At 59.1% G+C, this 114,693-nt stretch carries 104 protein-coding genes, 1 other RNA gene and 1 riboswitch (2 of these 106 cut by a window edge); of the genes, 59 read left to right on the top strand and 46 right to left on the bottom strand.

Features of this window, described 5'->3' with window-relative positions:
* Together EQV96_RS12645 and EQV96_RS12640 are read left to right on the top strand one after the other, a co-directional pair.
* Window positions 1-11 carry the 3' end of a bacteriocin immunity protein gene (locus EQV96_RS12645; protein WP_240882140.1) on the top strand. 253 nt of this gene lie to the left of the window's left edge, so the window shows 11 of its 264 coding nt (coding positions 254-264); the start codon falls outside the window, past its left edge; the stop codon is at window positions 9-11.
* A 344-nt stretch (window positions 12-355) separates the two neighbouring features.
* Window positions 356-640 (top strand): hypothetical protein, encoded by a 285-nt coding sequence (locus EQV96_RS12640; protein WP_095024055.1) that lies wholly within the window; start codon window positions 356-358, stop codon window positions 638-640.
* Between the two features lie 163 nt (window positions 641-803).
* Here the strand turns inward: EQV96_RS12640 and EQV96_RS12635 are convergent, their stop codons facing one another.
* The 9 genes from EQV96_RS12635 to EQV96_RS12595 all read right to left on the bottom strand — a co-directional run bounded on the left by EQV96_RS12635 (window position 804) and on the right by EQV96_RS12595 (window position 12,746).
* Complete coding sequence (locus EQV96_RS12635) at window positions 804-1,778, bottom strand: peptide ABC transporter ATP-binding protein (protein ID WP_095001579.1); 975 nt, start codon at window positions 1,776-1,778, stop codon at window positions 804-806.
* The gene (locus tag EQV96_RS12630; RefSeq protein WP_095001578.1) at window positions 1,778-2,746 is read right to left on the bottom strand and encodes an ABC transporter ATP-binding protein; all 969 of its coding nucleotides are present in this window, start codon (window positions 2,744-2,746) and stop codon (window positions 1,778-1,780) included. The genes EQV96_RS12635 and EQV96_RS12630 overlap by 1 nt, the downstream gene beginning before the upstream one ends.
* A 10-nt stretch (window positions 2,747-2,756) precedes the next feature.
* Window positions 2,757-3,668: an ABC transporter permease subunit gene (locus EQV96_RS12625; RefSeq protein WP_095001577.1), complete on the bottom strand. Its 912-nt coding sequence runs from the start codon at window positions 3,666-3,668 to the stop codon at window positions 2,757-2,759.
* 10 nt (window positions 3,669-3,678) lie between these two features.
* Window positions 3,679-4,689 carry an ABC transporter permease subunit gene (locus EQV96_RS12620; protein WP_095001576.1) on the bottom strand — a complete coding sequence of 337 codons (1,011 nt, stop codon included), beginning with the start codon at window positions 4,687-4,689 and terminating at the stop codon, window positions 3,679-3,681.
* Between the two features lie 74 nt (window positions 4,690-4,763).
* Window positions 4,764-6,359 (bottom strand): ABC transporter substrate-binding protein, encoded by a 1,596-nt coding sequence (locus EQV96_RS12615; protein WP_095001575.1) that lies wholly within the window; start codon window positions 6,357-6,359, stop codon window positions 4,764-4,766.
* Window positions 6,360-6,447: 88 nt separating this feature from the next.
* A complete protein-coding gene (locus EQV96_RS12610) occupies window positions 6,448-7,812 on the bottom strand; it encodes an OprD family porin (protein WP_095024053.1) in 1,365 nt (454 codons plus the stop codon).
* Window positions 7,813-8,093: 281 nt separating this feature from the next.
* Window positions 8,094-9,692, bottom strand: coding sequence for an ABC transporter substrate-binding protein (locus EQV96_RS12605; protein WP_095001573.1), 1,599 nt, complete (start codon window positions 9,690-9,692; stop codon window positions 8,094-8,096).
* 297 nt (window positions 9,693-9,989) lie between these two features.
* On the bottom strand, window positions 9,990-11,615 hold the full coding sequence (locus tag EQV96_RS12600) for an ABC transporter substrate-binding protein (RefSeq protein WP_240882084.1): 1,626 nt from the start codon (window positions 11,613-11,615) through the stop codon (window positions 9,990-9,992).
* A 414-nt stretch (window positions 11,616-12,029) separates the two neighbouring features.
* A complete protein-coding gene (locus tag EQV96_RS12595) occupies window positions 12,030-12,746 on the bottom strand; it encodes an SIMPL domain-containing protein (protein WP_095001570.1) in 717 nt (238 codons plus the stop codon).
* Between the two features lie 382 nt (window positions 12,747-13,128).
* Between EQV96_RS12595 and EQV96_RS12590 the strand changes: the two genes are divergently transcribed.
* The 5 genes from EQV96_RS12590 to EQV96_RS12570 all read left to right on the top strand — a co-directional run bounded on the left by EQV96_RS12590 (window position 13,129) and on the right by EQV96_RS12570 (window position 17,689).
* Window positions 13,129-14,391, top strand: coding sequence for an ATP-binding protein (locus tag EQV96_RS12590; protein WP_095001569.1), 1,263 nt, complete (start codon window positions 13,129-13,131; stop codon window positions 14,389-14,391).
* Window positions 14,384-14,944, top strand: coding sequence for a response regulator transcription factor (locus tag EQV96_RS12585; RefSeq protein ID WP_016779485.1), 561 nt, complete (start codon window positions 14,384-14,386; stop codon window positions 14,942-14,944). Before EQV96_RS12590 ends, EQV96_RS12585 begins: the two co-directional genes overlap by 8 nt.
* 140 nt (window positions 14,945-15,084) lie before the next feature.
* Window positions 15,085-16,800, top strand: coding sequence for an ABC transporter ATP-binding protein/permease (locus EQV96_RS12580; RefSeq protein WP_095031992.1), 1,716 nt, complete (start codon window positions 15,085-15,087; stop codon window positions 16,798-16,800).
* Between the two features lie 55 nt (window positions 16,801-16,855).
* Window positions 16,856-17,350 (top strand): hypothetical protein, encoded by a 495-nt coding sequence (locus EQV96_RS12575; protein ID WP_095001567.1) that lies wholly within the window; start codon window positions 16,856-16,858, stop codon window positions 17,348-17,350.
* Between the two features lie 51 nt (window positions 17,351-17,401).
* On the top strand, window positions 17,402-17,689 hold the full coding sequence (locus tag EQV96_RS12570; RefSeq protein ID WP_095018285.1) for a PA4642 family protein: 288 nt from the start codon (window positions 17,402-17,404) through the stop codon (window positions 17,687-17,689).
* A 262-nt stretch (window positions 17,690-17,951) separates the two neighbouring features.
* Here the strand turns inward: EQV96_RS12570 and mqo are convergent, their stop codons facing one another.
* Window positions 17,952-19,460, bottom strand: a complete 1,509-nt coding sequence (gene mqo, locus EQV96_RS12565; RefSeq protein ID WP_095001565.1) for a malate dehydrogenase (quinone) — start codon at window positions 19,458-19,460, stop codon at window positions 17,952-17,954.
* Between the two features lie 693 nt (window positions 19,461-20,153).
* Window positions 20,154-20,387 (bottom strand): hypothetical protein, encoded by a 234-nt coding sequence (locus EQV96_RS12560; RefSeq protein WP_095018287.1) that lies wholly within the window; start codon window positions 20,385-20,387, stop codon window positions 20,154-20,156.
* A gap of 156 nt (window positions 20,388-20,543) precedes the next feature.
* Here EQV96_RS12560 and EQV96_RS12555 point away from each other — a divergent pair, with 156 nt between their 5' ends.
* Window positions 20,544-21,128: a YajG family lipoprotein gene (locus EQV96_RS12555; protein ID WP_095001563.1), complete on the top strand. Its 585-nt coding sequence runs from the start codon at window positions 20,544-20,546 to the stop codon at window positions 21,126-21,128.
* 58 nt (window positions 21,129-21,186) lie between these two features.
* Here the strand turns inward: EQV96_RS12555 and EQV96_RS12550 are convergent, their stop codons facing one another.
* Window positions 21,187-21,393: a hypothetical protein gene (locus EQV96_RS12550; protein ID WP_016779492.1), complete on the bottom strand. Its 207-nt coding sequence runs from the start codon at window positions 21,391-21,393 to the stop codon at window positions 21,187-21,189.
* 146 nt (window positions 21,394-21,539) lie between these two features.
* A complete protein-coding gene (locus EQV96_RS12545) occupies window positions 21,540-22,706 on the bottom strand; it encodes a 1-acyl-sn-glycerol-3-phosphate acyltransferase (protein WP_095020337.1) in 1,167 nt (388 codons plus the stop codon).
* Between the two features lie 105 nt (window positions 22,707-22,811).
* On the opposite strand from EQV96_RS12545, the gene EQV96_RS12540 reads away from it, so the two are divergent.
* From EQV96_RS12540 to EQV96_RS12525, 4 genes are read left to right on the top strand one after another with little or no spacing between them, the layout of a single operon-like run.
* The gene (locus tag EQV96_RS12540; RefSeq protein WP_095001561.1) at window positions 22,812-22,994 is read left to right on the top strand and encodes a CPXCG motif-containing cysteine-rich protein; all 183 of its coding nucleotides are present in this window, start codon (window positions 22,812-22,814) and stop codon (window positions 22,992-22,994) included.
* A 12-nt stretch (window positions 22,995-23,006) separates the two neighbouring features.
* Window positions 23,007-23,267, top strand: coding sequence for a DUF2007 domain-containing protein (locus tag EQV96_RS12535; RefSeq protein ID WP_095001560.1), 261 nt, complete (start codon window positions 23,007-23,009; stop codon window positions 23,265-23,267).
* A 51-nt stretch (window positions 23,268-23,318) separates the two neighbouring features.
* The gene (locus EQV96_RS12530; RefSeq protein WP_095001559.1) at window positions 23,319-23,945 is read left to right on the top strand and encodes an SOS response-associated peptidase; all 627 of its coding nucleotides are present in this window, start codon (window positions 23,319-23,321) and stop codon (window positions 23,943-23,945) included.
* Window positions 23,946-23,979: 34 nt separating this feature from the next.
* On the top strand, window positions 23,980-24,798 hold the full coding sequence (locus tag EQV96_RS12525) for a M48 family metallopeptidase (RefSeq protein WP_240882083.1): 819 nt from the start codon (window positions 23,980-23,982) through the stop codon (window positions 24,796-24,798).
* Window positions 24,799-24,903: 105 nt separating this feature from the next.
* On the opposite strand, the gene EQV96_RS12520 is transcribed toward EQV96_RS12525, so the two are convergent.
* From EQV96_RS12520 to EQV96_RS12510, 3 genes are all read right to left on the bottom strand, one after another.
* Window positions 24,904-25,488 (bottom strand): TMEM165/GDT1 family protein, encoded by a 585-nt coding sequence (locus EQV96_RS12520; protein WP_086799543.1) that lies wholly within the window; start codon window positions 25,486-25,488, stop codon window positions 24,904-24,906.
* A 91-nt stretch (window positions 25,489-25,579) separates the two neighbouring features.
* Window positions 25,580-25,699, bottom strand: a riboswitch (yybP-ykoY riboswitch).
* Between the two features lie 50 nt (window positions 25,700-25,749).
* Complete coding sequence (locus EQV96_RS12515) at window positions 25,750-26,748, bottom strand: class I SAM-dependent methyltransferase (RefSeq protein WP_150628278.1); 999 nt, start codon at window positions 26,746-26,748, stop codon at window positions 25,750-25,752.
* Window positions 26,749-26,778: 30 nt separating this feature from the next.
* Window positions 26,779-27,744 carry a 2-hydroxyacid dehydrogenase gene (locus tag EQV96_RS12510; RefSeq protein ID WP_095001556.1) on the bottom strand — a complete coding sequence of 322 codons (966 nt, stop codon included), beginning with the start codon at window positions 27,742-27,744 and terminating at the stop codon, window positions 26,779-26,781.
* 80 nt (window positions 27,745-27,824) lie between these two features.
* Between EQV96_RS12510 and EQV96_RS12505 the strand changes: the two genes are divergently transcribed.
* The 3 genes from EQV96_RS12505 to EQV96_RS12495 all read left to right on the top strand — a co-directional run bounded on the left by EQV96_RS12505 (window position 27,825) and on the right by EQV96_RS12495 (window position 31,231).
* Window positions 27,825-28,454, top strand: coding sequence for a LysE family transporter (locus EQV96_RS12505; protein ID WP_016779501.1), 630 nt, complete (start codon window positions 27,825-27,827; stop codon window positions 28,452-28,454).
* A 141-nt stretch (window positions 28,455-28,595) separates the two neighbouring features.
* Entirely contained in the window at window positions 28,596-30,353 is a 1,758-nt protein-coding gene (locus EQV96_RS12500) for a DUF1302 domain-containing protein (RefSeq protein WP_240882082.1), read from the top strand.
* A 155-nt stretch (window positions 30,354-30,508) separates the two neighbouring features.
* Window positions 30,509-31,231, top strand: a complete 723-nt coding sequence (locus tag EQV96_RS12495) for an OmpA family protein (RefSeq protein ID WP_095001554.1) — start codon at window positions 30,509-30,511, stop codon at window positions 31,229-31,231.
* 206 nt (window positions 31,232-31,437) lie between these two features.
* Here EQV96_RS12495 and EQV96_RS12490 read toward each other — a convergent pair whose 3' ends face one another.
* Complete coding sequence (locus EQV96_RS12490; RefSeq protein WP_016779504.1) at window positions 31,438-31,872, bottom strand: DUF1043 family protein; 435 nt, start codon at window positions 31,870-31,872, stop codon at window positions 31,438-31,440.
* Between the two features lie 139 nt (window positions 31,873-32,011).
* Here EQV96_RS12490 and EQV96_RS12485 point away from each other — a divergent pair, with 139 nt between their 5' ends.
* The 3 genes from EQV96_RS12485 to zapE all read left to right on the top strand — a co-directional run bounded on the left by EQV96_RS12485 (window position 32,012) and on the right by zapE (window position 35,213).
* Window positions 32,012-32,647: an alpha/beta fold hydrolase gene (locus EQV96_RS12485; protein ID WP_095001553.1), complete on the top strand. Its 636-nt coding sequence runs from the start codon at window positions 32,012-32,014 to the stop codon at window positions 32,645-32,647.
* A 24-nt stretch (window positions 32,648-32,671) separates the two neighbouring features.
* Window positions 32,672-34,027, top strand: a complete 1,356-nt coding sequence (locus EQV96_RS12480) for a tryptophan--tRNA ligase (RefSeq protein WP_095001552.1) — start codon at window positions 32,672-32,674, stop codon at window positions 34,025-34,027.
* A gap of 91 nt (window positions 34,028-34,118) precedes the next feature.
* Window positions 34,119-35,213 carry a cell division protein ZapE gene (zapE, locus tag EQV96_RS12475; protein ID WP_095001551.1) on the top strand — a complete coding sequence of 365 codons (1,095 nt, stop codon included), beginning with the start codon at window positions 34,119-34,121 and terminating at the stop codon, window positions 35,211-35,213.
* A 43-nt stretch (window positions 35,214-35,256) separates the two neighbouring features.
* On the opposite strand, the gene EQV96_RS12470 is transcribed toward zapE, so the two are convergent.
* The 3 genes from EQV96_RS12470 to EQV96_RS12460 all read right to left on the bottom strand — a co-directional run bounded on the left by EQV96_RS12470 (window position 35,257) and on the right by EQV96_RS12460 (window position 38,660).
* Window positions 35,257-36,279: an asparaginase gene (locus EQV96_RS12470; RefSeq protein ID WP_095001550.1), complete on the bottom strand. Its 1,023-nt coding sequence runs from the start codon at window positions 36,277-36,279 to the stop codon at window positions 35,257-35,259.
* A 135-nt stretch (window positions 36,280-36,414) separates the two neighbouring features.
* On the bottom strand, window positions 36,415-37,350 hold the full coding sequence (locus EQV96_RS12465) for a GlxA family transcriptional regulator (protein WP_240882139.1): 936 nt from the start codon (window positions 37,348-37,350) through the stop codon (window positions 36,415-36,417).
* A 269-nt stretch (window positions 37,351-37,619) separates the two neighbouring features.
* On the bottom strand, window positions 37,620-38,660 hold the full coding sequence (locus EQV96_RS12460) for an NADP(H)-dependent aldo-keto reductase (protein WP_095020340.1): 1,041 nt from the start codon (window positions 38,658-38,660) through the stop codon (window positions 37,620-37,622).
* A 246-nt stretch (window positions 38,661-38,906) separates the two neighbouring features.
* Here EQV96_RS12460 and rplM point away from each other — a divergent pair, with 246 nt between their 5' ends.
* From rplM to EQV96_RS12425, 7 genes are all read left to right on the top strand, one after another.
* Entirely contained in the window at window positions 38,907-39,335 is a 429-nt protein-coding gene (gene rplM / locus EQV96_RS12455; protein ID WP_007917032.1) for a 50S ribosomal protein L13, read from the top strand.
* 14 nt (window positions 39,336-39,349) lie between these two features.
* Window positions 39,350-39,742, top strand: a complete 393-nt coding sequence (rpsI, locus tag EQV96_RS12450; RefSeq protein WP_003216038.1) for a 30S ribosomal protein S9 — start codon at window positions 39,350-39,352, stop codon at window positions 39,740-39,742.
* A gap of 255 nt (window positions 39,743-39,997) precedes the next feature.
* A complete protein-coding gene (gene petA, locus EQV96_RS12445) occupies window positions 39,998-40,591 on the top strand; it encodes a ubiquinol-cytochrome c reductase iron-sulfur subunit (RefSeq protein WP_083369776.1) in 594 nt (197 codons plus the stop codon).
* On the top strand, window positions 40,591-41,802 hold the full coding sequence (locus EQV96_RS12440) for a cytochrome bc complex cytochrome b subunit (RefSeq protein WP_016779512.1): 1,212 nt from the start codon (window positions 40,591-40,593) through the stop codon (window positions 41,800-41,802). Before petA ends, EQV96_RS12440 begins: the two co-directional genes overlap by 1 nt.
* Window positions 41,802-42,581, top strand: coding sequence for a cytochrome c1 (locus EQV96_RS12435; RefSeq protein ID WP_095020341.1), 780 nt, complete (start codon window positions 41,802-41,804; stop codon window positions 42,579-42,581). Before EQV96_RS12440 ends, EQV96_RS12435 begins: the two co-directional genes overlap by 1 nt.
* A 186-nt stretch (window positions 42,582-42,767) precedes the next feature.
* Window positions 42,768-43,385, top strand: coding sequence for a glutathione S-transferase N-terminal domain-containing protein (locus EQV96_RS12430; RefSeq protein WP_016779514.1), 618 nt, complete (start codon window positions 42,768-42,770; stop codon window positions 43,383-43,385).
* A gap of 17 nt (window positions 43,386-43,402) precedes the next feature.
* Window positions 43,403-43,816, top strand: coding sequence for a ClpXP protease specificity-enhancing factor (locus tag EQV96_RS12425; protein ID WP_095001547.1), 414 nt, complete (start codon window positions 43,403-43,405; stop codon window positions 43,814-43,816).
* A 53-nt stretch (window positions 43,817-43,869) separates the two neighbouring features.
* Here the strand turns inward: EQV96_RS12425 and EQV96_RS12420 are convergent, their stop codons facing one another.
* The 4 genes from EQV96_RS12420 to EQV96_RS12405 form a co-directional block, all read right to left on the bottom strand.
* The gene (locus EQV96_RS12420; protein WP_095001546.1) at window positions 43,870-44,451 is read right to left on the bottom strand and encodes a BON domain-containing protein; all 582 of its coding nucleotides are present in this window, start codon (window positions 44,449-44,451) and stop codon (window positions 43,870-43,872) included.
* Entirely contained in the window at window positions 44,448-45,041 is a 594-nt protein-coding gene (locus EQV96_RS12415; protein ID WP_095001545.1) for a phosphoheptose isomerase, read from the bottom strand. The genes EQV96_RS12420 and EQV96_RS12415 overlap by 4 nt, the downstream gene beginning before the upstream one ends.
* Window positions 45,042-45,175: 134 nt before the next feature.
* Window positions 45,176-45,541: a YraN family protein gene (locus EQV96_RS12410; RefSeq protein ID WP_095001544.1), complete on the bottom strand. Its 366-nt coding sequence runs from the start codon at window positions 45,539-45,541 to the stop codon at window positions 45,176-45,178.
* The gene (locus EQV96_RS12405) at window positions 45,541-47,313 is read right to left on the bottom strand and encodes a penicillin-binding protein activator (RefSeq protein ID WP_095018294.1); all 1,773 of its coding nucleotides are present in this window, start codon (window positions 47,311-47,313) and stop codon (window positions 45,541-45,543) included. Before EQV96_RS12405 ends, EQV96_RS12410 begins: the two co-directional genes overlap by 1 nt.
* 235 nt (window positions 47,314-47,548) lie before the next feature.
* Here EQV96_RS12405 and rsmI point away from each other — a divergent pair, with 235 nt between their 5' ends.
* From rsmI to lpxC, 18 genes are all read left to right on the top strand, one after another.
* A complete protein-coding gene (rsmI, locus tag EQV96_RS12400; protein WP_095001542.1) occupies window positions 47,549-48,403 on the top strand; it encodes a 16S rRNA (cytidine(1402)-2'-O)-methyltransferase in 855 nt (284 codons plus the stop codon).
* A 140-nt stretch (window positions 48,404-48,543) separates the two neighbouring features.
* Window positions 48,544-48,897: RNase P RNA component class A (gene rnpB, locus EQV96_RS12395), an RNA gene on the top strand.
* A gap of 358 nt (window positions 48,898-49,255) precedes the next feature.
* Complete coding sequence (mraZ, locus tag EQV96_RS12390; RefSeq protein WP_095001541.1) at window positions 49,256-49,711, top strand: division/cell wall cluster transcriptional repressor MraZ; 456 nt, start codon at window positions 49,256-49,258, stop codon at window positions 49,709-49,711.
* Window positions 49,712-49,713: 2 nt separating this feature from the next.
* Window positions 49,714-50,655 carry a 16S rRNA (cytosine(1402)-N(4))-methyltransferase RsmH gene (rsmH, locus tag EQV96_RS12385; protein WP_095032003.1) on the top strand — a complete coding sequence of 314 codons (942 nt, stop codon included), beginning with the start codon at window positions 49,714-49,716 and terminating at the stop codon, window positions 50,653-50,655.
* Window positions 50,652-50,945 (top strand): cell division protein FtsL, encoded by a 294-nt coding sequence (gene ftsL / locus EQV96_RS12380; RefSeq protein WP_019823808.1) that lies wholly within the window; start codon window positions 50,652-50,654, stop codon window positions 50,943-50,945. The genes rsmH and ftsL overlap by 4 nt, the downstream gene beginning before the upstream one ends.
* Complete coding sequence (locus tag EQV96_RS12375) at window positions 50,945-52,690, top strand: penicillin-binding transpeptidase domain-containing protein (RefSeq protein ID WP_169916836.1); 1,746 nt, start codon at window positions 50,945-50,947, stop codon at window positions 52,688-52,690. Before ftsL ends, EQV96_RS12375 begins: the two co-directional genes overlap by 1 nt.
* On the top strand, window positions 52,690-54,153 hold the full coding sequence (locus tag EQV96_RS12370; protein ID WP_240882081.1) for a UDP-N-acetylmuramoyl-L-alanyl-D-glutamate--2,6-diaminopimelate ligase: 1,464 nt from the start codon (window positions 52,690-52,692) through the stop codon (window positions 54,151-54,153). Before EQV96_RS12375 ends, EQV96_RS12370 begins: the two co-directional genes overlap by 1 nt.
* Entirely contained in the window at window positions 54,146-55,513 is a 1,368-nt protein-coding gene (gene murF, locus EQV96_RS12365; protein ID WP_240882080.1) for a UDP-N-acetylmuramoyl-tripeptide--D-alanyl-D-alanine ligase, read from the top strand. The genes EQV96_RS12370 and murF overlap by 8 nt, the downstream gene beginning before the upstream one ends.
* Entirely contained in the window at window positions 55,513-56,595 is a 1,083-nt protein-coding gene (gene mraY, locus EQV96_RS12360) for a phospho-N-acetylmuramoyl-pentapeptide-transferase (RefSeq protein ID WP_095001537.1), read from the top strand. The genes murF and mraY overlap by 1 nt, the downstream gene beginning before the upstream one ends.
* A 5-nt stretch (window positions 56,596-56,600) precedes the next feature.
* Window positions 56,601-57,947, top strand: coding sequence for a UDP-N-acetylmuramoyl-L-alanine--D-glutamate ligase (murD, locus tag EQV96_RS12355; protein WP_095001536.1), 1,347 nt, complete (start codon window positions 56,601-56,603; stop codon window positions 57,945-57,947).
* Window positions 57,947-59,158: a putative lipid II flippase FtsW gene (gene ftsW / locus EQV96_RS12350; protein WP_165446512.1), complete on the top strand. Its 1,212-nt coding sequence runs from the start codon at window positions 57,947-57,949 to the stop codon at window positions 59,156-59,158. The genes murD and ftsW overlap by 1 nt, the downstream gene beginning before the upstream one ends.
* On the top strand, window positions 59,148-60,218 hold the full coding sequence (murG, locus tag EQV96_RS12345) for an undecaprenyldiphospho-muramoylpentapeptide beta-N-acetylglucosaminyltransferase (RefSeq protein WP_095001534.1): 1,071 nt from the start codon (window positions 59,148-59,150) through the stop codon (window positions 60,216-60,218). Before ftsW ends, murG begins: the two co-directional genes overlap by 11 nt.
* Window positions 60,211-61,671 carry a UDP-N-acetylmuramate--L-alanine ligase gene (gene murC, locus EQV96_RS12340; RefSeq protein ID WP_095001533.1) on the top strand — a complete coding sequence of 487 codons (1,461 nt, stop codon included), beginning with the start codon at window positions 60,211-60,213 and terminating at the stop codon, window positions 61,669-61,671. Before murG ends, murC begins: the two co-directional genes overlap by 8 nt.
* Window positions 61,668-62,624 carry a D-alanine--D-alanine ligase gene (locus EQV96_RS12335; RefSeq protein ID WP_088379010.1) on the top strand — a complete coding sequence of 319 codons (957 nt, stop codon included), beginning with the start codon at window positions 61,668-61,670 and terminating at the stop codon, window positions 62,622-62,624. The genes murC and EQV96_RS12335 overlap by 4 nt, the downstream gene beginning before the upstream one ends.
* A 4-nt stretch (window positions 62,625-62,628) precedes the next feature.
* Window positions 62,629-63,495 (top strand): cell division protein FtsQ/DivIB, encoded by an 867-nt coding sequence (locus EQV96_RS12330; protein WP_095001532.1) that lies wholly within the window; start codon window positions 62,629-62,631, stop codon window positions 63,493-63,495.
* 15 nt (window positions 63,496-63,510) lie between these two features.
* On the top strand, window positions 63,511-64,770 hold the full coding sequence (gene ftsA, locus EQV96_RS12325) for a cell division protein FtsA (RefSeq protein ID WP_016779533.1): 1,260 nt from the start codon (window positions 63,511-63,513) through the stop codon (window positions 64,768-64,770).
* Window positions 64,771-64,843: 73 nt separating this feature from the next.
* A complete protein-coding gene (gene ftsZ / locus EQV96_RS12320) occupies window positions 64,844-66,058 on the top strand; it encodes a cell division protein FtsZ (RefSeq protein WP_095001531.1) in 1,215 nt (404 codons plus the stop codon).
* A gap of 112 nt (window positions 66,059-66,170) precedes the next feature.
* Window positions 66,171-67,082, top strand: a complete 912-nt coding sequence (gene lpxC / locus EQV96_RS12315) for a UDP-3-O-acyl-N-acetylglucosamine deacetylase (protein ID WP_019823785.1) — start codon at window positions 66,171-66,173, stop codon at window positions 67,080-67,082.
* A gap of 50 nt (window positions 67,083-67,132) precedes the next feature.
* Here lpxC and EQV96_RS12310 read toward each other — a convergent pair whose 3' ends face one another.
* From EQV96_RS12310 to EQV96_RS12275, 8 genes are all read right to left on the bottom strand, one after another.
* A complete protein-coding gene (locus tag EQV96_RS12310) occupies window positions 67,133-68,677 on the bottom strand; it encodes a sensor domain-containing diguanylate cyclase (RefSeq protein WP_306109649.1) in 1,545 nt (514 codons plus the stop codon).
* Window positions 68,678-68,712: 35 nt separating this feature from the next.
* Window positions 68,713-70,206, bottom strand: a complete 1,494-nt coding sequence (locus EQV96_RS12305) for a GGDEF domain-containing protein (RefSeq protein WP_095038589.1) — start codon at window positions 70,204-70,206, stop codon at window positions 68,713-68,715.
* Window positions 70,207-70,291: 85 nt separating this feature from the next.
* Complete coding sequence (locus tag EQV96_RS12300) at window positions 70,292-71,611, bottom strand: OprD family porin (protein ID WP_095031980.1); 1,320 nt, start codon at window positions 71,609-71,611, stop codon at window positions 70,292-70,294.
* 191 nt (window positions 71,612-71,802) lie between these two features.
* Complete coding sequence (locus tag EQV96_RS12295) at window positions 71,803-72,027, bottom strand: hypothetical protein (protein ID WP_095001528.1); 225 nt, start codon at window positions 72,025-72,027, stop codon at window positions 71,803-71,805.
* Window positions 72,028-72,256: 229 nt separating this feature from the next.
* Window positions 72,257-73,600, bottom strand: a complete 1,344-nt coding sequence (locus EQV96_RS12290; protein WP_095018366.1) for a heavy metal sensor histidine kinase — start codon at window positions 73,598-73,600, stop codon at window positions 72,257-72,259.
* 28 nt (window positions 73,601-73,628) lie between these two features.
* Window positions 73,629-74,303, bottom strand: a complete 675-nt coding sequence (locus EQV96_RS12285; RefSeq protein WP_095001527.1) for a heavy metal response regulator transcription factor — start codon at window positions 74,301-74,303, stop codon at window positions 73,629-73,631.
* An 8-nt stretch (window positions 74,304-74,311) separates the two neighbouring features.
* Window positions 74,312-77,407, bottom strand: a complete 3,096-nt coding sequence (locus EQV96_RS12280; protein ID WP_095018300.1) for a multidrug efflux RND transporter permease subunit — start codon at window positions 77,405-77,407, stop codon at window positions 74,312-74,314.
* The gene (locus tag EQV96_RS12275; RefSeq protein WP_095025446.1) at window positions 77,404-78,549 is read right to left on the bottom strand and encodes an efflux RND transporter periplasmic adaptor subunit; all 1,146 of its coding nucleotides are present in this window, start codon (window positions 78,547-78,549) and stop codon (window positions 77,404-77,406) included. Before EQV96_RS12275 ends, EQV96_RS12280 begins: the two co-directional genes overlap by 4 nt.
* Window positions 78,550-78,819: 270 nt before the next feature.
* On the opposite strand from EQV96_RS12275, the gene EQV96_RS12270 reads away from it, so the two are divergent.
* Both EQV96_RS12270 and EQV96_RS12265 read left to right on the top strand, forming a co-directional pair.
* Window positions 78,820-79,047, top strand: a complete 228-nt coding sequence (locus tag EQV96_RS12270) for a hypothetical protein (protein WP_095001524.1) — start codon at window positions 78,820-78,822, stop codon at window positions 79,045-79,047.
* Between the two features lie 152 nt (window positions 79,048-79,199).
* Window positions 79,200-80,786, top strand: coding sequence for a PAS domain-containing methyl-accepting chemotaxis protein (locus EQV96_RS12265; protein ID WP_240882079.1), 1,587 nt, complete (start codon window positions 79,200-79,202; stop codon window positions 80,784-80,786).
* Here EQV96_RS12265 and EQV96_RS12260 read toward each other — a convergent pair.
* The 3 genes from EQV96_RS12260 to norR all read right to left on the bottom strand — a co-directional run bounded on the left by EQV96_RS12260 (window position 80,783) and on the right by norR (window position 84,032).
* Window positions 80,783-81,256: a GNAT family N-acetyltransferase gene (locus tag EQV96_RS12260; protein ID WP_095001522.1), complete on the bottom strand. Its 474-nt coding sequence runs from the start codon at window positions 81,254-81,256 to the stop codon at window positions 80,783-80,785. The genes EQV96_RS12265 and EQV96_RS12260 overlap by 4 nt on opposite strands.
* 5 nt (window positions 81,257-81,261) lie before the next feature.
* Window positions 81,262-82,161 carry a chemotaxis protein gene (locus EQV96_RS12255; RefSeq protein WP_095001521.1) on the bottom strand — a complete coding sequence of 300 codons (900 nt, stop codon included), beginning with the start codon at window positions 82,159-82,161 and terminating at the stop codon, window positions 81,262-81,264.
* A 323-nt stretch (window positions 82,162-82,484) separates the two neighbouring features.
* Window positions 82,485-84,032: a nitric oxide reductase transcriptional regulator NorR gene (gene norR / locus EQV96_RS12250; RefSeq protein ID WP_095018304.1), complete on the bottom strand. Its 1,548-nt coding sequence runs from the start codon at window positions 84,030-84,032 to the stop codon at window positions 82,485-82,487.
* Window positions 84,033-84,186: 154 nt separating this feature from the next.
* On the opposite strand from norR, the gene hmpA reads away from it, so the two are divergent.
* The 12 genes from hmpA (at window position 84,187) to EQV96_RS12190 (ending at window position 97,950) form a co-directional block, all read left to right on the top strand.
* Window positions 84,187-85,359 (top strand): NO-inducible flavohemoprotein, encoded by a 1,173-nt coding sequence (hmpA, locus tag EQV96_RS12245; protein WP_095018305.1) that lies wholly within the window; start codon window positions 84,187-84,189, stop codon window positions 85,357-85,359.
* A 168-nt stretch (window positions 85,360-85,527) separates the two neighbouring features.
* Complete coding sequence (locus EQV96_RS12240; RefSeq protein ID WP_095001518.1) at window positions 85,528-86,037, top strand: disulfide bond formation protein B; 510 nt, start codon at window positions 85,528-85,530, stop codon at window positions 86,035-86,037.
* Between the two features lie 811 nt (window positions 86,038-86,848).
* Entirely contained in the window at window positions 86,849-87,787 is a 939-nt protein-coding gene (cyoA, locus tag EQV96_RS12235; RefSeq protein ID WP_095001517.1) for a ubiquinol oxidase subunit II, read from the top strand.
* A 3-nt stretch (window positions 87,788-87,790) separates the two neighbouring features.
* On the top strand, window positions 87,791-89,815 hold the full coding sequence (gene cyoB / locus EQV96_RS12230; protein WP_095001516.1) for a cytochrome o ubiquinol oxidase subunit I: 2,025 nt from the start codon (window positions 87,791-87,793) through the stop codon (window positions 89,813-89,815).
* Between the two features lie 3 nt (window positions 89,816-89,818).
* Window positions 89,819-90,442, top strand: coding sequence for a cytochrome o ubiquinol oxidase subunit III (locus EQV96_RS12225; protein ID WP_095001515.1), 624 nt, complete (start codon window positions 89,819-89,821; stop codon window positions 90,440-90,442).
* Window positions 90,442-90,768, top strand: a complete 327-nt coding sequence (gene cyoD, locus EQV96_RS12220; protein ID WP_016779556.1) for a cytochrome o ubiquinol oxidase subunit IV — start codon at window positions 90,442-90,444, stop codon at window positions 90,766-90,768. The genes EQV96_RS12225 and cyoD overlap by 1 nt, the downstream gene beginning before the upstream one ends.
* Window positions 90,769-90,779: 11 nt before the next feature.
* Window positions 90,780-91,667, top strand: coding sequence for a heme o synthase (cyoE, locus tag EQV96_RS12215; RefSeq protein ID WP_095001514.1), 888 nt, complete (start codon window positions 90,780-90,782; stop codon window positions 91,665-91,667).
* Between the two features lie 249 nt (window positions 91,668-91,916).
* The gene (locus EQV96_RS12210; protein ID WP_095018306.1) at window positions 91,917-92,654 is read left to right on the top strand and encodes a hypothetical protein; all 738 of its coding nucleotides are present in this window, start codon (window positions 91,917-91,919) and stop codon (window positions 92,652-92,654) included.
* A 696-nt stretch (window positions 92,655-93,350) separates the two neighbouring features.
* Window positions 93,351-94,043, top strand: a complete 693-nt coding sequence (locus EQV96_RS12205; RefSeq protein ID WP_240882078.1) for an ABC transporter ATP-binding protein — start codon at window positions 93,351-93,353, stop codon at window positions 94,041-94,043.
* Entirely contained in the window at window positions 94,037-95,242 is a 1,206-nt protein-coding gene (locus tag EQV96_RS12200) for an ABC transporter permease (protein WP_240882077.1), read from the top strand. Before EQV96_RS12205 ends, EQV96_RS12200 begins: the two co-directional genes overlap by 7 nt.
* 154 nt (window positions 95,243-95,396) lie before the next feature.
* On the top strand, window positions 95,397-96,698 hold the full coding sequence (locus EQV96_RS12195; protein ID WP_238705500.1) for a TolC family protein: 1,302 nt from the start codon (window positions 95,397-95,399) through the stop codon (window positions 96,696-96,698).
* 19 nt (window positions 96,699-96,717) lie between these two features.
* On the top strand, window positions 96,718-97,950 hold the full coding sequence (locus EQV96_RS12190; RefSeq protein ID WP_240882076.1) for an HlyD family efflux transporter periplasmic adaptor subunit: 1,233 nt from the start codon (window positions 96,718-96,720) through the stop codon (window positions 97,948-97,950).
* Between the two features lie 129 nt (window positions 97,951-98,079).
* Here EQV96_RS12190 and EQV96_RS12185 read toward each other — a convergent pair whose 3' ends face one another.
* The 7 genes from EQV96_RS12185 to EQV96_RS12155 all read right to left on the bottom strand — a co-directional run bounded on the left by EQV96_RS12185 (window position 98,080) and on the right by EQV96_RS12155 (window position 108,281).
* Entirely contained in the window at window positions 98,080-99,423 is a 1,344-nt protein-coding gene (locus EQV96_RS12185) for an MFS transporter (protein ID WP_095025469.1), read from the bottom strand.
* A 40-nt stretch (window positions 99,424-99,463) separates the two neighbouring features.
* Window positions 99,464-100,924: an amidase gene (locus EQV96_RS12180; RefSeq protein WP_240882075.1), complete on the bottom strand. Its 1,461-nt coding sequence runs from the start codon at window positions 100,922-100,924 to the stop codon at window positions 99,464-99,466.
* Window positions 100,925-101,004: 80 nt separating this feature from the next.
* Window positions 101,005-102,303: a carbohydrate porin gene (locus EQV96_RS12175; RefSeq protein ID WP_095001509.1), complete on the bottom strand. Its 1,299-nt coding sequence runs from the start codon at window positions 102,301-102,303 to the stop codon at window positions 101,005-101,007.
* Window positions 102,304-102,693: 390 nt separating this feature from the next.
* Window positions 102,694-104,205, bottom strand: a complete 1,512-nt coding sequence (locus EQV96_RS12170) for a PLP-dependent aminotransferase family protein (protein ID WP_240882074.1) — start codon at window positions 104,203-104,205, stop codon at window positions 102,694-102,696.
* 14 nt (window positions 104,206-104,219) lie between these two features.
* Window positions 104,220-105,614: a TolC family protein gene (locus EQV96_RS12165; protein WP_095020355.1), complete on the bottom strand. Its 1,395-nt coding sequence runs from the start codon at window positions 105,612-105,614 to the stop codon at window positions 104,220-104,222.
* Between the two features lie 2 nt (window positions 105,615-105,616).
* Window positions 105,617-107,206, bottom strand: a complete 1,590-nt coding sequence (locus tag EQV96_RS12160; RefSeq protein WP_240882073.1) for an MDR family MFS transporter — start codon at window positions 107,204-107,206, stop codon at window positions 105,617-105,619.
* Window positions 107,199-108,281, bottom strand: a complete 1,083-nt coding sequence (locus tag EQV96_RS12155) for an HlyD family secretion protein (protein WP_095018314.1) — start codon at window positions 108,279-108,281, stop codon at window positions 107,199-107,201. Before EQV96_RS12155 ends, EQV96_RS12160 begins: the two co-directional genes overlap by 8 nt.
* 107 nt (window positions 108,282-108,388) lie before the next feature.
* Between EQV96_RS12155 and EQV96_RS12150 the strand changes: the two genes are divergently transcribed.
* Entirely contained in the window at window positions 108,389-109,084 is a 696-nt protein-coding gene (locus tag EQV96_RS12150) for a CerR family C-terminal domain-containing protein (protein WP_095001503.1), read from the top strand.
* An 84-nt stretch (window positions 109,085-109,168) separates the two neighbouring features.
* Here the strand turns inward: EQV96_RS12150 and EQV96_RS12145 are convergent, their stop codons facing one another.
* From EQV96_RS12145 to tauA, 3 genes are read right to left on the bottom strand one after another with little or no spacing between them, the layout of a single operon-like run.
* Window positions 109,169-110,038 (bottom strand): ABC transporter permease subunit, encoded by an 870-nt coding sequence (locus EQV96_RS12145; protein WP_095020356.1) that lies wholly within the window; start codon window positions 110,036-110,038, stop codon window positions 109,169-109,171.
* Window positions 110,038-110,874: a taurine ABC transporter ATP-binding protein gene (locus EQV96_RS12140; protein WP_095001501.1), complete on the bottom strand. Its 837-nt coding sequence runs from the start codon at window positions 110,872-110,874 to the stop codon at window positions 110,038-110,040. The genes EQV96_RS12145 and EQV96_RS12140 overlap by 1 nt, the downstream gene beginning before the upstream one ends.
* Before the next feature lie 43 nt (window positions 110,875-110,917).
* Window positions 110,918-111,916 (bottom strand): taurine ABC transporter substrate-binding protein, encoded by a 999-nt coding sequence (gene tauA, locus EQV96_RS12135; RefSeq protein ID WP_095001500.1) that lies wholly within the window; start codon window positions 111,914-111,916, stop codon window positions 110,918-110,920.
* Between the two features lie 184 nt (window positions 111,917-112,100).
* Between tauA and EQV96_RS12130 the strand changes: the two genes are divergently transcribed.
* The gene (locus EQV96_RS12130) at window positions 112,101-113,618 is read left to right on the top strand and encodes a PLP-dependent aminotransferase family protein (RefSeq protein WP_240882072.1); all 1,518 of its coding nucleotides are present in this window, start codon (window positions 112,101-112,103) and stop codon (window positions 113,616-113,618) included.
* A 98-nt stretch (window positions 113,619-113,716) separates the two neighbouring features.
* Here the strand turns inward: EQV96_RS12130 and EQV96_RS12125 are convergent, their stop codons facing one another.
* Window positions 113,717-114,693, bottom strand: partial view of an aminotransferase class III-fold pyridoxal phosphate-dependent enzyme gene (locus tag EQV96_RS12125; RefSeq protein WP_240882071.1) — the 3' portion only. The gene runs 334 nt beyond the window's last position; 977 of the gene's 1,311 nt are visible here — the last part of the coding sequence; its start codon lies beyond the right edge, outside the window; it ends in the stop codon at window positions 113,717-113,719.

Here is a 114,693-nt window from a genome sequence, read left to right as displayed (position 1 = left end):
AATCTGCTTGATTTTTGCTTGTTCAGTCCAGCCATCCAGTGATCATGGGTGGCTGGGCTTTTTATTGGCTAAATGTCTACGGCTATCAATTCAACTATCTAACGCACGTGTCTTCAGTAGTCGCTGCCGAAGGCTGTGATCGCGTCCGAAGCAGTTTACGACTGCTACGCAGTCGGACGTAGCCTCGCGCTGCTTGTCAACGGCTACAAGTGAGCGTATGGCCCACCACACAGTATCGACAAACGCGGCTGCGTTACTCCGAATGGGTATATCCCAGCCTGTGAGTTTCTGGAAAAGCTGAAAGGGGCGAACTAGGTTTAAAGGGTGCTTTTCTCATAACAGGATGGAAATCGCGATGAAGCTTTTTCAACGCATTGTGCTGTTGCTCAAGGTGCTGGTGCTGCTGACGGTGAGTGCCTCGGCGGCTTGGGCGAGCAACCCGCTGAGCAGCACGGGGGCCGGGTTTTCAGTAACAGGCGTGCCGGGGCCGACAATTCATGCCATCTACAAGTCGGATTCCGAACCTGGGGACCAGGGGCAGGGCGGCAGTTCGGGGGATGATGACCAGACCGATGGTGATGGCGGCGGTGACGGTGGGGATAACGGCGATGAGGGCGATGAAGGCGATAGCCAGACGTAATGCATTACCCCTATGTGTAGCCGCTGCCGAAGGCTGCGTTCGATTGCGAAGCAATCGTAAAACCTGAGCTTGCGGTATGTCTGTTACTCCGCGGGCCTCGATTTTACGACGGCTGCGCCGCCGAACGCAGCCTTCGTTCCTCGGCAGCTGCTACGGGTCGTGTTTAGCTCTGCAAAAACTGCTCCGCGTGATGGCAGGCAACCTGGCGGTTGTCGAGCAGGCGCAGTACAGGTTCGTCTGTGCTGCACAACTCGGTCGCATACGGGCAGCGCTTGTGAAAGGCGCAACCTGATGGCGGGTTCAGCGGGTTGGGCAGCTCGCCGACGATCTTGATTTTTGGCTTGAGCGGATCGGGGTGGATCGTCGGCGTGGCCGACAGCAGCGCCTGGGTGTAGGGGTGCAACGGCCGGGTGTAGATCTCCTCCTTGGGGCCCATCTCTACCGGGCGACCGAGGTACATCACCAGTACCGTGTCGGCCACATGTCGCACCACCGCCAGGTTATGGGAAATGAACACGTAGGCAGTGTTGAACTCCTGCTGCAAATCCATAAACAGGTTAAGCACCTGCGCCTGGATCGACACGTCCAGCGCCGAGGTTGGTTCGTCCGCCACCAGCACCTTGGGTTGCAACATCATGGCCCGGGCCAGGGCGATACGCTGGCGCTGGCCCCCCGAGAACATATGCGGGTAGCGCTGGTAATGCTCGGGGCGCAAGCCGACCTGTTTCATCATGGCCTGGACTTTTTCGCGGCGCTCGCTGGCGCTCAGGCTGGTGTTGATGAGCAGCGGCTCGGCCAGTTGATCGCCGATTTTCTGCCGCGGGTTGAGCGAGGCGTAGGGGCTCTGGAACACCATCTGCACGTCTTTGCGCAGTTGTTTGCGCTCGGCCTTGTTGGCCCCTGCAACTTCTTGCCCGGCAATTTTCAGCGAGCCCGAGGAGGGCTCTTCAATCAAGGTCAACGCGCGGGCCAGGGTGGATTTTCCGCAACCGGACTCTCCCACCACGGCAAGGGTTTTACCGGCTTCCAGTTCAAATGACACGCCGTTGAGTGCGCGTACCAGCGCATGGCCTTTGAACATGCCACGGGATACTTCGTAGTGACGGGTTAGGTCGCGGGCGGTAAGAACAACAGTCATTACGCCACCTCCTGATTCAAGGGGAAGAAGCAGCGCACCTGGCTGTGAGCCTGTTGCTCCAGCGCAGGACGTTGTTGACGACATTGCTCTTGTACATACGGGCAGCGCGGTGACAGCAGGCAGCCTTTGGGCCGGTCATAGCGACCGGGCACGATGCCGGGCAAGGTCGACAGACGGGCAGCGCCCATGCTGTGTTCCGGGATCGCAGCCAGCAGCGCCTCGCTGTACGGGTGCGCGGGCACATCAAACAGCCCCGGCACGTTGCCGACTTCCACGGCCTGGCCGGCGTACATCACGCATACCCGCTGGGCGGTTTCGGCGACTACGGCGAGGTCGTGGGTAATCAGCACCAGGCCCATGTTCTGTTCGCGTTGCAGGCTCAGCAGCAGGTCCATGATCTGCGCCTGGATGGTTACGTCCAGGGCAGTGGTAGGTTCGTCGGCGATCAGCAGTTTGGGTTCACCGGCAATCGCCATGGCAATCGCCACGCGCTGGCTCATGCCGCCTGACAGTTGGTGCGGGTAGGCGTCCATGCGGCTGGCAGCCCCCGGGATTTCAACTTTTTCCAGCAGCTCGATGGCCCGTTTGCGCGCTGCCTTGGCGGACATTTTCAGGTGCAGGCGCAGCACTTCCTCGATCTGGAAACCCACGGTATAGCTGGGGTTCAGTGCGGTCATGGGGTCCTGGAAGACCATCGCCATGTCCTTGCCGACGATCTGGCGGCGCTGACGCGCGCTGAGGGTCAGCATGTTCTTGCCGTCGAAGGTCAGCGCGTCGGCGCTGACGATACCGGGGTGCTCGATCAGGCCCATCAGCGCCATCATGGTCACGGACTTGCCCGACCCCGACTCACCGACAATTGCCAGTACTTCGCCTTTATCCACAGACAGGCTCAGGCCGTCTACCACCGGCACGGCCGTAGCGTCGCCAAAACGGACATTGAGATTCTTGATTTCTAACAGTGACATGGGAATCTCCTCAGGCGGCGTTTTTGAGTTTCGGGTCCAGCGCATCGCGCAGGCCGTCGCCCATCAGGTTGATTGCCAGCACGCTGAGCAAAATGGTCAAGCCAGGCAGGCTGACGACCCACCACGCGCGTTCGATATAGTCGCGGGCCGAAGCCAGCATGGTGCCCCACTCAGGGGTTGGCGGTTGTACGCCGAGGCCAAGAAAGCCCAGTGCTGCGGCGTCGAGGATCGCCGAGGAGAAACTCAGGGTGGCCTGCACGATCAGCGGCGCCATGCAGTTGGGCAGCACAGTGATAAACATCAGGCGCGGCAGACTGGCACCGGCCAGGCGGGCAGCGGTCACATAGTCGCGGTTCAGCTCGCCCATCACGGCGGCACGGGTCAGACGCACGTACGATGGCAACGACACCACGGCAATGGCGATCACGGTGTTGATCAGGCCAGGGCCGAGGATGGCGACAATCGCCACGGCCAGCAGCAAGGAAGGCAGGGCCAGCATGATGTCCATCAACCGCATGATGCCCGGGCCGAGAAGGCGCGGAAAAAAGCCGGCAAACAGGCCCAGGATCACGCCCGGAATCAGCGAGATGACCACAGACGACAAACCGATCAACAGCGACAGCCGTGAACCTTCGATCAGGCGTGACAGCAGGTCGCGACCCAGTTCATCGGTGCCCAGCAGAAATTGCCAGTTGCCGCCTTCCAGCCAGACCGGCGGGGTCAGCAGAAAGTCGCGGTATTGCTCACTCGGGCTATGGGGGGCGACCCACGGGGCGAAGATCGCGCAGAACACGATGATGGTCATGAAAATCAGACCCGCCACAGCGCCCTTGTTCCGGGAGAAGGCATGCCAGAATTCTTTGTACGGTGATGGATAAAGCAGGCTTTGATCCACTTCGGTCGTGCTTGGGGAGGTGCTCATGGTCAGGATCTCAGCGCTGGTGACGGATGCGTGGGTTGGCAAAGCCGTAGAGGATGTCGACTACGAAGTTGACCAGAATCACCAGGCAGGCGATTAGCAGGATGCCGTTTTGCACCACGGGATAGTCCCGGGCGCCAATGGCTTCGATCAGCCATTTACCGATACCGGGCCACGAAAAAATGGTTTCGGTCAGGACTGCACCGGCCAGCAGGGTGCCCACTTGCAGGCCGACCACGGTCAGTACCGGGATCAGGGCGTTGCGCAGGCCGTGCACGAACACCACGCGGGCGGGTGACAGGCCTTTGGCGCGGGCGGTACGGATGTAGTCTTCGCGCAGCACTTCAAGCATGGATGAGCGGGTCATCCGCGCGATCACGGCCAGCGGAATGGTACCCAGCACAATGGCCGGCAGAATCAGGTGGTGCAACGCGTCCCAGAAGGCTTCGGGCTCGTCGCTGAGCAGGGTGTCGATAAGCATGAAGCCGGTTTTGGGCTCTATGTCGTAGAGCAGGTCGATACGCCCGGACACCGGGGTCCAGCCCAGGCCCACGGAGAAGAACATGATCAGGATCAGGCCCCACCAGAAGATCGGCATCGAATACCCCGCCAGGGAGATACCCATCACGCCGTGGTCAAACAATGAGCCGCGTTTGAGTGCCGCGATCACTCCCGCCAGTAGCCCGAGGATGCCGGCGAACAACAGGGCGGCGCTGGCCAGTTCCAGCGTGGCGGGGAACAGTGCGGAAAATTCGCTCCACACGCTTTCACGGGTGCGCAATGACTCGCCCAGATCGCCATGTGCCAGTTTGCTGACGTAGTCGATGTACTGCTCGTGCAGCGGCTTGTTCAGACCCAGGCGCTCCATGGCCTGGGCGTGCATTTCAGGGTCTACCCGGCGCTCACCCATCATGACTTCGACCGGGTCACCCGGGATCATGCGAATCAGGGCAAAGGTGAGCAAGGTGATGCCGAAGAACGTGGGGATCAACAACCCCACTCGGCGGGCAATAAAACTAAACATCGTGTGGTGTTCCTTATCAGCCGGTCAGGCAGGTCCGCCGGGGTTGAGGTAAACCCTGGCGGGTTTTTATTGTTCTACTTCACCTGGGTTGTGGCGAAGTTGTTGTTGGTCAGGGGGCTAAGGGTATAGCCCTCGACGTTTTTGCGCATCGCCGTGAACAGCATAGGATGGGTTACGTTGATCCAGGGTTGGTCCTGATTAAAAATCATCTGTGCCTGTTGATAGAACTCGGCCCGTTGCGAGGGTTCAGTGATACCACGGGCTTTGGTGATCAGGCTTTCGAAGTCCTTGTTGCACCAGCGGGCGTAGTTCTCGCCGTTTTTGGCCGCCTCGCAGCTAAGCAGCGGGGTCAGGAAGTTATCCGGGTCGCCGTTATCGCCGCCCCAACCGGTCGACACCAGATCATGTTCGCCATTTTTGGCGCGCTTGAGCATTTCGCCCCATTCCATGACCCGGATATCCAGCTTGAGGCCGATTTGTGCCAGGTCGGACTGCAGCAACTGCGCACCCAGCATCGGGTTGGGGTTGGTCGGGCCGCCGCCGTTGCGGGTGAATAGGGTCAGTACCGTGCCTTCAGGTACCCCGGCTTCCTTGAGCAAGGCCCGGGCCTTGTCCAGGTCGCGGGGCGGCCGCTGAATGCTGGTGTTGTAGCCCAGCATGGTCGGCGGGTAAGGGTTGACGGCCAGCAGTGCGTTGCCTTCGCCGTGGACGGAGTTCAGATAGGTCTGCTTGTCGAAGGCCATGTCGATGGCTTTGCGTACGCGCACATCGCTCAGGTACTTGTGACTGGTATTCATGGCGATATAGCTGGTCATCAGGGCGGCCAGCTCATCGACCTTGAGGTTGGGGTCCTTGCGGATGTTCTTGACCTCATCAGGCTTGGGGTACAGCGCGATCTGGCATTCGTTGGCCTTGAGCTTTTGCAGGCGCACGTTGCTGTCGGTGGCGATGGCGAAGATCAGCGCATCACTGGGCGGTTTGCCACGGAAGTAGTCCGGGTTGGCCTTGAAGCGTACCTGGGCATCCTTGTTGTAGCGCACGAAGATAAACGGGCCGGTGCCGATCGGCTTGGCATTGAGGTCGGCGGTTTTGCCGGACTTGAGCAACTGGTCGGCGTATTCGGCGGAGTAGATGGAGTTGAACGGCATGGCCACGTCGCGCAGAAACGGCGCTTCAGGGTGGTTGAGAGTGATTTTTACCGTCAGGTCGTCAACTTTCTCGACGCTCTTGAGCAGGTCCTTGAAACCCATGCTTTCAAAGTAGGGGTAACCGACCAGCGACAGTTTGTGCCACGGGTGATTCGGGTCCAGCTGGCGCTGAAAACTCCAGACCACGTCATCGGCGTTCAGGGTTCGGGTCGGTTTGAAATAATCAGTGGTGTGAAACTTTACGTCGGGACGCAGGTGAAAAGTGTATTCAAGCCCGTCCGGGCTGATGTCCCAGCGCTCGGCCAGGGCGGGCTCCACATCCGTGGTGCCGGGGGCAAAGTCGACCAGGCGGTTGAGTATGGTCTCGGCCGAAGCATCGGCAGTCACGGCGGTGGTGAACTGAACGATGTCGAACCCTTCAGGGCTGGCTTCAGTGCAGACCACCAGGGTTTTCGCGCTGACACTCACAGTGGTGCAGAGCAGTGCCGCGGCCAGGGCAGTGCGTAGTGGGAATCTTTTCATAGCAACCCTCTCCAGAGTCGGGTGAGCCAGCGTAACGGCTGCGGCTGATTCGTCGAATCAGCCGCAGCCTTCGGGTTTGAGCAGTTTTTTACAGAATGTTGAACGGAATGGTGGTCACCAGGCGGAATTCGTTGATGTTGCCGTCAGACTGGTTTTTGCTGGCGCGGTGCGTGGTGTACGTCGCGCGAATCGCGGTGGCTTTCAGCGGGCCACTTTGGATTGCATAGGACGTGCCAACGCTGTACTCGTAATGGGTTTCGCCGTCCATGTTCTTCACGTCGTAGGCGGTGCCGGTGTACTTGGTGCCGTCGATATCCCAGCCGCGGGCGTGGTAGGCGTTGAACTTGAGGCCGGGAATGCCGTACTGGGCCATGTTGATGCTGTAGGCCAGTTGCAGGGATTTCTCGTTCGGGCCGTTGAAGTCCGAGAGCAGGGAGTTGGCCAGGTAAATGCCGTTGGTTTCGTGCAGGTAGTCGAAGTATTCGTCGCCGACGATCTGCTGGAACGACAGGCTCAGGGTGTGGGCCTGGTGGGTCAGGGCGAAGGCCAGGCTGTAGGCGTCGTTGTTGATGTTGCCCAGGGCCTTGCTGCCGGTATCCAGGGTCTTGTAGTAGTTGAAGTTGGTATTCAGGCCCAGGGTGGCGTTGTCGCCCATGTCGTGTACGGCGCCGAAGTAGTACTGATTCCAGAAGTCTTCAACGTGGGTCGCGTACAGCGTGGTCTTCAGGCTCTTGAACGGCTGGTAGTTGAGGCCGGCGACGCTGGCGCGATCGGTTTCAACCCCGGTTGCGCCGTATTCGCTGCGGAACTTGCTCAGGCTCGACTCGGTACGCGGGGACACGCGGTCAAAGGAGCCGGCATCGAACGACAGGTTGTTGAACTCTTCACTGTGCAGGCCCACCCCTTGAAAGCTGGAAGGCAGTGCGCGGTTACCGATCACGTCGATGGTCGGGCTGCTGAAGTTCTGTCGGCCTACGGTCAGCGTGGTGTTGGAGATGCGGGCGCTGAGGTTGGCCAGGCCCAGCTTGCTCCACTGGCCGACGGCGTCGCCGTCGCTGTGGGTCAGGGTGCGGTTGTTTGGCCCGGCGATGTCCTTGGCGTCGCGATCCAGGGCAATGGCGTTGTAAGCCGCGACCTGGGTGCTGAAACCTACGGTGCCTTCAGTGAAGCCCGACTTGTAGTCGAGGATGGTGCCCTGTACCCAGTTGATCCGGCGCGGGGTGGATTCACGGGTGCCGTGGTTGTTGTAGCTGAAACGGTCATCGCGACGCTTGAGCTCGTTGGCGTACCAGTTGCGGGTAGTGCCGCCCAGGGTCTGGTCTTCGACAAAGCCCTTGGTCTCGCTTTGAGCGCTGCTGGCTTTGAGTTCGGTCGGCATGAATTCATCGGCATTGGCCATCGCAGTGATGCTGCTGATGGACAAGGCCAATAACGCGCGGCTGGTGAGTTTCATGGTTGAGGCTCCTCTTTGGTTTCTTCTTTTTATGGCCGGTCTTTTTTTGTGATGACTCGGCTGTTGTGAAACGATTTAAAGCATTGCAAACGTTTGCCTGGTGCAGATTTGGCGAAGTTTGAGCGGGCCATGGGTTAAGTGACCTGCTGAAAGAGCGGTGTTGTTTGTGATCTCTGTTGTGGGAGCGAGCCTGCTCGCGAAGGTCGTTGGCGATACCGCGCTGCTCTTGAGGACTTCGCGAGCAGGCTCGCTCCCACAGTGGCACTGTTCTATTGGAGTAATCAGTCCTTGAGGCTGACACCTGAGAAGGCGTTACGGCCAAAGGGGCTGACCGTGAACCCTTCGACTTTGGCGCTCAGCGGCTGGTTGACTGTGGAGTGCGCAATGGGGGTGATCGGCACCTGTTGCTTGAGCAACTGCTGGGCCTGTTTGTAGAGCACCGTGCGCTGATCGCGATCGGTCACGACCTTGGCATTCTTGACCAGGGTGTCGTACTCCTTGTTGCACCACATGGAGTAGTTGTTGCCGCCGATTGCGTCGCAGCTGTAGAGGGTGCCGAGCCAGTTGTCCGGGTCACCGTTGTCCCCGGTCCAGCCAATCAGGCTGATGTCGTGTTCGCCATTTTTGGTGCGTTTGATGTACTCGCCCCATTCATAGCTGACGATCTTGACCTTGAGGCCGATTTTGGCCCAGTCCGACTGCAGCATTTCGGCCATCAGCTTGGCGTTCGGGTTGTAGGGGCGCTGTACGGGCATGGCCCACAGGGTTATTTCGGTGCCGTCCTTGACCCCAGCGGCTTTGAGCAGCTCTTTGGCTTTTTCCGGGTTGTAGGGGGCGTCGGTAATGGTTTCGTCGTAGGACCATTGCGTTGGCGGCATGGCGTTGACGGCTTTTTGGCCTGCGCCCTGATACACCGCCTTGAGGATCTCGTCCTTGTTGACCGCCATGTCCAGGGCCTGGCGCACCTGCAACTGGTCGAACGGCTTGTGCTGCACGTTGTAGGCAATGTAACCGAGGTTGAAGCCGGGCTTTTCAATCACCTGCAGCTTCGGATCGGCCTTGAGGCCGGCAACGTCGGCCGGGCGCGGGTTGAGCGAGACCTGGCATTCGTTTTTACGCAGCTTTTGCATGCGCGCCGAGGCATCGACGCTGATCGAGAAAATCAGGTTGTCGAGCTTGACCTGGCTGGGGGCCCAGTAGTCCTTGTTGGCGGCGTAGCGGATGTTCGAGTCTTTCTGATAACGCTGGAACACATACGGGCCGGTGCCGACAGGCTTCTGGTTGATATCGCTGGGCTTGCCGCTCTTGAGCAACTGGTCGGCGTATTCGGCCGACAGGATGGCGGCAAAGCTCATGGCCAGGTTTTGAATAAAGGCGGCGTCTACCGAGTTGAGTTTCATGACCACGGTCATGGGACCGGTTTTTTCGACGCTGGCGATGTTCTTGTCCAGGCTCATGCCGTTGAAGTACGGGAACTCGGTGGGGTAGGCCTTGCGGAAGGGATGGTCCGGGTTGAGCATGCGGTTGAACGTAAAGAGCACGTCATCGGCATCGAAGTTGCGGGTCGGGGTGAACCACTTGGTGGTATGGAACTTGACCCCGTCACGCAGGTGGAACGTCCACGTCAGGCCGTCTTCGGAAACATCCCAGCTCGTTGCCAGGGCCGGAACGGCTGCGGTGCCACCTTTTTCAAATTCAGCGAGGCGGTTGTAAATGGGCTCGGCCGCGTCGTTGTCGGTGGCGGTGGTGTACTGCGCGGTGTCAAAACCGGCCGGGCTGCCTTCGGAACAAAACACCAGGCTGTTGGCTGCGTTTGCGAGTGGGCTGCCGGCAAGTACGCCGGCGCCGATCAATACTGATAAAACCAGAGGGTTGCGCATGGCGTTCCCTATCCTTTTTTTATTTTTGAGTCCTGAGCGCGCCTTGATCGAAGGCGTACGGTTCAGGGCGTCGATGCCATCAACTACTGCGCCTCACCCGCTGCAATAGACTGCCCTTGGCCGAAGTTAAGCAGCCGGCGCTCAGCAGTAAATACATGGGATCTGACAATCTTGTAGGAATCGTCTTGGCTTCCTATAGCCTCTGATGTAGTCAGATATGGCTTTAGGCTGTAGGTGATTTCCACCGTCCTGGTAGATAAGTGAATGCAGCCTTGTAGCCGCATTCACCGGTCCTTGTTATTTGCCGACGCTGACCCCGTAGAAGGAGTTCAGGCCAAACGGGCTGATCTTGAAATCTTCTACGTTTTTGCGCATCGGTTGATACACCGTCGAGTGTGCGATAGGTGTCATTGGAATCTGGCTTTTGAGTCGTTGCTGCGCCTGTTGGTACAGTTTTGTGCGCTCTGCAATATCGGTGGTGGCCTTGGCGGCTTTGACCAGTTTGTCGAACTCCGGGTCGCACCATTTGGAGAAGTTGTTGCCTTCCAGCGAGTCGCAGCCAAACAGGGTGCCGAGCCAGTTGTCCGGGTCACCGTTGTCGCCGCTCCAGCCAATCAGCATCGCGCCGTTCTCGCCGCCTTTGGAGCGCTTGATGTACTCGCCCCATTCGTAGCTGGTGATCTTGGCCTTGATGCCGATCTTGCTCCAGTCCGACTGCAGCATTTCAGCCATCAACTTGGCATTGGGGTTATACGGGCGTTGCACCGGCATGGCCCACAGCACGATCTCGGTACCTTCCTTGACGCCTGCTTCCTTGAGCAGTTGTTTGGCTTTTTCCGGATCGAAAGGTGCGTCCTTGATGCTGGTGTCATAGGACCATTGGGTCGGTGGCATGGCGCCAACAGCCAGTTGGCCTGCACCCTGGTACACCGAGTCGATGATCTGCTGCTTGTTCACCGACATGTCCAGGGCCTGGCGGACCTTGAGCTGGGACATCGGGTTTGGTTCGTTGCTGCCCTTGATCTTGTCCATCACGTTGTAGGCGATGTAACCGAGGTTGAAGCCCGCTTGATGGGGCATCTTCAGATTAGGGTCTTCACTCAGGGCCTTGAGGTCGGCTGGACGCGGGAAGAGGGTGACCTGGCACTCGTTCTTCTTGAGCTTCTGGACGCGTACCGAGGGGTCGGTGGTGATGGCGAAGATCAGGTTGTCGATCTTGACGTCTTCTGGCTTCCAGTAGTCCTTGTTGCCGGTGTAGCGGATGTTCGAGTCTTTCTGGTAGCTCTTGAACACAAACGGGCCGGTGCCGATCGGTTTCTGGTTGATGTCGGCAGGCTTGCCTTCCTTGAGCAGTTTGTCGGCGTACTCGGCGGACTGGATGGATGCAAAGTGCATCGCCATGTTCTGGATAAACGCGGCATCGACCGAGTTCAGCGTGAACTTGACGGTCTTGTCGTCGATTTTGTCCACCTTGGCGATGTTTTTATCCATGCCCATGTCGGTGAAATAAGGGAATTCGGTGGGGTAAGCCTTACGGAACGGCATGTCTTTGTCGAGCATGCGGTTGAACGTGAAGAGTACGTCGTCGGCGTTGAAATCGCGGGTTGGCTTGAAGTAAGGGGTGGTGTGGAACTTGACGCCATCACGCAGGTGGAAGGTCCATGTCAGGTTATCTGGCGAGACATCCCAGCTGGTCGCCAGGCCGGGCTCAACCTTGGTGCCGCCACGTTCGAACTGGCTCAGGCGGTTAAAGATGGTCTCGGCCGACGCATCAAAGTCAGTACCCGTGGTGTACTGGCCAGGGTCAAAACCTGCCGGGCTGCCTTCAGAGCAAAACACCAGGTTGGAAGCAGCGTGGGCGAAAGGTGCACTTGCCAACAGGCTGGCGCCTACTAAAAACGGAATGACCGCGTGTTTGAACATGGTGGCCTCATGATTTTTGTCATTTTTGGTTTGAGGGCGACCTTATGAGTCGACCCGGCGATACTTATGCACAGCCCATACCCAATGCAATATGTGGAAGCAGTTGAAGCTTGAAAAGGTGGGACGATCGTACAGGAATGTCGCTTTTATATAACTTATGACGCATTTGATCGTTTGCGCATGGCATTTCGACTCATTTGCTTACATCTGCGGGGGGCTTTTGCGACCTTCTTGCACTGTTTTAGGACAGTGTTGTTACTAATCAATACCCCTGTGCGGGAAACATTGTTGTGTAGGACTGCGTTGTTGCAGGTAATCACCTTGAAATTCTAGAACGATTGCAGGCGTTTTCCCGGGGGCATAAAAAAAACCCTGAAACGGTCTGGCTTCAGGGGTTGGCAGGGCGTATCAGGTTTACTGCATCTGCACTTCGATCACGCCATCGGCACTCATGCTGACTTCACTGGTGCCGGCTTCGACTTCCGGGGTAGGCGCCGAGTCCATCGCCGGGGCTGCGGCCTTCATCATCATTGCGCTGCGCAGGTAAGGTTGCGGGTAGCCGTTGGTGTTGAGGTTCAGGTTGACGATCTTGTAACCCTTGCCGCCCAGGGCGTCGGTGGCCAACTGGGCACGGGCCTTGAACGCATTGACAGCGTCCTTGAGCAGCGCGTCTTCGCTGGTTTTGCGCGTGGCATTGGCGACGGTGAACTGCATGCTGCCCATTTTCAGGGTTTGCATCAGATCGCCGGTGAGCTTGGACAGAGCTGCAAAATCGGTGCTTTCAAGGCGCAGTTCTGCGCGTTCACGCCAACCGGTGATCTTCTGGGTTTTGTTGTCGTAAATCGGGTAGCTGTTGCGATTGCCCTGGCGCAGGGTGACTTCCTTGACGGATTTGGCCTGGCCGATGGCTTTGTTCATCGACGTAGTGATTTCTGCGGCCAACTTGGCGGCGTCGGTATTTTGCGCTTCGGTATAGAGCGTCACGATCATCAAGTCGCGAGGCACTTCCTGGCTGGCTTCGGCACGCAGGGAAATCTGGTTGTAATGAATGTCGTCTGCCAGGGCCGGCAGGCTGGCAAGTGCGCCGATGCTCAGGGTCAAAAGGGCAGCGGTGCGTTGGAAGTTGGACATGGAAGCTCCTTGATTGAGAACAGCAATGGCCATATGACTCTAATCCGTGGCCATCAGTTCGCCCAATTACATTTTCGATACATATGGTCTCCACAGATTGCGTAGCAGCTGCCGAAGGAACGAGGCTGCGTTCGAGCGCGAAGCGGTCGTCAATGCTGAGAACCAGATTTAACTGATAGATCGCAATGTCTGATTTCGCGACTGCTTCGCAGCCGAACGCAGCCTCGTTCCTTCGGCAGCTGCTACGAGGGCGCTTTTTACGCAGGCTTTTAGCTGCATTTTCATAAAAAACACTGTGGCTGTTTGCCGCACTTTTGCCTGCGGGGCCGCCTGCTTGGTTATACTCCCGGTGATCCGCCTGGAGCGCTCATCAGGAGAGCTCATGCTCGCCCCCGTTCAGTTATTGTCCGCAACACGCCAGAACCTCTGGCGTCTTACGTTTATCCGCATGTTGGTGCTGGCCGCGCAAGCGGGTTCAGTGGGCTTTGCCTATCTGTTCAACCTGCTGCCATTACCCTGGTTTCAGCTCAGCATCACCCTTGGGTTTTCCATGCTGTTGTGCGCGTTTACCGCGATCCGGTTGCGCACCACCTGGCCGGTGACTGAGCTGGAATATGCGCTGCAACTGGCCTGTGACCTGTTTATCCACAGTGCCCTGCTGTACTTTTCGGGTGGCTCGGCCAACCCGTTTGTTTCGTATTATCTGGTGCCGCTGACCATCGCCGCCGTCACGCTGCCCTGGCGCTATTCGCTGGTGCTGACCGGGATTGCGCTGGCGCTGTATACGCTGCTGTTGATGCAGTTCTACCCTATAGATACCGTGCCGTTCTTTCGCGAAAAGCTGCAGATTTATGGCATGTGGTTGAGTTTCGCCCTGTCAGCTGCGGTGATCACGTTCTTTGCCGCCAAAATGGGTGAGGAACTGCGCCGTCAGGAAGAACTGCGCGCCCTGCGCCGTGAAGAAGGCCTGCGCGACCAGCAATTGCTGGCCGTGGCCACGCAGGCGGCCGGTGCAGCCCATGAACTGGGGACGCCGTTGTCGACCATGAGCGTGCTGCTCAAGGAGATGCGTCGCGATCACCTTGACCCGGATTTGCAGGACGATCTGAGCGTGCTGCAGGATCAGGTCAAGCTGTGTAAGGAAACCCTGCAGCAACTGGTGCGTGCCGCCGAGGCCAACCGCCGGCTGGCGATCGAGGTTCAGGACGTTACGCAATGGCTGGATGAAGCCCTGAACCGCTGGCACTTGATGCGGCCTGAAGCCACTTATCGCTTCCAGTGCCTGGGCCACGCGCCGGTTCCGCGCCTGGCGCCGCCACCTGACTTGACCCAGGCGCTGCTCAACCTGCTCAACAATGCCGCCGATGCCTGCCCGGAAGGGCTGGAAGTGACAGTCGACTGGGATGCGGTTGATCTGACAATCAGTATTCGTGACCACGGTCCGGGTGTACCGTTGGCCATCGCCGAACAAATCGGCAAACCCTTTTTTACTACCAAGGGCAAAGGCTTCGGTCTGGGCCTATTCTTGAGCAAGGCCAGCGTGACCCGCGCTGGCGGCTCGGTAAAACTCTACAGTCATGAGGATGGCGGTACGCTCACTGAGCTGCGCCTGCCACGTGTCGCCCGAGGAAATGAAAATGAGTGAAGAAATTCAGGTCGAAGGCGAAGAACTGCCGCATTTGTTGTTGGTAGATGACGACGCCACTTTTACCCGTGTGATGGCTCGCGCCATGAGCCGACGCGGTTTTCGCGTGAGCACGGCAGGTTCCGCCGAAGAGGGGCTGATCCTGGCACAACAGGATCTGCCCGATTTTGCCGCGCTGGATCTGAAAATGGACGGCGATTCCGGCCTGGTCCTGCTGCCCAAGCTGCTGGAACTCGACCCGGAGATGCGGGTGGTGATCCTCACCGGTTATTCGAGCATCGCCACCGCCGTTGAGGCGATCAAGCGCGGAGCCTGCAACTACCTGTGCAAACCAGCCGATGCCGATGACGTGCTCGCCGCCTTGCTGTCCCAGCATGCCGACCTGGAAACCCTGGTGCCGGACAACCCGATGTCGGTTGACCGCCTGCAGTGGGAACACATCCAGCGCGTGCTGGGTGAGCATGAAGGCAATATTTCGGCCACTGCCCGCGCCCTGGGCATGCATCGGCGTACCTTGCAGCGCAAATTGCAGAAGCGTCCGGTGCGACGCTGAACGGGAGCTGTAGCATTTGCATTGCGCCTTGCATGCTGACGGCTACAGCTTCTAACCTGTAACAAGACGTGTCCCAGCGTCGTGGGCCGGTTGTCCTGACCGGCTTGCAGGTTGCTCTTTACTCCGAACGAGCCTGAACGATGAATCAGAACGCCGAGCCTTCTGTCGTGAATGATGCTGTGCGTGGGGATTTCATCCCTCGGGTGTGGCGCCTCATAACCCCCTACTGGCGCAGTGAAGAACGCGCCAGGGCGTGGTTGCTGTTGATCGCCGTGGTTGCCTTGTCGCTGGTCAGCGTGGGCATTTCGGTGTGGATCAACCACTGGTACAAGGACTTCTACAATGCCCTGGAAAACAAGGACGCCAAGGCGTTCTGGAGCCTGATCGGCTACTTCGGCATCATTGCCGCGGCGGGTATTGTCGGCGCGGTGTATCGGCTCTATTTGACCCAGATGCTGACCATTCGCTGGCGCCGCTGGCTTACCGAGCAGCACTTCGCACGCTGGCTGGCCCACAAGAACTATTACCAGCTGGAGCAGGGCGGCTATACCGACAACCCTGACCAGCGCATCAGTGAAGATATCAATTCGTTCACCGACAGCACCTTGACCCTGGGCCTGGGGCTGATCCGTAACGTGGTCAGCCTGGTGTCGTTTTCGATCATCCTGTGGGGCGTTTCGGGCAGCATCGAAGTCTTTGGCGTCACCATCCCCGGCTATATGTTCTGGTGCGCGCTGTTGTATGCCGCCGTGGGCAGTTGGCTGGCGCATCTGATCGGTCGGCGGCTGATTGGCTTGAGCAACCAGCAACAGCGCTTCGAAGCTGACTTGCGTTTCTCGATGGTGCGGGTGCGCGAGAATGCCGAGAGCATTGCCTTGTACAACGGCGAAACCAATGAGCATGAGCAACTGAGCACGCGTTTCAACAAGGTCTGGAAAAACTTCTGGACGCAAATGAAGGTACAAAAACGCCTGACGTTTTTCACCGCCGGTTACTCGCAGATCGCCATTATCTTTCCGTTTATCGTCGCGGCCCCGCGTTACTTTTCCGGCAAGATCGAGCTGGGTGAGCTGATGCAAATCAACTCGGCCTTCAGCAATGTGCAAGAGAACTTCAGCTGGTTTATCGATGCCTACGTGACTCTGGCGGCATGGCGTGCCACCTGCGACCGGTTGCTGAGTTTTCGTCAGGCCATGACCGACAACGAGCAGCGCAGCCCGGCGATTGATGTGCAGCATCTGGGCGAAAACTTGCAGATCCATGACTTGAGCCTGGATCTGGCCGATGGTCGCCCGCTGCTGCGTGACGCCAGCCTGCAGGTGCAGGAGGGTGAGAGGCTGATGCTCAGCGGTCGCTCCGGCAGTGGTAAGAGTACCTTGCTGCGGGCGATGGGCGGGCTTTGGCCTCGAGGGGGCGGGGCGATCCGCATGCCCCGCGAGCGTGCGCTGTTTCTGCCGCAAAAACCCTACTTGCCCATAGGCACCTTGCGCGATGCCCTGAGTTATCCACAGACCGGGGACACCTACACCCTTGAGCGTTATGAAGAGGTGCTGCGTACTTGCCGGCTTGAGCACCTGATTCCCAAGCTTGATGAGATCAATCACTGGCAACGCTTGCTGTCCGGTGGTGAGCAGCAGCGCCTGGCTTTTGCCCGCGCGCTGCTGTATCGCCCGCAGTGGCTGTATATGGATGAATCAACCTCGGCAATGGACGAGGAAGACGAGGCCATGGTGTACCAGGCCCTGATCGATCAACTGCCGGGCTTGAGCATTGTCAGCGTGGGCCATCGCAGCAGCCTGGCGCGCTTTCATCCGCAGCATGTGCGGATCGTGGCGGGGCAACTGGTTGCACAGTAGAAGAGGCGGGCGCGCGACATGCTAGAGTGCTGCTTCCCGCTTTCTGGAACCTGACATGAGTCTTCTATTTCGCAGTGTTGCCCTGAGCCTGCTGCTGGCAAGCTTGCCTCTGGCGGCGGCTCCTGTGGCCACACCGCTGTTGCACGGGCAGTTTCTGCCTGCCGATGATCTGCAAGTGCGCAGCGAAGTGCCCGAGCAACAGCAGTTGATGCTGGTGACTTCGTACTCGGTGGTGGTGGGTAGCCAGCGCCAGTCCAATCAGCAGCCTATCCCGGTGACTTCGCCACTGCTGGTGCGCTTGAAGGGCAAGCCGATGAGCCAGGGCGCTACCGTGCGCCAGGTGCTGATTTCATTTGATGGCGAAAGCAAAAGCCTGAAAAAGCCCGTGTTCGACAGCAAGACGCGAACCCTGAGCTTGTCTTATCCACAGAGCCAGTACCGGGTCGTGATTGATTTGCTGCGCAATGACACGCTTTATGTCCAGTTCTTGACCTATGCCAATGGCCATATTTGGGCCGACTTGCACACCGGCAGCGTGCGCGCACGATAAGCCTTGGGTAAACTGCGGGCCCCGTGAAGTATCAAGAGGCTGGAGCCGGACATGCGTAAAGACAAAAAGCAGTTGATTGGTGACGAGATCGGCGACGAGCAGATCAAGTTGTTCCTGGACTTTGAGCCTGTGGACGCTACTTCACCGTCGCTGCACAAACTGATCAAGGCTTATCGTGGCCTGCGCATCGATGACTTCGGGCGCTTCCTGGCTTTCTTCAAGGAAGCTGGCTACGACCTGGATGGCAAAGACGAACAGGGTCAGACGTTCGTGGACATCATCAAGGACCAGCGCAATGCTGACGAGTACATCGAGCTGATCAACCAGGCTCGCGGTTGATCCACACCCTGTAGATACTCTGTTGCAGGTCAAGCCCTATTGTGGGAGCGAGCCTGCTCGCGAACGACCTTCGCGAGCAGGCTCGCTCCCACAGTTGCAGTGTTCCTGCAGCTGCTACGGATCTTGTTTCATGTTCTGATTCACGAGTTACCTTGCATTGGGCTTACGCCTTTGCAGTGCCCCGAATCAGGGCGACAAAAAAGCCCCTCGCCCTGAAACAGGGCGAGGGGCTTTTTATGACGCATGAAACGTCAATGTTGCATTAAGCGATACTGGTGCTGGCTGTTTTAGGCGTAACCAGTTCCAGCAGCTCGGAGTTGCGGGTGCTGATTTCGCGGTACAGGTCGGCGTCGGTTTCGAGGACCTTTTCCCGTGCAGGGAAGATTTCCTTGAGCTTGGTCGCCCACTCGCCCGTGGCTTTCTGCGCAAAGCAGCGCTCGATCAGGTCCAGCATGATCGAAACGGTTACCGAGGCGCCAGGCGAAGCCCCCAGCAGAGCGGCCAGCGAACCGTCTTTGGCCGCAACCAGTTCGGTACCGAACTGCAGCACACCGCCTTTTTTCGGGTCTTTCTTGATGATCTGTACCCGTTGCCCGGCAATCTCAAGACGCCAGTCTTCAGCCTTGGCCTGTGGATAGAAACGACGCAGGGACTCCAGGCGTTGTTCCATCGACTGGCGCACTTCGCTGACCAGGTACTTGGTCAGGTCCATGTTGTCGCGAGCCACGGCCAGCATCGGCCCGATATTGCCCAGACGGATCGACATCGGCAGGTCAAGGAACGAACCATGCTTGAGGAACTTGGTGGTGAAACCGGCATAAGGTCCGAACAGCAGCGACTTTTTGCCATCGACCACACGGGTGTCCAGGTGCGGCACCGACATCGGCGGAGAGCCGACGGCAGCCTGGCTGTAAACCTTGGCCTGATGCAGCTTGACCACTTCCGGGTTATCGCAACGCAGCCATTGGCCGCTGACCGGGAAGCCGCCATAGCCTTTGCTTTCTTCGATGCCCGAGGCTTGCAGCAGCGGCAAGGCCGCGCCACCGGCGCCCAGGAATACGAACTTGGCATCAACGTGGCGAGTATTGCCGCTGTTGGTGTCCTTGATGCTTACTGTCCAGCCGTTACCGTTACGCTTGAGGCCGGTGACTTTTTTGCTGTACTTGATCTGGGTGTCCGGTGCACTGGCCAGATGCTTGAGCAGTTGCTGGGTCAGGGCGCCGAAGTTGACATCGGTGCCATGTTCCACGCGGGTGGCCGAGATGAGCTGATCCGCAGGGCGGCCCGGCATCATCAGGGGCATCCACTCGGTCATTTTGGCCTTGTCTTCGGTGTATTCCATGTCGGCAAACGCATGGTGCTTGCTCAGCACGTCAAAGCGTTTTTTCAGGAACGACACGCCTTTTTCACCTTCAACGTAGCTCAGGTGAGGAACCGGGCTGATGAAGGACTTGCAGGAACCGAAGGTGCCTTTTTGCGCCAGGTAGGCCCAAAACTGTTTCGACACTTCGAACTGGGCATTGATATGCACAGCCTTTTTGATGTCGATCGAACCATCAGCCGCCTGCGGCGTGTAGTTCAGCTCACAAAGGCCGGCGTGACCGGTGCCTGCGTTGTTCCACGGGTTGGAACTCTCCGCAGCACCTGAGTCCATTTGCTCAACAACTTCCAGCTTAATGCCGGGGTCGAGCTCTTTGAGCAGTACGGCGAGGGTGGCACTCATGATGCCCGCCCCAACCAGTACTACGTCGACTGCTTCGTTATGCGCCATTAACGCGTCTCCAAAATCTACGGCACCAAATTGACGGCATAGCTGCCAGGTGTCCGGGGCGTGGTTCTGATTAGCCCCGGGCCACTCATGGCCAGGATCGCCATGTCCGATTCTTCGCAATTTCTTGCAACTTTAGCGGACGCCACCAACCGGGCCTTCAAGGTTCATATGAACGCATTTCAGTACTCGGGAGGCAATTCGACTTAATGTCTAGAGCGTCCGTTTGTGCAACCAAATCCGTAAGCGGACAGGCTTTCAGTCTCGTGCTGTGGAGCCGACTTCGATCCTGCTTGGTGAGGCAATATCAGACGCTAATGGTGCATGTTCAGACGCAAAACTTTTCATTTGCTCGCCACACTCTTGTGAAGTTGTGAAACCCGTTTTTTTCACGCTCTCTTGAAGACGTGAACCTCAAAAAAGGGCTACCGCACGCTGGGCACCGAACCAGTGGCCGAGCGTTGTGGCAGCTCTGGCAGACCATGCAGAAAGTGGGGGTTACGCAATGAAATTCAAGCGCGCCAGCTTCACATGATCTGTGTGGGCGGCTCTCTGTGGGCGGTTTTGGGGTGCCAATACAAGCGCATTAGCGATGTTGCGGGGCCCGATCAGGAGACGTCCTTATAATCGGGGGGAGATTGTAGCGAAGAAACGTGGGCAATTGATCCTGTTAAATGACTTTTATTGGTGCGCCGTTCAGAGGCCCGGCAGCGGGTGCCCTGACGAATGCCTTGCGGGCGAGGCAATACGGGCGTTGGCAGGTAGCACCTGGTGCAACCAGTTAAGGCGGATTTCTTCGATTTCGACCCAGCTGTCGCCGACCGGCGGTTGTTTGCACTGCTTGAAGGCCTGGCAGCGACCTGCCGAATCCAGGCGGGCGAAGCAGCGCTCGGGGCGGTTGAAGCCGAGCAGGGTCAAGAGCATGTTCATGGCGGCACCTGTTGAGTCAGTCGTCGAGACTATGCCCTGTGCAGGTGACATACGGATGAATTGGCGATGACAGGCGGGTGACGGCAAGCCGCTAGTTCGCAGGCGTCCGGCACCCTATACTGACGGCCTGTTATACCCAGTCCTGGAGAGATAAGCATGTTGCAACGCCTGTTGTTCGGTTTGATTACTGTGACCAGTTTGACCCTGGTCGGCTGCGCCCACAGCCCGCAACAACTCAGCCCGCAACCCAAGCTGACCACCCAGCTTGCGCCAGTGGGTCGTGGCCAGCCGGTGGTTGTGCGTGTGGTGGACGGTCGTCCTTCCCCAACCCTGGGGACCCGTGGTGGCATGTACCCCGAGACCAGCGCGATCAGCGTCAGCAGTGCCGACCTGGTTCCCAAGCTGCAAGCCCAGGCTGAAGCAGCCGTGCGCTTGCTGGGTTTCACTCCGACAGCCAATGCGATGAACGCGCCAACGCTGACCGTGACCCTGGCCGAACTCAAGTATCAGTCGCCCAAGGACACCATGTACGTGACTGAAGCCACCATTGGCGCGACCTTCCGTTCCGATGTGAAGAACGGTGGTCGTACCTACAGCGGCCGTTATGGCGCGTCCCTGGATCAGCGCTTCGGCATGGCGCCGAACCAGGAGACCAACACCAAGCTGGTGAGCGATGTGTTGAGTGATGCCCTGACCCGTGTGTTCAAGGACCCGTCCATCGGTCGTTTGCTCAGCGAGTAAGCCGGTAAAATAAAAAGCCCGAACTCAGTGAGCTCGGGCTTTTTTGTGTTCGAAACATTCAGGCCGCTTCGGCATACAGCTCCAGCCGGCTGACGCCGGTGAGCAGGTCTGTCTCGGGCAGGTCGGCATGGGCGTGGCCGCTCAGGGCGCAGTAAACCAGCCAGTGGCGGTCTTGCACGTTAAAGGCCAAACCCTCGATCAATGCCTGTTGTTCGTCGCTGGGCGCGATAAGGTAAAGGCGGTCCTGGTTTTCTGCGTGCAGCATGACAAGCTCCGTGTCGGTGTCGAGGGGCCACAGAGTGGCCTCTCAATATGACGATACGGTGACAGCAGAATTTAAGCCCTTCTGTGGGAGCGAGCCTGCTCGCGAACAACCTTCGCGAGCAGGCTCGCTCCCACGGGTTTATTGGGTTACAGCGCCAGGCCAGCCTTGATCCGATACTGGTTACGCACCGGCATCGCGTATTGCAGCACCAGATACGGACGGTGCTCGGCCGGGCAGGCGTCCAGACGGCGTTGCCATTCTTCCTGGGCCTTGGCCAGTTCTTCGGCACCGAATACCTCTGCGGCCGTCGGCACTTGTAACTCGGGGTCGTGGTCGCTCCACTGCGCATACGCCAGGTAGTGCGCGGGGAACAGGCGGTAGCCACCGAGGATATGACGATCCATTTCGGCGGCCAGCAATTTGCTGTCTTCGAACAACTCGGTCACCGGCGCCCCGAAGTTCACGTGCACGCGACCCTTGTAGCCGGTAATGCCGTTGGCGATGCTGGTGTCGTCCTCGCCAGGAGCCTTGCTGTAGGTGCCGGTAGTGGCGCGGATAAACAGCTCGCGGGCCTTGGCCTGGTCACAGGGGTCGTATTCGTAGCTGATGGAAACCGGGGTCAGGTTCAATGACTGAATGACCTCGGCAAACGGCTCGTTTTTACGGCTCATATGAAACATCTTGAGGATCGCCGAATCGGTACGGTCATCACCGTCCTTGGCCCGGCCTTCAGCCTGGGCGATCCAGATTGACTGGCAGTCGTTGCGGATCGAGTGGTTGATGTATGCCGACAGCAGTTGATAAGCCGCGAGCTTTTCCCGGCGCCCGGTGATCGAGCGGTGCACGATAAAGCTCTTGTTCAGGCGCATCAGATCGCTGACAAACGGCTTTTGCAGCAGGTTGTCGCCAATGGCGATGCGCGGCGTTGGCAGGCCGGCGTGGTACACGGCGTAATTGACGAACGCCGGGTCCATCACGATATCGCGGTGGTTGGCCAGAAACAGGTAGGCGCTGCCGGATTTCAGTTGCTCGACGCCGGTATAGGTTACGCCGTCGGTGGCATGTTCGATGGTGCGATCGACGTACACCTCGACCTTGTCCTGCAGGGCCGCGACCGAATTGACGCTGGCGAACTCTTTGCGCAGGCGATGAGCTATAAGTGGTTTTAACAGCCAACCGAAAGCGCCGGCCAGGCGCGGAAAGCGAAAGTGGGTCAGGATATCCAGAAACGCCTTGTCGCTGAGCAGCCGGGCCAGCACTGCTGGTACTTCGGCGTCGTCGTAAGGTCGGATGCTATCGAATTGGCCCATCATGCTCTCTTGTTGGAAACGACTAGGGTTGGTACGCAGGGCAGGGCAAAAATAATAGCCCTGCTAATAGACCGGCGATTATACGCACAAGTCACTCTGGAGACCGCGATGCTTGAAACTGAACACTATGAATGCCCCTATTGCGGCGAGCCGGCTGAAGCGGTGCTCGACCTGTCGGGGGGTGATCAGAGCTACATCGAAGACTGCCCGGTGTGCTGTCGGCCGATCCTTTTTCACCTTCAGACCGATGGCCATGAATGGATGCTCGATGTACATACCGAGAATGAGTAGTGAGTGAAGACCATGCAACGCATCTACGAGCCGGAAAACCTGATGGAAGCCGAACTGTTGCTGGGCATGCTGGCCAGTGAAGGGGTCGAGGCCCGGCTACAGGGCCGTGATCTGGTCGGCGCCACGGGGGAGCTGCCGGTGTTCGGCTTGCTCGGCCTGGCGGTGGCCAATGATCGGGCGCAATACGCACGGGAGTTGATCGATGCGTACAATGCCGCGTCACCGGTGGCTGGTGATGAGCCTGAGAGTTTCCCCGATGTGCTGGATTGCTGATGCCAGCGACGGTTTATTCATTGCTATACAAAAGAAGAGTTGTGCTGCCCCATGTGTGGACGTTTTGCCCTGTTTCGCTGGAACCCTGCATTTGCAGCCTTGCCCGGTTTCCCGGCGGATCAGCAGGCCCAGTGGAATATTTCGCCGAATGATTCGGTATTGATTCTGCGCGCCGGTGCTGAGCCTGGCCAGCGAGAGCTGGCGCGAGCGCGCTGGGGCCTGACCCCGGCGTGGCTGACCGACCTGTCACGGACTCCGGCCCATGCCCGTGCTGAAACCGTGGCCGAGCAGCCCATGTTCCGCGATGCCTTGCGTGAGCGCCGCTGCCTGATCCCGGCCAACGGCTTTTATGAATGGCGCGGCACGACCCGTAAACGCCCCTACTGGCTGACGCCGGGTGAAGGCTCCTCGCTGTTTTTTGCCGGTATCTGGGAGGCATACCCCGTTGAGGGGCATGTGTGGCTGAGCACCGCCGTGATTACACAGGCAGCGGCCAGCCAGCGTCGCCCGCTGATTCTGGATGAGGCTGGCCAGCAGGCCTGGCTTGACCCTCAGACTCCGCTGCAGGCCTTGCAGGCACTGCTGGCCAGTGCGCAGATGCCGCTGCGAGAAAGACCGCTGGCCAATCTGGTCAACGATCCAAAACTCAACGCGCCCGAGTGCCTGACGCCGGGTTGAGATACGATACGCGCCATCTTTATGGAGATTTTTGATGGGTAAGTTAGCGTTAGTGTGCGCCGTGGGCGCCGGGTTGTTGCTGGGTGGATGCCAGGCGGTGAATACCACCAATGGCGGCGCCGTGGGCGTAGAGCGCAAGCAGTACATGTTCAGCATGCTGTCGAGCCAGCAGGTTGACCAGATGTACGCCCAGTCGTATCAACAGACCGTCAGCGAGGCGGGCACCAAGGGCGTCCTGGACAAGACCAGCGCCAACGCCAGGCGCCTGCAGGCGATCGCCAACCGACTGATTGCCCAGGCGCCGGCCTTTCGCCCGGATGCCGCGCAATGGAACTGGGAAGTCAACCTGATCAAGAGTGACGAGCTCAACGCCAACTGCGGCCCTGGCGGCAAGATCATCTTTTATAGCGGGATCATCGAGCAACTCAAACTGAGTGACGATGAAATTGCCGCGATCATGGGCCATGAAATCGCCCACGCCTTGCGTGAGCACGGGCGTGAATCCATGTCCAAGGCCTATGGCATCGAAATCGCCAAGCAGGGTGCTGGCGCCTTGTTGGGCCTGGGCCAGGACAGCCTGGGCCTGGCCGACACGGTGGTGAACTACAGCCTGACCTTGCCCAACAGCCGCAGCAATGAAAACGAAGCGGACCTGATCGGTCTGGAGCTGGCAGCCCGTGCGGGCTACAACCCGAATGCGGCGATCACCCTGTGGCAGAAAATGGCTCAGCAATCACAGAATGCGCCGCCTGAATTCATGAGCACCCACCCGGCTTCAAGCAGCCGGATTGCTGCGCTGGAGGCGGCCATTCCGAAGGTGATGCCGCTGTATCAGCAAGCGCCGAAATCGTGACGCTTGTTGTGGGAGCGGGCTTGCTCGCGATGGCGTCTACGCGGTTCAACTGAAAGACCGCAGTGCCTGTATCGCGAGCAAGCCCGCTCCCACACAAAGTGTGGGTTACACCCAGCCGCTGATCTGCATCGCCTTGTACACGGCCACTACAGCCAGTACTACGAACGCGGTGGCAGCCAGTCTGCGGATCAGGGTCAACGGCAGTTTGTCAGCGGCAAAGTTGCCCGCCAAAACCACCGGCACGTTGGCAATCAGCATGCCCAGGGTTGTACCGATAATCACCAGCCACAGATCCGGGTATTGTGCGGCGAGCATCACCGTCGCCACCTGGGTCTTGTCACCGATTTCGGCAATGAAGAAGGTGATCAATGTGGTCACGAACGGCCCGTACTTGCGTGCGGTGCTGGCTTCGTCGTCGTCCATCTTGTCCGGCACCAGGGTCCATAGCGCGGTGGCGGTAAAGCTCGCGGCGAGGATCCAGTGCAGCATGGCGTCACTGAAGAACGTGCTGAACCAGGCGCCTACAGCACCGGCGGCGGCATGGTTGGCCAGGGTCGCGACCACGATACCGGCGATTATCGGCCAGGGTTTGCGAAAGCGTGCGGCCAGAATAAGGGCGAGCAGTTGCGTCTTGTCGCCGATTTCGGCCAAGGCAACGATTGCAGTAGGGACAAGCAGGGAATCGAGCATCATCAGGTGGTTTCCAGGGGCGGGTCGACACGGCTATGACACGTACAGCCTCCCCGCCCCGGGTAAGGTGTTCGTGTCATAGGTCTTGTCAAACCCCGGTCCGTCTGTGCGGACACCTGGGTCGCATACGCCATGGTCTGTTGACCAAGTATGTTGACGTATGCCGGACGAGCTTGACGCTCGTGGGAGACTACTCCCCTAGGACGGAGCGGATTCTGCCTAGGCAAATCCGATCCGGCAAGCTCTTATTTTTCCGCAGGGTCAACGGCGCTTGGCGCTGTAAATCCGGAAACCCTGGCCCTCGGCCTTGACCGTGCAGGTACCGAAATGCTCTTCGATCAGCGGTTGATATCGCAGGAAGCTGTTGGCGACAATCCGTAGTTCGCCACCTGATTTCAGATGTTTCACTGCTTTTTGCAGCAAGTTTTCGGTGGCGTGGTAATCGGTATGCACCCCCACGTGGAACGGCGGGTTGCTCAGAATCGTGTTCAAACCCATGGGCGCGGCGTCGATGCCGTTGCCGGTAATCACTTCCCCTTCCAGACCGTTGGCCGCCAGGGTCAAACGGCTGCTGGCGGTGGCGAAGGCATCCACGTCGAGCAGGGTGACGTTGTTGTGCGGGTAGCGACGTTTGACCGCAGCCCCGAGCACGCCCGCACCGCAGCCGAAGTCCAGCACGTGGCCGCTGGGCAACTTGTCCAGATGCTCAAGCAGCAGGGCGCTGCCGCGATCCAGGCGCCCGTGGCTGAACACGCCCGGCAGGCTCACGACCTTGAGCGGGCCTTCGGGCAGCGGCAGTTCGTAATGTTGCGCCAGGTCGTGCAGTACCGGCACGGGCGGGGCGTTATCCACCGTCACTTGCCACAGCTGGCAATGCCGCGCGCTGTCGAGTTTGCGTGGCTTGCCGAACGGGATCAACTGTTTGGACGCGCCTTCAATGCCACCCTTTTTTTCACCGACCAGAAACACGTCGGCACCCGGCAGGCGAGCAGCCACGGCCTTGAGCACGTAGTCGCTCAGTTCCTTGGACTTGGGCAGGAACACCACGGCGGTGTCGAACGCCCGCTCAGGGATATCGACACCGAACTGCACGCGCCCGGCAAAGCGGGCGTCGAGCGCGGCCTGGTCGCCGGCATGCCAGCACCAGCCATGGGCATCGGGCAATTCGCCCAGCAGTTCGTCAGCGGGCAAGCCGACCAATAGCACCGAGCCTTGAAAGTATTCAGGCTGACGAAGCAGTACTTCACTGCGCGGATCCATAATCTGCTCCTCAAAAAGGGGCGCAGTCTATCAACTGACGACCCGCAGCGCTGTACCGTTGAAGAACGCTTCGGCATTTTGCGCCAGTTGGCCGACGATGCGCTGGCGTGCTTCACGACTGCCCCAGGCACTGTGCGGGGTGATGATCAGGCGCGGAATGTCGGCCCCCAGCAATGGGTTGCCGTCGCGTGGTGGTTCGACGCTGAGCACGTCGGTGGCCGCGCCACCCAGATGGCCGCTACGCAGGGCGTCGGCGAGTGCCTGTTCGTCGATCATGCCGCCACGTGCGGTATTGACCACAAAGGCCCCGGGTTTGAGCAGTGCCAGTTCGCGGGCGCCGATAAAATTACGCGTATGCTCGGTGAGCGGGCAGTGAAAGGTCAGCGCGTCGACCTGGGGCAGCAGTTCGTCCAGCGTCAGGCGCCCGGCACGGGCCGGGCGCCCCGGGATCTGACCGATCAGCACGCGCATGCCGAAGGCTTCGGCCAGTTTCGCGACCGCACTGCCCAGCTCGCCGTGACCGAACAGGCCCAGGGTCTTGCCTTCCAGCTCGACAATCGGGAAGTCCAGCAGGCAGAACTGCTTCGCTTGCTGCCACTGGCCGTCGGCCACGGCCTTGTTGTAATCGACCAGGCGCGTAGCCAGTGCCAGCAGCAGGCCGAGGGTGTGCTGCGCCACCGATGGCGTGCCGTAGCCCTGGCAGTTGGCCACGGTGATCCCCAGGGCTCGGGCGGCCTCAAGGTCGACGTTGTTGGTGCCGGTGGCTGCCACCAGAATCAACTTCAGCTCCGGGCAGGCAGCCAGGGTCTGGGCGTTGAGCAGCGCTTTGTTGCTGATGGCCACACTGGCGCCTTGCAGACGCTCGATCACATTGGCTGGCGTGGTGTCTGCGCACAGCTGCAAGTCGCCGAAGCTGCGACGCAGCGGGTCGAGGTCGAGATCGCCCAGGTCCAGTGAGGTGTAATCAAGGAATACGGCGCGCTGAGTGTTAGTCATCAACTGTACCTTTTGTGCTGTGAAATGAAGGCGTAATGTGGCGAGCCTAACAGAAGAAACAATTTGTAATGGAGCCGTGCATGTACTGGACAGAATTTTTGACCGTAGCCTTGATTCACCTGTTGGCGGTGGCCAGCCCCGGGCCTGATTTTGCCGTGGTAGTACGCGAGAGCGTCACTCACGGCCGCCGTGCCGGGATGTTTACCGCGTTTGGTGTGGGCACGGCGATTTTTGTCCATGTCGGCTATTCATTGCTGGGTATCGGCATCATCGTGTCGCAATCGATTGTGCTGTTCAACGCCCTGAAATGGCTGGCAGCGGCTTATCTGCTGTATATCGGCATCAAGGCACTGCGGGCCAAACCGGCTGATCCTGCGGCGTTGGCGGCCAGCTTGCCGGTGGGCGAGCGCACGGCACGCGGGGCTTTCACGTCGGGCTTTGTGACCAACGGCCTGAACCCCAAGGCGACGCTGTTTTTCCTGTCGCTGTTTACCGTGGTGATCAACCCGCACACCCCGCTGTCGATCCAGGCCGGTTATGGCGTGTACCTGGCAGTGGCAACCGGTGTGTGGTTCTGCATGGTCGCGATGCTGTTCAGCCATCAGCGCGTGCGTACAGGCTTTGCCCGCATGGGTCACTGGTTTGACCGCACCATGGGGGCGGTACTGGTGGCGTTGGGCGTGAAACTGGCGTTTACCGAGATGCATTGACACACCTTGGTTCCGTAGCAGCTGCCGAGGAACGAAGGCTGCGACCGGCAGCAGCTACGGGGAGATGGTCGGGTTCTTGTCAAAATCTGGATTTGCTTCATCCTTGCGGGCTTATTGCAGTGTGCCCACGGAGAAGTATCGATGTCCTCAGTCCACCGGTCCTGGCGTCGCGCCAGGCTGGCGCTGGCAGTCAGCCTTGCGTCGACGTCCGCTTGGGGCGTGAGCTTCAATCTCGGCCCGGTTGAGGGGCAGATCGATACCGAGCTGTCCATCGGCGCCAGTTGGTCCACCGCCAGGGCCGACAGCAAACTGATAGGCGCCAACAATGGCGGCACGGGGCAATCGGCCATTTCGGACGATGGCCGCCTTAACTTCAAACGCGGCGAAACTTTTTCGAAAATCTTTACCGGCATGCACGCACTGGAACTCAAGTACGGCGACAGCGGCCTGTATGTGCGCGGCAAGTATTGGTATGACTTCGAGTTGCAGGACGACAGCCGCCCCTTCAAGCCCATCAGTGACTCAGGCCGCCGAGCCAGCGCGCAATCGGCCGGCGCGCAACTGCTCGATGCGTTCGTTTACCACAACTACGCCATTGCCGATCAGCCCGGCGCAGTCCGCTTGGGTAAACAGGTGGTCAGTTGGGGCGAAAGTGCGTTTATCGGTGGCGGCATCAATGCGATCAACCCCACCGACCCTGCCGCCTATCGTCGGCCTGGCACTGAGTTCAAAGATGGCCTGGTGCCGGTCAACCTGTTCTATCTCTCGCAAAACCTGACCGACAACCTGTCGGCTGAAGCCTTTTATCAGCTGGATTGGGAGCCGTCCGAAGCGGACAACTGCGGGACGTTTTTCTCCCGGTCAGACGTGATGGCTGACGGCTGCAGCGGCAATTACCGGGTCATGAGCAAGCGTTCGGCACTCGATGTGGCCGACCTCGCCGCGCTGACCGGTGCCGGGGTTGAGGTGAACGAGGAGGGCGTGCTGGTACGCCGTGGCGCCAATCGTTATGCGCGCAACAGCGGGCAGTTCGGGGTGGCCATGCACTATGTGTTCGAGCCGCTGGGCACCGAGTTCGGTGCCTACTTCATGAACTACCACAGTCGCGACCCGATCCTCAGCGCCAGCGCGGCGCCGCAGTCGGCCTATAAGGCGGCAGCAGGCGCCGGAGGGCTGGCGCCGATGGTTGTTGCCGGCAATTCGGGCTATTACGTTGAATACCCTGAAGACATCCGCCTTTACGGCCTGAGCTTCTCCACCACTTTATCCACAGGCACGGCCTGGAAGGGCGAGTTGAGTTACCGTCCCAATGCGCCGGTGCAACTCAACAGCAACGACTTGCTGTACGCCAATGTCACGTTGCTGCCCGGGCTTGCCGATGCATCGCCACTGAGCGTCACTCCCGGCGCAGATGTGCAGGGCTATCGGCGCAAGGAAGTCACCCGGTTCCAGACGTCCCTCAGCCATGTGTTCGACAACGCGATGGGTGCCGATCACCTGACCGTGACCGGTGAAGTGGGGGTGACCCGGGTTGGTGGCCTGGATAGCCCTTCAGGGCTGCGTTACGGGCGTGATCCGGTGTTTGGCTCTGAAGGTAATGACGGCTTCACCACGGCCACCTCCTGGGGCTACCGTGGTCGCGCAGTGTGGGAATACAGAAGCGTTGTTCCCGGGGTGAACCTCAAGCCCAATCTGGGCTGGTCCCATGATGTCAGCGGCTATTCGCCGGGGCCCGATGCCAGCTTCGAAGAGGGCCGCAAAGCCATCTCCCTGGGGCTGGAGGGTGACTATCAAAGCACCTACACCGGCAGCCTGTCGTACACCAATTTTTTTGGTGGGCGCTACAACACCCTCAGCGACCGCGACTTTGTGGCGCTGACGATGGGTGTGAAGTTCTAGGCCGGAATTTGTTGGGAGGCGTTCGGGCGACTATTGTTTGTGGGGTGCGAATGTTTACGACCCAAGGAATTTTTACCGTTGGTCGTGTTCCAAGATTTATAAAGGTCTAATGCCAATGGCCTTTGCCCCTAGAAAGATTGATCAGGAGCTTCACCATGTTCATTTCGCGTCGTTTGATTGTTGCTGCAAGTGCGGTGGCCTTGCTGGCTGGCTGCGCTACGCCTAACCCGTATGACAACCAGGGCCAGGGGTCTTCCGGGACGGGCTTGAGCAAGACTGCCACCTACGGTGGCCTGGGGGCTCTGGCGGGTGCTGTGGCGGGTGCTGCCATCGACCATAACAACCGTGGCAAGGGCGCGCTGATCGGTGCTGCCGTGGCAGGCCTGGGTGCAGCCGGTTATGGCTATTACGCCGACAAGCAGGAAGCAGCCCTGCGTGCGAGCATGGCCAACACGGGCGTTGAAGTTCAGCGTCAGGGCGACAACATCACCCTGGTGATGCCAGGCAACATTACCTTCGCGACCAACTCGGCCAACATTGCGCCCAGCTTCTATCAGCCGCTGAACAACCTGGCGAATTCGCTCAAGCAGTTCAACAACCAGAACCTGATCCAGATCGTGGGTTACACCGACAGCACCGGTAACTACAACTACAACATGCAGCTTTCCCAGCAGCGTGCGCAAAGCGTAGCGACCTACCTGACGTCTCAAGGTGTGAGCGGCCAGTACCTGTCAGTCAAAGGTATGGGCCCGGCTGATCCGATTGCCAGCAACGCCACCGCAGATGGCCGCGCACAGAACCGTCGCGTACAAGTGACACTGGCGCCAATCCCGGGCATGCAATACCAGCAGCCGGGTCAGGTGCAGCAGTACCCTTGATCATTACCTCGTAGCAGCTGCCGAAGGCTGCGTTCGGCTGCGCAGCAGTCGTAAACCCTGAGTGCGGGGTTTGGCTGATATTGCGACGACTTCGTCGTCGAACGCAGCCTGCGGCAGCGGCTACGGGGGGGCGCAAGACACACAACAAAAAGCCCCGCGATCCTTGCAGATCGCGGGGCTTTTTATTGGGCATCCGGCTGGGGAAATTACTTCTTCAGGCCGTAATGCTCATCCAGCATGCCAGGACCGTTCGGGCTTTTTGGTGCGTAGTCCAATGGCGGCTCGGTGCTGTGCGGCGGGGTGATGCGCTCGCGATGCGGTTGTGGCACATCCGGGTGCAGGGCAGCCAGCAGGCGTTGGCGAGTCTGCTCGTCCAGGGCCAAACGGTTGGCGCCCTCGGCGAGGTGTTCTTGCACGTCCTGATAGCTCTGTGTGAGTTTCTTCACCAGGTTGGCGGTGGTGTTGAAGTGGGTAACCACTTCACTTTGGTAACTGTCAAAACGTTCCTGGATGTCGTCCAGCTGACGCTGCGTGCGGTTAGGCACGGCATTGGGCAGCAGACGAGCAACCAGAAAACCAATGGCGACACCGGCAACCAGGGCGAGAGTCGGCAACAACCAAATCAAGAGCGAGTGTTCCACGAGTCCTTCCTCTATAAACGGCTTTGCTTTACGTTAACGGCTCGGACCTGCGCTGTATACCGCGATGCACTCGCAAATATGTCAGACAGAATCTATCAGCTAGACGAGTCGACCCAATCTGAGGTCACGGAGTTCCCTCTTGCTTACCCGCGAAACCCCCGTAGTAATTGCTGGCCCGGTCGGCCAACTGGAAGCCTTGTACCTTGATTGTGCTGAGCCAAAGGGCCTTGCGCTGCTGTGCCACCCCAATCCGGTACAGGGCGGCACCATGATGAATAAAGTGGTTTCGACCTTGCAACGCACTGCCCGCGATGCTGGCCTGATTACCTTGCGATTTAATTACCGCGGCACCGGCGCCAGTGAAGGCAGCCACGATATGGGCACCGGCGAAGTCGACGATGCCTTTGCAGCAGCCCGGTGGTTGCGCGCCAGACACCCTGACTTGCCGATCACCCTGTTCGGTTTTTCGTTTGGTGGTTTTGTTGCCGCCAGCCTGGGTGGTCGCCTTGAAGCCCAGGGCGAAAAGCTTGAGCGCGTGTTTATGATCGCCCCTGCGGTGATGCGTTTGCGTGACGAAGATGCCTTGCCACATAACTGCCCGCTGACCGTTATCCAGCCTGAAACCGACGAAGTGATCGACCCGCAGCTGGTCTATAACTGGTCAAACGACCTGTCGCGCCCCCATGAGCTGCTGAAAGTGGCAGAATGCGGACACTTTTTTCACGGCAAGCTGCCCGAGCTCAAAGAGTTGGTAGCGCCACGCCTTTCGAATTGATTGCAGCCTGATAAGCGATTACCCATGACCTCTCGTACTCGTATCCTCACCGGCATCACCACCACCGGTACGCCGCACCTGGGCAACTACGCCGGGGCCATCCGCCCTGCGATCGTGGCCAGCCGCGACCCCAACGCCGATTCGTTTTACTTCCTGGCTGACTACCATGCCCTGATCAAGTGCGATGACCCGCTGCGCATCCAGCGTTCGCGTCAGGAAATCGCTGCAACCTGGCTGGCGGCCGGCCTTGATGTCGAGCGTGTGACCTTCTACCGTCAGTCCGATATCCCGGAAATCCCCGAGCTGACCTGGCTGCTGACCTGCGTAGCGGCCAAGGGCCTGCTCAATCGGGCCCATGCCTACAAGGCCTCGGTAGACAAGAACCTGGAAAACGGCGAAGACCCGGATGCGGGCATCACCATGGGCCTGTACAGCTACCCGGTGCTGATGGCTGCGGACATTCTGATGTTCAATGCCAACAAGGTGCCTGTGGGGCGTGACCAGATCCAGCACGTTGAAATGGCCCGTGATATTGGCCAGCGCTTCAACCACCTGTTCGGCAATGGCAAAGAGTTTTTCGCCATGCCCGAAGCGCTGATCGAAGAAAGCGTGGCCACTTTGCCGGGTCTGGACGGTCGCAAGATGTCCAAGAGCTATGACAACACCATTCCGTTGTTCAGCAGCGCCAAGGACATGAAAAGCGCGATTTCGCGCATCGTTACCGACTCCCGTGCACCGGGCGAGGCGAAGGATCCGGACAACTCGCACCTGTTCACCCTGTACCAGGCATTCTCCACGCCTGAGCAGTCGGTTGAGTTCCGCAGCGAGCTGTTGCAGGGCCTGGGCTGGGGCGAAGCGAAAGAGCGCCTGTTCAAGCTGCTGGACGCCGAGCTGGGCGAGTCCCGCGAGCGTTACCACGACTTGATGTCGCGTCCTGATGATATGGAAGACATCCTGCTGGCTGGCGCCCAAAAAGCTCGCAAGATCGCAGCGCCTTTCCTTGTCGAATTGCGTGAAGCCGTTGGCTTGCGCTCGTTTGTCAGTGCCGCGCAAACCACTGCTGCGAGCAAAAAGAAAGCCGCCAAGGGCCCGCGCTTTGTCAGCTTCCGCGACGAAGACGGCAGCTTCCGTTTCCGCCTGCTGGCCGCTGCTGGCGAACAATTGCTGCTGTCGCGCAGCTTTGCCGACGGTAAAACCGCCGGTCAGGTGACCAAGCAGCTGCAATCCGGCGAGCCTCTGGATGTGCGCAGTGACGCGTTGAGCTTCAGTGTCTGGCTGGGCGACACCTGCGTGGCTGACAGCCCGGTATTTGCCGATGCCACAGCCAGAGATGAGGCAATCGAAGCGTTGCGCCTTGCGCTGGTACCCGTTCAAGACTGAGAAAGTGCGACGTTTCGTCTCAGGTTTGATTGCCATTCCCAAGGGTCGTCGCTACAGTGTCGGCCCGTTTTTGTTGCCTTGCTAACGAATTATGACGCCTCTAGAACGATATCAAGCAGATCTGAAACGCCCGGACTTCTTCCACGATGCCGCGCAGGAAAACGCTGTGCGCCATTTGCAGCGCCTGTACGACGACTTGGTCGCTTCCTCGCAGAGCAAGCCGGGCCTTTTCGGCAAGCTGTTCGGCAAAAAGGAGCAGACGCCGGTCAAGGGCCTCTACTTCTGGGGCGGTGTAGGCCGTGGCAAGACATATCTGGTCGATACGTTTTTCGATGCCCTGCCGTTCAAGGAGAAGGTGCGTACCCACTTCCACCGCTTCATGAAGCGCGTGCATGAAGAAATGCGCACCCTCAATGGCGAAAAGAACCCGCTGACCATTATCGCCAAGCGTTTTTCTGACGAGGCGCGGGTGATCTGCTTTGATGAATTCTTTGTGTCGGACATTACCGACGCCATGATTCTCGGCACCTTGATGGAAGAACTGTTCAAAAACGGTGTCACCCTGGTGGCTACGTCGAACATTGTGCCTGACGGTTTGTACAAGGACGGCTTGCAGCGTGCGCGCTTCTTGCCCGCCATTGCGCTGATCAAGCAGAACACCGAAATCGTCAACGTCGATAGCGGCGTCGACTATCGCTTGCGTCACCTTGAGCAGGCCGAACTGTTTCACTTTCCGTTGAACGAAGAGTCCGAGAAGAGCTTGAGAGAAAGCTTCAAGGCGCTGACTCACAACTCCAACAGGGCGATCGAAAACGATGATCTGATCATCGAGAACCGCACCATCCGTGCCTTGCGTACCTGTGATGATGTGGCCTGGTTCGAGTTTCGCGAGTTGTGCGACGGCCCGCGCAGCCAGAATGATTACATCGAGCTTGGCAAGATCTTCAACGCTGTAATCCTCAGCGGTGTAGAGCAGATGGAAGTGAAAACGGACGACATCGCCCGACGCTTTATCAACATGGTCGATGAGTTTTACGACCGCAACGTCAAGCTGATCATCTCGGCTGAAGTCGAGCTGAAAGACCTTTACAAGGGCGGGCGCCTGAACTTCGAGTTCCAGCGTACCCTCAGCCGTTTGCTGGAAATGCAGTCCCATGAATATCTGACGCGGGCGCACAAACCCTAGTCAAAAAAAAAGGCCTGCATTGCAGGCCTTTTTTGTGCCCGCCTCAGGCCTCGGCGGCCTTGAACCCCAGGCGCTGCACGTACTTGGCAATGTCGCGGGCATGCCCGCAACCTATCAGCAGCCATATCAGGATCCGCGCCTTGTACGGGCAGAGAAACCCGCACATCAGCGCGCCGCGGTCGATCAGGTCCATCTCGCTGCCGATAAACCCGTAAGACGCTTCGGCGGTGGGGCCTGAACCTGTTCGTGACGCCACCAGAACCGGAATTTCCGTGGTGACCTGTTCGATCAGGTCGACCCATTCGACACTGACATGCCCGGCCCCGAAAGCACTGACCACCAGCGCGTCATACCCCAGGGCCAGCACATGCTCCAGCAGTACCGTGTCGGCAGACAGTGTTGCTGGCAGCAATGCGACCTTGTGATGAATGCTGCGGGGCATGGGCAGGACAGTGCGTGCGCAGGCTTTGCGCAGATAAAGCACGCGATTTTCGAGCATTAGCCCGGCAGGGCCGAAAAACGGCGAGTTGAAGGCGTCCAGCGTTATTGATGAGCATTTGCGCACATGCAGCGGCTGGTGAATCTGGCCGTTCATTACCACTAGAACGCCTCGCTTGCGGCTCTGTGTATCGAGCGCAACCCTGGAGGCATCCAGCAGATTGGCGGGGCCATCTGCGCCGGGATGATCGCTGGGGTGCATGGCGCCGGTCAGCACAAGTGGCACATCGGCATCCCATAACAGGTCAAGGAAGAATGCAGTTTCTTCCAGGGTGTCGGTGCCTTGGGTGATGACGATGCCCAGCGCGCCCAGCTTCACTTGCTCCTGGGCCCATATCAGCACTTCAAGCAGCAGATTGAAATCCAGGGAGGCGCTGGGAACCAGGCACAGGGTCTCGATATGGACGTCCAGGCCTTCGTGCAGTTGCGAAATGCCGTCAAGCAGTGCTTCGCCAGTGATCACGGGTTGAGCGCCTGAGCCGGGCTGTGTTGTGCGCATGCTCACGGTGCCACCCAGGGCTCCTATGGAAAGGATGGGCAGGGAGTTGTGATTGAGTCTTTGCGCCATGCTGCGTACCTCCGCCAGTGGCCGGTGAAGCCTCTTCTTGTGAGTGCCCCTGGTTGGAGGGCATTTCATCAGAGGCTTTTTGGGCTGGCGGAGAAATCAGATTGTTCCGCTTGGTGTGTAGTACAACGCTTAGATTTAAGCGACCTGATTGAGGCCTGCATGCAGGAACTGCTGACGATACTGGTTTGGTGAAAGCTCTGTGTGTTGGCGAAACAGACGCGCGAAGAAGCTTGCGTCGTCGTAGCCCACGTCATAGCTGATGGTCTTGATGCTTTTGCGGGTGGCCGAGAGCAGGCCCTTGGCGGTTTCTATGCGCAGGCGTTGCAGGTAGTGCAAGGGTTTGTCGCCGGTGGCCAGCTGAAAGCGGCGCATGAAGTTGCGGATGCTCATGCCGTGATCGCGGGCGACATCTTCAAAGCGGAACTTGTCGGCGAAGTGCTCTTCGAGCCAATGCTGGATTTGCAGGATGATCACGTCCTGGTGCAGCTTCTGGCCGCCAAAGCCGATGCGCCCCGGGGTGTAATTGCGCTGTACTTCGTAAAGGATGTCGCGGGCCACGGCCTGGGCGATATTGGCGCCGCAAAAACGCTCGATCATGTAAATGTAGAGGTCGCAGGCTGAGGTAGGCCCGCCGGCGCAATAGAGGTTGTCGGCGTCGGTAAGGTGTTTGTCCTGGTTGAGGTGCGCCAGGGGGTAGCGCCGGGCAAAGGTGTCGAAGAAACGCCAGTAGGTGGTGGCCTCTTTGCCATCGAGCAGCCCGGCTTCAGCGAGCCAGAAGACTCCGGTGGCTTCAGCGCACAGGACAGCGCCACGGGCATGCTGTTCGCGCAGCCAGGGCAGTACTTGCGGATAGCGCTGGCAGAGGGTGTCGAAATCGTCACCGAAGGCCGGCAGGATAATGATGTCGCTATCCTCCAGGCCGCCGTCCACAGGGAGCACCACATTGCTGAAGCTGGTGGCCGGTTTGCCGTCGGGGCTGACCAGGCGTGTCTCGAAAGTGGGGGTCAGGCCTTGTCCCAGCTGCTTGCCGTGACGCAGGCTGGCGAGGTGAAAGAAATCCTTGGCATGCATCAGGGTCGACGCGAAAACCCGATCGATGGCCAAAATGCTGACACGCCGCAGCGGCGTGGAGAGTTGATTAGACATAGACATATTTTGATTATTCTTATAGGTGAAATTGGTCAACTTACGGCTGGATCGTCTTATGTTTTTTCCTGTGTGTCCAGAGGTTGCTGCTTTTGTAGCCGCGGGCTTGCTCGCGATGGCATCCATGGGGTTTCTCTGAAACACCGCGTCGCCTGCATCGCGAGCAAGCCCGCTCCCGCAAGGGGGGCGGTGGGTCAAGGTGCCGGGTTTGGCTGGTCCTTGTGGATGGCGTCGATACCGGCTAGCACCTCATCCGACAGTTTCAAGTCGAAGCTGGCGATATTGCTTTCGAGTTGCTCCATGGTCGTGGCACCAATGATATTGCTGGTGACGAACGGTTGGCGGGTGACGAAGGCCAGGGCCATTTGCGCAGGGTCCAGGCCATGTTCGCGGGCCAGTGCCACATAACGCTCGCTGGCAGCCACGGCCTGCGGGTTTGAATAGCGCGAGAAGCGGCTGTAGAGGGTCAGGCGGCCTTTTGGTGGTTGGGCGCCGCCGCCGTACTTGCCCGAGAGCATGCCGAACGCCAGGGGCGAGTAAGCGAGCAGGCCGCACTGCTCGCGAATGGCGATTTCCGCCAGGCCCACTTCAAAGCTGCGGTTGAGCAGGCTGTAGGGGTTCTGGATCGATACGGCGCGCGGCCAGCCGCGACTTTCGGCCAGTTGCAGGAACTTCATGGTGGCCCACGGCGTTTCATTTGACAGGCCGATGTGACGGATCTTGCCGGCCCTGACCTGCTCGTCGAGTGCCTCGAGAGTGTCTTCCAGCGGGGTGAAGTCTTCGTCGGCGTTGTGGGTGTAACCCAACTGGCCGAAGAAGTTGGTGCTGCGCTCGGGCCAGTGCAACTGGTAGAGGTCGATCCAGTCGGTTTGCAGGCGCTTGAGGCTGGCGTCCAGGGCTTGCACGATATGGCTGCGGTTGTGCTTGAGGTGGCCGTCACGGATGTAGTCGATGCCGTTGCCGGGGCCGGCGATCTTGCTCGCCAGCACCCAGTCGGCACGATCACCGCGTTCCTTGAACCAGTTACCGATAAAACGCTCGGTGGTGGCGTAGGTTTCGGCCTTGGGTGGCACCGGGTACATTTCGGCGGTGTCGATAAAGTTGATGCCGGCATTTTTGGCGCAGGCGATCTGCTCAAAGGCTTCGGCCTGGGTGTTCTGTTCACCCCAGGTCATGGTCCCGAGGGCGATTGCGCTTACTTTCAGATCGGTACGGCCAAGCTTTCGGTAGTCCATCGGGTGCTCCTTCGGGTAAACAAACATAAAAGCAGGTTGTAATTTTTTGCGCAATCTGGATAATTGCCCACCTCTTTCTGCAGTGGAAGTGATGCGCCGCCTGCCGAAGAATCTTGCCGTTGAACGGACGCGCTGACCCGAGCCCCCGATAGCGTCTGTATCCGGCTGCCTTTGACTTGTCAAAGTACGCACTATTCAGTAAGATCCGCCGTCTAATTTACAGGGCGGCCCCTGAGGCTATAAAGAATGAAAACTTTTACTGCTAAACCAGAAACAGTAAAGCGCGACTGGTTTGTCGTCGACGCTGCTGGTCAGACCCTGGGTCGTCTGGCCACCGAGATCGCGAGCCGTCTGCGTGGCAAGCACAAGCCGGAATACACTCCGCACGTTGACACCGGTGACTACATCGTTGTTATCAACGCTGAGCAAATCCGTGTTACTGGTGCTAAAACCACTGACAAGATGTACTACTCTCACTCCGGTTTCCCGGGCGGGATTAAGTCGATCAACTTCGAAAAGCTGATCGCCAAAGCTCCTGAGCGCGTGATCGAGACCGCGGTTAAAGGCATGCTGCCTAAAAACCCACTGGGTCGCGACATGTACCGTAAGCTGAAAGTCTATGCGGGCGCTGCTCACCCTCATACTGCTCAGCAGCCCCAAGAACTGAAGTTTTAACGGAATAGTTCATTATGTCGGCGACTCAAAACTACGGCACTGGCCGTCGTAAAACCGCAACCGCTCGCGTTTTCCTGCGTCCGGGTACCGGTAACATCTCCATCAACAACCGCACTCTGGAGAATTTCTTCGGTCGCGAAACTGCCCGCATGGTAGTTCGTCAGCCGTTGGAACTGACTGAGACTGTCGAGAAATTCGACATCTACGTCACCGTGATCGGTGGTGGTGTAAGTGGTCAAGCTGGCGCAATCCGCCACGGTATCACTCGCGCACTGATGCAGTATGACGAAACCCTGCGTGGCGCTCTGCGCAAAGCTGGCTTCGTTACTCGCGATGCTCGTGAAGTTGAACGTAAGAAAGTCGGTCTGCGTAAAGCGCGTAAGCGTCCGCAGTACTCGAAGCGTTAATTCGCAGCTTCGTTCAAAAAAGCCCAGCCTCCTTCGGGAGCTGGGCTTTTTTTATGGGCGATGATTTAGCGGTGTGACAACTTGCCACATCCAGCAAACGCCTATACTACAAGGCCTGTAGCCGCCCCAGAGCGGTAATTACCTTGTAAGACTAGGGGCTTTTCATTACCATTCTGCAAAATTTTTATAAGTAATAGATGCATATTTAGTAGATGCCTGATTTAACAGGCCACAAAGCTGATGGGAGAGGACTGAATGAGCAATGACGGCGTAAATGTCGGCCGGCGTCGCTTCCTCGTAGCAGCCACATCCGTGGTGGGTGCTGCAGGAGCGGTGGGGGCGGCGGTCCCGTTCGTGGGGTCGTGGTTTCCCAGTGCCAAGGCGAAAGCCGCTGGCGCACCGGTGAAAGTGAATATTGCAAAGGTTGAGCCAGGTCAGCAAATGATTGCTGAATGGCGTGGCCAGCCGGTATTCATCGTACGTCGCACCGAGGAAATCCTGGCAAATCTGAAGAAGATTGAAGGGCAGCTTGCTGACCCGGATTCCAAGCAATCTGATCAGCCTGCTTATGTAAATCCGGAGCTGCGGTCGATCAAGCCAGAAATTCTGTTGTTGATCGGTATTTGCACCCACTTGGGTTGCTCGCCTACGTTCCGTCCCGAGGTCGCGCCGGTTGATCTTGGCAAGGACTGGGTAGGCGGCTATTTCTGCCCTTGTCATGGTTCGCACTATGATCTGGCCGGCCGCGTGTACAAGGCCCAGCCAGCGCCGCTGAACCTGCCAGTGCCGCCGTACTACTATGAGACGGACAACATTGTCGTCGTTGGCCTCGATGGGGAGAACGCGTAATGAGCAAGTTCATGGATTGGGTAGATGCCCGCTTCCCCGCCACCAAAATGTGGGAAGACCACCTCAGCAAGTATTACGCTCCGAAGAACTTCAACTTCTTCTATTTCTTTGGTTCTCTCGCACTGCTCGTTCTGGTCAACCAGATCGTTACCGGTGTGTGGCTGACCATGAGCTACACGCCATCGGCAGAAGAGGCGTTTGCTTCTGTCGAATACATCATGCGTGACGTCGAATACGGTTCAATCCTGCGCTTGCTGCACTCTACCGGTGCATCGGCGTTCTTTATCGTCGTCTACCTGCACATGTTCCGTGGCCTGCTCTACGGCTCTTACCAGAAGCCCCGTGAGCTGGTCTGGCTGTTCGGCATGATGATTTATCTGGCCCTGATGGCTGAAGCCTTTATGGGTTACCTGCTGCCTTGGGGGCAAATGTCCTACTGGGGCGCCCAGGTGATCATTTCGCTGTTCGGTGCGATCCCGGTTATCGGTAACGACCTGACCCAGTGGATTCGTGGTGACTACCTGATCTCCGGTATTACCCTGAACCGCTTCTTTGCCCTTCACGTCGTGGCCTTGCCTATCGTAATCCTGGGCCTGGTGGTGCTGCACATTCTTGCCCTGCACGAAGTCGGCTCCAACAACCCGGACGGCGTGGATATCAAGAAACACAAAGACGAAAACGGCATACCGCTGGATGGCATTCCCTTCCACCCGTACTACACCGTGAAAGATATCGTCGGCGTAGTGGTATTCCTGTTTATCTTCTGCTCGATTGTGTTCTTCTTCCCGGAAATGGGTGGTTACTTCCTGGAAAAACCGAACTTTGAACAGGCTAACGCCTTTAAAACGCCGGAACACATTGCCCCTGTCTGGTACTTCACGCCGTTCTACGCGATCTTGCGTGCCATCCCGGACAAGCTGCTTGGCGTGATTGCCATGGGCGCCGCGATTGCCGTGCTGTTCGTGTTGCCGTGGCTTGACCGCAGTCCGGTCAAATCCATGCGCTACAAAGGCTGGATGAGCAAGGTATGGCTGTGGGTGTTCTGCATCTCCTTCGTGATTCTGGGTGTGCTGGGTGTCTTGGCTCCTACCCCGGGCCGCACGCTGCTGTCGCAGGTGTGTACGTTCCTGTACTTCGCCTACTTCATTCTGATGCCGTTCTACACCAGGCTTGAGAAGACCAAACCGGTTCCGGAAAGGGTGACTGGCTGATGAAAAAGCTATTTGCTGTATTGATGTTCGCGGTAATGCCTGTGTTCTCCTTTGCGGCAGAGCAAGGCGTGCAGCTCGACAAGGTCGACATCGATGTTTCTGACAAGGCGGCCCTGCAGGATGGTGCGCGTACGTTCGCCAACTACTGCATGGGTTGTCACAGTGCCAAGTTCCAGCGTTATGAGCGGGTCGCTGATGACCTGGGCATTCCCCATGAGGTCATGCTCGATAACCTGGTGTTCACCGGTGCCAAGATTGGCGACCACATGAACATCGGCATGCAGCCCAACGACGCCAAGGCCTGGTTCGGTGCTGCACCGCCGGACTTGACGCTGGTAGCCCGTGTGCGTGGCACAGACTGGCTGTACAGCTACCTGCGTGCCTTTTACGAAGACCCGTCGCGCCCCTGGGGTGTGAACAACAAAGTGTTCCCGAACGTGGGCATGCCCAACGTGCTGGCACCGTTGCAGGGTCGTCAGGTTATCGGTTGCAAGCAAGTACAGATCGTCGAAGACGGCAAGAAGCAGTATGATCCGCTCACCGGCACGCCTTTGACCCATGAAGCGTGCGACCAGCTGACAGTGCTGCCAAAAACCGGCGCCCTGACTGAAGAGCAGTTCGATGAGAAGATCAAGAACCTTGTGACCTTCCTGGCCTACTCGGCCAACCCGGTGAAGCTGGAGCATCAGCGCATCGGTACTTACGTGCTGATCTACCTGGCCTTCCTTTTTGTATTCGCTTATCTGCTCAAGCGCGAATACTGGAAAGATGTGCACTGATATAGTTACACGCAATGCTGTTAATCGTGCGCGCCCAAGGGTGTCTCTGAAAAGGTAACAGTGCAGGGCGGGTGACAGGCGGGGTCAATGACCTTGCCAGTCACCTGGCCTGTGGTTATCAGAGGCTTTCCTTGGGCGCGTTCGTTTTTCCGCTCCCGATAATTTCAACAAGCGAGGAGGACCGCCATGGGCGTGACCAATCGGTTGGCCTGTTACTCCGACCCCGCCGACCACTATTCCCACCGAGTGCGCATTGTGCTCGCAGAGAAAGGTGTCAGCGCCGAGATCATCAGTGTGGAGGCGGGCCGTCAGCCGCCGAAGCTGATCGAAGTGAACCCCTACGGCAGCCTGCCAACCCTGGTCGATCGTGACCTGGCGTTGTGGGAGTCGACTGTGGTGATGGAATATCTGGATGAGCGCTATCCGCATCCGCCGCTGTTGCCGGTGTACCCGGTGGCACGGGCCAATAGCCGTCTGCTGATTCATCGTATTCAGCGCGACTGGTGTGCGCTGGTCGACCTGATTCTTGATTCGCGGACCAAGGAGCCGGCGCGCGTGCAAGCCCGCAAGGAGTTGCGCGAGAGCCTGACGGGTGTTTCTGCATTATTTGCCGACAAACCTTTTTTCCTCAGTGATGAGCAAAGTCTGGTCGACTGCTGTCTATTGCCGATACTCTGGCGTCTGCCTGTTTTGGGTATTGAATTGCCGCGGCCAGCCAAGCCGTTGCTCGACTATATGGAGCGCCAATTTGCGCGTGAGGCTTTCCAGGCGAGTCTGTCTGGTGTCGAACGCGACATGCGCTAAAGCTTTAGGAGCCCTCGATGAATTCAAGTCGACCTTATCTGGTGCGTGCGCTCTACGAGTGGATCGTTGATAACGACTGCACTCCGCACATGCTGGTTAACTCTGACTACCCCAAGGTGCAAGTGCCTGCGGGTTTTGCCAGTGACGGGCAGATTGTCCTCAATGTTTCGCCAACCGCCGTGCGTCAATTGCACATGGACAACGAAGCAGTAAGCTTTGAAGGGCGCTTTGGTGGTGTGCCACACACCTTGTACGTGCCTATTGCAGCCATTCTGGGCGTTTACGCCCGTGAGAACGGCCAGGGCATGGTGTTTGACCTGGAAGAGCCTCTCGAGGCTGATGACGAGGTTGAGCCGGGTGACGATAGTCCGCCGCCAGGCTCCGAGCCGCCGCGACCTACAGGCCGGCCAAGCCTGAAAGTGGTGAAGTAATAAAAAAGGCGACCTGAAAAGGTCGCCTTTTTTGTGTCTGGCAGCCGTGGCCGTCAGTCGATGTACTCAAACAGTTTGACGATTTTCTGCACCCCGGAAACACCTTGCACCAGGCTGGTGGCGCGGGCGGCCTCCTGTTTGGTGACCAGGCCGAGCATGTAGACGATACCGTTCTCGGTGACGATTTTGATGCGTGAGCCAGGGATGGCGCTGTCAGTCAGCATCTGGGTCTTGATTTTGGTGGTCAGCCAGGCGTCGTTGTTGCGCGCCAGGATTGACGAAGGAGCCATGACCTGCAGCTCGTTGTTGACCTTTTTCACCCGCTGGACTGAAGCTGCCGCCTGTTCGGCCTGGGCCTTGAGGTCTGCACGCGGGGTCTGGCCGGCCAGCAGCACGATACCGTTGTAGCTGGTGACGACGATGTGCGAACCGGTATCCAGATCCGGATTGGCCTTGGCCACGTTCACGGCGACCTTGGTTTCGATCAGCGAGTCATCGATTTTACTGCCGAAGGTGCGGGTGCCGCGATCATCCTCGATAGGGGTGTCGCGGGTAGCGGTCAGTACCGAGCTGCAACCGGCGGTCAGACCAAGACACAGGGTCAGGGCTACCAGGCCTAGGCGATTTAAAGTCATTCTTCACTCCCGAACAGTTGGCTGTCGATCAGATCGCACAAGCAGTGGATCGCCAGCAGGTGGACTTCTTGGATGCGTGCAGTGACGCTGGAAGGAACGCGGATCTCCACGTCCTCGGGTAGCAGCAGCGAGGCCATGCCGCCGCCATCACGGCCCGTCATTGCGACCACGATCATTTCGCGATCGTGGGCCGCCTGGATGGCCTGGATGATGTTGGCCGAGTTGCCGCTGGTGGAAATGGCCAGCAGCACGTCGCCGGGCTGGCCCAGGGCGCGGATCTGCTTGGAGAAGATTTCGTTGAAGCTGTAGTCGTTGGCGATCGAGGTGATCGTCGACGTGTCGGTGGTCAGTGCGATGGCAGGCAGGCTCGGGCGCTCGCGCTCGAAGCGGTTGAGCAGCTCGGATGAGAAGTGCTGGGCGTCGCCTGCCGACCCGCCATTGCCGCACGAGAGCATCTTGCCTTCATTGAGCAGTGCGTTAACCATCACCTGGCTGGCTTGCTCGATATGAGGGGCAAGCACTTCCATCGCCTGCTGCTTGGTGTCGATGCTGGCCTGAAAAAGCTGGCGAATCCGGGATTGCATGTCCATCTATGTGACCTTAAGTAGGGCGGCTGGTCGGGCGTGAACCAGGTGTTCCTGGGTGACTTCCCGGCACAAGAATGTGCAGCCCGCAAAGCAAAGCAAAATCGTTGAAAAAGGGAGCTGGAATCGGCCTGGCAGCGCTACTGGCTGTCAAAGGCATTCCGTAGCCAGTTCAGTCGGGGTGTTGTGCTGTCCATCGTCACCACGTCAAAGCGGCACGGGTGATTGGCCCAGCGTGTCTGTTGCTGCAAGAAATGCTGGGCGGCAAGTATCAGTTTTTGACGCTTGCGGCCGTCAATACTGGCCAGTGCGCCACCCCATTGCGCATGTTGACGGTAACGAACTTCGACGAATACTACTGTATCGCCGTCAAGCATGACCAGATCCAGCTCGCCGCGCCTGCATGCCCAGTTCTGTGCCAGCAGGCGCAAACCCTGTTGCTCAAGATGCCGCAGCGCGAGGCGCTCGGCATCCTTGCCAGTTTGCTGGCTTGAGCGTTCGGGCATCAGTTGGCGGTAGCCGGCAGGCGTTGAGGCTGGCCATTGGCGAATTCGGCCCATTGCAGTTGACGTTCTACACGTTGGGTCGGGCTCATGCTCAAGCTGCCGGACATACCGTCGATCCGGCTGTCGGGCAGGGCTTTAAGCTGGCCCAGGCTCGGTGCCAGGCGATAGGCGTCGATACCCATCGCATACAGGCGGCCCAGGCTGCCGCCTGCTTGCGGCCATTGTGCGGTCACTTGCTGGCGTAGCGGGTTGTTCGGGTCGAGGAGCCAGGGGGTCTCGCAAAAACGGATGCCGTTCATGTCGTTGTACTGGTTCTGGTCGCCGCTGGCGCTGAATACGTGGGAGGTTGCGTATACCGGCAGATCACCTGCGTATTGGTAGTTCAGCGTGGGTTTGATCTGCTGGGCCTGCTGCGGGGTCGCGGCGAGGAACAGGAACTGCATGTCCTGGCGACGCGTTGGTTCGCTCGAGCCGCCGTTTTTGCGCAGTTGCACCAGATCGGCCACTTGCTGGGCGAGGGCTACAGGTTTGTCGATATGTTCAACGCCAACGACGGTGCCGCCATGGGCTTCCCATTCCTGGCGGAATGCCTTGAGCACGCGATCGCCCCACTCACCGACCGGGACCATGGCGCCAGCGCGGGTCAGGCCGTCGGCCCGGGCGCGGCGAGCCACTTCGCGGGCTTCGTCTTCAGCCGCCAGACCGAACTGAAACAGTTGCGCCGGGCCTTGGGTGCCCTCGCTGTAGTTCAGGGCCAGGGTGGTAATCGGCAGTTGCGGGCGGCTGTTCAGTTGCTTGACCAGGTTTTTTTCCAGTGGGCCAACCACCAGTTGCACGCCGTCGGCTTGTGCCTGGCGGTAGAACTCGTCCAGCGAGGTCAGGCGCGAGCTGTCATAGAACTGAATGCTCGGCGGGTTCTGGCCGGCTTGCTGGGCCTGATAGTGTGCAGCCATAAAGCCATCACGCAGTGCTTTGCTCACCGAGGCCAGTTGGCCGTCCTGTGGCAGCAGCAGGGCGATCTTGGTCAGGGGCTGGCTGGCCAGCTCCTTGAGCTTGACCAGTGGGGTCGGCAGCTGGATAGCGGCCGGGTGGGCCGGGTTCTGTGCGCGCCATTGATCAATCGCGTTCTGTTGGTCTTGCAGGGTGCCGGCGCTTTTCACCGCCAGGGCCAGGGACATCCAGCCGCTCAGTACATCATTGCCCTGGGCGTGCAGTTGCTCGGCCGGCAAGCTGGCCACCAGTGCCCAGATAGCGTCGTTGTTGCTGTTGGCGGCATCGCCGGTCAGGTTCGGGCTCAGCGCTGCGCGTTCACGGGCGGCGGCCAGGGCCTGGCCGTCAGCCTCCAGGGCGCGGGCATGTACGGTACGGGTGCGTACTTGCAGGTCGACGGGCAGCTCGCCCAGGATCGATGTGCTTGGATGATTCAGGGCGGCGACTGCGGCCTTGGGATCATTGCGGTTCATCGCCAGTTCGGCTGCCAGGGTGTTGGCAAAAACCTGTTGTGCGGGCTTGAGCTGGTCCAGCGGGACCATGGCCAGGATCTGCGCGGCGCGGGCGTTGTTTTGCTGGCGCAGGGCAAGGTCGGCTGCCGACAGGCGCAACAGGGCGGCCTTTTCCGGATTGGTGCTCTCGGTGGCCTGCTGGAGCAATTGCTCAAGGCTGGCATCCGGGGTCCGTGGAAGTTCGCCAAGGCTGGACGAGGGCGAGCTGGCGCAAGCCGCCAGCAGGGCAGCAAGGCAGAGGGCAGTGAACAGCCGCAGGCAAGCGATCATGTAGTGTTCCTGATACTCGATCAAATGAGTTGGGAAGTGTACCCAAGCACTGGCCGGGGCGCGATGTTAGAGGCAATAAAGCCTGAATTTAGATGCGTTATGTACGTTGTGGCATTAAAAGTTTACCCGGTTGGCGTTTTGCGGCCTGCAGGGTGGGTGCGTTCATGAGGGCTCTACGCGCTACAATGGCGCCTTTAACTCTTATGAGGTGTGCGTTTTGACTGCTCCAGGTGATTTGAATTCCGTTCTTGGCTCACTTTATGTGGTGGCCACGCCCATCGGTAACCTGGACGACATCAGTGCGCGTGCGCTCAAGGTATTGCGTGATGTATCGCTGATTGCGGCCGAAGACACGCGCCACTCCCTGCGCTTGATGCAGCATTTTGGTATCTCCACGCCGCTGGGTGCCTGTCACGAGCATAACGAGCGTGATGAAGGCAGTCGGTTTATCCAGCGTTTGCTGGCGGGTGAAGATGTGGCATTGATCTCGGATGCCGGTACCCCGCTGATCTCCGACCCCGGTTATCACCTCGTGCGTCAGGCGCGTGCTGCCGGGATCAAGGTCGTGCCCGTGCCGGGAGCCTGCGCCTTGATCGCCGCCTTGTCGGCTGCGGGGCTGCCTTCTGATCGCTTTATCTTTGAGGGGTTCCTGCCGGCCAAGGCGGTTGGGCGTCGTTCGCGGCTGCAATTACTTAAGGAAGAGCCGCGCACACTGATTTTTTACGAGGCCCCGCACCGTATTCTTGAGTGCCTGCAAGATCTTGAATTGGTATTCGGGCCCGAGCGCCCGGCATTGCTGGCGCGTGAGCTGACTAAAACATTCGAGACGCTCAAAGGTTTGCCCCTGTCCGAGCTGCGCGCTTTTGTTGAAAGCGACAGTAACCAGCAGCGCGGCGAGTGTGTGGTTCTGGTTGCCGGCTGGACTGCGCCAGAAACGGAAGACGCGGTCAGCAGTGAGGCAATGCGTATTCTCGACTTGCTGCTTAAAGAAATGCCGCTCAAGCGTGCTGCTGCACTTGCAGCTGAAATAACCGGTGAGCGCAAAAACGTGTTGTACCAAGTTGCACTTGAAAAGCAGAAAAGTGAGTAACAATTGATATTGGGTGATGGCACTTTGATATTTCTTTGTGTTCTAGCCCGTGGCTAAAGGCCGCAAGTCAGGCAAATCAACCTGCCTTGCGGCTTTTAACGCTTGTTCTATACGCTCTGTACAGTTAATCTTCGCGCCGGAGAGTCGATTGGACAGTCGCTGCCCTCTATGAAAATTAGGGGGGGGAGGAAAGTCCGGGCTCCATAGGGCGAAGTGCCAGGTAATGCCTGGGAGGCGTGAGCCTACGGAAAGTGCCACAGAAAATAACCGCCTAAGCGCTTCGGCGCCGGTAAGGGTGAAAAGGTGCGGTAAGAGCGCACCGCACGACTGGCAACAGTTCGTGGCTAGGTAAACCCCACTTGGAGCAAGACCAAATAGGGTCCCAAGGCGTGGCCCGCGCTGGGACCGGGTAGGTTGCTAAAGATGTCCAGTGATGGCCATCGTAGACGAATGACTGTTCACGACAGAACCCGGCTTACAGATCGACTCTCCACCTTTTTTTCTTCTGCCTGCGCTGCAGGCAGATTGCTATATTCGCAATTGCCTTATCCCCCCCTGCAATTCATCGCAAGATTATTTCCCGACGTAATGCCGAAAAGTTCTTACTCTTAACAAACTACTTTAAGTTTGAAGTCCAGAGCTTTGAATTTGCGGCGCGTCGCGGGTCAAAAAATCTCTCCGCTTACTGCTCCACGTCTATTTCCCCTCCTAAATCTCCGTTATGTAAGGGTTTTCCTGTAGGCCGCTCCTTGACGGTGGTGTGGGCGCATTCCTATAGTGTGCATAAGTGGTGAAAAGTGGCGTGAAGTGGGTTTTTTAGACGTAAAACGCTAATATTTGGAGATGCGGCCAGTGTTTCGCGGAGCCAACGCAATCAGTCTCGATGCCAAGGGCCGTCTCGCAATGCCGAGCCGGTACCGTGACGAGTTGAATTTGCGCAGTTCCGGGCAACTGATCGTGACCATTGATGCCGTTGATCCCTGCTTGTGTGTGTACCCCCTCGATGAGTGGGAGTTGATTGAAACCAAGCTTCGGGCGTTGCCTTCGCTGCGTGAAGAAAACCGCCGCTTGCAACGTCTGTTGATTGGTAACGCCGTCGACCTTGAGCTCGATGGCAGTGGTCGTTTTCTGGTACCGCCCCGCTTGCGTGAATATGCCCGACTGGACAAGCGCGCAATGCTGGTGGGCCAGCTGAACAAGTTTCAACTGTGGGACGAGGATGCTTGGGAGGCGGTTTCTGCCGCTGACCTTGCAGCCATTCAACAACCGGGCGCGATGCCTGACGAACTGCGTGATTTAATTCTGTGACTATAGATAGCGGCTTCAACCACATCACCGTACTGCTCGACGAAGCCGTAGAGGCTCTCGCCGTACGCCCTGATGGATGCTATCTGGATGGCACCTTCGGTCGCGGCGGACATAGCCGCCTGATACTCCAGAAGCTGGGCCCTGAGGGGCGTCTGCTCGGGTTCGATAAAGATCCACAAGCGATTGCCACCGGGCAAGCGCTGGCGGCCGAAGACGGCCGCTTTGTCATTGTGCAGCGCAGTTTTGCGGAAATGGGATCCGAAATTGCCGAGCGCGGTCTGACTGGCAAGGTCGACGGCGTGTTGCTTGATCTGGGTGTCTCCTCACCACAGCTTGACGACCCGGAGCGCGGCTTCAGCTTTATGAATGACGGCCCGCTGGACATGCGTATGGACCCTGATCGCGGTATCAGCGCGGCCGAGTTCGTCAACACTGCCTCCCAGGAGGAAATTGCCCGCGTATTCAAGGAATACGGCGAAGAGCGGTTTTCCGGTCGCATGGCCCGTGCGGTTGTCGAACGTCGCGATATCAAGCCGTTCGAGCGTACAGGCGACCTGGCCGAAGTGCTGAAAGTGGCCAACCCGGCCTGGGAGAAGGGCAAGCACCCGGCGACCCGCACTTTCCAGGGCCTGCGCATTCATGTGAACAACGAACTGGGTGACCTTGAGGCTGGCCTTGAAGCTGCCCTTGAGTCCCTGGCTATCGGCGGCCGCCTGGTCGTTATCAGCTTCCACTCGCTGGAAGACCGCATCGTCAAACTGTTTATGCGCAAACTGGTCAAGGGCGAGCCCGACAACCTGCCGCGCGGCTTGCCCGTGCAGCACGTTGCCTTCGAACCGAAGATCAAGATTCATGGCAAGGCACAGACCGCGTCCGATGCCGAACTCAAAGCCAATCCGCGCTCGCGCAGCGCTGTCATGCGCGTCGCGGAGAAGCTTCGTTGAACAAGCTCTTCGCCAAACCACTTCCCGGCGGAAGTTTTTTCATGCTGCTGTTGTTTATTGGCGTGCTGGTTTCGGCTGTGGGCGTTTCGTATAGCGCCCACTGGAACCGCCAGTTGCTCAACACCCTGTACGGGGAGCTGAGCGTACGGGACAAGGCGCAGGCCGAATGGGGCCGCCTGATTCTCGAGCAGAGCACCTGGACTGCCCATAGCCGCATCGAAACCCTGGCCAGCGAACAACTGAAGATGCGCATTCCTGGCGCAGCAGAAGTTCGAATGGTGGCGCCATGATCAAACTCGAAGGCGCGCTCTATCCGTGGCGTTTTCGTGTGGTGCTGGCATTGCTGGCACTGCTGGTAGGTGCAATCGCGTGCCAGATCGTTTATCTGCAAGTTATCGACCATGACTTCCTCAAGGGCCAGGGCGATGCTCGCAGCTTGCGGCATATCCCCATCCCTGCACACCGTGGCCTGATTACCGACCGCAATGGCGAGCCTTTGGCCGTGAGCACGCCGGTGACCACCCTGTGGGCCAATGCCAAGGAAATGCAGGTTGCCAAAGACCGTTGGCCAGCCCTGGCACACGCGCTTGGGCAAGACCCCAAGGTGCTGACCGCACGCCTGGAACAGCAAGCCAACAAAGAATTTATCTATCTGGTGCGGGGCCTGACTCCCGAGCAGGGCCAGGTGGTGCTCGACCTCAAGGTGCCGGGTGTTTATGGCATTGAAGAGTTCCGCCGTTTCTACCCAGCGGGTGAGGTGACGGCGCATATGGTCGGCTTTACCGATATCGACGATAAAGGACGCGAAGGCGTCGAACTGGCCTATGACGAATGGCTGGCCGGGGTGCCGGGCAAGCGGCAAGTGATCAAGGACCGGCGCGGGCGTCTGATCAAAGACGTGCAAGTGACCAAAAACGCCAAGGCCGGCAAGACCTTGGCGTTGTCGATTGACCTGCGCCTGCAATACCTGGCCAACCGCGAACTGCGCAATGCGCTGGTCGAGAACGGCGCCAAGGCAGGCAGCCTGGTGATCATGGATGTGAAGACCGGCGAGATTCTGGCCATGGTCAACCAACCCACCTACAACCCGAATAACCGTCGCAACCTGCAACCGGCGATGATGCGTAACCGCGCCATGATCGACGTGTTCGAGCCGGGCTCGACGGTCAAACCGATCTCCATGAGTGCCGCCCTGGAAACCGGGCGCTGGAAACCCACCGACAAGGTTGAGGTGTACCCGGGCACCTTGCAGCTGGGCAAATACACCATTCGTGACGTATCGCGCACTGAAGGTCCGGTCCTCGACCTGACCGGCATCCTGATCAACTCCAGTAACGTGGGGATGAGCAAGGTGGCCTTCGATATCGGCGGTGAAGCGATCTTCCGCCAGATGGCCAAGATGGGCCTGGGCCAGGACACCGGTCTGGGCTTCCCGGGCGAGCGTGTGGGCAACCTGCCCAACTACCGTGAATGGCGCAAGGCGGAAACCGCGACCCTGTCTTACGGCTACGGCGTGTCCGTGACCGCGATCCAGCTGGTGCATGCCTTCTCGGCCCTGGCCAACAACGGCAAGCTCGCTCCGCTGACCCTGCTCAAGACAGACAAGGACAAACCTGTTCAGGCCGCTCAGGTCATGCCGGAGCAAGTCGCCAAGACGCTGCAGGGCATGCTCCAGGAAGTAATCGAAAACCCGCGTGGTGTATGGCGTGCCAAGGTTCCGGCGTATCACGTCGGCGGCAAGTCGGGTACGGCGCGTAAAACCACGGGTGGTGGCGTAAAAGGCTACGCAGTGAACTCCTACCGTTCCCTGTTTGCCGGCTTTGGTCCCATGAGCGACCCGCGTTACGCGATCGTCGTGGTGATCGATGAGCCGAGCAAGGCGGGCTACTTCGGTGGTCTGGTTTCGGCACCGGTATTCAGCAAAGTCATGTCCGGCACGCTGCGTCTGATGAACGTGATCCCGGATAACCTGCCAACGGCAGCGGAGCAACAAGCAGCGGCAGCCGCTGCAGCAGCCAAAGGAGGGCGTGGCTAATGTCCCTGAGCCTGAACAAGATTTTCCCTCACGCCGGTCACGATCTGCTGATCCGTGAACTGACCCTCGACAGCCGCAATGTACGCGCAGGTGATCTGTTCCTTGCGGTGCCTGGCGGCAAGCTCGATGGTCGTGAACATATCGCTGACGCCCTTAAGCGCGGCGCTGCTGCCGTGGCCTATGAAGTGGACGGCGCTGATGTGCTGCCTATCTCTGCCGTGCCGCTGATTCCGGTCAAGGGCCTTGCGGCCCAGCTGTCGGATATCGCCGGGCGTTTTTATGGTGAGCCCAGCCGGCATCTGAATCTGGTAGGTGTCACTGGCACCAACGGCAAAACCAGCGTCACTCAGCTGGTGGCCCAGGCGCTTGACCTGCTGGGTCAGCACTGCGGCATCGTCGGCACCTTGGGCACCGGTTTTTATGGTGCGCTGCAAAGCGGTCGTCACACCACGCCAGACCCGATTGCCGTACAGGCCATGCTCGCCGACCTGAAAAAGGCCGGGGCCAAAGCGGTAGCGATGGAGGTTTCTTCCCATGGCCTGGATCAGGGGCGCGTCAGTGCGTTGGCATTTGACGTCGCCGTGCTGACCAACCTGTCCCGCGACCATCTGGATTACCACGGCACGATGGAGGCTTACGCCGCCGCCAAGGCCAAGTTGTTTGCCTGGCCGGACCTGCGCTGCCGGGTGCTGAACCTGGACGATGAATTTGGCCGCCAACTGGCCGCTGAAAAGCATGAGTCGCGCCTGATCAGCTATAGCCTTTTGGACACAGGGGCCACCCTGTACTGCCGTGATGCCATCTTTGATGATGACGGTGTGCGGGCCACCGTAGTGACGGCACAAGGCGAGCATCTGTTGCGCAGCTCGCTGCTGGGACGCTTCAACCTGAGCAACGTACTGGCTGCCGTTGGCGCCTTGCTTGGGCTGGACTACCCGCTGGACGAAATTCTCAAAGTGCTGCCCAAGCTGGAAGGCCCGGTCGGTCGCATGCAGCGTTTGGGTGGCGGCAACAAGCCGCTGGTGGTGGTTGACTACGCCCACACCCCGGATGCACTGGAAAAAGTACTGCTGGCCCTGCGCCCGCATGCCAAAGGTCAGTTGCTGTGCCTGTTCGGCTGCGGCGGCGACCGTGACCGCGGCAAGCGTCCGTTGATGGCGCAGGTGGTTGAGCGTTTGGCTGATGGTGTTCTGGTCACTGACGACAACCCGCGCACCGAAGCTGCAGGGCAGATCTTCGATGATATCCGTGGCGGTTTCGCTGCGCCGCAGAACGTCACCTTTGTCGCCGGTCGCGGCGATGCCATTGCCCGGATTATTGCCAATGCACAGGCAGAAGACGTGATCGTGCTGGCGGGTAAAGGTCATGAGGACTATCAGGAAATCAACGGCGAACGCCATGACTTCTCTGATCTGGTCGAAGCCGAAAAAGCCTTGAACACTTGGGAGGCTGCCCATGCTTAAGCCTCTGTTGCTCAGTGAAGTGGCTGCTGCCCTGCAGGGGCGTGTGGTAGATGTCGACTGCCGTTTCAGTGGGGTCAGCATCGACAGCCGGGCGATCAGCAAGGGTCAGCTGTTTATTGCGCTGACCGGCCCGCGTTTCGATGGCCACGACTACCTCAATGAAGTGGCTGCCAAGGGCGCTGTTGCCGCGCTGGTTGAGCGCGAAGTGCCGGAGTCGGCGCTGCCACAACTGGTGGTCAAGGACACCCGCGAAGCTTTGGGTCGCCTGGGTGCGCTCAACCGTGCCGGCTACGATAAACCGGTGGCGGCGATTACCGGCTCAAGCGGCAAGACCACGGTCAAAGAAATGCTCGCCTGCATTCTGCGCACCCGTGGCCCGGTGCTGGCGACCAAAGGCAACCTGAACAACGATCTGGGCGTGCCGCTGACGCTGCTGGAACTGACAGCTGAGCACACGTCTGCGGTTATTGAGCTGGGCGCTTCACGCCTCGGCGAAATTGCCTACACCGTGGCCATGACCCAGCCCCATGTCGCCGTGCTCAACAATGCCGGTACTGCCCACGTGGGCGAGTTCGGTGGCCCGGATAAAATCGTCGAAGCCAAGGGCGAAATCATCGAAGGGCTGAAGGCTGACGGAATCGCTGTCCTGAATCTGGATGACAAGGCATTCGCCATCTGGAAGAACCGGGCAGCGGGGCGCAAGGTGCTGAGTTTTGCCTTGAACAACCCTCAAGCCGATTTTTATGCCAGCGATCTGAGCCGTGACGCTCGCGGTTGCCCGGGCTTCACCTTGCACAGCCCGCTGGGTAGCGAGCAGGTCCAACTTAACCTGTTGGGCACCCACAACGTGGCCAACGCACTGGCCGCTGCGGCAGCTGCTAACGCCCTCGGCGTGTCGCTGTTTGGTATCAAAACCGGCCTTGAAGCCGTGTTGCCGGTAAAAGGTCGCGCTGTCGCGCAATTGACCGCCGCGGGCCTGCGAATTATTGATGACACTTACAACGCAAACCCCACCTCAATGTGCGCTGCCGTTGATATACTCGCCGCCTTTTCCGGCCGCACCGTCCTGGTGCTCGGAGATATTGGCGAACTGGGTGAGTGGGCGGAGCAAGGACATCGTGAAGTAGGCGCTTATGCCGCCGACAAAGTTTCAGCGCTCTATGCGGTGGGACCCATGATGGCTCATGCCGTCACTGCTTTTGGACACCAGGCTCGTCACTTCGCCAATCAGGCTGACCTGATCAAGGCGCTTCGCGCTGAGCACGAAACAAACACCACTATTTTGATCAAGGGCTCGCGCAGCGCTGCGATGGAAAACGTCGTTGCGGCTTTGTGCGGTTCCAGCGGGGAGAAACATTAATGCTGCTGCTGCTAGCGGAGTATCTGCAACAGTTCCATAAAGGCTTCGCGGTCTTCCAGTACCTGTCCCTGCGCGGGATCCTCGGGGTGCTGACCGCGTTGACCTTGTCGCTGTGCCTGGGGCCGTGGATGATCCGCACCCTGCAAAACCGTCAGATCGGCCAGTCGGTACGTAATGACGGCCCACAATCGCACCTGTCCAAATCGGGCACTCCGACCATGGGCGGCGCGTTGATCCTGTCGGCCATCGCCATCAGCACCCTGTTGTGGGCTGACCTGAGCAACCGTTATGTGTGGGTCGTGCTGATCGTGACCCTGTTGTTCGGCGCCATCGGCTGGGTGGATGACTACCGCAAGGTAATCGAAAAAAACTCCCGTGGCTTGCCAAGCCGCTGGAAGTATTTCTGGCAGTCGGTGTTCGGTCTGGGCGCGGCGATCTTCTTGTACGTGACGGCGCCAAGCGCGGTGGAAACCACGCTGATCCTGCCCATCCTCAAGGACGCCAGCATTCCGCTGGGCATCGGCTTTGTTGTTCTCACCTACTTTGTGATCGTGGGTTCGAGCAATGCGGTCAACCTGACTGACGGCCTCGATGGCCTGGCGATCATGCCCACCGTGATGGTCGGCGGTGCGCTGGGTATCTTCTGCTACCTGTCGGGCAACGTGAAATTTGCCGACTACCTGCTGATCCCTTATGTACCGGGCGCGGGTGAGTTGATTGTGTTCTGCGGCGCATTGATTGGCGCCGGTCTCGGGTTCCTGTGGTTCAACACCTACCCGGCACAAGTCTTTATGGGTGATGTCGGCGCACTGGCGCTGGGCGCAGCCCTGGGCACTATCGCCGTGATCGTGCGCCAGGAAATCGTGTTGTTCATCATGGGCGGTGTGTTCGTGATGGAAACCCTGTCCGTGGTGATCCAGGTAGCGTCCTTCAAGTTGACCGGCAAGCGGGTGTTCCGCATGGCGCCGATTCATCACCACTTTGAACTCAAAGGCTGGCCTGAGCCACGTGTGATCGTCCGCTTCTGGATCATTACCGTGATTCTCGTACTGGTCGGCCTTGCCACACTGAAGCTGAGGTAGAACCTGTGTCTCTGATCGCTTCTGACCACTTCCGCATCGTTGTCGGCCTCGGCAAGAGCGGCATGTCCCTGGTGCGCTTCCTGGCGCAACGGGGCGTGTCGTTTGCCGTGGCAGATACGCGGGAAAACCCGCCGGAGCTTGCCACGCTGCGCCGTGACTACCCGCAAGTGGAAGTGCGTTGTGGCGAGCTGGATGTCGAATTCCTGTGCCGCGCCGACGAGCTTTACGTGAGCCCCGGCCTGGCCCTGGCGACTCCGGCGCTGCAAGCTGCTGCTGCCCGCGGCGTGAAACTGTCGGGCGACATCGACCTGTTCGCGCGTAACGCGAAAGCGCCTATCGTGGCAATCAGTGGTTCCAACGCCAAAAGCACCGTGACCACCCTGGTCGGCGAAATGGCTGCGGCAGCCGGCAAGCGCGTTGCGGTGGGTGGCAACCTTGGCACGCCGGCACTGGACCTACTCAGCGATGATATCGAGCTGTACGTGATGGAGCTGTCGAGCTTCCAGCTGGAGACCACCAACCAGCTGGGTGCTGAAGTGGCCACAGTGCTCAATGTCAGCGAAGACCATATGGACCGCTACAGCGGCCTGCCTGCGTACCACCTGGCCAAGCACCGGATCTTCCGTGGCGCCCGGCAGGTGGTGGTCAATCGTCAGGATGCCCTGACCCGCCCGCTGATGAGCGAAGGTCAGCCGTGCTGGACTTTCGGCCTCAGCGCGCCGGACTTCAAGGCCTTCGGCCTGCGTGAAGAAAACGGCGAAAAATACCTCGCTTTCGAATTCCAGAACCTCATGCCCGTGCGCGAGCTGAAAGTGCGTGGCGCACATAATCAGGCCAATGCCCTGGCTGCCCTGGCGCTGGGTCACGCGGTTGGTCTGCCGTTCGACGCCATGCTCGCCAGCCTGCGCAATTTCACCGGTCTTGAGCATCGCTGTCAGTGGGTGCGCGAGCTGGATGGCGTGAGCTACTACAACGACTCCAAGGCCACCAACGTCGGCGCGGCACTGGCTGCTATCGAAGGGCTGGGGATGGACATGGATGGCAAGCTGATCCTTATCGCCGGCGGCGACGGCAAGGGCGCGGATTTCAGCGGCTTGCGTGATTCGGTTGCCAAGCACTGCCGCGCGGCAGTGTTGATAGGTCGTGATGCGGGGCTGATAGCCGACGCCCTTGGCGATGCCGTGCCGCAAGTGCGTGCCGGTTCGCTGGACGAAGCCATCGCACTGAGCCGCTCACTGGCGCAATCGGGTGATGCAGTCTTGCTGTCGCCAGCCTGCGCCAGTTTCGACATGTTCAAAAACTACGAAGAGCGCGGCCAGTTGTTCGCTCGCGCCGTGGAGGTGCTGGCATGATGTTCGGCATCCTCAAGCCTTATCCTTCACCGCTGATTACGGGCCGTGGCATCGACCTCGACTTCCCGTTGCTCGCCGGTTGCCTGGCCTTGCTCGGTCTGGGGCTGGTGATGATCACTTCGGCTTCGTCCGAAGTGGCGGCGTTGCAGTCGGGCAACACCCTGTACCACATGATCCGCCACCTGTTTTACATCGTGCTCGGCCTGGGCGCATGCATCATGACCATGATGGTGCCGATCGCGACTTGGCAACGCATGGGCTTCATGTTGCTGATCGGTGCATTCGGTTTGCTGGTGGCCGTACTGATCCCGGGCATTGGCCGTGAGGTAAACGGCTCGATGCGCTGGATCGGTTTCAGCTTCTTCAACGTGCAGCCTTCGGAGATCGCCAAGGTCTTTGTGGTGATCTACCTGGCGGGCTACCTGGTGCGTCAGCAGAAGGAAGTGCGGGATAGCTGGATGGGCTTTTTCAAGCCATTTATCGTGCTGCTGCCAATGGCCGGCCTGCTGCTGATGGAGCCCGACTTCGGAGCCACGGTTGTGATGATGGGCGCCGCTGCTGCCATGCTGTTTCTCGGTGGTGTCGGCCTGTTCCGTTTCGCTCTGATGGTGGCGCTGGCTGTCGGCGCGGTGTTCGTGCTGGTACAGGCACAGCCTTACCGCATGGCGCGTTTGATTACCTTTACCGACCCGTGGTCCGACCAGTTCGGCTCCGGCTACCAGTTGACCCAGGCCCTGATCGCCTTCGGTCGCGGCGAGTGGTTTGGTGTCGGTCTGGGCAACAGTGTGCAGAAGCAGTTCTACCTGCCTGAAGCACATACCGACTTCGTGTTTTCGGTACTGGCAGAAGAGCTGGGTGTTGTCGGCTCGCTGCTGACCGTGGCCCTGTTCGTATTTGTGTGTGTGCGCGGCATGTACATCGGCATGTGGGCCGAGCGCGCCAAGCAGTATTTCTCGGCTTATATGGCCTACGGCCTGTCGTTCCTGTGGATCGGCCAGTTCCTGATCAATATCGGGGTAAACGTCGGCTTGTTGCCAACCAAGGGCCTGACCCTGCCGTTCCTCAGTTATGGCGGCAGCTCGCTGGTGATTTGCTGCGTGTGCATGGGGCTGTTGCTGCGCATCGAGTGGGAGAGTCGAACCCACCTGGGCAGTGAAGAGACCGATTTCAAAGAAAGCGACTTTGCAGAGGAGCCGACCCATGGGCGCTAACGTGCTGATCATGGCGGGCGGCACCGGTGGCCACGTGTTCCCGGCGCTGGCTTGCGCCCGCGAATTCGAAGCCCGCGGCTACACCGTGCACTGGCTCGGTACGCCCCGTGGCATCGAGAATGAACTGGTCGAGCCTGCCGGTTTCAAACTGCACCTGATTAACGTGGCGGGCCTGCGTGGCAAGAGCAAGCTGTCGTTGCTCAAGGCCCCTTTTGTACTGCTCAAGGCGCTGTTTCAGGCGCGCAGGATCATTCGTCAACTCAAGCCGGTGTGTGTGCTGGGTTTTGGCGGTTACGTGACCGGGCCAGGCGGCCTAGCGGCGAAAACCTGCGGTGTACCGGTGATCATTCATGAGCAGAACGCGGTAGCCGGTACGGCCAACCGCCTGCTGGTGCCGATGACCAGCCGGGTGTGCGAAGCCTTTCCCGGCACCTTTGCAGCCTCGCAGACGCTGCGTAGCACCGGTAACCCGGTACGCCCCGAGCTGTTTACCCTGGCGCCTCGGGCTGCGCTCGAAGGGCGCAAGGCGCGCTTGCTGGTACTGGGCGGCAGCCTCGGCGCCGAGCCGTTGAACAAGTTGTTGCCTGAAGCGCTGGCCAAGGTCCCGGCTGACGTTCGCCCTGAAGTGTTTCACCAGGCCGGCAAGCAGCATGACCGGATTACCGCCGAGCGCTATGCCGCGGTCGGCGTCGAGGCTGACGTACAGCCTTTTATCAAGGATATGGCCCATGCCTATGGCTGGGCCGACCTGGTGGTTTGTCGCGCAGGCGCGCTGACCGTCAGTGAACTGGCTGCGGCCGGTCTGCCTTCGCTGCTGGTGCCATTGCCCCACGCGATCGATGACCATCAGAGCCGTAACGCCGACTTTTTGGCACGCGAGGGCGCAGCCTTCCTGATGCCGCAAGCGACAACTGGCGCAGCCGAACTGGCTGCACGCCTGACAGAGGTTTTGATGCAACCGGAACGACTCAACAGCATGGCGGCCAATGCCCGCCGCCTGGCCAAACCCGATGCGACCCGCAACGTTGTAGATATCTGCCTGGAGGTGGCCAATGGTTGAGAATCAAAAAGCTATGCCACAACCGGAAATGCGCCGTATCCGTCGCATCCACTTCGTCGGTATCGGCGGCGTGGGTATGTGCGGTATCGCCGAAGTGTTGCTGAACCTGGGCTATGAAGTGTCGGGCTCGGACCTGAACGCTTCGCCTGTGACCGAGCGGCTCGAGTCCTTCGGCGCACACATTTATATCGGCCACCGCGCCGAGAACGCCGCCAACGCCGATGTGCTGGTGGTATCGAGTGCCGTGAATACCTCCAACCCCGAGGTTGCCAGTGCACTTGAGCGCCGCATTCCGGTGGTGCCTCGTGCCGAGATGCTGGCCGAGCTGATGCGCTATCGCCACGGTATCGCTGTTGCCGGTACCCACGGCAAAACCACTACCACCAGCTTGCTGGCCTCGGTGTTCGCGGCCGGTGGCCTGGACCCGACGTTCGTGATCGGTGGCCGCCTGAATGCAGCCGGTACCAATGCACAACTGGGTACCAGCCGTTACCTGATTGCCGAAGCTGATGAAAGCGATGCCAGCTTCCTGCATCTGCAGCCGTTGGTGGCGGTGGTCACCAATATTGACGCTGACCATATGGCGACCTACGAAGGCGACTTCAACAAGCTGAAGAAGACCTTCGTCGAGTTCCTGCACAACCTGCCGTTCTACGGCTTGGCCGTGCTGTGCCTGGACGATCCGGTGGTGCGTGAAATCCTGCCGCTGGTCAAGCGTCCGACCGTGACCTACGGCTTCAGCGAAAACGCTGATGTACGCGCGATCAATGTTCGCCAGCAGGGCATGCAAACCTTCTTCACCGTGTTGCGCCCTGACCGCGAGCCGCTGGATGTGTCGGTGAACATGCCGGGCAACCACAACGTGCTCAATGCCCTGGCCACCATCTGCATAGCCTCTGATGAAGGCATCAGCGATGAAGCCATCGTTCAGGGCCTGTCGGGCTTTGAAGGGGTGGGGCGACGCTTCCAGGTTTATGGCGAGCTGCCAGTTGATGGCGGCAGCGTGATGCTGGTCGATGACTACGGTCACCACCCGACCGAAGTCGCCGCGGTGATCAAGGCCGTACGTGGTGGCTGGCCGGAACGTCGCCTGGTGATGGTGTACCAGCCGCACCGTTTCAGCCGCACCCGTGACCTGTACGACGATTTCGTCCAGGTACTGGCCGATGCCAACGTATTGCTGTTGATGGAAGTCTACCCGGCTGGCGAAGAGCCGATTCCCGGGGCTGACAGCCGCCAGCTGTGCCACAGCATCCGTCAGCGCGGCCAGCTGGACCCGATCTACATCGAGCGCGGCGTCGAGCTGGCGCCGATCGTCAAGCCGCTGCTGCGCGCTGGCGACATTCTATTGTGCCAAGGGGCGGGCGATATCGGCCGTCTGGCACCGCAACTTATCAAGAGCCCGCTGTTCGCCGGCGCTGTTGCCGCTACCAGTGAAGGAAAGTTGAAATGACTGCTGCCTATGCCAATCTGTTCTCGACCATTGCCCCAGCCGATTTCGGCCGTGTGGCCGTGTTGTTCGGCGGCAAAAGCGCTGAGCGTGAAGTCTCGTTGAAGTCGGGCAATGCCGTGCTGGGCGCGCTGCAAAGCGCCGGTGTGGATGCCTTCGGTATTGATGTGGGCGATGACTTCATCACCCGTATCACCAGCGAAAAAATCGACCGCGCGTTCATCATCCTTCATGGTCGTGGCGGTGAAGACGGCAGCATGCAAGGCCTGCTGGAGTGCCTGGGCATTCCTTACACCGGCAGCGGCATCCTCGCGTCGGCCCTGGCCATGGACAAGCTGCGCACCAAACAGGTGTGGCACAGCCTGGGTATTCCAACGCCACGTCACGCAGTATTGAGCAGCGAAGCCGATTGTATTTCTGCGGCCAAGGAACTGAGCTTCCCTTTGATCGTCAAACCGGCTCATGAAGGTTCAAGTATCGGTATGGCCAAAGTGAGTAACGTGGACGAGTTGATCGTCGCGTGGGCCGATGCCAGCAAGTACGACTCGCAAGTGTTGGTTGAGCAGTGGATCACAGGTCCCGAGTTCACCATCGCCACCCTGCGTGACCAGGTGTTGCCACCGATTGCCCTGGGTACGCCCCACAGCTTTTACGACTACGACGCCAAGTACGTGGCCAACGATACCCAGTATCGGATCCCGTGCGGCCTCGACAGTGCCAAGGAACAGGAGCTCATGGACCTCACGGCGAAAGCCTGCGAGGCGATCGGCATTGCCGGTTGGGGCCGTCTGGACGTGATGCAGGACACCGCAGGCCAGTTCTGGCTGCTGGAAGTCAACACCGCGCCGGGCATGACCGATCACAGCCTGGTGCCGATGGCGGCCAAGGCGGCGGGTCTGGATTTCCAACAGCTGGTGCTGTCGATTCTGGCGGCAAGTTTAGAGGCGCGGGGTTAAGTCCATGCAAGGTGCATCGCTTCGTCATCAACCACCCGCTCCCGGCCGCAAGCCGGTGCCGCGTGGCGCCAGCCGGATGGTGGCGAAAGAGCCGATGTCGGTGCGTTTGCCAAAAGCCAATTTCGGCTTTTTGAAAGCGTTGTTCTGGCCGGTGCTGCTGGTGGCGTTGGGTTATGGCACCTATGAAGGTGCGCAGCGCCTGATGCCCTATGCCGATCGCCCGATCACCAATATCAACGTGCAGGGCGATTTGACCTATATCAGCCAGCAAGCCGTGCAGCAGCGCATTGCCCCTTATGTGGCAGCGAGCTTCTTTACGGTAGACCTGGAAGGCATGCGCACCGAGCTCGAGCAGATGCCCTGGATCGCCCACGCCGAAGTCCGTCGCGTGTGGCCCGACCAGGTGGTGATTCGCCTTGAAGAGCAACTGCCGGTTGCGCGTTGGGGGGATGAGGCACTGTTGAACAACCAGGGCCAGGCGTTCACCCCGCGTGAGCTGGCCAATTACGAACATTTGCCGCAGCTGTTTGGTCCACAACGGGCTCAGCAGCAGGTGATGCAGCAGTATCAGGTGTTGAGCCAGATGCTGCGTCCGATGGGCTTTTCCATAGCCCGGCTGGAGTTGCGTGAGCGCGGTAGCTGGTTCCTGACCACTGGAGCCGGTAGTGCAGGGCCCGGGATCGAGCTGTTGTTGGGGCGCGATCATCTGGTAGAAAAAATGCGTCGTTTCATAGCCATCTATGAAAAAACGCTGAAAGAACAGATTACAAACATAGCGCGCATCGATTTGCGTTATGCCAACGGATTGGCCGTCGGCTGGCGGGAACCTGTGGCACCCACGATAGCCCAACCCGCTGTCGCGAAGAATTAAGAAGAGGCAGGACCCATGGCAAATGTGCAAAGCGGCAAAATGATCGTCGGCCTCGATATCGGCACCTCCAAGGTGGTTGCGCTGGTAGGCGAGGTCGGTGAAGACGGCACGATCGAAATCGTCGGTATTGGCACGCACCCGTCCCGTGGCCTGAAGAAAGGCGTGGTGGTGAACATCGAGTCCACCGTGCAATCGATCCAGCGCGCCATCGAAGAAGCGCAGCTGATGGCCGGTTGCCGGATTCACTCGGCATTTGTCGGCGTGGCCGGCAATCACATCCGCAGCCTGAATTCCCACGGCATCGTGGCGATTCGTGATCGTGAAGTCAGCACCGCCGACCTTGAGCGCGTCCTCGACGCCGCCCAGGCTGTCGCGATCCCGGCTGACCAGCGTGTGCTGCACACCCTGGCGCAGGACTATGTGATCGATAACCAGGAAGGCGTACGTGAGCCACTGGGCATGTCGGGCGTACGTCTTGAAGCCAAGGTTCACGTCGTGACCTGCGCCGTGAATGCCGCGCAAAACATCGAGAAGTGTGTACGCCGCTGTGGCCTTGAGGTGGACGACATCATCCTTGAGCAGTTGGCATCGGCTTACTCGGTACTGACCGATGACGAAAAAGAACTGGGCGTTTGCCTGGTTGATATCGGCGGCGGCACCACCGACATCGCGATCTTCACCGAAGGCGCGATTCGCCATACGGCAGTGATCCCGATTGCCGGTGACCAGGTGACCAACGACATCGCCATGGCGCTGCGTACACCAACGCAATATGCCGAAGAAATCAAGATTCGTTACGCCTGTGCACTGGCCAAACTGGCCGGTGCCGGCGAAACCATCAAGGTGCCAAGCGTGGGCGATCGCCCACCCCGTGAACTGTCCCGTCAGGCCCTGGCCGAAGTGGTCGAGCCGCGTTACGACGAGCTGTTCACCCTGATTCAGGCCGAGCTGCGTCGCAGCGGTTACGAAGACCTGATTCCGGCGGGCATCGTGTTGACCGGTGGTACTTCAAAGATGGAAGGCGCGGTCGAACTGGCCGAAGAGATCTTCCACATGCCGGTCCGTCTGGGTGTGCCGCACAGTTTCAAGGGCCTCACCGACGTTGTGCGCAATCCGATTTATTCCACCGCTGTGGGCTTGTTGTTGTACGGGCTGCAAAAGCAGTCAGACGGTATTTCGATATCGGGTATCAGCAACCGCGACAACTACAGCAGTGACGAACAAAAAGCCCCTGTGCTTGAGCGCCTCAAGCGCTGGGTACAGGGCAACTTTTAAAGCTTGAGCTGTAAACAGATTCAAAGCGGTAGAAGTAGGCGAAAAAAACTAGAGAAATGAAAGGAGAGGGACCATGTTCGAACTCGTAGACAACATCCCGCAAAGCCCGGTAATCAAAGTTATCGGTGTTGGTGGTGGCGGTGGCAATGCTGTTAACCACATGGTTAAGAGCAACATCGAAGGCGTGGAATTCATCTGCGCCAACACAGACGCACAAGCGCTCAAAAGCATTGGTGCGCGTACCATCCTGCAACTGGGCACTGGCGTGACCAAGGGCCTGGGTGCCGGCGCGAACCCTGAGGTCGGTCGTCAGGCTGCCCTGGAAGACCGCGAGCGTATCGCTGAAGTGTTGCAGGGCACCAACATGGTGTTCATCACCACGGGCATGGGCGGTGGTACCGGTACCGGTGCTGCGCCGATCATTGCCGAAGTGGCCAAGGAAATGGGCATCCTCACCGTTGCGGTGGTGACCCGTCCGTTCCCGTTCGAAGGTCGCAAGCGCATGCAGATCGCCGACGAAGGTATTCGTCTGCTGTCCGAAAGCGTCGATTCGTTGATTACGATTCCGAACGAAAAACTGCTCACCATCCTGGGTAAAGACGCAAGCCTACTGTCTGCGTTCGCCAAGGCCGATGACGTACTGGCCGGTGCCGTTCGCGGTATCTCCGACATCATCAAGCGTCCGGGCATGATCAACGTCGACTTTGCCGACGTACGCACCGTGATGAGCGAAATGGGCATGGCGATGATGGGCACTGGCTGCGCCAGCGGTCCGAACCGTGCACGTGAGGCCACCGAAGCGGCCATTCGCAACCCGTTGCTCGAAGACGTGAACCTGGAAGGCGCTCGCGGCATCCTGGTAAACATCACCGCCGGCCCTGACCTGTCCCTGGGTGAGTACTCCGACGTGGGCAGCATCATCGAAGCCTTCGCTTCGGAACACGCAATGGTCAAGGTCGGTACTGTTATCGATCCGGACATGCGTGACGAGCTGCATGTCACTGTGGTTGCTACCGGTCTGGGTGCAAAAATCGAGAAGCCGGTCAAGGTTGTCGACAACACCCTGCAGGCTTCGTACGCAGCTTCGGCAGCACACAGCGCCCCTGTTCGTCAGGAAACCCGTACCGAGCGTCAGGAACAACCGGTGGTCAACTACCGTGATCTGGATCGCCCGACCGTGATGCGCAACCAGGCCCAGCAAGGCGCGACGACTGCTGCCAAGCTCAATCCGCAAGATGATCTGGATTACCTGGACATCCCGGCTTTCCTGCGTCGCCAGGCTGATTAATGAAATCAATCAGGGGTATTAAGGTGATTGGTGTTCAGCAAAGGCTCGGTCTGCTATTATCGCCAGCCTTTGTTGATACCAGTTCGCAATTTGCGCTGAAGCGGCCAATGCCATGATTAAACAACGCACCCTGAAAAATATTATCCGTGCCACAGGTGTCGGCCTGCACTCCGGTGAGAAGGTCTACCTGACCCTCAAGCCTGCGCCTGTGGACACCGGCATCGTGTTTTGTCGTGCAGACCTTGACCCTGTTGTGCAGATCCCTGCGCGCGCGGAAAACGTCGGCGAGACGACGATGTCGACCACGCTGGTCAACGGCGATGTAAAAGTAGACACGGTAGAGCACCTGCTCTCGGCCATGGCTGGCCTGGGGATCGATAACGCCTACGTCGAACTCTCCGCGTCTGAAGTCCCGATTATGGACGGTAGCGCCGGACCTTTCGTGTTCTTGATTCAATCTGCCGGCCTGGAAGAACAGGACGCGCCGAAGAAGTTCATCCGCATCCTGCGTGAAGTGACAGTGGAAGATGGCGACAAGCGCGCCACTTTCGTCCCTTTCGAAGGCTTCAAGGTGAGCTTCGAGATCGATTTCGATCACCCGGTTTTCCGTAACCGCACCCAAAGTGCAACCGTGGATTTTTCCAGCACTTCGTTTGTAAAAGAAGTCAGCCGCGCGCGTACCTTTGGTTTCATGAGTGATATCGAGTACCTGCGCAAGCACAACCTCGCACTCGGCGGTAGCGTGGAAAACGCCATCGTGGTCGACGCGGATGGTGTACTGAACGAAGACGGCCTTCGCTATGAAGACGAATTCGTGAAGCACAAGATCCTCGATGCAATTGGCGACCTTTACCTGTTGGGCAATAGCCTGATCGGTGAATTCAAGGGCTTCAAGTCTGGCCATGCACTGAACAACCAGCTGATTCGCAAGCTGCTTGAACAGACCGATGCGTGGGAAGTCGTGACCTTTGAAGATGCCAGCACTGCACCGATTTCGTATATGCGTCCGGTTGCGGCAGTTTAAGTAAAACTTCTTTCTCTAGTTTTTGAAGGCCACCCTCGGGTGGCCTTTTTTTATGTTTCGTTTTTAGGTTTCAGCGCATTCAGGCCGGTTTCATTGATATCCATCACCCGATTGCGCCCGCGTTTTTTGGCCTGATAAAGCGCTTTGTCGGCAGTGCTGAGCAGTTCTTCCCGGTCGTCGCCGGGTTTGGCGTAGCGGGTGCAGGCGCCCAGGCTCACAGTGAGTTTTTTGGTGGTGGGGTCGACCGGCTCCATTTGCTCAACCGCGGCGCGAATTTTTTCTGCCAGCAGGCGCGTGCCTGCCGCGTCGGTTTCGGTCAGCACCACCGCGAACTCTTCACCGCCGTAGCGGGCCACCAGGTCGGCGGGGCGTCGCACATTGGCCTTGATGACCCGGGCGACCTGGCGCAGGGCCTCATCCCCTGCCTGATGACCATAAGCATCGTTGAAGGGCTTGAAGTGGTCGATATCAATCATGATCAGTGACAGCGGCGCGCCTGTACGTTGTGCGCGGCGCCATTCCAGATCCAGGGTCTTGTCCAGCATGCGCCGGTTGGCCAGTCCGGTCAGCGGGTCGGTGGCGGCCAGGGCCGCGAGTTCGCCTTCGGCGCGCTGGCGCAGGCGCAATTCGCGTACCAGCAGCCAGGTCAGCCACAGCAGGCCCAGGCACAGCAGCAGGGTTGCGCTGCCGATCAACAGGGCCGTGTGTCGCCAGTTGCTGAATATATGCTCGGTGGACAAAGCCACCACCACCAGCAAGGGTAACTCGCTGATCTGGGCGAAGTTGTAGAGGCGCTGCAGGTGATAGATACCGGACACGGCGGTAAAGCTGCCGTGGCGCTCGGTCAGAAAACGCAGGAAGATCGGCGTGTGCCCCAGGTCCTGGCCGGTATAGAACATGGTGGTGGCCGGGTACTGGATCAGCATGATGCCTTCGCTGCTGACCAGGCTGATATTACCCTTCGGGCCCAGGTCCAGGCCGCGAAACAGGTTCTGAAAGTAGCTCATCTTCATCAGGGCCACGGCGACGCCGCCAAACCTGCCGTCCGGGGTAGTGATCCTGCGGCTGAGTACCAGGCTCCAGTCATTGGGGGCATCGCTGGCAGGCAAGGGGCGGCTGATAAAGATGCCTTCAGTTTGCCCCTTGAGATGAACCTTGAACCAGGACTGTTGGCGAGCGTTGTTGAGCAGGGGCTCGACCGGGCGTGAGCCGGCAATCACCTTGCCGTCGGCATCCAGCACAAAAAAACCGGCATTGGACGGCGCCTCGGCCGCTCTGTCGAAAAGCAGGGGTTGTTGTGTCTGCGGCGAAAGCGAGGCCAGCGCCTGGCTTTGCACCAGGCTGACCAGGCTGTTGAGCGCCGAGTCATAGGTGGAAATGGTATTGCGGATATCACGGCTGATCAGCTGCACGATATTCAAGGCAGAGCGAGCCGCATCATCTTCGGTATTGCGGTATTCCCTGACCAGCAGGTAGCCGACGATGTTCACAATCGCAACCACCGACAAGGCGCTGGCCCAGACCAGCATGCGGCGGGTGATAACCGGTGTGCGCAGATGATATTTAATGGCTTGACCCTCTGAAGAAAAAACCATGTACAGCGGGCCTTTCATTCAAGGCTGGCACTCACTCAGGACAACTCTGCTGCACTGATTACGCAATTGCGCCCGGCCTTCTTGGCCTGATACAGGGCCTGATCGGCGCTGTTGATCAAGCCTGCTAGCTGGTCGCCCGGTTTAACCTGGCAGGTACTGACCCCCATGCTGGTGGTGAGCCGGCGATGGGAGGGCGTTAACGGTTCCAGTTGTTCGACGGCCTGGCGGATGCTCTGTGCCAGGTTGTACGCGCCACTGGCATCGGTATCGCTCAGCACCACTGCAAACTCTTCGCCACCATAACGGGCCGCCAGATCGGTGGAACGGTGCATGCACTGCTGGATAGTCCGTGCCACACGTTTCAAGGCCTCGTCACCGTCCTGATGGCCATAGGTGTCGTTGAAATTCTTGAAATGGTCAATGTCAAACATGATCAGCGACAGCGGCTTGCCTGAGCGCTGCGCCCGCCGCCATTCCTGTTCCAGGGTCTGGTCCAGCTTGCGGCGGTTGGCCAGCCCGGTCAGCGGGTCGGTGGTTGCCAGCGCTTCGAGCTGGCGCTCGGCGCGTTGACGCAAATGCAATTCACGACCCAGCAGCCAGGTGAGCGTAAGCAGGGCGCTACACAACAATAGCGTACCGATACCGACCAAAATGGCGTTGCGCCTCCAGGCGCTGAACACATCCTCAGTGGCCAGTGAGACCACCACAATCAACGGCAGGTCACCGACCTCGGAAAAATTGTACAGCCGCTCATCGCCATCAATGCTGGAGAGGGCGATAAAACTGCCTCTGTGTTCTTGCAGAAAGCGGACAAACACGGGGTTGTTGCTCAGGTTGGTGTGCGCGTCGGCGGATGCCGGTTCCGGATGCTGGGTCAGTGGCGTGCCATCGGTACTGATCAGACGGATAAACCCATGGGGTTCCAGGTCGAGCCTCTGGAACAGGTTCTTGAAATAATCCAGCTTCATCTGCGCCACCGCGACGCCGAGAAACCTGCCGTCAGGCCCGGAAATCCGCCGGCTGAAGCTGATGCAGCAAATGCCATCGTTTTCAGCTGAGTCAAAAGGGTGGGAGATAAACAGGTTGGGGCTGTTGGAGTCACGGTGTTCCACAAAGCTTGGCCAGTGGCTGAAGTTTTCTTTGGGGCTGACTTCAGTGCGTGAGTCGGCGACCAGGTCGCCTTGGGCATTGAGCAGGTAAAAGCCGCCATTGGCCGGGGTCTGTTCGGCTTTATCGAACAACAGCATATGTTTCAGCGGCAGGGAGACACTGTTCAGGTCGCTGCGTTTTGATACGTCGATCAGTGCGTTGAGCGCTGAGTCGTAGAGATTTACCGTGTTTTGAACGTCACGCCCGACCAACTGCACGATATTGAGGGAAGTGCGGATGGCGGCCAGTTCTGCGGTGCGGTGTTCGCGTACCAGCAGGAAGCTGACGATGCTCAGAATGGCAATGATTGAAACGCTTGTGGCGCCGATCAGCAGGCGTAGGGTCAGCACGTTACTGCGCAAGATATGCTTGATGGCCATGCTCATTGTCGCCCTGGGTTCGGCCCCATAAAATGAACGCAATCATATGAAAAGGCCAGCTTTACGCTGGCCCTTTGTTCATGGATTAAAACACATCAATAGGATAGTCGATGATCACCCGATACTCATCCACATCGCTGTCCACGCTCTGGTAGGCGGTGTTGCCGCGGTTGGTGGCCCAGCGCAGGGTCACTGCCAGATCCTTGGCCTTGCCTTCCTGGATCACGTACTTGAGGCCCAGGTCGCGTTCCCAGTGATGGGCGTTCTTGCCTTCCGGGTTGTACCAGTTGCTGTAGCCGATGCTGTCGGGGTCGGCCTTGGTCAGGTCCAGCTCACCCCGTGAATACGACGCACTGGCGGTCAGGCCGGCGATTCCGAGGCCGGCAAAGTCATACTCATATTGCAGCTTCCAGGAACGCTCGTTCGGGCCGTTGAAGTCCGAATATTGCTGCGAGTTGTCCAGGTAAACGCTGTCGCCCTGATAGATATAGTCGAAAGGCGTGTTGCCATTGACCCGCTGGTACACCGCGGTCACCTTGTGGCCGTCAATGCCGAGGGCCAGGTGCAGGCTGAAGGTGTTGTTGTCGATATCGCCCAGCAGGGCCTTGCCGGTGTCCTGGGTGTGATAGTAGTGCAGGCCGGGGTTGAGGGTGATGCCCTCGCTCATCTCCCAGGTGTAGTCAAAGTCGTAGTAGTACTGGTTCCAGATATCCTGCAACTGGGCGGCGTAGAGGTTGCTGGTGATTTCTGGCACGCCGCTCCAGGACGCGCCGGCCCAGGTGATGTGCTTGCTGCTTTGATCGCCCAGGTCACCGTAGGTGGTGGTCAGGCGGCGCATGCCACTCTGGTTGTAAGGTTTTTCAAAACTGACCTGGCCGCCTTCGAACATCCAGCCTTCGAAGCTGGTGTTGGTCAGGCTGACACCGCGAAAGGTCTGCGGCAACATGCGGGTTTCACCGCCGGCTATTACCGGATTGGTGAGGAACATATCACCGGCTTTGAGCTCGGTATCGAAGGCGCGGATTTTCAGTGCGGCACCGGCAGACGAAAAGGCGGTAGGCGCTTTGCCGTTGCCATCACTGACTGGCAGGATGCTGCTGCCATCGGTGCCACCACCGCCATCGAGCTTGAGCCCGAGCAAGGCGTAGGCATCCAGGCCGAAGCCTACCGTACCCTGGGTGAAGCCCGACTCGAACTTGCCGACAAAACCCTGGCCCCATTCCTTGCTGTCATCAGCATGGGGGCTGCGGATATCGTGGTTCATATAGTAATTGCGGGCGTGGATCTTAAGGCTGGAACCTTCGATAAAACCGTCTTTGGTTGAGTCTTCGTCGGCGTGGGCGTAGGTGGGGATCGTTGCAGCCAGGGCAATGAATAACGGACTGAGTTTGTGTGAGTACTTCACCAGTTTGTTGCTCCTTGAAAGTGGCGGCAGTTTTTATTTTCTTTGCAAATTCTGTTCTTGTTCGAAGGGCTCCCAGTGTTGGCAGCGCTTTTTTTAAAACAAAAAAAAGCCGCTATGATAGCGGCTTTTGAAACAGTCAGTCACATGTGTGACAGATGACCGACTGGGTCGGGAAGTCTGCGAGTGAGCAATCAGCTGTCTTTGGCTTGATCGGAAACACTGGCTTTTGCCTGTGTAGGCTGCGGTTTTGCGTCGTTTTGATGGCGTGCTGTCAGCTCTGCCTGATGCTGTTCAAACGATGCCGCGCGGGCCGCATTTTGTGCGACGAATGCAGGGGACTCTTCCGCCATGGCCAAAGGCGACAACAACAAAGACGACAAAACGAAAACGCTAGCCATACCCATACTGCTGGACATTTCAAAGACCTTCTTGCTTAGCAAGTGCTGTGTGATGGGTTAAATCTATAGCGCCAGGCAGGGGCGAAAAAGCCTTGTTTTAGACAAGGACTTTTGCGTTTTGAGTAACAAATGCGAGGGCCGTGGACTAGAGCCTCGGCAGCTACAGGAAAACTGCAACTGTGGGAGCGAGCCTGCTCGCTCCCACAATAGGGCTTGACCTGCAACAGAGTATCTACAGTGCTACAGGTCAAGCGGGCAGATCCAACCCGAATGTATTGCGCCCGCCGTCGCTGTGCACAAACACCTCGCCGCCATGCATCTGTGCAATCGCCTTGACGATGGCCAACCCCAGCCCGTGGTTGGCACCGCTGTTGTGGCGGGCCGCGTCCACCCGGTAGAAACGCTCGAACAAGCGCGGCAAGTGTTCTGCGGCAATCGGTAGGCCGGGGTTGCTGATGCTGATTATGGCCCGCCCGGAATTCTGCTCGATCGACACCTCGATCGTTTGCCCGGCTTCGGTGTGCTGCACGGCATTGTTCAGCAAGTTGATCAGCGCCCGGCGCAGGTGGGGTTTTTCGATATTGACCCGGGCATCGCCGCTGACCCGCACCACAACCCGGGCGTCTTCAAGAATAAACTCCAGATACTCCAGGGTGGTCGCCACTTCATCAGCCAGGGAGGCGCTCGACAGCTTGCTGGCCTTGCTGCCCTGATCGGCGCTGGCCAGGAACAGCATGTCGTTGATGATGCTGCGCAGGCGCTCAAGCTCTTCGAGGTTCGACTGCAGCACTTCAAAGTAATGCTCGGCCGAACGCCCCCGCGTCAGCGCCACCTGGGTCTGGCCAATCAGATTGGTCAGCGGCGAACGCAGTTCATGGGCCACATCCGCATTGAATGACTCCAGCCGGGTCCAGGCCTGCTCGACGCGGTCCAGGGTCGAATTGAAGGCACTGACCAGTTGGTCCAATTCCGGAGCCAGCGGTGCCAGGTGCAAACGCCCCGACAGGCGCGGTGGAGCCAGCTTTTGCGCTTCTTCAGACAGCTTGATCAGCGGCTTGAGGCCGATGTGCGCCACCCAATAGCCGAGCAATGAGGCCAGCAGTACGCCAATTGTTGCCAGACTTATCAGGGCAAGCAGCAAGTGATGCTGGGTCTGGCGAAAGGTCTGGGTATCGATGGCAATCAAAAAGCGCAGCGCCGGGCGCTGCTCTTTGGCTGGAATTTCGCTGATCAATACTTTGAACGGGTAGGCCTGGCCGGGCAGGCGCAAGTCCCGCACGCCCACGGGTCCTTGGGCAAATTTGCGCACGGCTGCCTCGGGGTTGCCGTACTCATAGGCCGGGTCTGAACTGATCGCCCAAAACCGGATGCGTTTGTCCTCTTCGCTGAGCAGCTTGAGCTTGGTGCTCATCTTGGCCCAGTGCTCGGCGTTGCCGTAGCGGTTGATCGATGACTCAAGCACGCTGTAGCGGGCATCCAGCTCTGCTTCAGGCAGGCGGCCGATACTTTTGTCGACCTGCTGGTACAGCGCTCCACCAATCAGCACAAACACCAGCAACGCCACCAGGGCGAACATTGCGCTCAGGCGCATGGCGATGGAGTTCAGGGCGGCGGGGCGCTTAAACACTGCGCCGCTCCAGCACGTAGCCCATGCCGCGAATGGTGTGCAGCAGCTTGTGTTCGAATGGCCCGTCGAGCTTGGCGCGCAAGCGCTTGATCGCCACTTCGACCACGTTGGCGTCACTGTCGAAATTGATGTCCCAGACCATCTCGGCAATGGCGGTCTTGGACAGGATCTCGCCCTGACGACGGGCCAGCACGCTGAGCAATGAAAACTCCTTGGCGGTCAGGTCCAGGCGGGCTCCGGCGCGGCTGGCCTTGCGGCTGATCAGATCTATCCACAGGTCGTCGACGGTCACTTGCACCGGTTCGTGACCGCCGCTGCGGCGGGTCAGGGCTTGCAGGCGGGCGACCAGCTCCAGGAACGAGAACGGTTTGCCCAGGTAATCGTCAGCGCCTTCGCGCAACCCGCGTATGCGGTCTTCCACCCGTTCGCGGGCGGTGAGCATGATCACCGGGGTTTGCTTGCGCGCGCGCAAGGCCCGCAGTACGCCAAAGCCATCGAGGCCAGGCAGCATCACATCGAGCACGATCACGGCGTAATCGCTCTCCATTGCCAAGTGCAGACCTTCGATGCCGTCGCGGGCCACATCCACTGTGTAACCCTGCTCGGTCAGGCCGCGGTGCAGGTAGTCGGCGGTTTTTTCTTCATCTTCAATAATCAGAACGCGCATGACCCGCCTCAGTGATTCGTCGCCAGCAAGCTGACGGGTTTGGAACGATGGAACAGTCGTTCAAGCCACAAGTATATGACCGGCGTGGTAAACAGCGTCAGCGCCTGGCTCACCAGCAGCCCGCCGACAACGGCAATCCCCAGTGGCTGGCGCAGTTCGGCGCCGGTGCCGTAGCCCAGCATCAGCGGCAGGGCGCCGAGCAGCGCGGCGAGGGTGGTCATGATGATCGGCCGAAACCGCGTGATACACGCCTGGTAGATAGCCTCTTCGGGGCTCAGGCCACGGGTGCGCTGGGCATCGAGGGCAAAGTCGATCATCAGGATGCCGTTTTTCTTGACGATACCGATCAGCAGCACCAATCCGATCAGCGCCATGATCGAGAAATCCTGGCCACATATCCACAGCATCAGCAGCGCGCCAAGCCCGGCCGAGGGCAGGGTGGAGATGATGGTCAGCGGGTGTACAAAGCTCTCGTACAGCACCCCCAGAATGATATACACCGCCACCAGCGCCGCGAGGATCAACCACGGCTGGCTGGCCAGCGAGCTTTGAAAGGCCTGGGCGGCGCCCTGGAAGTTGCCACTGATGGTGCCGGGCATGCCGATGTCGTTTTTTGCCTGATTGAGCATCAGCACCGCATCGCCCAGGGCCACGCCGGGGGCGAGGTTGAACGACAGGTTGGCGGCCGGGAACATGCCGTCATGGCTGATGGACAACGGCCCGCTGATGGGCGCATCGACCCTGGCCACGGCCGACAGCGGCACCATTTCCCCGGTCAGCGGCGAGCGCAGGTAGAAGTAATTGAGGCTTTCGGCCTTGCCGCGCTGCTGCGCGTCGACTTCCAGAATCACGTTGTACTGGTTGGTCTCGGTCTGGAACTCATTGACCTGGCGCTGACCGAAGGCGTCGTACAGTGCTTCATCGACATCGGTGGCGGTCAGGCCAAAGCGCGCCGCCGCATTACGGTCAATGCTGATATGGGTGATGCTGCCCCCCAGTTGCAGGTCGTTGGACAGATCTCGAAAGGCCGGATTGGCGCGCAGTTTTTCGGTCAGGCGCTGGGTCCAGGTGGTGAGCGTCGGACCATCGTTGCTCTTGAGCACATATTGATACTGACTGCGACTGGGGCCCGAGCTGAGGTTGATATCCTGGCCGGCACGCAGGTACAGCACGATGCCAGGCACCTTGGCCAGTTGCGGGCGAATGCGGTCGATAAATTCGCTGGCCGACACGTCGCGCTGGCCGCGGTCCTTGAGGGCAATCCAGAAGCGGCCGTTGGCGATGGTCTGGTTGCTGCCGGTCACGCCCACGGCATGGGAGAACGCCTGCACGGCCGGGTCGTTGCCGATGATCTCGGCCAGCGCCAGATGCTTTTGCGTCATGTCCGGGAATGAAATGTCGGACGCCGCCTCGGTGGTGCCGAGTACAAAGCCGGTGTCCTGCACCGGAAAAAAGCCCTTGGGGATCAACACATAGCCGGCGATAGCCATGGCCAGGGTCACGGCGAAAATCCCCAGCATCAATCGCTGATGCGCAAGGGCCCGCTTCAGGCCTTTTTCATAGAGGCCCAGCAGGCGCTCGCCAAAGCCCGGCCTGGCATCGGGCTTGTGTTCCGGTGTGCGCATAAACAGCGCGGCCAGTGTGGGCGCCAGGGTCAGCGATACCACCACGGAAATCATGATGGTCGAGGTCGCGGTCAGGGCGAACTCCTTGAACAACCGCCCGACCACCCCGCCCATAAACAGCAGCGGGATAAATGCGGCCACCAGTGAGACGCTGATGGATACCACGGTAAAGCCGATCTCGCTGGAGCCCTTGATCGCTGCGTCGCGCATGCTTTCTCCGGCTTCCAGATGGCGGTGGATGTTCTCCACCACCACAATCGCATCGTCCACCACAAAGCCCACCGCCACCACAATGGCCACCAGCGTCAGGTTGTTGAGGCTGAAGCCCAGCACATACATCAGTGCGAAACTGGCGATCAGCGACACGCCGAGTACCGCCGACACAATCAGCGTGGCCGACCACTGGCGCAAAAACAGCGCCATCACCGCAACCACCAGCAGCACGGCGATCAGCAGGGTGATTTCCACTTCATGCAGGGAGGCGCGAATGGTCTTGGTGCGATCGCTCAGCACCGTCACTTCGACCGAAGCCGGGAGCATGGCCTGCAGACCGGGCAGGGCGGCCTGGATGCGGTCTACCGTGTCGACGATATTGGCCCCCGGCTGGCGCGAAATCACCAGGTTGAGCCCCGGCTGGTGGCCCGACCAGGCCTGAACATAGTCGTTCTCGGAACCGTTGATAACCCGTGCCACATCCCGTAGCTGCACGGGGGCGCCATCCTTGTACGAGACGATTAACTGGCCATATTCATCCGCGTCGAACAACTGGTCGTTGGTCGACAGCGTAGAAATGCTCGACGGGCCATACAGCGCGCCCTTGGCCAGGTTGAGGCTGGTTTGCTGGATCGCCAGGCGGATATCGGCCAGGGTCAGGCCGATGGCCGCCAGCTTGTCGGCCGAGGCCTGGACGCGGATCGCCGGGCGTTGCTGACCGGTGATATTGATCAGGCCCACACCATCAATCTGGCTGATTTGCCGGGCCAGCAGGGTTTCGACGTAATCGCTCAGTTCAGTGCCTGGCATCTGCAGCGAACTGATGCTGAGGATCAGTACCGGGCTGTCGGCCGGGTTGACCTTCTTCCAGGTCGGCAGGGTCGGCATGTCCTTGGGCAGTTTGCCGGACGCGGTGTTGATCGCTGCCTGAACCTCTTGCGCGGCGGTGTCGATGCTTTTGTCGAGGGTGAATTGCAGGGTCAGGGTGGTCGAGCCCAGGGCGCTGCTGGAGGTCATCTGGGTCATGCCGGGGATGGCGCTGAATTGCACCTCCAGGGGCGTTGCCACCGAAGACGCCATGGTGTCCGGGCTGGCGCCGGGCAATTGCGCAGATACCTGGATGGTCGGGAATTCCGCCTCGGGCAAGGGCGCCACGGGTAACCGGGGAAAGGCAATCAGCCCCACCAGCACCAGGGCGAAGGTCAGCAATACCGTGGCGACCGGGTGATCGACACACCAGGCGGACACCGAGCGGCTGCGGGTCATGGCTGCACCCGGGCAGCCGTTGGCCCGCTCAGGACTTCAACCCGCGAGCCGGACTTGAGCCGCGACTGGCCATCGCTGACCAGTGTGTCGCCGGGGTTGACGCCGGTGATGATGCTCAGTTCGGTGTCCTGAAAAGTCAGCTGCACGGGAACGGTTTCGACCTTGTCGCCGCTGACCCGGTAGACGAAGTAATTATCCAGCCCGCGCTGCACCACTTGCGGTGGCACCACCAGCGCGTTGCGGTCCAGTCCGGTCTGGATTTCGACATTGACCAGCTGGCCCGGCCACAAGCTTTGCGTGGAGTTGTCGAACTGAGCCTTGGCCTTGATTGTGCCGGTGGTTGCCGAGACCTGATTGTCGATCAGGCTAAGGCGGCCCTCGCCCAGTTGCGTGCCGCTGCTGTCGGTATTGCCTACAAAGGCTTTGACCCGGGCCGGTTGTTTGGCCGTGAGCAAGTCGTGGAGCAGGGGCAAGTGCTGCTGGGGCAGGGAAAACTCCACGGCAATGGGGGCGATCTGGGTCACGGAAAACAGCCCCTGGGCATCGCTGACCCTTAGAAAGTTACCCGCATCTACTGCGCGAATGCCCACGCGCCCGCTGACCGGGGACTGGATTTGCGTATAGGACAACTGCACCTGTGCCGCGGCAATCGCCGCCTGATCACCCTGTGCCGAAGCCTTGAGCTGATTGACCAGGGCTTGCTGCTGATCGAGGGTTTGCCGGGACACGCCATTGTCCACGCTCAACAACTGATAGCGCTTGAGGTCGGCCAATGCGACCTGCAGTTGCGCCTGGTTCTGTCCCAGTTGGGCCCTGGCCTGATCCAGGCTGGCCTTGATCGAGCGGTCATCGAGAGTAGCCAGCAGGTCGCCAGCCTTGACCGTCTGGCCTTCCTTGACCCGAATACCCGTGAGGATGCCGTCGATTTGCGGACGTATGATGACGCTGTGCAGCGACAGTACGGCGCCAATCCCGTTGATATAGCGCGGTACATCCTGTTGCAGGACTTGCACGACCCGCACCGGCACTGGCGCGCTACCTGCCGATTTGCCGGGCGCCGGGCGATTGAGCCACCAGACGCTGCTACCCATCAGGGCAATCAGCAGCGTGCCCAGCAAGATTTTTTTGGTTTTATTGGGCATGCCGGATAGACGCCGTGTGCGTGGAATGGGGGCTTATAGAAAGGTTATAGCGTGTGGACCCGGTCATAACGGTGACGGCTAACTGACATTTGTGACAGCTTTAAGGTTTGTAGCAGCTGCCTCGTTCCTTCGGCAGCTGCTACGTCACGGGTTTTCACCGCGGGTTGGATTATTTTTACGACCAGCGAGTGCAACCTATACAGGGTGCGCAGGTATACTGGGCGGTCTTGCGCCATCCGGCCTGTTTATTTCCCGTATATCGGAGCTTTCATGACTTCTCCTACACCAACGACCGCTCCTGATGCCGTGAGCACCGAGAACCTCGATACCCCGGAAAAACCGGTCATTCCTGCGTTCACTTTTCCGTTCAAGCCATCGGAGTTTGCCAAGGCCAAGTCCCAGGGCAAGGCGTACTACCAAAAAAGCGGCCTCGGCGGTCATGATAAAACCCCTAACGCGCCCCCTCATGGCACCCGCAAAACCATGGGCAAACGCTAATTTTATGCCCTAAAAAGTGGCGATATGCCATTAGTGTTTGTTCAGGCCTGATTAACTCCTTTAGTCATGCGCCAGATCAGTATTTGCTTAATAGGTGCGCTTAGAGTCGACGACCCTGCCGACTCTTCTCTAATAATCCGAGCGCGCCCGTCATGAAAATCAATCTACCGATTACCGGCCGATCCGTTGATTTTGCCCCCGACGCCAACATCCTCTCCACCACTGATCTCGACAGCACCATCACCTACGCCAACCCTGACTTTATCGAGGTCAGCGGTTATGAACTGAGCGAGTTGCTGGGCACCCCGCACAACCTGCTGCGCCATCCCGACATGCCGCCCGCCGCTTTCAGCCATATGTGGCAGACCCTCAAGGCGGGGCGCTCGTGGATGGGGATGGTGAAAAACCGTTGCAGAAACGGTGATCACTATTGGGTCAGCGCCTATGTCACGCCGGTGATGAAAAATGGCGAGACCGTCGAGTACCAATCCGTGCGTACCCACCCGACTCCTGAACGTGTCGCAGTCGCCGAGGCCCACTACGCCGCTCTACGCTCGGGGCGCAAGCCGCTGTTGCCGGCCGGCTTGCGCCTTGGCTTGGGGGGCAGGCTGGCATTGTTTGTCAGTGCCGTATTTGGCGCCGTTACAGCCGTGGGCACGCTGTGGCTGGCCAGCGTTGACGCACAGGCCGGGCTGTTGATCTGGCTGCTGGGCAGTCTGTTGAGTTCGCTGGCCATTGCCTGGATGCTGCGGCCTTTGCATGCATTGACCCGTCGCGCCAAAGGCGTTGGCGACAATCCGTTGAGCCAGCAGATTTATACCGGGCGCCGTGATGAGTTCGGCCAGATCGAGTTTGCCCTGCATATGCTTGAGGCCCAGGTCGGCGCTGTGGTGGGGCGTATCGGTGATGCCTCGCAGCGATTGGCCGGGCACGCCAGCGAACTGGTTCAGCATCTGCAAAGCAGCCATGCCAGCACCTTGAATCAACAGTTGGAGACCGATCAGGTGGCCACTGCTATCAACGAAATGGCGGCGAGTGTGGCGCAGGTAGCGATCAACGCCCAGCAGGCGTCGCAAGCAGCCGATCGGGTGCAAAGTGAAACCCGTGAAGGCCATCAGCTGGTGACGCAGAGCCGCAGCACGGTGCAGCACCTGGCGACGGAGCTGGAGCGAGCCACCGAGGTGGTGCATCACCTGGAAAGTCACAGCAGCGATATTTCCTCGGTGCTGGAAGTGATCCGCAGTATTGCCGAACAAACCAATTTGCTGGCGCTCAACGCCGCTATCGAAGCGGCCCGCGCAGGTGATCAGGGCCGCGGCTTTGCCGTGGTGGCCGATGAGGTTCGTGGTCTGGCCCAGCGTACGCAGCAGTCGACCAGTGAAATCCAGGCCATGATCAGCGCTCTGCAAGAAGGTGCCCGGGCGGCGGTGCAGGTCATCCAGCAAAGCAGTGAATACGCTCAGAGCAGTGTCAATCAGACCCAACTGGCCAGTTGCGCGCTGGACGGGATCAGTGCACAAGTTCAGAAGATCACCGAGATGAGTGTGCAGATCGCCTCGGCGGTCGAAGAGCAAAGCGTGGTCAGTGAAGATATCAACCGTAATATCGCCGGGATTCGCAGTGCCTGTGACGTCACTGTGGATGCCGGGCAACAGAGCCATCGCCATTCAGGGGATGTCGCCGAGCTGGCCGCAGGTTTGCGCTCGCTTGCGCAAGAGTTCTGGCAAACCCGGCGCTAAAGCGCCTCGCGCTGGATCAGGGTCATGCCGTGCTTGTCGTACAGGCGCCGGGCGTTGTGGTTGTGCTCCATGACCTTGAGATCCAGACAAGCCTCACGGCGCTGGCGGAAAACGGCAAAGACATGGTTGAGCAGTGCGCCGCCCAAGCCCCGGCCCCGGTGGTGCGGGTGTACCGCCAGATCCTTGAGGTAGGCGCTGGTCCAGGCCTGGGCAACCGCAACGGCCTGGCCCTCCAGGAGGATCACAAAACACAGTGCGGGATCGTACTCGGGGTCATGCTGCAGGCCGTGTTGCCAGTCCTGCAGGGTTTGCATGCTGCCGGTGCCGTCGGTATGGCTCAGGCTGATCAGGGCATGTACCGGTTGCAGCAGCTCCTCGGTGAGCGTTACCAGGGTGAAGCCCTGGGGCCAGTGGGCCGGTGGCAATGGCTGGCGCAAATCTTTGCGCAGCAACAGGCAATACTGGCTCATGCTACTCAGTAACCTTGCTCGGCAACCGTGCGCGCGGCGAGGATCAAGCACTGTGTAAGCTCCGGCGAAGAGAACTTGGTCAGCACCGCATTGGCCCCCGCCAGGCGCGCCTTTTCGCTGTTCATCGCACTGTTGAGCGAGGTGTGCAGCAGCACATACAGATGGGCAAAGTCCGGGGTGTCGCGCACGGTACGGGTAAAGGCGTAGCCATCCATTTCCGACATTTCGATATCCGACACCAGCACGTTGATCTGATCCGGCGTGCCTTGCAGCTCCAGTAACCGCTCGATGGCTTCCTTGGCGCTGCGTGCGGTGTGGCAATGCAGGCCCAGGTTGCGCAGGGTAATGACCGACTGTTGCAGGGCCACCTGACTGTCATCCACCACCAGAATGCGGGCATTGGCCAGCAGTTTTGACTCTTCTTTACTGAGGCTGTCGCTGGCGTCCTCGACCTTGGCCGGGGCGATGCCGTGGATCACTTTTTCGATATCCAGCACTTGCACCAATACACCGTCGACCTGGGTCACCCCGGTGATATACGAGCGCTTGCCGGAGCCGTAGGGCGGCGGACGGATATCGGTGCTCAGGCAGTGCACGATTTTGCTCACCGCCTGCACATGCAGCCCCTGTTTGGAGCGGCTGACATCGGTGACGATCAGGCAACCAGCGTCCGGGTCGAGCAGCGGCTGCTCGCCGATGGCACGGCTCAGGTCGATTACCGACAGTGCCGCGCCGCGCAACACGGCGATGCCTTTAACATTGGGGTGGGACTCGGGCATTTTGGTCAGCGGCGGACAGGGAATGATTTCACTGACCTTGAGCAGGTTGATCGCCAACAACTTGCCGCTGCGCAGAGTGAAGAGCAGAAGGGAGAGTGAGTCTGCGCGGGCATTGTTCGATGACATAAAAATCTTCTGTGCTGGGAGCGATACGGGGTTATCGACCTGAATGTTACGGGCTTTAACCGGTCGGCATAAATCCCCTTGTAGATACTCTGTTGCAGGTCAAGCCCTATTGTGGGAGCGAGCCTGCTCGCGAACGACCTTCGCGAGCAGGCTCGCTCCCACAGTTGCAGTGTTCCTGCAGCTGTCGAGCCTGCGAGGCTGCGTTCGGCGGCGAAGCCGTCGCGAAATCAGACACTGCGGTGTGCCAGGTAAAGCCGGCTCTCAGGGTTTACGACGGCTGCGCCGCCGGACGCAGCCTGCGTTCCTCGGCAGCTGCTACGGGATCAGGGTTTCAGGCCCAACCGTTTGGCCATGCGGGCCAGGTTTGCCCGGTCAAGCCCCAGCTCCCGCGCCGCACTGGCCCAGTTGTGCTGATGGCGTTCCAGGCAGGTGCTGATCAGCTGGCGCTGGTAATTTTCAGTGGCCTGGCGCAAGTCGCCCACGGCATCCGGCAGGTTCTGGGGGGCGATCGGCGCAGCGCTGGCGCCGGAGGTCGGCAAATCCAGATCCGCCGCCGTCAGGGTCAGGATGCGCGGCCGCGTGCTGCAATTGCCCAAGGCTTTAAGGGCGCTGCGGCCAATCAGGTGTTCCAGTTCGCGCACATTGCCCGGCCACGAATACTGCACCAGCGCCGCCTGCGCGTCGGGACTCAGGCGCAGGCTGCCCAGGCCCATGCGCGAGCGGTTTTGCTCCAGGAAAAAGCCGCTCAGCAGCAACACATCACGGCCGCGTTCGCGCAAGGCTGGCACCCTGAGCGGGTAAACGCTAAGGCGATGGTAAAAGTCGGCGCGGTAGCGACCGCTGCGCACTTCTTCGGCCAGGTCGCGGTTGGTGGCTGCGATCAGGCGTACGTCGACCCGGTGCTCCTGATCCGAGCCCAGGCGTTGCAACTGCCCGCTTTGCAGCACCCGCAACAGCTTGGCCTGCACGGTCAGCGACAGCTCGCCCACTTCATCCAGAAACAACGTGCCGCCGTTGGCAAGCTCGAACTTGCCGCGTCGGTCGTTGGTGGCACCGGTAAAGGCACCGCGCACATGGCCGAACAGTTCGCTTTCAACCAGCGTGTCGGGCAAGGCCGCGCAGTTAAGGCTGATCAGCGGTTTGTCTGCCCGTGGCGAGGCTGCGTGAATGGCCTGGGCCACCAGCTCCTTGCCGACACCGGTTTCACCGGTTATCAGTACCGTCAGATCGCTGCCGCCCACCAGGGCAATTTCTTCCAGTAAGCGTTTGTGCACCTTGCTCTGGCCGATCAGCTCCTTGTTGGGCGAACCATTGGCTTGCCGATAGAGTTCGGCCTTGCGCTGCTCATCCTCGACCCGCAATGCCAGCCGTTCGATCCGTTGAGCCACATTGACCGTAGCGGCAGCCAGGCTGGCAAAGGCCTGCAGGTCATCCAGCGAGACCGGCTCGAAGCGTTTGGAATCCAGTGCGTCAAGGGTTAGCAGCCCCCATGGGCGCTCTTCTACAAACAGCGGGCAGCCCATGCAGTCGTGGACTTCCAGGTGTTCGGCCAGCCCGTCGACCAGGCCGTCGTAGGGGTCTGGCAGTTCGCAGTTGCTGGGGAAACGGGTGGGGCCTGGACTTGCGAGCAAAGCCTGAAAGCGCGGGTGCTCGCTGACTTTGAAGCGCCGCCCCAGGGTGTCCAGGCTCAAGCCATCAACAGCCAACGGCACCAGCCATTCGCCATCCAGTCGCAGCAGGGCTGCGGCATCGCAAGGCAGCAGGGTCCGCAGCGCGTGCAGCAAGCGGCGATAGCGTTCGCTCTCGGGCAGATCACGGGACAGATCGTCCACCAGCGGCAGCAGGGTGGTCAGTAGCAGTTTTGCAGTCATTTTGACCTCGCGTAGTCTTTATGACTATATAGTAACTCGTGTCAAAATGACTATGTTTGTATTAACTTACTGATTTTAAAGGGTTTAATTGTTGGCACGGAAACTGATAAGTAAAGGGTAATTGTTGAAGCCTAAGTGCTCAGGAGTCACCCATATGCTTACTGCTCAGGATCGTGCCATCGTTAAATCTACCGTGCCACTGCTGGAAAGCGGCGGTGAAGGGCTGATTACCCACTTCTATCGCATGATGCTTTCGGAATACCCGCAAGTGCGTTCGCTGTTCAACCCGGCCAACCAGGCCAGTGGCGACCAGCCGCGAGCACTGGCCAACGGCGTGCTGATGTATGCACGGCACATCGATCAGCTGGACCAGTTGGGCGATCTGGTGGCCCGGATCATCAACAAGCATGTTGCGTTGCAAATCCTCCCTGAGCACTACCCAATTGTTGGCAGCTGCCTGCTGCGGGCTATTGAAGAAGTGCTGGGCAGCGACATCGCGACCCCGCAAGTGCTCAGCGCCTGGGGAGCGGCCTACAACCAGTTGGCCGATATCCTGATCGGTGCCGAAGCTGCCATCTACGACGAAAAAGCTGCAGCACCCGGCGGCTGGCGCGGCGGGCGCGAGTTCAAACTGGCTGCCAAAATCCAGGAAAGTGCTGAAATCACTTCGTTTTACTTCCGCCCGGTAGACCAGCAACCGATCCTCGACTTTGCCCCGGGCCAGTATATTGGTCTGAAACTGATGATCGATGGCGAAGAAGTGCGTCGCAACTACTCACTGTCGGCGCTGGCTCAGGTCGGTCGCTACCGTATCAGCGTCAAGCGCGAGAAGGGTGGGGTGGTGTCCAACTTCCTGCACGACCGTCTGAATGTGGGCGATACCCTGGAACTGTTCCCGCCAGCGGGCGACTTCACCCTGGCCAATAGCGAAAAACCGCTGGTGCTGATCAGTGGCGGTGTGGGCATAACACCGACCCTGGCGATGCTTGAAGCGGCCCTGGCGACAAAACGCCCGATCCACTTTATCCACTGTGCCCGCAATGCCGATGTGCATGCCTTCCGCACATGGATCGATGAACTGGCAGACCAGCATCCGCAATTGAAGCGTTTCTACTGCTATGACGAGCAGGGCGAGTCTGCAGATCATGTAGGGCTTTTGACCGAAGAAGTACTGGCTCAGTGGTTACCGCAAGAGCGTGACCTGGATGCCTACTTCCTGGGGCCAAAAGGCTTTATGGGGGCGGTCAAGCGTCATCTCAAAGCCCTGGGTGTGCCGGAGCAGCAAAGCCGCTACGAGTTCTTCGGCCCGGCAGCCGAGCTGAAGTAGGGCGCGTGGCAGCTGCCGAGGAACGAAGGCTGCTACAAGAAGCAGGCAAGACCTTAATCCCCCATTAATCCCCTTGCGCCACTTTTCCTGCAACGTTCAGATACATCCAGGCCCGGGGTCTGGGTGTAAACTGTGCGGCTTACACATAATCAGGCAAAGGGACGCGGGATGACCAATGACATGTTGCAACTGGGCCGGGAGAAACGCTTCCTGGTCCTGCTCGGGGTGATCTGCCTGGCGCTGATCGGCGGCGCGCTGTACATGCAGATCGTGCTCGGCGAGGCACCTTGCCCGCTGTGTATCCTGCAACGCTATGCACTGCTGCTGATCGCGATCTTTGCCTTTATCGGTGCAGCCATGCCTGGCCGGCGCAGCCTCACCGTGTTTGAAGTGCTGGTGGTGCTCAGTGCCATCGGTGGTATTGCCGCCGCCGGGCGCCACGTCTATATCCTCGCTCACCCGGCCGTGAGCTGCGGTCTTGATGTGTTGCAGCCAATCGTCGATGGTCTGCCGCTGGCAGCCGTGTTCCCCCTGGGGTTTCAGGTCGACGGATTTTGCTCCACCCCCTATCCGCCGGTGCTTGGTCTGTCGCTGGCACAGTGGGCACTGGTGGCCTTTGTAATGACTGCGGTGCTGGTGCCACTGGGCATCTATCGCAACCGGAAACAATCGAGCTGAGCCAGCCACCAATTTTTGCTTGAGCAGCCTCGTGCTTCCTTCGGCAGTGCGGGGCGTTTTTTTGTCCCTGCGCAAATGTAAAGAAGGCGTGATCCTCACGTCGAAAAAGGCTGTGCGACACTGCGACATATTGTCACGCGCAGGGTGTCGCAGGGCTGGTTTTGGTCTGACCAGTGGTCTTTTAAACGTATGACTTCGTGTAACCCAGCTGAGGCATTTTGACGCTGGCAAAGGGGTTGAAATCAGGGTTGCGAGACTCAACGCAAATCGGCTGTAGCCCTTTTTATTTGGGCGTTCAGGCGGGGTCAGGGGGGGGTGTTCATGCGCTAAAAAGGGGCATAAAAGTGCAGGGCTAAAGACGTGCTACAACTCTGTTTCAAGGGGGGGCTTGAACGCTTGGCGTAATAATAGGCAGGGATTGTTACCGTACCCGATAAGAATTATTTCGGGATGAGACATGGTTTATAGAGAGCTACCTAACTACAATCGCCCGCACTGAACGTCCAGCCTGCTCATCCCTGAGCCCAAGCGGGAAGTTGAAGGCCGACTGGGTTGTTCAATACAGGCGTCCCATGCGACTCCCAGGTACTGGCAACCCTTCTAAGTTCCGCACCAAATGGAATTGGTCTGTGACAAGGCCATTGACCACGTATCGAATAAGAAATCACTGCTAACCCGGAATTTTGCCCGTTCGCCTGATGGTGATAGAGCAGGCTTTCATTCAATTCCGGAAAAGAGCCAACCCTTGGCAGGGCGAAGTGTTGGCGAAAAAAACCAACTGCATTGTGCAAGCTGTTTTAGAGGTCGTGAGATGACTAAAAAAAGGTACCCCAGACTCCTTGGCTTATTGCCACTTTTCGGCACGCTGCTGCTGGGAGGTTGCAACATGACATTGCTCGATCCGGTGGGGCAGGTCGGGATCGAAGAGCGGAATCTGATCATCACTGCAACACTGCTGATGCTTCTGGTCGTGGTGCCGGTCATCATTATGACCCTCGTCTTCGCGTGGAAATATCGCGCGTCGAACACCAGCGCTACCTATACACCTAAATGGTCGCACTCCACCAAGATCGAAGTCGTGATCTGGACTGTGCCAATTCTGATCATCATCGCCCTGGGCGTGATCACCTACAAGTCGACCCACGCGCTGGACCCTTATCGTCCGCTCGAGTCCGACGTCAAGCCGATTACCATCGAAGTGGTGGCAATGGACTGGAAGTGGATGTTCATCTATCCGGAACAGGGTATCGCTACCGTCAACAAGATCGTGTTCCCGGCCAACACCCCGGTCAATTTCCGTATCACCTCTGACACGGTCATGAACTCGTTCTTCATTCCAGGCCTGGGCGGTCAGATCTACGCCATGGCCGGGATGACGACCAAGCTGCACCTGATTGCCAACCGCAACGCTGAAATGGAAGGCATCTCTGCCAACTACAGCGGTGCCGGTTTCACGGGCATGAAATTCAAAGCGATCGCGACTACTCAGGCTGATTTCGATGCTTGGGTAAGTGAAGTCAAAGCATCACCTAAACAGCTTGACCAAGCTGAATACGAAGCCTTGAGCAAGCCAAGTCAGAACAACCCCGTTGAACTGTTCTCCTCGTACACACCGAACCTGTTTCAGAAAATCGTCGACAAGTACGAAGGTATGACGCCAGGCAAGCCGGTGAAGCACGAGAAGAAAGAAGTGGCCGGGACCGATGTGGTGGACATGAGTTCGCATTCAGCTGCCGGGGCAGAGGAGTAAACGATGTTTGGTAAATTAAGTTGGGAAGCGGTCCCGTTCCACGAGCCGATCGTGATGGTGACCATCGCCATGATCGCGCTGGGTGGTCTGGCACTGTTTGCAGCAATCACGTATTTCAAGAAGTGGACCTACCTGTGGACCGAATGGCTAACGTCAGTCGACCACAAGAAAATCGGCGTGATGTACATCATCGTCGCCATGGTCATGCTGCTGCGCGGCTTTGCCGACGCAATCATGATGCGTACCCAGCTGGCCATGGCCACCGAGGGTTCGCCTGGCTACCTGCCACCTGAACACTATGACCAGATCTTCACCGCTCACGGTGTGATCATGATCATCTTCATGGCGATGCCATTCTTCACCGGCCTGATGAACCTTGCAGTGCCGCTGCAGATCGGCGCCCGTGACGTGGCCTACCCGTTCCTCAACTCCCTGAGCTTCTGGCTGCTGGTGTCCGGCGTTGTGCTGGTCAACCTGTCGCTGGGCGTCGGCGAGTTCGCCAAGACCGGTTGGGTTGCCTATCCGCCGCTGTCGGGCTTGCAGTACAGTCCGGGCGTGGGGATGGATTACTACATCTGGGCTCTACAGCTATCGGGGTTAGGTACGACGTTAACCGGGGTTAACTTCCTGGCGACCGTACTGAAGATGCGTGCTCCAGGCATGAAACTGATGGACATGCCGATCTTCACCTGGACCTGCACCTGGGCAAACGTCCTGATCGTGGCTTCGTTCCCGATCCTGACCGCTACCCTGGCACTGCTGACACTTGACCGTTACATGGATTTCCACATTTTCACCAATGAACTTGGTGGCAATCCAATGATGTACGTCAACCTGTTCTGGGCGTGGGGTCACCCTGAGGTGTACATCCTCATTCTGCCGGCGTTCGGTATCTTCTCCGAAGTTATCTCCACGTTCACCGGCAAGCGTCTGTTCGGTCACCACTCGATGGTCTACGCCTCCGGCGCGATCTCGGTGCTGGGCTTCATGGTTTGGCTGCACCACTTCTTCACCATGGGTTCGGGTGCCAGCGTCAACGCCTTCTTCGGTCTGGCGACGATGCTGATTTCGATCCCGACGGGGGTGAAGCTATTCAACTGGCTGTTCACCATCTACCAGGGCCGTCTGCGCTTCACCAGCCAGGTTCTGTGGACCCTGGGCTTTATGGTGACCTTCGCCATCGGCGGCATGACTGGCGTACTGCTGGCCATCCCGGGTGCTGACTTCGTACTGCACAACAGCCTGTTCGTTATTGCTCACTTCCATAACGTGATCATCGGCGGCGCAGTATTCGGTTACATCGCAGGCTTCAGCTTCTACTTCCCGAAAGCGTTCGGCTTCAAGTTGAACGAAACCTGGGGCAAGCGCGCGTTCTGGTTCTGGATCGTCGGCTTCTTCATCGCCTTTATGCCGCTCTATGCACTGGGCTTCATGGGCATGACCCGTCGTCTGAACGCCAGCACCAACCCTGAGTGGGTGCCTTACCTGTACGTAGCCCTGTTCGGCGCAGTACTGATTGCCATGGGTATCGCCAGCCAGCTGATCCAGCTGTATGTCAGCGTCCGTGACCGCAACAAGCCAGAGAACGCCTGCGAATTCGGCGATCCATGGAATGCTCACACGCTGGAATGGTCGACTTCGTCGCCACCACCGTTCTACAACTTTGCTGTACTGCCAAAAGTCGACGGTATCGACCCGTTCACCGAAGCCAAGGAAAACGGCACTGCGTACCAGGTTCCGGCCAAGTACTCGCCTATCCACATGCCTAACAACACCGCTACCGGTGTGTACATGGGTGCTTTGCTGACCGTCTTCGGTTTCGCGATGATCTGGCACATCTGGTGGCTGGCCATCGTGGGTCTGGTAGGTACGGTTGTTGTCTTCGTTGCTCACGCCGCCCGTGACGACCAAGGCTACATGGTGCCGGTCGAGACCATCGAGCGTATCGAGGCCGAGCAGCACAAGCGTCTGGTAGCCGCCAAAGCAATTCCGGCTACTCGTGTTGAAACCAAGTTGGAACAGGCTTAAACCATGTCGAACTTAGCGACCACTGCTGGACACGCTCATGGTCACGACCATGAGCATGAGGAACACCACGACGCGGGCGAGACAACCATTTTTGGTTTCTGGCTCTACCTGATGACCGACTGCATCTTGTTTGCATCGATCTTCGCGGTATACGCGGTATTGGTAAACAACGTTGCAGGTGGCCCGTCGGGCCACGACATCTTCGAACTGCCGTACGTACTGGGTGAAACTGCCCTGCTGCTGTTCAGTTCGATCACCTACGGCTTCGCCATGCTGGCGTTGTTCAAGGGCAAGAAACAGCAGGTGCTGTTCTGGCTGGCCATGACCTTCCTGCTCGGTGCAGGCTTCATCGCCATGGAAATCAACGAGTTCCACCTGTTGATCTCCGAGGGCTATGGGCCTAGCCGTTCGGGCTTCCTGTCTGGCTTCTTCACCCTGGTCGGTACCCACGGTCTGCACGTGACCAGCGGTCTGATCTGGATGGCGATCATGATGTACCAGGTGCAGAAAAACGGCCTGACCTCGACCAACAAGACCCGCCTGAGCTGCCTGAGCCTGTTCTGGCACTTCCTGGACGTGGTGTGGATCTGCGTATTCACCGTTGTTTACCTGATGGGGACTTTGTAATGGCTAACGCACATTCCGACGGCGCCAACCACGGCAGCGTGAAGTCCTACGCGATCGGCTTCATCCTGTCGGTGATCCTGACCGTTATTCCGTTCGGGCTGGTGATGTACCCATCGCTGCCCAAATTCACCACCCTGGCGATCGTACTGTTGTTCGCCGTGGTGCAAGTGGTTGTTCACCTGGTGTACTTCCTGCACCTGGACCGTTCGCCTGCACAACGCAACAACGTCACCGCGCTGGTATTTGCTGCGCTGGTAATTGTGCTGCTGGTGGGCTTGTCCCTGTGGATCATGTTCAGCATCCACACTGAAATGATGGCGAAGTGAGGTAAGACCCGATGTCCTTCAAGCACTTTATCCAAATCACCAAACCGGGGATCATTTTCGGTAACGTGCTTTCTGTGGCAGGCGGGTTCTTCCTGGCCTCGAAGGGGCATTTCGATCTTGCCCTGTTCCTGGCTGCGGTAATCGGCACCTCCCTGGTGGTAGCGTCCGGTTGTGTGTTCAACAACTGCATCGACCGCGACATTGACATCAAGATGGACCGCACCAAGAACCGCGTACTGGTTCAAGGCCTGATCTCCCTCAAGGTGGCGCTGGTTTACGCCACCCTGCTGGGGGGCGCCGGCCTGTACCTGTTGTATCGCGTAGCCAACCCGCTGGCGGCTCTGTTCGCCGCGATCGGTTTCGTGATCTACGTCGGTCTGTACAGCCTGTACTTCAAGCGCAAGTCGGTTCACGGCACGCTTATCGGCAGTCTGTCGGGTGCAATGCCTCCGGTCATCGGCTATGTAGCTGTGAGCAACAGCTTCGACATGGCTGCAATGACCTTGCTGGTGATGTTCAGCCTGTGGCAGATGCCGCATTCCTACGCCATCGCGATCTTCCGCTTCAACGATTACCTGGCTGCATCGATTCCGGTGTTGCCAGTGAAGCGCGGGATCAAGGTTGCCAAGAAGCACATCCTGCTCTACATCCTCGCGTTTCTGATCGCGACCCTGATGCTCACCCTCGGCGGTTACGCCGGCATGAGCTACATGGCCGTGGCTGCTGCGATGGGCATGTACTGGCTGTACATGGCGTGGACGGGCTACAAGGCCGTCGACGACAAGGTCTGGGCACGCAAGCTGTTCGTGTTCTCGATCTTCACCATCACCGCGCTGAGCGTCATGATGTCCCTGGATTTCAAAGCGCCTGCCGAGTTGTTACTGACTTACGCGCACTGATCTGTCCAGAGTGAAAAACCCCGCCTTCGAAAGAAGAGCGGGGTTTTTTTATGCGGAAATTCACGTGTGCAAATTGGCTCAGGGGGGGGCTACACACCGGAAATGTTTGGTGGTTGGTTTGTTTTTTTGCTGTTTTCCTACTGATTGCAAAGTCTAGGCCTACATTATTTGTTTTTTTCTGATGCTCAAATACAACGGCTAAATTGAGTTTGTAAATTTGTTCAAAAACTAAATGATCAGGTGCCTATAATGCTTTCAGCTAGTTTTAAAAAAACTATTGCAGTACTTGCTCTCGGGTGTGCGTCTGTGGGGGCCGTATCTTCTGTTCAAGCCGGGAATAAAATGTCCCAAGAACAGCTTCAGAAACTGTTAACCCAGGAATACATTAAAAAAGCTGAGGAGCGAGCGCGTCTTCAAAAACAAGCCCAACTCAGAAATGAAGAGGCACGAAAAAAAGCGGCCGCCGTACATGCAAAAAATGATGCCATCGGCGAACAAATCCGAAAGCGAGTGGCCGCAGATAAAGCACAAAAAGCAGCAGATAAGGCCGCAAAATTAGCAGCACGCAGAGCCGAAACGCTAAAGAGTGCAAAACAAAGCCATGCAGCCAGAAAAGCATCGCAGGTGCCTGTAGGGCCAGCGGTACAGAGCGCATTGGCATTGAGTTGCAGTGCGTCGGGTGTGACTGCGCAAATTGAAGGCGTAAGCTCTATTACTCCGCTTGTTAGCGGGAAGCATACCGTTGTGCAGGTTACAAAATACAAAATCACCCCTGTGGACCGTTCACGTTTTTATGGGAGCGTCTCCGCATCATTTTTTATTACCGGCGAGCAGCTTACTGGGGCGAAGATTTTTAAGATGAGTGATAGCTGGACCCCAGCCAATATTGTACTGCGTACCTATGCACCAGCACCTGAGTTTAGTGTCAACTTATCAGCGAATGGTAAAGTGCAAAAATTTTCCTGCGTTCTGCGTAAGAAATTCTAAGGTTACCAGCGTATAAAATCCGCGGAGGCGTACATAGAGATGCCAGGGTGGTGTTTTGAGCGTGGTTGCACTGCGTGGGGCTGCAGTATTTAAAAAAATAATGAAATACTAGGTCGGCCTTTTTATTCTTTGATTTGTTTGTTCGACTGTTGCGGCGATTGGAACTCAGTTTTAGTTCTGGCTGTTGTTCGGGTTGAGTCAGGAAGACAGTCCGCCCTGATATGGGCTTTCGCTCGATTGTCAGGGAAAAAACGTCATGCTTTTCGGCGCCTGAACACTGAGCTCTGATAATGCGGTACGACCCTTGTGAGTATATAGATGCGATGGCTCGAAAGCTGGCAGCCGAGCTGTTTCTGGTCACTCTGAACCGGCTCGCTTAAAGTTAGCATAAGCGGGTACAAGTTCTATATGTTCTGGGGGCGTATTTTATTGAGCTGGTCGCGTGGTCTTTACCTACATATTGTGAGGCGAGCCCCTACATTTTCTAGTGTCGGCCAGTGATTAAATGTGTTTGCTGGTTAGGCGGTTTTAATTGTAGTGGGCTCAAAGTTTTAAAATTCAGAGATTTTCTATGCCTTCATTTTTATGTGAGCAGCCAACTGTTCTTTGTTCTTCTGGTCGTTTGTCAGTCCCAGCTATTTATGTTTGTGCATGGGTCGAATACAGGTCTGACGGGCAGGGGGGGGCGGTGTTGTCATGAGCAGCCCGGCATGCATTTCAATGAAGGGGGTCAGCAAGAGTTATGCGTGCCAAGGGGGAGGGAGCCCGGTCATAAGCCACGTTGATTTTCATATCGCGGTCGCAGACTCCTGCGCCATTATTGGTCCGTCCGGATCCGGTAAAAGTACATTGTTGAATATAATCGGCTTGCTGGACTTTGCCGACGCGGGTGAGTACCTGTTTATGGGACGCCCTGTCACAAAAAAACAGAGTGACGAGTTGGCAGCCCTGAGAAAGAAGAACATCGGATTTGTCTTTCAGAATTTCAATTTGATCCCCCGTTTAAATGTTGTCGAAAATGTAGCCTTGCCGCTTCGCTATTACGGGGTTGACCGCGGGCAATCTCTGGAACGGGCGATGCTGATGTTGCAACGGGTCGGGATGGCTCATCGCGCAGGCTACAAGCCTGCCGATCTGTCGGGAGGGCAAAAGCAACGCGTCGCTATTGCCCGGGCTCTGGTGGGGCAGCCATCCCTGATACTGGCTGACGAGCCGACCGGCAGCCTGGATGGCCAGACGGCCAGTGAAATTCTCGAGCTGTTGCTGTCGATCCAGAAAGAACAAGGCGTCACATTATTGATTGTTACCCACGACCCACTGGTTGCAGGCCTTATGCGCAGGCAAGTCCGTGTATGTAACGGGCGGGTTGAGGAGGCGGGCAAGTGCTAGCCCTGATGACTTTCCTGCCTCCATCACTGCTGCAAGTGGGCGCAGATGCAGCAGACAGTTTTCGCACGCTGGGCAAGCGCTCGATTCTCGCCTTGTTAGGCATCGTGATAGGTAGCGCCTCGATTATCGCAGTCATCAATATCGGGCATAACGCACGGCAGGAGGTCGCAAGTGTCTTCCACAACATGGGCGTCGATACATTTGCGGTGAGTTTCTCTGTCAAGCAAGGGCGGCAAGCGTCACCTCTCTCTATCGAGGCTGCAACATTCAGGAAGTTGGTCCTGGAAGGTCTGTTGATCGCTCCTGCAGCGATAGTGCCTGCCCAGGCCGGATTTAACCACCGGACTATCAATATCCGCCTGGTAGGAACCGAGCCTTCCCTGTTAGACGTGATGAAACTGTCGTTAGCGTATGGGCGGTTTTTGCATCCCTTTGATCAGGACGAAAATGTGGTTGTGCTTGGTCACGATATCGCAACCTCACTGAGCAGCGATGGAACTCTGATCAAGACCGGTGACTGGCTCAAAATCAATAACTACCTGTTTAGGGTTATCGGTGTATTGCAATCTCGAACGCACTCACTGATCAGTCCGGTCTCCGCCGATCTTTCAGTTTTTGTACCGTTGCAGGCCATGAATCGTGTGGCAAGCGAGGCCAGAATAGATGATTTGGTTGCGCGTATCCCCCTTCACAAAAAAAGTGAAAACGTAGCCTCGACCTTCGGTGAAATGCTGACCCGTACTTTCAAGTCCCGAGACATTGAGGTGGTTACACCTGTGCAAATGATCGAGGGGATGAATAGCCAGAATCGCACTTTCCATTACCTCTTGATGGCCTTGGGGGTCATCACGCTGGTAGGCGGCGGAGTGGCGGTGATGAACGTTATGTATATGAACGTTTCTGAGCGCCGTAGTGAAATAGGTTTACGTATGGCAATGGGTGCCCGCCGTCAGGACATTCGCAATTTGTTTCTGATCGAAGCCGCTGCGCTTAGCGTTTTAGGGGCTGTGTTGGGCGCTGGGCTGGGCATGGCACTGGCTTACATTTATGCCCAAGTATCGGGTTGGGCGTTCGCCATGGCATTCAGCGCCATCCCCTTGGGCGTCACAAGCACGGTTTTGGTCGGCGTGTTCTTTGGTTTGAAACCTGCCATTACGGCTTCTCGCCTGACTCCGGTGGAGGCCCTGCGTGATTATTAAAACAGGACTGATTCTGGCCGTGGTGTGCGGTGTGGCGATGCAATCCTTGGTGGCATCTGCGCAAACAGACGTGCCGGCCCCTAATGCTCCCCCCACAGCCTTGATGAGTCAGCACTCGATTGATTTGTCGTTGGGCGAAGCAGTGTCTCTGGGCTTGCGCCGCAACTACAACATACGCAGCCTTAAACTTCAGCGCGTGCGAGAGAAGTTCGACTTGTTTGTCGCTGATGACATGTTTAACCCCAAGCTCAAGCTCATTGGCACTCACAAACTTTCCAAAGGGAGCGTGGACAGCAGTCGTGCAACAGGTATTGGGCCTTCGGTGAGCCTGCTGGGTGAGTATGGGAGCAACGTGGAATTGAGCTGGAACCAGGAGTTCAATGCCACGAGAAACTCGGGTGATTTGAGCAGTAATGGCCTCGCGTTGACCTTGACTCAACCCTTGCTTCGGGGGGCGGGTAAAAACGTCACAACTGCGCCCTTGCGCTTGGCGAAATTGGCTGAGCAAGTCAACCAGCTTAATTTGAAAGCCAGTGTGTCCCAAACCATTTACGAAATCATTGCGGCTTATCGCGTACTGCTTAAAACCCAGAATCAGGTGACGATCGCCACGCAGGCGCTGGAACGGGCAGTCGCTTTGCTCAAGGTCAACAAGCAACTGATCACAGCAGGACGAGTAGCCGAGTTTGATGTTGTGCAGATCGAGGCGGATATCGCGAGTCAGGAGCTGGCGGTGGAAGATGCAAAGAATCAGTTGGAGGCGAGCCGCTTGTTGCTGCTCAAGCTTTTGGCGCTTGACCTATCAACGCCCGTGCGCGCCAGTGACAGCTTGCGAGTGACCCGGCTTGAACTGGATCAGGCGACGGCATTTAAAGTGGCACAGGCCAAGCAACCCCAGTACTTGAGCACGATTGTGCAGAGCGAACAGGCCTCGATCAACCTGCTGCTTGCCAAAGACAAGGTCCGTTGGGATTTTTCTTTGGTGGCGGGTGCCTCTCAGCAGCGCGATCAACACAGCCTCAACGGTTCTGCCAGGGCCTGGGACACTTACGCGGGGCTCAAACTGGAAATTCCCATCAATGATCTCAGTACTCGCCAGGGCAAGGTCCATGCCCAGACAGCGTTGGAACAACAGCAATTGCTGCTGGAGGAGGCTCGGGTTGATTTGCAGCGCCAGACTACTGACGCAGTACGTAGCCTGAATACCCAGTGGCGTCAGCTTGAAATTTCCCAGCGGGTGATGGACCTGTCCAGGCGCAAGCTGGCGATAGAGAACGACAAATTGAACGCAGGCCGATCCAGCAACTTTCAGATCATCAGTTTTGAGTCAGACCTGCGGGCCGCTGAGGAAGCGAACTTGAGCGCAAAAATTTCATATCTGGATGCCAGGTCCCAGTTGGATGTGCTGTTGGGCGTAATGTTGGAGAGTTGGGAGATCTCACTTGAGAGTTTTTGACAGAATCCAGGCTTCGAAGATGCGTTGGAAATTTCTCGCAGCGGGAGTGCTGGTATTGAGCTTGATACTGGTATTTATCGTACCCGAAGCCCCGCACGGCACTGACTCCTGGGTAGCGGTTAACAGTCGGAACCTGGAGCATGAAATCGGGCTGGTGGGTAAAGTTGAGCCGGTTGAGACAGCCATTCTCACGGCGCCTTTTGAAGGTTTTGCCTTGGACAACAATTTGAGTCCAGGTATGTATGTTGAAGAGGGGCAGGCTCTGTTGACCCTCGATACCAGGTTGCAGGAAGTCAAAGTAAGGGACGCTTTGGCCAGCAAGTTGAAAGCGCAGCAGACTGCTGCAGCGTTTCGCGTTTGGGATACGGGCTCGGGAGTGAGGCAAGCCAGGCAGGCGCTAAGACTGGCCGAGCTGGCCATGCAGAGGCTTGACCTTGAGCTTGCCCAGGTCAAGACGCTTTATCAGAGCGGCATTGTATCTCGCAACGAGCGAGATACCTTGAAGCAACAACGTGACCAACAATTGCTTGAGGTGACCTCAGCCAAAGCACAGCTCAAAGACATGCTGGCTGTTGGCAAGGGCGAGGGCAAAGTCATAGCTGATATGGAATACCAGAATGCATCCATTGCTCATGAGCGGCTAAACACGATGCTGGAGCAAAAGACGATCCATGCCCCGTTTCCGGGAGTAGTGCTATCCATTGGCGCACCCCAATCGTCAGGGGGCGAGCCGGGGTCTCTTCACAAAGGAGCGTCTTTGGCCCAAGGCCAACAAATACTCAAGTTGGCCAACATATCTGGGCTTAAGGTCGTCACCCAGGTGTTGGAGTCAGACGTCAACAAGTTCTCCCTGAATCAGCCAGTAGCGATCCATGGGGAGGGTTTTTCGGTGCCGAATTTAAACGGTTATGTAAGCGCCATCAGCCAGTTGGCTGTGCCGGATGATAGCAGCAGCTCAGCAAGATTCCCGATCACGATCACCGTCAATGATCCCGAGGATGGTGACCTGAAAAAGGTGAGGCTAGGTATGAGTGCGCACATGACGATCGTGACCTATAGCAATGAAAACAGCTTGGTCATTCCTCACGGTGCAGTTGAGAAGGAAGGGGACGCCTACGTCATACAGTATCGCGAGCGTCTAGACGCACCCGTGGTGCGGCGTGAGGTTACGATCGGCCAATCGACTGTCGAAGGGGTTGAGGTATTCGGTCTGGACCCTGGATTTGTTCGTGTGAAAGCAGACCCTCGGTAACTATTTACATCAGGCTTTTTGAGCGCTAAATATCTGTGGTAACCGGGCTTGCCCGCGATGGCCCCGCCGCAGTCGACCAGATGAGTCGAGTCGCCGGCATCGCAAGCAAGTATGCCCCCACCAACAGAATTACGCAGTCTGCAGCTTGTTCGTCGGCAACACCGGCAGTACATTGGCAAGACCGGCTGCGATCCCGTACGGCCGCAATACGCTGATCAACAACCCGCTCGCCAGCAGATACCCCCCGGAACAGATGACCAGCGACCAGCGCAGGGCATTGATGCCCATTAGCGGGGTCAGGTGATCACTCAGCACACCCACGGCCAATGGGCCGAAACCTGCACCGATGGCCATGATCCCGAAGTTGTAGAGGGCGATCATGGTTGCGCGGCGCTCAGGCGCCACCAGTTGGGCAATGGCGGTGTAGCTCGGTGCCATCCACCACATGCCGAACACCGACATGCCAAACATGAACACCGTTGCCTGGGGCACTTGCAGCGCACCCAGCGTCCAGGGATGACCGGCCGGGTACAGCGCGAAGGCAATCGACATCGGCAAGGCCAGCAGTGCCCCGACGATCGGCACGCCCAATTGCCAGCGGCTGTCGCGTTGGGCCAGACAGGCGCTCAACCAGCCGCTGGACAGAGAGCCGATAATGGCCCCCGGCCCGGCTGCCAGGCCCATGATGATGCCTGCGTCCTTGAGCGTCAGCCCGTGGCTGCGTACCAGAAATGCAGTGCTCCAGATACTGAACGCATAACTGGCAAACGCCAGCAGCGCCCCGGCCAGGGCAATACGAACAAAGGTTTTCGACGCCCAGGCCACGCGCATCACTTGCATCACGCTTTCATGGGGCACGGCTGGGCGCGACTCACGGGCTTTCTCCCATAAGCCGCGCAATGGTTCGGCAGCCGTAAACCGCAGCAATACAGCGGCAGCGATACCAGGCAGCGCCATCCAGATAAAGGCTTCGCGCCAGCCGTGGTAGTACGCGATATAGGCGCCCAGGCTCATGCCCAGCAAGGCGCCGATGGGCGCTCCGAGCATAAATACGCTGATGGCCTTGGAGCGCTGATGGGGCGGGTAGAGGTCGGCGATCATCGACATCGATGCTGCGCCGCTGCCCGACTCGCCCACTGCCACGCCGATGCGAGCCAGGGCCAGGGTCCAGAAGTTACTGGCAAAGCCGCAAAGCATGGCCATCACGCTCCAGAACGCACAGCACCAGCCGATCAGGTTGCGCCGATGGCCACGGTCGGCAAAGCGCCCCAACGGGATCGCAAACAGGCAGTAGACCAGAGCAAAGGCCAGACCTGTAAGCAGGCCGATCTGGGTATCGGAAACGTGAAATTCGGCCTTGATCGGTTCAATCACAACGCCCATGACCTGACGGTCGATCAGGCTGACCGCCGAAATCAGGAACAACACAAACAAGGTGTAATGACGGCGAAATCCGGAGATTTGGTTATTCATCATTTCAATCCCATCGAGCAGTGTTCATCGGTTGAGTGGCTTACAGCGGTGCGCGTCGATCAGCCCAGGGGCTTGCCTGTTCGAGTTGCCCGGCCAATTGGAACAACAGGTCTTCGCGGCACCAGCCTGCACTGAACATCATGCCGATGGGCAAGCCGCTGCTGCTGGTGCCCAGCGGCACCGACATGGACGGCTGGCCACTGACATTGGCCAGTACGCTGTAGCCGATGCTGCCGATGATGCCCTGGATGTAGTGCGGGTAATCCTGATCCAGACTGGCCACTTTCAGTTCGGGAGTGATCTGCGAGGTGACCGGACTGAGCAGCAGGTCATAGTCGTCGAACAGGTGTTCCATGCGACTGCCGATCAATTCGAAACTGCGTCGGGCACGGTACAGGTTTTCGGCGGTGGCCGAAGTGGCATTGTTGACCAGATAACGGCTGACGGGCTCCAGCTCGTCAGCGTGCAACGGGCGGCCGAGGACGGTTTCGCGGTCACGCACGGCGGCCAGCAGTGCGGCTGCACCCACGGCGCCGTGAGCGCCGTATACCTGCTGCGGGTCGACGGGCAGGGTCACGGGGTCTACCCGATGTCCGAGACCCAACAGCAGATCAACAGTAGTGTTCAAAACGCTGCGGATATCGGCGTCCAGTTCCAGGCCGGTCATGGCCTGATCGACCACGCCGATGCGCAACGAACCGGGGCTGCGCCGCACTGCCTCGCTGTAGCTTATGGCCTGTGGCGCGAGCCAGTAGGGACTGCCTTTTTCATGACCGTGGCTGACGTCCAGCAACAGTGCCGAGTCGCGCACGCTGCGTGATACCACATGACCGCAACTGGCACCGAACCAGCCTTCGAAGGTGTCCGGGCCCTGAGGGGTGCGATAGCGCGTGGGCTTGAGGCCAAACAGGCCGCAATACGACGCCGGGATGCGAATCGAGCCGCCACCGTCGGTGGCGTGGGCCACGGGCACGATGCCTGCGGCCACGGCTGCCGCCGCACCGCCGGATGAGCCGCCTGCGCTGTGGGCCAGGCTCCAAGGGTTGCGTGTCTGGCCCCACAGTGAGGATTCGGTGGTCGTGGTCAGGCCGTACTCGGGACTGGTGGTCTTGCCGAAGATCAGCATCCCCGCGGCCTCGTAGCGCTGCACGATGGTGCTGTTGCGCGTTGCCGGCGGCGTGTCGGCCAGCATTCTTGAGCCGTTGGTAGTCAGGGTGCCAGTCAGGTAAGTGTTCAAGTCCTTGAGCAGCATCGGCACCCCGGCCAGTGCTCCCAACTGCTCGCTGCCGGCGTGGTGACGGGCCCTGAGCACGCTGTTGGCATGCTCGTCGTGGCGCATGTTGACCGCATTGACCAGCGGGTTTACCGCATTGCAGCGCGCCTGGGCGGCGCTGAGCAGCATCCGGGGGGTCAGTTCGCCGGTTTTGACCGCAGCGGACATGGCTGTGGCGTCCAGCGCCAGATAGTCGCCGGTGGACAGTTGATAACGTTCATCGCTCATGTTCTACGACCTCGCATTAGCACTTGGGCCTGCGCTGCAAAGGACCAGGTGACGGGTATATACGGCTGGGGGCTGGCGCTTTAAAACAGGAAGTTCAGCGATTCCTGGAGCAACAGGGCATCGGAATGGATCGGCGTGAATACCGGGTTCTTGGTGTAGGTCAGACCGCTGATCAAATACACGCCGGGGATCAGGCGGGCCGCATAGGAAGCGGTTACCGCCAGGGTGTAGGGCGCCGCTTCCATGCCATAGCTCCTGGTCACGTCGCGCAGATCCTTGCTGTAGTAGCTCTTGGTCAGGCCCACGGCGGCCATGTCGGCAGGGCGGCTGGCGAACGGGCCGACATTGAAGGCACTGACCTGGAATGCCTTGTTGATGGCGTTGACCGAGTCAGGCGAGTAATCAAGTTTGCTGTCCAGATACCAGCCGCGGGCATCGCCGTAGGGCTTGGTCACCTGCACCGTCTCGGCCAGGTATACGCCGTAGTTGTTGTCCGACTTTTCACCGGTGGTGAACTCGGTGTAATGGCTGGTGTTGTACATGGCCCCTGCGCGCAGCCACATGGCGTTGGAACTGGCCGACGGCGCCTGCTTGTAGCCGAACTCATTGATCAGCATGGCGCGGGCATCCGGCACCTTGAGGCGCAATCCGCTGGGGTTGAGGTCGACATCCTTCTGGATGCCTTCGGGGCTGACGCTGCGGGTCAGCGCGGTGCTGTTGTAGAAGCGCAGCGACGGGTCACGCACGATCACGTTGACGGTTGGGGTCGGCTCGGTAGCCGACATGCCGACCTGAAATGGCACCACGCTGCTTGGCCCCAGGGCGGCGGTCGAGGCACTGCCCCCCAGCGCCATGCCATAGAACAGGCGCACGCCGGGTATGAAGCCGTATTCCAGTTCCAGCTGGTGATTGAAAAAGGACTGGTTGATGGCAAATACCGAGACGGTTTTGACCCGCGGGTTGGCCGGGGTGTAGGTCGAGTCCACCCAGTTGCCGGCCAGTGTCAGCTGCGCGTCATTGGCAAAACCGATGCGGGTCAGATCGTAGGTCAGGTACAGGTTGAGCGACGTGTTGTAGCTGGGGTTCTGGCCGTTATACACCTGCTTTTTCGCGTTGTTGCCCAATACGTCATAGGTGTAACCGTTATACGAGGTGGCGGTAAAACCGATGCCATGCTCGGCCAGCTCCTTGCGCAGCCCCCACAGGTCCGGCTTGATCCGCGCGCAAATGGGCACGTTCTTGAAGGCCAGTTCGGCGCGGGTCAGCAGCTTTTCATACTGGGCACATTCGGGGGCAGCCGACGTGTCGGCTGCCAGCGCATGCTGGGTAAAAGCGAAGGCGGCAAGGCTGACGGCTAACGGATACTTTGCGTAAAACATAGTGAGAGTTTCCCATCCTTAACGTTTTGTTTTCAGGACGACGCCAAGTGCTTTGGTGGTCAGCAGTAGTACTGCATATCCGTGACCAGCGAATGGGGCCAGCGGGGACTATCGATAGGGCCAGGGGCTGGTAGTGCGACTACCGTGTGGGAGCCGGGGTTGTGGGAGCCGGGCTTGGCCGCGATGGGATCACTGCGGTTTGCCAGATGCAGCGCGTTGCCTGCATCGCGAGCAAGCCCGCTCCCACAGGAAGAGATGGCCCTGGGGTTGTGGGAGCCGGGCTTGGCCGCGATGGGGGCACTGCGGTGGGCCAGATGCACCGTGTTGCCTGCATCGCGAGCAAGTCCGCTCCCACAGGGGCAACGCAGGCGCTGTTGTGGGGCAAATGGCTCAGCCGCGCACAACTGCAGGTCGTTTCGCGTGGGCGTTGATCACCAGTCCCAGCTCGCGAATGCCGGGGGCAATCAGCTCCTGGGCGATGGAGCCAAAGCCCAGGCGCAGGCAAGGCCGGGGCAGGGTGTCGGGCTCGACGCAAAACGCACTGCTCGGGTCAAACAGCACGCCCTTGGCCAACCCTGCGTAGTACAAGCTCAGCAAGTCGTGCTCGCCGGCCAGCTTGAGCCATAGCGTGGCGCCGCCGCTGGGCATGACAAACTCCGTATCCGGCAGCACTTCACGCAATGCGGTGGCCATCGCCCCGGCCCGCAGTTGCAGTTTTTCCCGGGCCTGTTGCAGCAACCGATCGTAGTGGCCTTGTTGAATAAACAGCGCGGCGGTGATCTGGTTGTTGCCCGGGATCTGGCGGATCATCAGCCGTTGCAGCTGGCGCAGTTGCTCGATCACCGGTGCCGGGGCAACGATGTAACCGATGCCCAGCCCCGGGGACAGCAACTTTGACAAACTGCTGAGGTAGATCACTCGCTCCGCCGGGTCGGTGGCCTTGAGCGCTGGCAGGGCGCGGCCGTCGTATTCGGTCTCGGGGTCATCATCGTCTTCGAAGATCACCTGATCGTGCATCTGCGCATGTTCAAGCAAGGCCTGGCGCCGGCCCAGGCTCATGGTCACACCGGTCGGGCACTGGTAGCCGGGTGTGCAATACAGATAGTCGCAGGCTGCCAGTGCCGGGGATACCTGCAATCCGTGTTCGTCGATGGGCAGCGAGACCATGTGCGCGCCATCGTGGGCAAAGGCATTGCGCGGATCGCGAAAGCCCGGCTCCTCGACCCCGACTACGCTGCCGGGGCGGGCAAACAGGCGCGCGAGCAGGTAAAAACTCTGCTGGCGGCCCAGGGTCAACAACACTTGATCATGGGTGGCGGCAATTCCGCGGCGCGGCAACACGCGGCGGATCAGTTGATCGATCAGCTGGCTGGCGCCGACGTTCTCGCCTTCCTGCCACCAACGATCCACGGCCTTCAATTCCATTGCCTGACGGCTGCACTGGCGCCACTGGGTGAGCGGGAATTGCCGGGGATCGAACTGGCCGTAGATAAAGGGGTAGCGCACTTCACGCCAGGTGGGCGGGCGGTCCATAAACGCCAGCGGGTTGCGCGCCAGGTGCATGCGCGAGGCCCAGTCAGGTGGTTGCGCAGCCTGTTCGGGCAGAGGCCGGGTGGTCTGTGTCGGAGTGATGGCGCCGCATACAAAAAAACCGTCACGGGGCCGCGAATCGACATAACCCTCGGCTACCAGGCGTTCGTAGACCAGTACTGCGGTATTGCGCGAAACCCCGGTCAGCATGGCCAGATCACGGCTCGATGGCAGCCGTGTACCGCCAGGCAAACGCCCCTCGAGCATGGCCGTGACAAACGCGGTGCACAGCTGCACCTGCAGCGGCTCATCGTGCCTGCGCACTTTGGGCAGCAACTGGCGCCACATCAAATCGTGCTGACTGGAGCGCATGGTCTATCCGGAAATCAGGTCGGGGAACGCCACCCTAACCCAAGACTCTTTTGCAGGGCTATGTAGTCCTTGATCAACTGACCGTCACTGTGAACCCGGTCCTGTTCGGCGCGGTAGCGGGTGCGTTCGGCGTCCAGCCAGTCGAGCACGCTACTGGTACCGGCGCGGTATCGCTGTTCGGTCAGGGTGGATGCGCGTACGGCGCTGGTTTCGACCCGGCCCAGGGTGCCCCTGCGCTGGCGTTCGTTACCGTAGCGGGCCAGTGCCACATCGGCATCGCGCAGGGCACCGAGCACGCTGCTGCGGTACCTGGCCAGGGCCTCGTCGCGTCCGGCTTCGGCCTGTTTGACCTGGGCCTGCACGCGGCCAAAGTCCAGCCAGTTCCACTGCAGATAGGGGACACCCAGGGCGCTGAGGTTGTCCTTGCGCAACAGATGGCCCGGCGCGCTGGCGCTGAAACTCAGGGAGCCGAACAGGCTGACCCTGGGAAATGCCGCCGCCTTGTGTTCTCCGATCTGCGCGGTGCTGGAGGCCAGCCGGCGTTCTGCAGCGCGGATGTCGGGGCGCTGTTGCAGCAACTGCGCCGGGTCACCGATATTGACCATGGCGGGCAGTGCCGGCAGCGCGGCTTCGGTGCCCAAACGGGTGTCCAGGGCGCCGGGCTCGAGACCGCTGAGCAAGGCCAGTTCGTCGAGGGATTCAATCACTTCCAGCTCCAGGGCGATGGACGCGGCACGGGTGGTTTCGACCTGGGTGGCGATGCGTTCACGGTCCAGTTCCGAGGCGGTTCCCTGGGCCAGGCGCTGCCCGGTAAAGTCCAGCAACTGGCGCTCAAGCTGTTCGGACTGGCGGGCGATGCGCAGCCGCTGTTGCTGGTCGCGCAGGCCGATATAGGCCTGGCCCACTTCAGCGGCCAGTTGCACATGGGCGTCGGCCAGATCCGCCTGTACGGCATCTGCTTCGGCACTGGCTGCTTCTACCGCGCGGCGGCTGGCGCCGAAAATATCCAGCTCCCAGCTGGCATCGAAACCGCTCAGGTACAGGTGGGTGGCGTCGGTCTGGCTGTCACCCGAGCCGGTGTAAAGCGCCGCTGCCGTGGCCGAGCTTTTGGGCATCTGGTTGCTGCGTTTTTCCGCCAGTCCGGCGCGGGCCTGGCGTAACCGCGCGGCGGCCGCTTGCAGATCGGGGCTGTGGCCCAGTGCACTGTCGATCAACTGGTTGAGCACCGGGTCATTGAGGTCGCGCCACCATTCGGCAACCTGTGGTGTTTGCGCCTGGGTGCCAACCACCTGACGGGTAAAGTCCCTGTCTTGCAGGTGGCTGTCGGGTGCCGCGTGATAGTCCGGGCCCAAGGTGCAGCCCACCAGCAACAACGGACCCAACAGGCTCAAGGGTTTGCAAGCGATCATGGTCAGTGTCCTGTGTTCAATGGCGTACCGGCAGGCGGTTTTTTTAGAAAGAGGGCGAGGGGCAGACACAAAAGCAAGGCGATGCCGAGCACGTAGAAGGTTTCGCTGTAGGTCATCACTTGCGCCTGAACCTGGATCTGCCCGGCCAGTTGACCCAGTGCCTGGAGCTGGGCATGGGCGAGATCGCCGTGCTCAGCGAAAAAGCCCTGGGCGGACGCTGCAAGCTGAGTGTGAGCTTCGACCGACTGTACGCTTACGGCATCGCGCAAGGTGGCGTCATGGAAGCTGCTGCGCCGCTCGATAAACGTCCCCAGCAGCGCCAGCCCCACCGAGCCGCCGAGGTTGCGCGCCATGTTGTAGATACCCGCAGCCTCACCCGCCTCGTGGGCCGGCACGCAGCTCATGGAGGCCTGATTGAGCGGCATCATCGCCATTACCTGGCCCAGGCCCAGCAGCAGTTGGGTGCGAGTGAAATTCTCGCCCACGCTGTCGGCGGTCAGCCCCATGGCCAACAGGCAACTGCTGGCCAGGCAACCGAGGCCAAGCATGACCATGATGCGGGTATCCACGCGGCCAAGCAGGCGTGGCAAAACAGGCATCATCAAAAACGCCGGCAAACCCGACATCAGCATCACCGCTCCGGATTGCTGAGCATTGAAACCGGCAATATTGCTCAGAAATTGCGGCAGTACAAAGGCCACGCAATACAGTCCGCAGCCCACCACAAATACAATCGCGATCACGCTGGCAAAGCGCGGATTGAGCAGGAGTTTCAGACGCACAATCGGCGTCTTCGACAGCCTCTGGGCAATCAGCAGCAAGGCGATCCCGGACACCGCCAGCAGGCTCAGGCCGATGATGTGCGAAGACTCGAACCAGCGCTCGCGATTGCCTTCTTCGAGTACCACGGTCATGGCGCTAAGGCCCACGGTCAGGCCGATAATCCCCAGCCAGTCGGCATTGATAAACGCTTGCCAGTTGCTCGGGCTTTTTTTCAGACCCTGACTGAGCATCACCAGCAGCAAGGCGCACACCGGAATGTTCAGAAAGAAACACCAGCGCCAGCTGAAGTTTTCGGTCAGGGTGCCGCCCAATACCGGGCCCAGCAGTGGCCCGAGCAGTACGATCAGGCCGAACATTGTCATGCCGATGGGCATTTGATGGCGAGGTAAGCGGGTGGCCACCAACACCTGCGCCGTGGGAATCATGGCCCCCCCGGCAAAGCCCTGGCCGAGCCGGCCAATGACCATCTGCGGCAAGGTTTCGCTAATGCCGCACAGGATCGAAAACAGACTGAACAGAATCGCGTTGCCGATCAGGAAATTGCGCAGCCCGAACACCCGTGTCAGCCAGGCGGTTAACGGGATCATGACAATTTCAGCCATCAGATAGCCGGTCGAGATCCATGTGCCTTCGGTGCCAGAGGCGCCAATCTGGCCCTGAATCTGAGGCAGGGCGGCGTTGGTGATGGAGATGTCCAGCGTGGCCATCAACGCGCCCAATGCGCCAGCAAAGACCACAATCCAGTCGCTGGTACTGGCGTTTGCCCGGGGCGGTTGCAGCGCTGCGGATGCAGCAACAGCACTAGCCACGATGGGTGTCGACGTCGACAGTGGCCGACAGCCCCGGCATCCACTCAATGCCTTTATCGGCAGAGGGGTTCAGGCGAATGCGCACCGGCACCCGCTGTACGATCTTGGTGAAGTTGCCGGTGGCGTTGTTGGACGGCAGCAGGGCGAACTGTGAGCCGGTACCGGGCGACAGGCTTTCAACCACACCCTCAAATTTTATCCCCGGCCAGGCATCGATATGCACCGCCACGGTCTGGCCGGGGTGCATGCGCTCGATCTGGGTTTCCTTGAAGTTGGCGGTCAGGTAGACCTCATCGAGGGGCACTATGGTCATCAGGCGCGTTCCGGGTTGCAGGTATTGGCCCACCCGCACCGAGCGGCTGCCGACGCGGCCGGCCAGGGAGCTGTAAACCACGGTGTCCTGTTCATCAAGCTTGCTTTGGCGGGTGCTGGCCTGGGCGCTGGCCAGTTGTGCACGGGCTTGTTCAATGGCGGCGCGCTGGGTGTGCAATTGGCGCTGGGCAACGTTCAGTGCCGCCGCCTGGGCAGCCCGCCTTGCGCTGGCCTGACGCAGGGCGTTGCGCAGCTCGGCCATGCGCTCCTGCGTCTCGGCGCCACTTTCGGCCAGGGGCGCGTAGCGTTTGACCTGGGCGGCGGCGTACTGCTCGTTGGCGCTTTCGCCTTCCAGCTGCGCCTGCACCTGGGCAATGGACGCGCCGTGCTGTTCAAGCTCGGCTTCGCCCCGGGCAATATCGGCCTCGGCTGCGCGAATGGCCGCTTCGGATTTTTCCCGCGCAGCCTGATAAGTCCGCACATCGAGGCGCACCAGCGGCTGGCCGACGCTGACGTTCTGGTTGTCGCTGACATACACCTCGCTCACCGTGCCTGCGATCTTGGCGGCTACGCTCAGGCTGTCGGCCTGCAGGTAGGCGTCGTTGGTGCTTTCGATAAAACGCCCCACATTCCACCAGTGTGCACCCCATATGGCAGCACCCAGCAGCGCGCCCAGGCCGAGAGCACCCAGCGCCAGGGTTTTACCAGGCTGGCGTTTGGGCCTGATCTTGATCGATGGGTCTAGGGCCTGATGTGCGGTCATGGTGCTCTCAATTGTTATCGGTTGTAACAATTATTGCGATCGGTAAAATTATGTCAATCGATATAAATTCAGGCACACTCCCGTCTTCATCGATCAAGGAGAAGCCCATGACCACGATTCACCGGCGCCGACCTGCCAGCGAAGGCGGCTATACGTGTGGGGATGAAACCAGTGCGCGGATTATCGAAGCGGCCCTCAACCTGTTTGGCGAGCGTGGCTACGAGGGCGCTTCGACCCGCGATATCGCCGAATTGGCGGGGGTTAATGCACCGGCGCTCAATTACTACTTCAAGAACAAGGAAGGGGTGTATAGCGCCTGCACCGAGTACATGGTGGAGCGGATCTGGGATTACCTGGCGCCGACCATCGAAGCGGCCCAGGCGCTGCTGGGCACGCGGCCGGACACCGAACAACTGATCGACACCTTCTGCGCCATCCAGAGCAAGATTGCCGAATTCATGCTGGTGTCCAACCGTACCAACAGCTGGCGCAAGTTCTATGCGCGGGAGCAGGCGGGGCTGGGCCCCAGCGCCGGTGAAGAAATGATCAGCCAGCGTATAGGCCAGCGCATTATCGGCGTGACCAGCGGAATCATTTCGCGGCTGATGGGCCCGGATGCCAGTGATGAAGAATGCATCCTGCGCTCCATGACCCTGACCGGGCAGTTACTGCCGTTTCACCTGACCCGCACCAGCTCGCTGAAGTCACTGGGCTGGGACACACTGACGGCCGAGCGTTACGCCATGCTGATGGGCATTGTGCGCGAGCAGACCGTGACCCTGTTGCGCGGGTTGGTGCGCTAAGACCTGCAACTGTGGGAGCGAGCCGGCTCGCGAACGCCCTTCGCGAGCAGGCTCGCTCCCACTGAGCCGGCTACGGGTTTTCATTTATCCCCGGCCCTTCCAAGGCACCAGTTTGCGCTCCAGCCAGCGCATGCCCAGATCGAACAGCAGGGCCAGCGCTCCGATCACCAGAATGCCCATGATCACCACATCAGTGGCCATGAACTTGGACGCCGTCAGCACCATAAAGCCCAGCCCGGCCGTGGCCGCGACCATTTCGGCAGCCACCAGGGTGGTCCAGCCAAAGCCGATGGCGATGCGCATGCCGGTCAGAATTTCCGGCAGGGCTGCCGGCATGATCACCTGCCTGAGCACTTGCCCGCGGCTGGCGCCCATCGAATAGGCCGCGTGGATCTGCTCAATGGCCACCGACTTGACCCCGGCCCGGGCACTGAGTGCCAGCGGGGCAAACATCGCCAGGTAGATCAGGAGGATTTTTGAGCCTTCACCGATACCCATCCAGATCACCACCAACGGCAGATAGGCCAGCGGCGGCAGCGGGCGGTAAAACTCCACCAGCGGGTCGAACACGCCTCGGGCCACCCGATTGACCCCCATCAAAATACCCACCGGGATTGCCGTCAGCACCGCCAGCGCAAACGCGCCAAACACCCGCAGGGCACTCCAGCCGATATGTGTCCACAGGCTGGCATCGGCAAACCCGTCGCGGCTGACATCCACGATCTGCGCCCATACCGCCTGGGGCGAGGGCAAAAACAGCGGCTTGATCCAACCGCCATTGGTGGCGAAAAACCACAAGGCGAACACGACACAAATCGTGCCCAGGCTCAGCCCCATACTGGAGCCGTTGCCCGGTGCGCCATATTGCTCGCCCGGCTTTGCCGGCGCGGCGCGGCGCAGTTCATGGAGGGTGCGCAGCACGGCATTGCGTTGTTTTTCGTCCAAAAGGCTCATTACGCTGCCTCCTCGTCACCGTGGATGATGCTCAGGATCTGCTCGCGCAGGGCGATGAAATCGGGGCTGGATTTTACGGCGCGAGCGTCGCGGCACTTGAGAAAGCGCTGGCCGAAATCCACCGAAAACTCGTGGGTGATACGCCCCGGGCGTGGCGACATGATGATCAGTCGGGTGGCCATAAACAGCGCTTCTTCGACGTCATGGGTGATAAAAAACATCATCTTTTGCGTGCGCTGCCAGATCTCCAGGATCAGTTCCTGCAAGCGTTCGCGGGTCAGGGCGTCCAGTGCGCCGAGGGGCTCGTCGAGCAGCAGCATCTTCGGGTCATTGGTCAGGGCGCGGGCAATCCCGACACGTTGCTGCATGCCGCCCGACAGCTGATAAGTGGCGTGATCGCGAAACTCCGCCAACCCGGTCAACTGCAAAAAATGCAGGGCACGTTCTTCGCGTTCGACCTTGGGGATACCGCGCAACTTGAGACCGAAGGCCACGTTGTCGATCACATTCAGCCACGGCAGCAGCGCATGTTTCTGGAACACCACACCGCGTTCTGCGCCGGGGCCGGTGACCTGGTCACGCAGCTCGGCGCCGTCGATGCGCTCGGGCACCTGGCCGTGATAGTCGCCCAGGGTAATTACCCCGCTGCTGGGCTGGATAAACCCGGCCATCAGGTTGAGCAGTGTGGTCTTGCCGCACCCTGAAGCACCCAGGGCGACGACAAAATCACCGGCGGCAATGTCCAGATTGACCCCGGACAGAGCCCTTACCGGCTGACCCTTTTGCTGCCCGGGGTAGAGCACCGACACATCATGAATTTTTAGGCTGAGGGGCATGGCGTGTTCCTCGTCAATTAACTTGATGCCCTGTGGGAGCGGGTTATTGGGCGTTTTGCACAAACGTCGGGTTGATCGCCGCGCTGTAGTCAGGCAGCAAGGCCGGGATTTTCTTTTGAGCTTTCAAGAACTCGGCGGTGGCGGCCAGTGCCTTGGCAGCGCCACCGCCCAGCCACGTCGGGCCGGCCTGTTCGCTGGCCAGCGGGAACTGGTACAGCGCCAGCACCGGTGGTACTTCTTCAGGTTTGGCCCCGGACTGCTTGGCCACGTTGATGACCTGCGGCGAGTCGGCGGTCCAGGATTTTGGCGCCTTGACGTAACCCGCGGTGCTGTCTTGCAGCACCTGGGTGAACGCCTGCATGCCGGGGCCGTTGGCGGCAGCGAATTGTTTATCTACCACCAGGCCGTCGAAGGTGGCCTTGCCCCAGTCGGTCAGTTGGCCCGAGGTCAACAGCACATGGCCGCTTTGCTTGAGACGGCCCAGGGCCGGATCCCAGATAAACGCCGCGTCGATATCACCGCGCTCCCAGGCTGCGGGGATATCCGAAGGTTGCAGGTTGATAACCTTGACCTTGCCGGTCAGGCCGAACTGCTCAAGGGCAAACAACGCGTGAAAGTGGGTGGTGGAGACAAAGGGTACGGCGAGGGTTTTGCCGGCCAGGTCCTGTGGCGCGACGATACCGCTGCCATTGCGTACCACCAGCGCCTCGGCATCGGCAATGTTGTCCAGAATCCAGAACAATTGCGCATCCACACCGCGGCTCACGGCGGCGGCAATCGGGCTGCTGCCGGCGACCCCGATCTGCACATCGCCCGAGGCCATGGCCATCATCACGTCGCCGCCGCTGTCGAAGTTGCGCCACTGGATATCCCAGCCGGTGGCTTGCTCGAACTGCTTTTGCGCGATGGCGTCTTTCCAGGGCGCAAACATGCTTTGCACGCCGATGGTCACGGTCTGAGCGTGGGCAGTGGCTACCAGGCTCAGAGCGGTAAGGGGCAACAAGACGGTGCGACGGATCCATTTGTTCAGGGGCTTGAGCATGGTGAGACTCCGGGCTGGGGGATGTCTGTGTTTTTGTCAGCCCGATCTTAGGCGCTGGCTCGGCGCTTGCTTTAGATCCAGTTGCTGCAAGCTGTGGTGCCAGAGGTCGTTGCAGGCCTTGTGTGGCAAGGGTTGTAGCGCATTGGGTGCGCCATGACGGGGCGCCGGGCCAGGAGCTTGAACCATGTTGGAGCGTTATTTTCGACCCTTCGAAGCTGGCCGGGGCTTACAGGAGCAACTGCGCGAGAGCTTGCTCAGCGCGATTCTGGACGGTGCCATGCCGCCCGGTGAGCCGATGCCGTCATCGCGCAAGCTATGTGAGCTGCTCAACGTGTCGCGTAATACTGTGGTGCTGGTGTATGAGCAGTTGGTGCAGGATGGTTATCTGATCCCATCGGACCGGCGCGGTTTCTTTATCAACGAGAAGTACCTGCGCCAGCAGCTCAATGTCAGCCTCAAACCCGCCACGCAAAAAATCTTCGAGCGCCCCGACCATGCACCGGACTGGGAGGCGCGCCTGCAAAGCAGTTCGTCGCAGTTGCGGGCCATTGTCAAGCCGCGCAACTGGCGTGAGTATCGCTACCCGTTCATCTATGGTCAGGTCGAGGCGGATGAGCAAACCGCTGCCCGCTGGCGCGACTGTTCGCGCATCGCCAGCACCGGCGCACATATGCGCAGTTGGGTCGATGATCAAGTGATGCTCGACGATCCGTTGTTGGTCGAACAGATTGTCCAGCGTGTGTTGCCCAAACGCGGGATCAGCGTGTCGACGCAGGAAGTGATGATCACCATCGGCACGCAGAATTCGCTGTATATGCTCGCCCGGCTGCTGGGCCGCCCGGGGCTGGTGATGGGGCTGGAGGATCCGGGCTATGTGGACGCGCGCAATATTTTCAGCCTGAGTGGCTGCGCGTTGAAACCGCTGCGCATTGATCGCCAGGGGCTGGTGGTCAATGAGCAACTGGCCGACTGCGAGATGGTGTTTTGCACGCCCAGCCATCAGTCGCCCACTGGCGTGACCATGCCGCTGTACCGACGCCTGGAGCTGATGGCCAGTGCCCGTGAAAATGACTTGTTGATCATTGAGGACGACTACGAAAACGAACAGAATTTTTTGGGCAGCAACCATCCGGCTTTGAAGAGTTTTGATGACAGCGGACGGGTGATCTATCTGGGCAGCTTGACCAAAAGCCTGCTGCCGGGGGTACGGTTGGGATTTATTGCCGCGGATGCCGAGCTGATCCATGAACTGCGGGCGCTGCGCCGTTACATCTACCGGCATCCGCCGTCGAACAACCAGCGTACGTTGGCGCTGTTTTTATCGATGGGCCATTACGATGCCCATGCCCGGCGGTTGCGCGATCGGCTGGCGCGCAAGTGGCGGGTGATCAGCCGGGCCATGGCCGAGCATTTGCCGCAACTCAATGCCAGCGGCATGGCGGGGGGCTCGTCGCTGTGGGTCAGTTGCCCGCCGGATGTGGATGCCTGGGTGTTGCAGCGGCTGGTGGCCAGGCGTGGTGTGTTGATTGAGCCGGGGGATATTCATTATTTGAGCGAGCCGCGCCCGCTCAACTGCTTTCGGCTGGGCTTCGGGGCGATTGCCGAAGAACTGATCGAGCCGGGGATTGCGGCGCTGGGTGAGGCGTGGCGCGAGCTGAAAGCCCCTCACCCCAGCCCTCTCCCAGAGGGAGAGGGCGCTTGATGGGGGGAGATCTCGCAGCCGCGTGCGGTCAGTTCTGCCTTTGCTTTTAGTCCCCTCTCCCTCTGGGAGAGGGCTAGGGTGAGGGACTTGCTTTAGCCTTACAAAACCTCCCGCCCCAACGTCTCTCTCAACACTTCAAACATCGCATCCAAATCCGCCCGGCCAGTCACCAGCGCCGGGGCAAAGATGATCGCATCCCCGGTCGTTTTAACATGCAGCCCGGCGTCATACAGCGCCCTCTGCACCCGCGCACCTTTGGCTCCCGGCGCATCCCCCGGCGTCAGCTGTATTCCGCTGAGCAACCCATAACCGCGCAAGTCGCTGACTTGTGGCAGGCCTTGCAACCCGCTCAGGCACTCCAGAAAATACGGCGCCAGTTGCGCGCCCTTGGCAAACAAATCCTCATCCCGGTAAATATCCAGCGAAGCCAGCGCCGCCGCACAGGCCACCGGGTGCCCGGAGTAGGTATAACCGTGGAACAGTTCCGGGCCGCCACCTTTGCTGGCATTGATCACTGTGTCGTAAACCGCCTCGTCCACCGCCACGGCACCCATCGGGATTGCGCCATTGGTCAGGGCCTTGGCCAGGGTGATGAGGTCCGGCTTCACCTCAAAGCTCTGTGCTGCAAACGCCTGGCCGGTGCGGCCAAAACCTGTGATGACTTCATCGAACACCAGCAAGATCCCATGTTTGTCACAGATGTCGCGCAGGCGCTTGAGGTAGCCCACAGGCGGCACATACACGCCGATGGAACCGGCAATCGGCTCCACAAAGCAGGCAGCAATGCTGTCGCCGCCATGCATGGCGATGATCCGCTCCAGGTCGCTGGCCAGGTCGGCGCCCTGCTGCGGTTCGCCCAACTGAAAGCGCTGCTCCTCTTGCCAGGTGTGACGCATATGGCTGACGTGGGGCAGGCCGCCGGTGGCGAAGGCCTGGCGGTTGCGCATCATCCCCGACAGGGCCACGCCGCCAAAGTTGACGCCGTGATAAGCCCACTCGCGGGACACAAACCGGGTGCGCTGGGCTTCGCCGCGGGCACGGTGATAGGCCAGGGCAATTTTCATCGCGCTGTCCA

This window comes from Pseudomonas sp. TMW22080, from assembly GCF_022496745.1.
Lineage (GTDB): Bacteria > Pseudomonadota > Gammaproteobacteria > Pseudomonadales > Pseudomonadaceae > Aquipseudomonas > Aquipseudomonas bubulae.
Note: the sequence above shows the minus strand (reverse complement) of the source record. Positions and strands in the feature narration are given on the sequence as shown.

Bases quoted from the DNA above. Each gene is read 5' to 3' on its own strand.
- EQV96_RS12640 (WP_095024055.1), top strand. From the start codon at position 356: ATGAAGCTTTTTCAACGCATTGTGCTGTTGCTCAAGGTGCTGGTGCTG.
- EQV96_RS12635 (WP_095001579.1), bottom strand. From the start codon at position 1,778: ATGACTGTTGTTCTTACCGCCCGCGACCTAACCCGTCACTACGAAGTA.
- EQV96_RS12630 (WP_095001578.1), bottom strand. From the start codon at position 2,746: ATGTCACTGTTAGAAATCAAGAATCTCAATGTCCGTTTTGGCGACGCT.
- EQV96_RS12625 (WP_095001577.1), bottom strand. From the start codon at position 3,668: ATGAGCACCTCCCCAAGCACGACCGAAGTGGATCAAAGCCTGCTTTAT.
- EQV96_RS12620 (WP_095001576.1), bottom strand. From the start codon at position 4,689: ATGTTTAGTTTTATTGCCCGCCGAGTGGGGTTGTTGATCCCCACGTTC.
- EQV96_RS12615 (WP_095001575.1), bottom strand. From the start codon at position 6,359: ATGAAAAGATTCCCACTACGCACTGCCCTGGCCGCGGCACTGCTCTGC.
- EQV96_RS12610 (WP_095024053.1), bottom strand. From the start codon at position 7,812: ATGAAACTCACCAGCCGCGCGTTATTGGCCTTGTCCATCAGCAGCATC.
- EQV96_RS12605 (WP_095001573.1), bottom strand. From the start codon at position 9,692: ATGCGCAACCCTCTGGTTTTATCAGTATTGATCGGCGCCGGCGTACTT.
- EQV96_RS12600 (WP_240882084.1), bottom strand. From the start codon at position 11,615: ATGTTCAAACACGCGGTCATTCCGTTTTTAGTAGGCGCCAGCCTGTTG.
- EQV96_RS12595 (WP_095001570.1), bottom strand. From the start codon at position 12,746: ATGTCCAACTTCCAACGCACCGCTGCCCTTTTGACCCTGAGCATCGGC.
- EQV96_RS12590 (WP_095001569.1), top strand. From the start codon at position 13,129: ATGCTCGCCCCCGTTCAGTTATTGTCCGCAACACGCCAGAACCTCTGG.
- EQV96_RS12585 (WP_016779485.1), top strand. From the start codon at position 14,384: ATGAGTGAAGAAATTCAGGTCGAAGGCGAAGAACTGCCGCATTTGTTG.
- EQV96_RS12580 (WP_095031992.1), top strand. From the start codon at position 15,085: ATGAATCAGAACGCCGAGCCTTCTGTCGTGAATGATGCTGTGCGTGGG.
- EQV96_RS12575 (WP_095001567.1), top strand. From the start codon at position 16,856: ATGAGTCTTCTATTTCGCAGTGTTGCCCTGAGCCTGCTGCTGGCAAGC.
- EQV96_RS12570 (WP_095018285.1), top strand. From the start codon at position 17,402: ATGCGTAAAGACAAAAAGCAGTTGATTGGTGACGAGATCGGCGACGAG.
- mqo (WP_095001565.1), bottom strand. From the start codon at position 19,460: ATGGCGCATAACGAAGCAGTCGACGTAGTACTGGTTGGGGCGGGCATC.
- EQV96_RS12560 (WP_095018287.1), bottom strand. From the start codon at position 20,387: ATGAACATGCTCTTGACCCTGCTCGGCTTCAACCGCCCCGAGCGCTGC.
- EQV96_RS12555 (WP_095001563.1), top strand. From the start codon at position 20,544: ATGTTGCAACGCCTGTTGTTCGGTTTGATTACTGTGACCAGTTTGACC.
- EQV96_RS12550 (WP_016779492.1), bottom strand. From the start codon at position 21,393: ATGCTGCACGCAGAAAACCAGGACCGCCTTTACCTTATCGCGCCCAGC.
- EQV96_RS12545 (WP_095020337.1), bottom strand. From the start codon at position 22,706: ATGATGGGCCAATTCGATAGCATCCGACCTTACGACGACGCCGAAGTA.
- EQV96_RS12540 (WP_095001561.1), top strand. From the start codon at position 22,812: ATGCTTGAAACTGAACACTATGAATGCCCCTATTGCGGCGAGCCGGCT.
- EQV96_RS12535 (WP_095001560.1), top strand. From the start codon at position 23,007: ATGCAACGCATCTACGAGCCGGAAAACCTGATGGAAGCCGAACTGTTG.
- EQV96_RS12530 (WP_095001559.1), top strand. From the start codon at position 23,319: ATGTGTGGACGTTTTGCCCTGTTTCGCTGGAACCCTGCATTTGCAGCC.
- EQV96_RS12525 (WP_240882083.1), top strand. From the start codon at position 23,980: ATGGGTAAGTTAGCGTTAGTGTGCGCCGTGGGCGCCGGGTTGTTGCTG.
- EQV96_RS12520 (WP_086799543.1), bottom strand. From the start codon at position 25,488: ATGCTCGATTCCCTGCTTGTCCCTACTGCAATCGTTGCCTTGGCCGAA.
- EQV96_RS12515 (WP_150628278.1), bottom strand. From the start codon at position 26,748: ATGGATCCGCGCAGTGAAGTACTGCTTCGTCAGCCTGAATACTTTCAA.
- EQV96_RS12510 (WP_095001556.1), bottom strand. From the start codon at position 27,744: ATGACTAACACTCAGCGCGCCGTATTCCTTGATTACACCTCACTGGAC.
- EQV96_RS12505 (WP_016779501.1), top strand. From the start codon at position 27,825: ATGTACTGGACAGAATTTTTGACCGTAGCCTTGATTCACCTGTTGGCG.
- EQV96_RS12500 (WP_240882082.1), top strand. From the start codon at position 28,596: ATGTCCTCAGTCCACCGGTCCTGGCGTCGCGCCAGGCTGGCGCTGGCA.
- EQV96_RS12495 (WP_095001554.1), top strand. From the start codon at position 30,509: ATGTTCATTTCGCGTCGTTTGATTGTTGCTGCAAGTGCGGTGGCCTTG.
- EQV96_RS12480 (WP_095001552.1), top strand. From the start codon at position 32,672: ATGACCTCTCGTACTCGTATCCTCACCGGCATCACCACCACCGGTACG.
- zapE (WP_095001551.1), top strand. From the start codon at position 34,119: ATGACGCCTCTAGAACGATATCAAGCAGATCTGAAACGCCCGGACTTC.
- EQV96_RS12470 (WP_095001550.1), bottom strand. From the start codon at position 36,279: ATGGCGCAAAGACTCAATCACAACTCCCTGCCCATCCTTTCCATAGGA.
- EQV96_RS12465 (WP_240882139.1), bottom strand. From the start codon at position 37,350: ATGCATGCCAAGGATTTCTTTCACCTCGCCAGCCTGCGTCACGGCAAG.
- EQV96_RS12460 (WP_095020340.1), bottom strand. From the start codon at position 38,660: ATGGACTACCGAAAGCTTGGCCGTACCGATCTGAAAGTAAGCGCAATC.
- rplM (WP_007917032.1), top strand. From the start codon at position 38,907: ATGAAAACTTTTACTGCTAAACCAGAAACAGTAAAGCGCGACTGGTTT.
- rpsI (WP_003216038.1), top strand. From the start codon at position 39,350: ATGTCGGCGACTCAAAACTACGGCACTGGCCGTCGTAAAACCGCAACC.
- petA (WP_083369776.1), top strand. From the start codon at position 39,998: ATGAGCAATGACGGCGTAAATGTCGGCCGGCGTCGCTTCCTCGTAGCA.
- EQV96_RS12440 (WP_016779512.1), top strand. From the start codon at position 40,591: ATGAGCAAGTTCATGGATTGGGTAGATGCCCGCTTCCCCGCCACCAAA.
- EQV96_RS12435 (WP_095020341.1), top strand. From the start codon at position 41,802: ATGAAAAAGCTATTTGCTGTATTGATGTTCGCGGTAATGCCTGTGTTC.
- EQV96_RS12430 (WP_016779514.1), top strand. From the start codon at position 42,768: ATGGGCGTGACCAATCGGTTGGCCTGTTACTCCGACCCCGCCGACCAC.
- EQV96_RS12425 (WP_095001547.1), top strand. From the start codon at position 43,403: ATGAATTCAAGTCGACCTTATCTGGTGCGTGCGCTCTACGAGTGGATC.
- EQV96_RS12420 (WP_095001546.1), bottom strand. From the start codon at position 44,451: ATGACTTTAAATCGCCTAGGCCTGGTAGCCCTGACCCTGTGTCTTGGT.
- EQV96_RS12415 (WP_095001545.1), bottom strand. From the start codon at position 45,041: ATGGACATGCAATCCCGGATTCGCCAGCTTTTTCAGGCCAGCATCGAC.
- EQV96_RS12410 (WP_095001544.1), bottom strand. From the start codon at position 45,541: ATGCCCGAACGCTCAAGCCAGCAAACTGGCAAGGATGCCGAGCGCCTC.
- EQV96_RS12405 (WP_095018294.1), bottom strand. From the start codon at position 47,313: ATGATCGCTTGCCTGCGGCTGTTCACTGCCCTCTGCCTTGCTGCCCTG.
- EQV96_RS12370 (WP_240882081.1), top strand. From the start codon at position 52,690: ATGTCCCTGAGCCTGAACAAGATTTTCCCTCACGCCGGTCACGATCTG.
- murF (WP_240882080.1), top strand. From the start codon at position 54,146: ATGCTTAAGCCTCTGTTGCTCAGTGAAGTGGCTGCTGCCCTGCAGGGG.
- mraY (WP_095001537.1), top strand. From the start codon at position 55,513: ATGCTGCTGCTGCTAGCGGAGTATCTGCAACAGTTCCATAAAGGCTTC.
- ftsW (WP_165446512.1), top strand. From the start codon at position 57,947: ATGTTCGGCATCCTCAAGCCTTATCCTTCACCGCTGATTACGGGCCGT.
- murG (WP_095001534.1), top strand. From the start codon at position 59,148: ATGGGCGCTAACGTGCTGATCATGGCGGGCGGCACCGGTGGCCACGTG.
- murC (WP_095001533.1), top strand. From the start codon at position 60,211: ATGGTTGAGAATCAAAAAGCTATGCCACAACCGGAAATGCGCCGTATC.
- EQV96_RS12335 (WP_088379010.1), top strand. From the start codon at position 61,668: ATGACTGCTGCCTATGCCAATCTGTTCTCGACCATTGCCCCAGCCGAT.
- EQV96_RS12330 (WP_095001532.1), top strand. From the start codon at position 62,629: ATGCAAGGTGCATCGCTTCGTCATCAACCACCCGCTCCCGGCCGCAAG.
- ftsA (WP_016779533.1), top strand. From the start codon at position 63,511: ATGGCAAATGTGCAAAGCGGCAAAATGATCGTCGGCCTCGATATCGGC.
- ftsZ (WP_095001531.1), top strand. From the start codon at position 64,844: ATGTTCGAACTCGTAGACAACATCCCGCAAAGCCCGGTAATCAAAGTT.
- lpxC (WP_019823785.1), top strand. From the start codon at position 66,171: ATGATTAAACAACGCACCCTGAAAAATATTATCCGTGCCACAGGTGTC.
- EQV96_RS12310 (WP_306109649.1), bottom strand. From the start codon at position 68,677: ATGGTTTTTTCTTCAGAGGGTCAAGCCATTAAATATCATCTGCGCACA.
- EQV96_RS12305 (WP_095038589.1), bottom strand. From the start codon at position 70,206: ATGGCCATCAAGCATATCTTGCGCAGTAACGTGCTGACCCTACGCCTG.
- EQV96_RS12295 (WP_095001528.1), bottom strand. From the start codon at position 72,027: ATGTCCAGCAGTATGGGTATGGCTAGCGTTTTCGTTTTGTCGTCTTTG.
- EQV96_RS12290 (WP_095018366.1), bottom strand. From the start codon at position 73,600: ATGCGCCTGAGCGCAATGTTCGCCCTGGTGGCGTTGCTGGTGTTTGTG.
- EQV96_RS12285 (WP_095001527.1), bottom strand. From the start codon at position 74,303: ATGCGCGTTCTGATTATTGAAGATGAAGAAAAAACCGCCGACTACCTG.
- EQV96_RS12280 (WP_095018300.1), bottom strand. From the start codon at position 77,407: ATGACCCGCAGCCGCTCGGTGTCCGCCTGGTGTGTCGATCACCCGGTC.
- EQV96_RS12275 (WP_095025446.1), bottom strand. From the start codon at position 78,549: ATGCCCAATAAAACCAAAAAAATCTTGCTGGGCACGCTGCTGATTGCC.
- EQV96_RS12270 (WP_095001524.1), top strand. From the start codon at position 78,820: ATGACTTCTCCTACACCAACGACCGCTCCTGATGCCGTGAGCACCGAG.
- EQV96_RS12265 (WP_240882079.1), top strand. From the start codon at position 79,200: ATGAAAATCAATCTACCGATTACCGGCCGATCCGTTGATTTTGCCCCC.
- EQV96_RS12260 (WP_095001522.1), bottom strand. From the start codon at position 81,256: ATGAGCCAGTATTGCCTGTTGCTGCGCAAAGATTTGCGCCAGCCATTG.
- EQV96_RS12255 (WP_095001521.1), bottom strand. From the start codon at position 82,161: ATGTCATCGAACAATGCCCGCGCAGACTCACTCTCCCTTCTGCTCTTC.
- norR (WP_095018304.1), bottom strand. From the start codon at position 84,032: ATGACTGCAAAACTGCTACTGACCACCCTGCTGCCGCTGGTGGACGAT.
- hmpA (WP_095018305.1), top strand. From the start codon at position 84,187: ATGCTTACTGCTCAGGATCGTGCCATCGTTAAATCTACCGTGCCACTG.
- EQV96_RS12240 (WP_095001518.1), top strand. From the start codon at position 85,528: ATGACCAATGACATGTTGCAACTGGGCCGGGAGAAACGCTTCCTGGTC.
- cyoA (WP_095001517.1), top strand. From the start codon at position 86,849: ATGACTAAAAAAAGGTACCCCAGACTCCTTGGCTTATTGCCACTTTTC.
- cyoB (WP_095001516.1), top strand. From the start codon at position 87,791: ATGTTTGGTAAATTAAGTTGGGAAGCGGTCCCGTTCCACGAGCCGATC.
- EQV96_RS12225 (WP_095001515.1), top strand. From the start codon at position 89,819: ATGTCGAACTTAGCGACCACTGCTGGACACGCTCATGGTCACGACCAT.
- cyoD (WP_016779556.1), top strand. From the start codon at position 90,442: ATGGCTAACGCACATTCCGACGGCGCCAACCACGGCAGCGTGAAGTCC.
- cyoE (WP_095001514.1), top strand. From the start codon at position 90,780: ATGTCCTTCAAGCACTTTATCCAAATCACCAAACCGGGGATCATTTTC.
- EQV96_RS12210 (WP_095018306.1), top strand. From the start codon at position 91,917: ATGCTTTCAGCTAGTTTTAAAAAAACTATTGCAGTACTTGCTCTCGGG.
- EQV96_RS12205 (WP_240882078.1), top strand. From the start codon at position 93,351: ATGAGCAGCCCGGCATGCATTTCAATGAAGGGGGTCAGCAAGAGTTAT.
- EQV96_RS12190 (WP_240882076.1), top strand. From the start codon at position 96,718: ATGCGTTGGAAATTTCTCGCAGCGGGAGTGCTGGTATTGAGCTTGATA.
- EQV96_RS12185 (WP_095025469.1), bottom strand. From the start codon at position 99,423: ATGAATAACCAAATCTCCGGATTTCGCCGTCATTACACCTTGTTTGTG.
- EQV96_RS12180 (WP_240882075.1), bottom strand. From the start codon at position 100,924: ATGAGCGATGAACGTTATCAACTGTCCACCGGCGACTATCTGGCGCTG.
- EQV96_RS12175 (WP_095001509.1), bottom strand. From the start codon at position 102,303: ATGTTTTACGCAAAGTATCCGTTAGCCGTCAGCCTTGCCGCCTTCGCT.
- EQV96_RS12170 (WP_240882074.1), bottom strand. From the start codon at position 104,205: ATGCGCTCCAGTCAGCACGATTTGATGTGGCGCCAGTTGCTGCCCAAA.
- EQV96_RS12165 (WP_095020355.1), bottom strand. From the start codon at position 105,614: ATGATCGCTTGCAAACCCTTGAGCCTGTTGGGTCCGTTGTTGCTGGTG.
- EQV96_RS12155 (WP_095018314.1), bottom strand. From the start codon at position 108,281: ATGACCGCACATCAGGCCCTAGACCCATCGATCAAGATCAGGCCCAAA.
- EQV96_RS12150 (WP_095001503.1), top strand. From the start codon at position 108,389: ATGACCACGATTCACCGGCGCCGACCTGCCAGCGAAGGCGGCTATACG.
- EQV96_RS12145 (WP_095020356.1), bottom strand. From the start codon at position 110,038: ATGAGCCTTTTGGACGAAAAACAACGCAATGCCGTGCTGCGCACCCTC.
- EQV96_RS12140 (WP_095001501.1), bottom strand. From the start codon at position 110,874: ATGCCCCTCAGCCTAAAAATTCATGATGTGTCGGTGCTCTACCCCGGG.
- tauA (WP_095001500.1), bottom strand. From the start codon at position 111,916: ATGCTCAAGCCCCTGAACAAATGGATCCGTCGCACCGTCTTGTTGCCC.
- EQV96_RS12130 (WP_240882072.1), top strand. From the start codon at position 112,101: ATGTTGGAGCGTTATTTTCGACCCTTCGAAGCTGGCCGGGGCTTACAG.